This is a genomic window from Halobacillus salinus, from assembly GCF_004684905.1.
Taxonomy (GTDB): domain Bacteria; phylum Bacillota; class Bacilli; order Bacillales; family Halobacillaceae; genus Halobacillus; species Halobacillus salinus.
Genome location: NZ_SRJC01000001.1, coordinates 1,204,381 through 1,319,723, shown reverse-complemented (window position 1 = coordinate 1,319,723; position 115,343 = coordinate 1,204,381). Strand labels below are relative to the sequence as shown.

Genomic DNA, 115,343 nt, shown 5'->3' with positions numbered 1-115,343 from the left:
TTACCATCCTCCATACTTTTCTAGAAGTGAATTGTTTATCTTATACAACGAATTTATTATAATAGAACTTAGATGAAATGGTCTTATTACAGAACGAACTATAAAAGATATGAGGTGCTGACGAATGAAACAAAGTCAAATGCTTATTCCAACTCTTAAAGAAGATCCAGCAGACGCAGAAATACAGAGCCATAAGTTATTAACGCGTGCTGGGTACATACGTCAGATCGCGGCAGGTATTTACAGTTTCCTCCCTATCGGACAACGTGTACTTCGGAAAGTAGAAGCGATTGTTCGGGAAGAAATGGAGAAGGTAGGGGCTCATGAAATGATGATGCCTGCATTAGAACCATCTGAACTGTGGAAGGAAACGGGACGCTGGACGACATTCGGGTCAGAACTGATGCGTCTACACGACCGCAATGATCGTGAATTCGCACTTGGTGCGACTCACGAAGAAGTCATTACGAGCCTTGTGCGCCATGAGGTGAAAAGTTATAAACAGCTTCCATTAACTGTTTTCCAAATCCAGAATAAATTCCGTGATGAAGCTCGTCCTAGATTCGGACTGTTGCGCGGTCGGGAATTTCTAATGAAAGACGCATACTCTTTCAATGAGTCGTATGAAAGTTTAGATGAAACGTATCAGAAGATGTTTGATGCCTACTCGAATATCTTCCGCCGATTGGGGCTAAACTTCCGCGCGGTCATTGCAGACTCGGGTGCGATGGGTGGTAAAGACACGCATGAGTTCATGGTGCTCTCAGAAGTAGGCGAAGACGTCATTGCCTATTCAGACACGTCACGCTATGCAGCGAATATCGAAATGGCTCCTGTTGTCGCTACTTATGAGAAAACGGCTGAAGAACCAAGAGCAATGGAGAAAATCGAGACTCCAGGTCAAAAGACGATGCAGCAAGTTGCTGACTACTTAGGTCATGGTCTCGAGCAAGGGTTGAAAGCAATCCTCTTCCAAGTGGATGAAGAATTTGTCCTTGTCGTCACCCGAGGCGACCACGAAGTGAATGATGTAAAACTGAAAAACTTGTTCGATGCGGATATAGTTGAGCTCGCTTCTGAAGAAGACACGAAAAGACTCCTCGGTGCAGGATTCGGTTCGCTTGGGCCTGTGGCGGTCGGAGAAGAGGTAAGAGTGGTTGCCGATCACGCGGTAAATGCATTAGTTAATGTTTCTTGCGGAGCAAACGAAGAAGGGTACCATTATACGAATGTTACACCAGGACAAGACTTTGAGGTAGAGGAATATGCTGATCTTCGCTTCATCAAAGAGGGAGACCCATCACCGGATGGCGAAGGTACTATCAAGTTCGCACGTGGTATCGAAGTGGGACACGTCTTCAAGCTTGGTGAGTTTTATTCTGAACGCATGAATGCAACTTTCCTCAATGATCAAGGGAAAGCGAACACAATGATCATGGGGTCTTATGGTATAGGGGTGTCTCGTACGCTAGCTGCCATTGTAGAACAGTACCATGACGAACGTGGTATTACATGGCCAGCCAATGTTGCACCATATCAAGTTCATCTACTTTCCATGAATCCAAAGAAAGAGGATCAGAAGGAATTGGCAGATCAGCTGTATGACACGCTTCTTGAGGCTGGTATCGAGGTATTGTACGATGATCGTAAAGAGCGTGCGGGAGTGAAATTTGCGGATAGTGATTTATTCGGAATCCCTGTACGTGTGACGGTAGGTAAACGTGCTTCAGAAGGAATTGTCGAAGTGAAAGAGCGTACTACCGGTGAACAAAATGAATTAAGCCATGATGAGATAGTGGGATACGTTAAGAATTGGTACAGCGCATAAAAACGGTGGAAACGCCCAGGCATATTTCTAGCCCTGAGGCGTTTCCGTTTGTTCGGAGAAGACTTGTAGAAAGAGGGGAACTCACATGAGTGTGAACAATCAGGAAAAAATGCATTACTTACTGGAACAGATCCAATTCCCTCATGATTTAATAGAGCCTCATTTTAAAGAGAGTGCATTGAGGAAGCTGATTGTCCATAAGGAGAGAAAGCAGTGGCATTTCCATTTTGATCTACCCAGGCCATTACCGCCGTCAGTCTATGATTTGTTTACTGCAAAACTAATATCCACTTTCCGGCCAATTGCGGAAGTTGATTGGACGATGGAGACAAGAAATAAAGAACTGACAGCAGAGGAAGTTGTAGAGTATTGGCAGAGTTTTATCAAAACGATGACCGACCTGTCACCTGGCTATAAGGATTTACTAATGGAACAGGTTCCTGAAGTGAACGGTAATAAGGTTATGTTAACTTGTAGGAATTTGGCTGAGAGCCATGCCGTCAAAAAGAAGATCGAAGCGCCGCTTCAAGCCTATTGCACGAAGTCCGGTTTGCCGTCCCTTATGTTCTCGACAAGAGTGCAGGAGGAAAGAGAGCAAATTAAGAAATTCCATGAAGAGCGTCAGAAAGAAGATAAACTTCTTGTCCAACAAGCAGTGAAGGATCAGGAAGAGCGGGCAAAAGATAAAGATGATTCGAAGCCGAAAGGTCCACTTGAAATCGGGTATAAAATTCAGGACGACCCGGTTCCGATGGAAACCATTGAAGAAGAGGAACGCCGCATGACCGTTCAGGGCTATATCTTTGACACAGAGGTCAAAGAGTTGCGTTCAGGTCGTCACCTGTTGCTTCTGAAAGTGACGGATTACACGGATTCTTTTTCAATCAAAATGTTCTCACGAGGCGACGATCATGCCGAGTTATTCAAACACATCAGTAAAGGGATGTGGATCAAAGCTCGTGGGGGAATTCAAACAGACAACTTCACGAATGAACTTACGATGATGGCGAATGACCTCAACGAAGTGAAGCCTTTAGTGCGCAAAGACGATGCGCCTGAAGGAGAAAAGAGAATAGAACTTCATGCTCATACAACAATGAGTATGATGGATGCACCTGTATCACCGGACCGTTTGGTCAAACAAGCAGGCGATTGGGGACATGAAGCTATTGCAATCACCGATCACGCTGTTGTACAAGCCTATCCAGATGCGCACGGAGCAGGTAAAAAGAATGGGGTCAACATTATTTACGGGATGGAAGCTAATCTTGTGGATGACGGGGTACCGATTGCATATGAAGAGCAGGACCGTGACCTGGAATCTGACACGTATGTTGTCTTTGACGTCGAGACAACGGGTTTATCTGCTGTTTACGATAAAATCATTGAGCTTGCAGCTGTAAAAGTTCAAGGCGGTGAAATCATCGATCGGTTTGAACGCTTTGCTAATCCACACCAACCATTGTCACAAACGACGATAGATCTAACAGGTATCACAGATGACATGGTGAAAGATGCACCGGAGATCGGGGACGTCTTACGTGACTTCCATGAATGGATGAAAGACGATATCCTGGTCGCACACAATGCGAGCTTTGACATGGGGTTCTTGAATGCTGGCTTCCAGCGGATCGATCTTGGTAAATCAACAAACCCAGTCATAGATACGCTTGAACTAGCAAGGCTTCTCGTACCAGAATTGAAGAATCACCGACTGAACACGCTTTGTAAGAAGTTCGATATCGAACTTACCCAGCACCACCGTGCTATTTATGATGCAGAGGCGACCGGGTATCTATTGTGGAAGCTTCTGAAAAAGGCGCTTGAACGCGGCATAACAAATCACCAAAATTTGAATGACTATATGGGAGAAGGTAAAGCTTATCAACGCTCAAGGCCATCCCACTGTATTTTATTAGTTCAGAACAATACTGGTTTAAAGAACTTGTACAGGTTAGTGTCTGAGTCTCACCTCAATTATTTCTATCGAGTACCTCGTATCCCGCGGTCCAGATTGCAGAAATATAGAGAAGGGATACTGATCGGATCTGGGTGTGACAAGGGGGAAGTGTTTGAAACGATGATGCAGAAGTCAGAAGAGGAAGCGGAGAAAGTAGCTGACTTCTATGATTATCTGGAAATCCAACCCCCTGGTAACTACTATCATCTTTTGGAGAAGGATCTTGTTCAGAATGAGGCTCAAATCTATGACATCTTGAAAAAGATTGTTGCAATGGGAGAACGTATGGGTAAAACAGTCGTTGCGACAGGTAATACTCATTACGTAGAGCCTCATGAAGGCCAGTACCGTCAAATTCTGATTAAGTCTCAAAACGGTAACCCTTTGGCTCGACAAACACTTCCGAAAGTCCATTTCAAAACAACAAATGAGATGATCGAAGAGTTGAGCTTTTTAGGGGAAGACAAGGCAAAAGAAGTCGTCGTCACCAATACCCATAAAGTCGCCGGACAAATCGGCGAGGTCAATCCGGTGAAAGATGATTTGTACACTCCTAATATTGAAGGCGCAGATGATGAAATTCGTCAAATGTCCTATGGAAAAGCAGAAAGTATTTACGGTGCGCCGATTCCGAAGCTCGTTGAGGAAAGGCTTGAGAAAGAGTTAAAGAGTATCATCGATAACGGGTTCTCGGTTATTTACTTGATCTCTCAGAAGCTTGTAACGAAGTCCCTTGAGGATGGGTATCTTGTAGGCTCCCGTGGTTCAGTAGGGTCCTCCTTTGTCGCTACGATGACCGACATAACAGAAGTGAACCCATTACCTCCTCACTACGTGTGTCCGGATTGCCAGTATCATGAATTCTTCACCGATGGGTCGGTAGGTAGTGGGTTTGACTTGCCTGAGAAAGACTGTCCCGAATGTTCAACTGCCATGAAGAAAGACGGTCAGGATATTCCATTTGAGACCTTCCTTGGGTTCAAAGGGGATAAAGTCCCTGATATCGATTTGAACTTCTCAGGTGAATACCAACCTCAGGCACACAACTACACCAAAGTACTATTCGGTGAAGATAATGTGTATCGTGCCGGAACAATTGGTACGATTGCTGAAAAGACGGCTTATGGGTACGTGAAGGGATATGCAGGTGACAATCAGCTCCAATTTAAGAATGCGGAAGTGGACCGGCTGGTACAAGGGTGTCAGGGTGTAAAACGGACCACTGGCCAGCACCCTGGAGGGATCATCGTTGTTCCTGATTACATGGATATCTTTGATTTCTCTCCGATTCAATTCCCTGCTGATGATCAGAAGTCAGAGTGGAAAACGACACACTTCGATTTCCATTCCATTCACGATAACTTGTTGAAGCTAGATATTCTCGGACACGATGACCCGACCGTGATTCGCATGCTTCAAGATTTGAGTGGAATCGATCAGAAAGAGATCCCCGTTGACGACCCGGAAGTCATGAAGATTTTCAGCGGGCCTGAGGCACTGGGAGTCACCGAAGAGCAAATCATGTGTAAAACAGGAACACTAGGGGTTCCAGAGTTCGGAACGAGATTTGTTCGTCAAATGCTCGAAGATACGAAGCCGAAGACTTTTGCCGAGCTTGTCATTATATCTGGTCTGTCACACGGGACAGATGTATGGCTTGGAAATGCGGAACAACTGATCAATGACGGTATTTGTACTCTTCCTGAAGTAATCGGGTGCCGTGACGATATCATGGTTTACCTGATGCACAAAGGACTTGAGCCTTCACTTGCCTTTAAAATAATGGAGTTTGTCCGTAAAGGACGAGGCCTCCAAGATGAATGGATAGAAGAAATGAAGAAACACGGCGTGCCGGATTGGTATATTGATTCTTGTAAGAAAATCAAGTACATGTTCCCGAAAGCCCACGCTGCTGCTTATGTGCTCATGGCCGTAAGGATCGCTTACTTCAAAGTGCACTATCCTATCTACTTTTACGCAGCCTACTTCACAGTTCGTGCAGGTGATTTTGATTTGGAGACTATGGTTAAAGGGTCAGATGCAATCCGCGCTAGAATTCAAGAGATTCAACAAAAAGGATTTGACGCCACGCCAAAAGAGAAAAACCTTGTCACTGTCCTTGAATTAGCCTTGGAAATGTGTGAACGCGGCTATCATTTCAAAAATGTAGATCTCTATGAATCAAGTGCCACAGACTTCATCGTAGAAGGGAATGGACTTATTCCGCCATTTAACGCTGTAGATGGTCTTGGAACGAACGCTGCTATCAATATTGTGAACGCACGCAAGGAGGGAGAATTCCTTTCTAAGCAGGACCTCCGTGAGCGAAGCAAGATATCGAAGACCGTTCTTGAATACCTTGATAATTTCGGCTGTCTGGAAGGAATGCCGGATGAGAACCAGCTGTCGTTGTTTTAAAGTACCTGACTTGAAGCAGCTCTTATACCTTCAATAATCCTGGTTGATTTGCATAATTCAAGCATGTATGGTATATTTTTTATGGTGTTAAGAGCGATAGAAACGACCGGAAGAGTGGGGCAACCCACTCTTTCGTCATATTTATTGCCAACGATGGATTTTGTAGAGGCATCATGCCTGCGTGACACGGAACCGCTATGATATTAGTCATAGCGGTTTCTCATGCATGGCAGAACAAACCCCTTCTAGGCGGACATGAAAATGAAACAGCCAAAACACAGCCATAATAAGACACATATATGGAGAATTGGTTATCAAAAGGAGGGAACTACATGAGCAATCATGTTGTAACCGTGACAGAAGAACTTGTTCAACCCATACTAGATGAGATGAAATTGGAGCTCGTTGATGTCGTGTTCGAACAAGAAGGATCCAATTGGTACTTACGCGTTTTCATCGACAAGCCAGGAGGCGTCGATATTGAGGAATGTGGACAAGTATCCGAGCAGCTTAGTGAAAAGCTCGACGAAAAAGATCCCATTGATATTGCATACTTCCTAGAAGTCGCATCTCCGGGAGCGGAGCGACCACTTAAAACGGAACAGGATTTTGAGAAGTACGTAGGGGAATATGTGTACATGAAGCTTTATGAACCGATTGATGGGGAGAAAGAGTTTGAAGGTACACTGGTCTCTTTTGAAGATAACCTTGCGGTAGTAGAAATCAAAATCAAAACAAGAAAGAAAAAACTTGAAATACCATTCAATAAAATTGCCAAAGCCAATTTGGCGGTCAGCTTTAATTAAGGGGGAGAAAACAGTTGAGTAGTGAATTATTTGATGCCATGAATTATCTAGAAAAGGAAAAGGGCATCGACAAAGACTTATTGCTCGAGGCGCTAGAAGCAGCGCTCATTTCAGCGTATAAGAAGAATTTCAATTCCGCAACGAACGTACGTGTAGACATTAATGAAGACGAAGGCGTTATGAAGGTTTTTGCCCGTAAAGAGATTGTGGACGAAGTAATGGATCCACAAGAAGAGATCTCTTTGGATGAGGCGAAAGAAATCGATCCGAATTACGGAATCGAAGACGTAATCGAAGTAGAAGTGACGCCGATGGACTTCGGTCGTATTGCAGCACAAGCAGCTAAGCAAGTGGTAACGCAGCGTGTACGTGAAGCAGAGCGTGGCATCATTTACGGGGAGTATGTGGATCGTGAAGAAGATGTCATGACGGGGATTATCCAACGAAAAGACCCACGCTTCGTCTATGTGAATCTAGGTAAAATTGAAGCACGTTTACCAGAAGGCGAACAGATGCCGACTGAAACATACGAAGTGCACGATCGTCTGAAGGTATTTGTGACCAAGGTCGAGAACTCGAACAAAGGTCCTCATATTTATGTGTCCCGCACACATCCGGGCTTGTTGAAGCGTCTTTTCGAAATGGAAGTACCAGAAATTTACGACGGGACAGTAGAAGTCATCTCTGTTGCACGTGAAGCCGGAGATCGTTCGAAGATTTCCGTCTATGCAGAAAACCAAGAGATTGATCCGGTTGGTTCGTGTGTAGGCCAGCGTGGCCAGCGTGTACAAACGATCGTAAATGAGCTTAAAGGGGAAAAAATCGACATCGTACAGTGGTCAGAAGACCCTGTTGAGTATGTTTCCAATGCCCTTAGTCCATCCAAAGTCGTCGAAGTCCTAGTTGATGAGGAAGAAAAAGCGACTACGGTCATCGTACCAGATTACCAATTGTCTCTAGCAATCGGGAAGCGTGGGCAGAATGCTCGTCTTGCTGCTAAGCTTACAGGCTGGAAGATTGATATCAAGAGTGAGACGGAAGCCCGTGAAGAAGGCCTTCTAGGTGAAGGTACGGAAGTGGAAGACGAACTCGACACTGAAGACGAATGGTCTGAAGAATAAGGAGGGGGAGCAATGGCCCGTTCCAAGCAAAAAACACCACTACGTAAATGTGTGGTTACTCAAGAAATGTATCCGAAGCAACAATTGATCCGTGTCGTTCGAAACAAAGAGGGAGAGGTTTTCGTCGACCAGACTGGTAAGAAGAACGGCCGTGGTGCTTACATCTCAAAAGATCTCGATGTGATTGAGCGCGCGGAGAAACAGGAAGTCTTGAATCGTCATCTAAAAACGAAAGTAGACCCTGAAATCTATGAACAGTTAAAAGCAATCATCGAGGACGAATCATGAGTGGCGGTTATTTAAATCTTCTTGGACTCGCAGTGCGTGCGGGTAAATGCACGCTCGGAGAAGAGGCGATTGTCCGGGATATTCAGAGAAAAAAAGCCAAAATCGTCCTGATTGCAGAAGATACGGGAAAACAAACTAAGAAAAAGCTCACAGATAAGTGTAGCTTTTATCATATACCTTGCTATACGGTGGATGAACGGGATAAGTTATCACAAGCCATCGGAAAGGAAGGAAGAGTCGCGATCGCAGTTCTTGACCAAGGATTTGCGAAAAAGTTGCAATCGCTGCTCGATGAATCTATTCGGGGGTGAAGATTGATATGAGTAAAATGCGCGTATATGAATATGCAAAGAAGAACGAATTATCAAGTAAGCAGGTCATCAATAAACTTCAAAAAATGAACATTGAAGTGAACAACCACATGTCAACACTAGATGACGGGGTTGCTCAAAAGTTGGATCACGAATTTGGAATCGGTCAGAAAAAGGACCAAAACCAAAACTCCAACAAACCGAAACAAAAACAAAAATCGAATCAGAATAAGAAAAACCAAAAACCTAATCAGCAGAACCAAAAGCAACAACCAAAGAAACAACAGTCCAAAGCACCTGGGAAAATTACTTACTCAGGTTCGTTAACGGTAGGCGAATTAGCGGAGAAGCTTGGTAAAGATTCTTCAGAAATCATTAAAAAGCTTATGTCCTTGGGTGTAATGGCTACGAAAAACCAAGATCTAGACTCTGATTCCATTGAATTGATCGCTGATGAATTCGGCGTAGAAGTTGAAGAAGAAGTGGTTGTCGATGATACAGACATCGAGAACATGGTTTTCGACGATGAGCCTGAAGACTTGCAAGAGCGCCCAGCTGTCATTACGATCATGGGACACGTCGACCACGGTAAAACGACGCTCCTTGACAGAATCCGTGATACGAAAGTAACAGAAGGCGAAGCTGGTGGAATTACCCAGCACATCGGTGCCTACCAAATCGAGAATAACGGTAAGAAAATTACGTTCCTCGATACACCAGGTCACGCAGCTTTCACAAGTATGCGTTCCCGCGGTGCCCAGGTAACAGACGTAGCGATCCTCGTTGTCGCGGCGGACGATGGTGTGATGCCTCAGACAAAAGAAGCGATCAGCCACGCCAAAGCGGCTGAAGTACCAATTATCGTTGCTGTAAACAAGATGGATAAAGAGGGCGCAAACCCTGATCGTGTTATGCAGGAACTCATGGAGTACGAATTGATCGCTGAAGATTACGGCGGTGAAACAATCTTCGTTAAAATGTCTGCCGTCCAAGGCGAAGGAATCGAAGAACTACTCGAAATGGTTACACTTGTTTCTGAAATGGAAGAGTTGAAAGCGAACCCGAACCGCCAAGCATACGGTACAGTCATCGAAGCGGAACTCGATAAAGGCCGTGGACCTGTAGCTACACTTCTTGTCCAAAACGGAACGCTTAATGTGGGAGACCCACTTGTAGTTGGAAATGCTCACGGTCGTGTACGTGCGATGGTGAACGACATCGGGCGCCGCGTGAAGACAGCTGCACCTTCCACACCTGTTGAAATCACCGGTCTTAACAGCGTACCTCAAGCAGGAGATCGTTTCCTTGCATTTGACGATGAGAAGAAAGCCAAGTCTGTCGGCGAAGCTCGTGCTCAAAAAGCATTGGAAGAAAACCGTAGTGCAACAGCGAAAGTGAGTCTGGATGACTTGTTTGAACAGATCAAGCAAGGGGACGTCAAAGACATCAACTTAATCGTTAAAGGGGATGTTCAAGGGTCTGTCGAAGCATTAACCGGCTCTCTTGAGAAAATTGAAGTTGAAGGTGTGAAAGTCAAGATCATTCATACTGGTGTAGGTGCAATCACCGAATCAGATGTAACCCTTGCTTCTGCCTCAAATGCAATCATTATCGGTTTCAACGTACGTCCTGATGGGAATGCTAGAAAAGCGGCAGAATCAGAAAACGTAGAGATTCGCCTTCATAACATCATCTATAAAGTGATGGAAGAAATCGAATCGGCGATGAAAGGTATGTTGGATCCAGAATATGAAGAACAAATCATCGGACAAGTAGAAGTTCGTGAAATCTTCAAAGTATCCAAAGTTGGTACGATTGCTGGTTCTTACGTTACAGACGGGAAAATCACACGTCACTCTGGCGTGCGCGTCATCCGTGATGGGGTCGTCATTTATGAGGGCGAGATCGATGCCTTGAAACGTTATAAAGACGATGCGAAAGAAGTAGCCCAAGGCTATGAATGTGGTATTACCGTCAAGAACTTCAACGATATTAAAGTTGGAGACATCATTGAGCCATATGAAATGAAAGAAATCGAGCGTAAATGATTCTAAGCGCTGAAGTAGAATGTCTGATCTATGATGCTCAGTCTTTGAAACAGAAGCGCTCCGTTGTTAAACGGATCATTACTAGAATTCAAAATGATTTTAACGTAGCCGTCAGCGAACTGGATCATCAAAATCTGTGGCAACGGACTACGATTGGACTTGTCACGATCAACAGTGACAAGGTCATTGCAGAGAAAACGATTCAGCAGACACTAGCGTTTATTGATTCGTTTCCAGAAATAGAGCGCACTGACACCTTTCTGGAATGGTTATAAACGGGCTGTGAAAGTCGTTTGAGTCGGGCGCCCGCGAGGTGCCCCGGCTCTCTTTAACTAAAAAGAGGTGAACGAACATGAACGATTTACGTGCGAACCGTGTCGGCGAGCAGATGAAAAAAGAGCTTAGTGACATCCTCAATAAGAAAATCAAAGACCCGCGTGTGGGTTTTGTCACTGTAACAGAAGTTAAGGTTACTGGGGACCTGCAACAGGCAAAGGTTTATATCTCCGTACTTGGGGATGATAAACAACGTCATGATACACTTGTAGGACTTGCGAAAGCGAAAGGCTTCATCCGCTCTGAGATCGGTCAGCGCATTCGTCTGCGCAAAACACCGGAAATTATGTTTGAGTTTGACGAAGCCATTGAGCGAGGAAACCGTATCGAAACGATTCTTCGCGATTTGAACGATACCGATAGTTAATGAAATCCGTGCCTTTGTGCACGGATTTTATCTGTACATATCATTAACAGAAGAAAAGAGGTGGAGGATATGGATGGAATCCTTCCTCTATGGAAGCCAAAGGGCTATACATCACATGATTGCGTCAGTAAAGCAAGAGGCATGCTGAGAACAAGGAAAATTGGTCATACAGGCACACTGGACCCGGATGTGGAGGGAGTTCTCCCTCTTTGTGTTGGCAAAGCAACGAAGATTGTCCCATTCTTGACAGATACGGAAAAGGTGTACGAGGCGACGGTGAGACTTGGTTCTACAACCGACACCGAAGATGCATCCGGTCAGACACTTGAGACAAAAGCGGTTTCCTCCTCCTTGTCCTTGGCAGAAGTACGTGGCATTTTGGAGACGTTTGAAGGAGAAATCGTTCAAATCCCACCGATGTATTCCGCGGTCAAAGTAAACGGAAAGAAGCTGTATGAGTATGCAAGAGAGGGAGTGGAGGTCGAACGTCCGTCTAGAAAGGTGAACGTCAAATCCATTGAGCTCCTTTCTGATGATGTAACACGGGAAGCGGACTCTGCTACTTTCTCTATTCGCGTAGTCTGCTCCAAAGGGACTTATATCCGTACGCTTTGTGTCGATATTGGGAAAGCTCTCGGGTACCCTGCACATATGGCTTCCCTTATTCGTACGAAAACAGGGGATATAGAAGAGGATGAATGTTACACCATGGAGGAAGTCCAAGAAGCGGCAGATGCTGGAGAACAAGAGTCATTATTGTTACCACTTGCCCGTGGGCTGAATCATATGGTTTCATGGAAGGTAGAAGAGAATTTGGTCTCATGGATTCACAACGGGCGTGTGCTCGAGAAACCGGAAGATGTAAACGCGAGTGAATTTGTCGTGAAATACAAGGATGAAGTGCTGGCGATCTATCAACAACATCCTGAAAAGCCCGGATTGATTAAGCCCGTTCGAGTTTTTCAGCCCTAGTACTAATAAAGCAGGTGAATAAAGTGGAAACGTTGCACTTGACGCATGAGTCAATCAATCAGTCGTTGCAAGTTAAACCGAGCGCTGTCGCTGTAGGTTTTTTTGACGGTGTTCATAAAGGTCATCAAGCGGTTATCCAAAAAGCAAAAGAAAAAGCAGATGAGTTGGGGATTCAGAGTGCTGTAATGACTTTCGACCCTCATCCTTCAGTCGTCTTAAAAAAAGGTAAAATCAATGCCCATTACATTACCCCATTAGAGGAAAAGGAACAAGTCCTCGCCTCTATGGGAATAGACTATATGTTTGTCGTAAAGTTTGATAAGTCTTTGGCTCAATTGTCACCTCAGGAATTCGTAGACTCCTTTTTCGTTGGCCTAGGGGTTCAGCATGTTGTAGCTGGTTTTGACTTTACATTCGGTCATAAGGGAAAAGGGACGATGGAGATTCTCCCAGAGCTCTCACATGGTCGCTTCACGCAGTCTGTTATTGCTAAAGTGGAGAAAGAAGAGGATAAGATAAGCTCTACTAGAATTCGTCAGGTGCTAGATGAGGGACGGGTTGAGGAGGCGAAAACGCTACTCGGCCGACCATACAGCATTAAAGGCAAAGTCATCGAAGGAGATAAGCGTGGTAGGACAATTGGTTTCCATACGGCGAATATGGAGATCGATCACGACTATTATCTTCCTAAAATCGGTGTATATGCCGTCCGTGTAATTCACCAAGGGACAAGTTACCCGGCAATGGCGAACCTGGGGGTTAAACCGACCTTTGAGGGCGACCGTGAACCGAACGTCGAGGTCCATATTTTCGATTTCGACGAAGACCTTTACGATCAGATGATAGTTGTCGAGTTTCATTTAATGGTTCGAGAAGAGAAGCGGTTTTCCGGGGTGGAGGAGCTTAAGGGGCAACTTGTGGACGATGAGGCACAAATACGTCATTTTTTCTCGGATAGATAGTGGATTTCCCTTGCATTTTTCCTACAAAAAATGTACTGTATAGTATGGAACCTTCGCTTGGCGGCTCGTAACTCCGACGTCCGCTAGGGGAAAGGGAATTTTAAATTTTTACAGGAGGTGTAGTCATAATGGCTATCACACAAGAACGTAAACAAGAACTGATCAATCAGTACAAAACTCATGAAAACGACACAGGTTCTGCAGAAGTACAAATCGCTGTACTAACTGAACAAATCACGAACCTGAACGAGCACCTGCGTACACACAAGCAGGACCACCACTCTCGTCGTGGACTTCTTAAAATGGTAGGTAAGCGTCGTCACTTACTAAACTACCTACGTAATAAAGACATTACACGTTACCGTGAGATTATCAAGAGCCTAGGCTTGCGTCGTTAATGTACAGGGGAAAAAGCGGGATGATTCCCGCTTTTTCTGTATGTTTACATAAAATACCGTGTAAACTGACGATATCTATATTTATTTCGAGCAAAGTCTTTGTGACTTGGCTCTGTAGAATACTAAGAAGAGTTATTTTGAGAGGAGTAAGTTCTTATGGCAGACGAAAAACAAGTGTTTTCCATTGATGTCGCTGGCCGCACGATGTCTGTTGAAGTAGGCGAATTGGCAAAACAAGCCAACGGTGCCGCTCTCATTCATTACGGCGATACAACAGTACTATCGACGGCTACCGGTTCAACGGAACCGAAGGACCTGCCGTTCTTCCCGTTAACTGTTAACTATGAAGAGCGACTGTACGCAGTCGGAAAGATCCCTGGAGGATTCATTAAGCGTGAAGGACGTCCAAGTGACAAAGCGGTATTAGCTTCCCGTCTCATCGACCGTCCGATTCGCCCTATGTTCCCAGACGGATTCCGTAATGATGTTCAAGTGATCAGCTCTGTTATGAGTGTGGATCAGGACTGTTCATCTGAATTTGCTGCAATGATCGGCTCATCCATTTCCCTTGGAATATCCAATATTCCTTTCGGAGGCCCGATTGCTGGTGTGCTTGTCGGACGAGTAGATGGCGAATTCGTTATCAACCCAACGATTGAGCAGCAAGAAAAAAGTGATATCGACCTTACAGTAGCTGGAACGAAGGATGCTGTTAACATGGTAGAAGCTGGAGCAGAAGAAGTTCCTGAAGAGGACATGCTTGAAGCGATCATGTTTGGTCATCAAGAGATTAAACGTCTTGTAGAGTTCCAGGAAGAAATCATTGAGGCAGTTGGCCGTGAAAAAATGGAAGTACAACTATTCGACCTTGATGAAGAATTGAAAGCCTCCGTTGAAGATGAAGCGACAGAGAAAATTGTTGCTGCAATCAAGACGGAAGAAAAGAAAGCACGCGAAGCAGCAATCGACGAGGTAAAGAAAGAGATTGTCGCATCTTATGAAGACAAAGAAGCGGACGAAGAAACAATAAGCAAAGTAGGCGATATTTTAGACAGTATCGTGAAAGCAGAAGTTCGTAGGTTAATTACCAAGGATAAAATTCGTCCAGATGGTCGTGGGGTGGATGAAATTCGTCCATTGTCTTCCCGCATCGGATTGCTTTCTCGTACACACGGTTCCGGCTTGTTCACACGTGGACAAACCCAGGCGCTAAGCGTATGTACATTAGGAGCACTTGGAGACGTTCAGATCCTTGATGGGCTTGACCTTGAGGAATCGAAACGTTTTATGCACCATTACAATTTCCCGAAATTCTCTGTCGGTGAAACTGGCCCAATCCGTGGACCTGGCCGTCGCGAAATCGGTCACGGAGCACTCGGTGAGCGTGCCCTTGAACAAGTGATTCCTTCAGAGAAAGACTTCCCTTACACAATCCGTCTTGTATCTGAGGTCCTTGAGTCAAACGGTTCCACGTCACAAGCTAGTATTTGCGCAAGTACGCTTGCGATGATGGATGCAGGTGTACCGATCAAAGCCCCTGTAGCTGGTATTGCCATGGGTCTTGTCAAGTCCGGTGATGACTACACGATCCTAACAGACATTCAGGGTATGGAAGATGCTCTTGGCGATATGGACTTCAAAGTAGCAGGTACAGCAGAGGGTGTTACGGCACTGCAGATGGATATCAAAGTAGAAGGTTTGTCTCGTGATATTCTTAAAGAAGCACTCGAGCAAGCTAAGAAAGGCCGTATGGAAATCCTAGGTCATATGCTTGATACCATTCCGGAAACTCGCGAAGAATTATCTCCTTATGCACCGAAGATTATGACGATGAAGATCAACCCTGATAAAATTCGTGATGTTATCGGACCAAGCGGTAAACAAATCAATCAAATCATTGATGATACTGGTGTTAAAATCGATATCGAACAAGACGGTACTGTGTTCATCTCTTCTACTGATGCAGAAATGAACCATACGGCACGTAAGATCATTGAGGATATCGTTCGTGAAGTTGAGGTAGGCGAAATTTATGACGGCGAAGTGAAACGCATTGAGAAATTCGGTGCTTTTGTAGAGCTGTTCAAAGGAAAAGATGGACTTGTTCACATTTCCGAATTAGCTGAAGAGCGTATCGGAAAAGTGGAAGATGTTGTATCCATCGGAGATACGATTCGCGTGAAGGTTAAAGAAATTGACAACCAAGGTCGCGTAAACTTATCCCGTAAACAAATTCTCATTGAAGAGAAGAAGAAGCAAGAGGAAGAAGAAGAAAACAAAGAATCGTAAGGATAAGAATGGCACATGGCCAACGTCCATGTGTTCACTCTTTATTCTTATAACGGAAGAGCTGGTTCGCCAGTCTCTTTTTTTTGCCCATTTTTCCCCGTCGCTCACGATATATTATGGTTCTAGCAGAACAGCTTGTACATACACTCTTTATAGGGGTGTAAAGGATGACACACTTAAAAATGACGGGTTGGATCATCGTCTTCTTTTTCTTTTTTGGCATGGGACTTGCTGTCCTTGAAAGCACAGCGGATGCCCCGGTATATAAAGCGGACGATCTTAAACGAATGATTGAAGAAAAAAAACAGGAATTTGAAAAAGAGCCCACGGATGCGACAATTGACTCGGTATGGAAGAAAACGCCGGGGTTGAACGGTCGGAAGGTGGATGTAGAAGCTTCTTTTAATAAGATGAAGAAAAAAGGATCGTTTGATTCCGATTTACTTGTCTTTAAATCTGTACCTCCTAAAGTGCGTATGGAGGATTTACCTGCTTCTCCTATTTACAGGGGGAACCCAGACAAAGAGATGGTGTCATTTTTGATCAATGTTTCTTGGGGAGAAGAGTACCTGCCTGACATGATACAAGCTTTGTCTGAAAAAAACGTCAAGGCAACATTTTTTATAGATGGTGCTTTCGCAAGAGACTTCACAAATCTTGTCCAGATGATTGATGAGGAAGGGCATACGATCGGCAGCCATGGATTTGGTCATAAAGATATGGGAAGTATGTCAGAACAGCAGGCCATAAACAATTTAGAACAAGCAGATGAATTCCTGTTTGCCTTAACCAAATCCAAAGTGAAGTATTTTGCACCACCATCTGGCAGCTTCAATCAGAACACCGTAAGTGCTGCTGATGAATTAGGGATGGAAACGATCCTTTGGACTGTCGATACAATCGATTGGAGAAAACCTACGAAACAGGTGCTGATCGATCGCGTTATCGGTAAAATTCACAACGGCGCAACCATTCTCATGCATCCGACTGCCGTTACTGCCGAAAGCTTACCTGAACTAATTGATGCAATTAGAGCAGATGATTACCGGATAGGTTCTCTACCTCAATTGTTGAGTCCGGAACGTTAAGGAGGGTGTACGGTGAGGTTGAATTCCCTTTCCCAGAAAGAGGTCATCGATATTGAGACAGGAAAGAAACTTGGTATGCTTGGAAGGGCCGATCTAGTCATCGATCCAGAAACAGGTTCTATCCTTTCTCTTGTCGTAATGAACCAATCCTTATTCGGTTTGAGAACTTCAAAGCAACCTTTTTCCATCTCATGGAACCAAATCGAAACAATCGGAGAAGAGACAATTTTATTAAAGAAACAGAAATGAAAAATTCAGTCTAACTATATAGAAACATGAAAAACCACTTCCAGTAAATGGAGGTGTTTTTTGTTCTTATGGCTTATTTAAAGGTGTAAAACGAGTGGTACTTCTTATGCTATTGGAACTTGCCTGCCTTTTCACGAAAACCAAATCACTAACTACCGTCTCCGGCATAGGATACAAAGAGATAAGATCACAGAAAAGGAGACATCCGGCATGCTAACAGGATATCACGTAGCGGTCATTGGGGGCGATGCCCGGCAGATTGAGATCATTCGAAGACTTAACGAATGGAATGCCACGGTATATATTGCCGGGTTCGATCAGTTAAATGAGAGTTTCACAGAGGCGACGGATTTGGAGTTTGAATCGGATCAAGTAAAGAAGCTTGATGCAATCATTCTGCCTGTTCCAGGGACAGATGATCTTGGTCAGATTGACGGTATCTTCTCCAACCGCATAATAACATTATCAGAAGACTGGTTGAGGCAAACCCCTGAACATTGTCAGGTTTTTACGGGAATCACCAATTCATATTTAACAGACCTCATGAAGAAAGTAAATCGTACCTTGCATCCCCTCATGGATCGGGATGATGTTGCCATTTATAACTCGATTCCTACGGTGGAAGGGACAATTATGCTCGTTATACAACATACGGATTATACAATCCATGGATCAAAGATGATTGTTTTGGGACTTGGTCGCGTAGGGATGAGTCTTGCTAGAATATTTGACCACATCGGTGCAGATGTGTCGGTAGGAGTCAGGTCGACAAAAGCTATTGCACGTGTTTATGAAATGGGGCTTACTCCTATAGATATGAATCAACTCGATGAAGAAGACTTAGAGTGCGATATCCTGATCAATACAGTTCCTCACTTGGTTGTAGATCAGCATGTCATTAAACAGCTTCCATCCCATGCACTTATTGTTGACTTGGCTTCTAAACCTGGTGGAACTGATTTTGATTTTGCAACGAAACGAGGTATAAAAGCTATTCTTGCGCCAGGACTCCCTGGTATCGTAGCACCGAAAACTGCCGGTCGCATTATAGCTGATGTAATGTGCCGTATTTTGAAAGAGAAGGTTCGAAAGGAGAATGTACATGAGTAAGTTAAAAGGGAAAACAATCGGGTTTGGTTTAACCGGTTCTCATTGTACGTATCATGAAGTATTTCCTATTATGCAGCAGTTGGTGGATATGGGGGCAACCGTTGTGCCCGTTCTATCCTATACCGTACAAAAAACGGACACACGCTTTGGAGATGCCGCTGAGCATCTGGAAACCATCAAGAAGATTACAGGCGAAGAACTGATCTTGTCGATCCCTGATGCAGAACCACTTGGTCCGAAGCGACCGTTAGATTGTATGGTAATTGCTCCTTTAACAGGTAACTCCACAAGTAAATTCGCAAACGCCCTCACGGACTCACCGGTATTGATGGCTGCTAAGGCCACCTTGCGGAACGAAAGCCCTGTCGTGGTGGCTGTCTCGACCAATGATGCACTTGGGTTGAACGGTGTAAACATTATGCGACTGATGGCTACGAAAAATATATATTTTGTTCCGTTAGGTCAAGATCATCCTTATAAGAAGCCGAATTCACTTGTGGCTGACATGACTTTAATTCCACAGACGATCGAAGCGGCCTTGGAAGGAAAACAACATCAACCTGTACTCATCGAGCGTTATCCGAATTAATGCAATTTTTCTACCAGATGCACTAGGAATTGTGATAGAATGACAAAAATAGTGACCTATTAAATAATTCGAAACATTGTCACAATGGAGAGGGGTACATCACATGAGTTCATCAAATACGTATAATATTGCAATTGTCGGCGCGACCGGGGCTGTAGGGCAGAAGATGCTTGAAACATTAGAGGATCGTAACTTCCCGGTCAACCAACTGAAATTATTATCCTCAAGTCGATCCGCCGGTACGAAGGCTAAATATAAAGGCGAGACCATTGTCGTAGAAGAAGCAACACCCGAGAGTTTTGAAGGGGTGGACATCGCTTTGTTCTCAGCAGGGGGATCCGTTTCTAAATCGCTTGCACCAGAAGCGGTTAAGCGCGGGGCTCTTGTCATCGACAACACAAGTGCTTACCGGATGGCGGAAGGAGTACCCCTTGTTGTACCGGAAGTGAACGAGGCGGATATTAAAGATCACCAAGGGATCATCGCCAATCCTAACTGCTCCACCATCCAAATGGTTGCTGCGCTAGAACCGGTTCGAAAGTCACTCGGACTTAGCCGTGTCATTGTCTCGACTTACCAGGCAGTATCAGGAGCAGGAAACGAAGCAGCTGAAGAATTACGAGCTCAATCTCAATCTTTCTTGAACGGGGAAGAGTTGGAAGCAAACCTTCTTCCTGTGAAAGGTGATGAAAAGCATTATCCGATTGCATTTAATGCGCTCCCTCAAATAGATATGTTCCAAGAAAATGGCTACACATTTGAAGAAATGAAGATGATCAACGAAACGAAAAAAATCATGCACTTACCAGAACTATCGGTTGCCGCAACTTGTGTGCGTCTGCCATTTTTCACTTCTCATGCCGAAAGTGTATATATTGAAGTAGAGAAACAAGGGGCTTCCGTCGAAGATGTGAAGCACCTGCTGGCCAATGCGCCTGGAATCGTTCTCGAAGACGATCCCTCGACGCAGACGTATCCTACTCCGCTTAGTGCAGCCGAGAAGCGAGATGTGTTTGTCGGCAGAATTCGCAAAGACCTCGACCAAGAGAACGGATTCCATCTATGGGTCGTATCCGATAATCTTCTAAAAGGAGCGGCATGGAATAGTGTCCAAATCGCTGAGCGAGTGTTAGCGAACGGCTGGCTATAACCTTACAAAATTGAGGTGGCCTGATGAAGCTGCTAGTACAAAAATTTGGAGGTACCTCCGTCCGGGATGTCGAAAGCCGCTCCCGGGCGAGGGCCCATATAAAAAGAGCCTTAGATGAAGGCTACAAAGTAGTTGTCACTGTCTCTGCTATGGGGAGAAAAGGCAGTCCCTATGCTACAGATACATTGTTAAGTTTGATTGATTACCCTAACACATCCGCATCACTACGGGAGGTGGACCTTCTTATGTCCTGTGGTGAAACCATTTCCTCTATACTTTTCGCCCATGAACTTAACCAGTCTGGAATACGATCGGTATCTCTCTCCGGTGCTCAAGCCGGATTTTTAACCAACAATGATTTCACGAAAGCAAAAATTATTCAGATGAATCCATCTCGCATTCATAAGGAACTGGAAACCTATGATGTAGTTGTCGTAGCTGGCTTCCAAGGTCAGACTCGCCAAGGGGAAACGACAACGATAGGTCGCGGAGGAAGCGACACAACCGCTGCAGCGCTCGGTGCTTCTTTATCTGCTGAGTATATCGACATTTTTACAGACGTAGATGGCATTATGACAGCAGACCCTCGAGTGGTGGAAAAAGCTCGAGCATTAGATGAGGTAACGTACAATGAAATTTGCCATTTGGCTAATCAAGGAGCAAAAGTCATCCACCCCCGGGCGGTTGAAATCGCTATGTATGCTAACGTACCCATTCGGGTCCGATCTACCTACTCTGAACTTCCAGGAACGCTTGTAACCGGTACAACAGAACAATCACGTGCCCAAGAAATGAAGGAGAGGGCTGTGACGGGCATCGCCCATATGGTAGGTCTCACTCAAATTAAGGTACAATCCAAAGAAGATCCATCCAAACTACAATCAGATGTCTTCAAATCGATGGCTTCTGCGGGCATATCAGTAGATTTCATTAACATCTCCCCGAGCGGAGTCGTCTACACTATTCACGAAGCATTTGAAAAAAAAGCGAGGGAAATATTGGAGGCATTAGGGTATGAACCGGAGATGAATAATGGTTGTGCCAAGGTTTCCACAGTAGGTGCTGGCATCGCAGGTCTTCCTGGTGTAACTGCCATGATTGTTCATGCTTTGACAGAGGCTGGTGTGCAGATTCTCCAATCAGCAGACTCACACACGACCATTTGGGTTTTAATCAAGCAAGAGGATCTCATTCCAGCGGTTAATGCCTTACATGAAGTGTTCCAACTAGATGAAGAATCGGTGAAAGGGGAAGTACCATCATGAATTTTGGCAAAGTGTTGACTGCTATGGTGACACCGTTTCATGCCGATCAATCCATTGATTTTGACTCAACGACCATACTCATTGAGCATTTACTGAAAAATGGTACAGATGGATTGGTTGTAGCCGGCACGACAGGAGAGTCCCCGACCCTTACCGTAGAAGAGAAAGTAAGTTTGTGGGATCACGTCGTCAAAACCGTCAATGGTCGAGTTCCTGTAATTGCCGGAACGGGTAGTAATGACACAAAAGCATCCATTGAGCTTTCACAGAAAGCGGAGCAAACGGGAGTAGATGCCTTGATGATTGTGGCACCTTATTACAACAAGCCGAATCAATCAGGGCTTTACCATCACTTCAGAACGGTTGCAGAGGCTGTAAGGCTTCCGGTTATGGTGTATAACGTGCCTGGTCGGTCAGTGGTCCGAATTGAACCGGAAACCATTATCTCACTTTCCAAAGTTGCTAACATCGTCTCGGTAAAAGAGGCGACAGGTGACCTGGATGGGATGGCAGAAATAATCGAGGGGACCTCTGATGACTTCAGTCTTTACAGCGGGGATGATCATTTGACGCTTCCTGCATTCGCAATCGGTGCTAAGGGTATTATTTCTGTCTCTTCTCATATCATCGGAAACGAAATGCAAAACATGCTTTCTCTATTCTCACAAGGTAAGACAAAGGAAGCGGCAGCGCTTCATCGGAAGTTGCGACCTGTTTTTCACGCTATGTTTCAAGCTCCATCCCCTGCACCAGTTAAAGCGGCTCTTCATACAGTTGGAATCGATACCGGAGGTGTAAGGCTTCCTCTTGTACCTTTGACTGATGAAGAGCAAAAGGTGTTACAAAATACTCTAAAAAGCATTTGATCAAAGACCAGCGGAACGATCCGCTGGTCTTTGATGTTATGGAACGATTTTTGTATGAGAGTAAGCGGTTCAACTCATACTACGGGAAAAGAGTGAAAAGGGGTCGTTAGCGATGAACATGAAAGACGCACCGAATCAAGACGAAAAGCAAGATCAGTCCAAATCAACCATTGTCGATAAAATACAGCAGTTGGGTCAATCCTCCGTACCACAGCCTGCAGATTCCAATATTCATGTACTCCCTGTAATTGGACAGGTTGAAGGTCACGTCCAACTCCCGTCTCAGAATAAGACAACAAAGTACGAGCATCTAATTCCTCAATTAATTGCGATTGAGCAAAACCCAAAGATTGAGGGGCTAGTCGTGTTGTTGAATACCGTAGGGGGAGATGTAGAAGCGGGACTCGCGATTTCAGAAATGATCGCTTCCTTATCGAAACCAGCCGTCTCTATCGTCCTTGGTGGTGGCCACTCAATCGGAGTGCCGATTGCAGTCTCGGCTGACTACTCTTTCATTGTGGAGACTGCAACGATGACTATCCATCCGATCAGGATGACAGGGTTGGTAATCGGTGTTCCGCAGACGTTCGAATACATGGACAAGATGCAAGATCGTGTCGTGAACTTCGTAACAAGGCATTCGAATATCGAAGAGGAGAAGTTCAAAGAGCTTATGTTTGCAAAAGGGAACCTGACGCGTGATATCGGAACGAACGTTGTAGGACAACAAGCGGTTGATCATGGGCTCATCGACGCCGTCGGAGGCGTAAAGGAAGCAATGGAGAAATTGACGGAAATGATCCAAAAGAACAAAGGGTCTGAGAATCAGGTGATCCAATGATTCTATACACTCCACTAAGTGAACATGATATTTTCCCTCGAGAAGAGGAAGGGAAGATGGTGTATCATCAACATAAAAACTGTCCTGTAAAATGTCTGGATGCAGGGGATGGCAGGAAACAGATTGTCCAAGTACTGTCTACTGACCCTGCTCATTACATGGACCCAGAGCTTCAACCAGGTCATTGGTTAGACTCGTAACCAGAAAGGTTCAATGGTATAATAGAAACAGCTGTGATGGACTTCATTCAGTAGAGGTGGGCATTGTCCCGCCTCTCGCTGTTTTCAAGATTATATAACAACCTGGAGGTGAAAGTTATGGCTAAGAAGAAGCGTAAAACAAAAAAGAAATCCGGGGTAAAAGAAAATGTGAAATTTGAGCTTGTCGGACTACTCTTTTTGTTTCTCGCTGTGTTTGGAAGCGGAGCATCTGCTATAAGTGATGGAGCTATCCCTGGTGGATTGGAACGGTTATGGCAGTTTATTTTCGGCGTTTGGTATTTCACTGCGACGATTTTCTTTTTAATTGTAGGAATCTATTTGATGGTCAAGAGAAAGTGGCCTTTCTTTTTACATAAGCGACTTATTGGACTTTATATTATGTTGACAGCTCTATTGTTGTTTACTCATCTTCAGACACTTGCTGATGAACTAGCTGCAAGCGAAGGATCTATACTTGCTATGACGTGGGATCGTATGACCATGATGATGCGTGGGGAGGGTTCTTTCTACAGTATTGGAGGCGGACTAATCGGTGCACTGCTTCTCTCTGTGACGTATTACTTATTCTCTGGAGCAGGTGCAGCGATCGTTTCGATCTTTTTATTCCTTATCGGTGTAGTGTTCGTGAGTGAAAAATCGCTCGGAGATGTACTGGCAAAAGTAGGAGCCCGCATGAAGACGGTTGGGAGCGAACAGTACTCCCGTTTGAAAGAAAAGCGCCAAGAGAAAAAACAGCTTGATACAGAGACAGAAGATACGAAAGTCATTGATGTAGCAGGTACAGAAGTGGAAGATGAGGTCGCTCAAGAAGACGAACCTATCATTCAGGACTTCACCGATCATACGAGTTATAATGCAGAGACCGAGGTACAACAAGAAGATAAACAGAAAACAGCTGAATCAAATACATCTCAAGAAGAAACAAGTCTTGAGAAATCGATGCCTACAGCCGAGCATGAAAACTTGGATTATCAATTACCGAAGATAGAGATATTGGACGAGCCGAGTTCAAATCCTCAAAGTCAGGGAAGATCTCATATCCAGGCAACTGTGCGAAAGCTCGAGAAAACATTCCAAAGTTTCGGAGTGAAAGCAAAAGTGACAAAGGTCCACGTCGGCCCTGCTGTTACCAAGTATGAAGTATATCCTGATGTAGGGGTCAAAGTTAGTAAAATCGTCAATTTGAATGATGATTTAGCGCTGGCTCTCGCTGCTAAGGATATTCGGATTGAAGCACCCATTCCTGGTAAATCTGCCGTCGGAATCGAAGTGCCGAACCAAGAAGTGTCCATGGTATCACTACGCGAAGTTCTAGAAACCGGTAAGTCGAAGCCTGAGTCTAAGTTGAGCTTTGCATTAGGCCGCGACATCTCTGGAGAAGCCGTCATGTCCGAACTGAACAAAATGCCACACTTGCTTGTCGCCGGTGCCACAGGTAGTGGTAAGAGTGTGTGTATCAACGGGATCATCACTAGTATTTTAATGCGGGCGAAGCCGCACGAAGTGAAAATGATGATGATCGATCCGAAAAAAGTCGAGCTCAATGTCTATAACGGCATTCCGCATTTACTCGCACCTGTTGTGACTGATCCTAAGAAAGCGTCCCGTGCTTTGAAGAAGGTCGTTTCTGAGATGGAACGGCGCTACGATCTCTTCTCTGATACAGGTACACGTAATATTGAAAGCTACAACGAGTACGTCAAAAAACACAACCAAGAAAACGAAGACTCACAGCCACAATTACCGTATATTGTCGTACTCGTTGACGAACTTGCTGACTTAATGATGGTCGCTTCTAACGAGGTAGAGGATGCGATCACAAGACTTGCTCAAATGGCACGAGCTGCTGGGATCCATTTGATCATCGCAACACAGCGTCCGTCTGTTGACGTAATCACTGGAGTGATTAAAGCGAATATTCCATCACGAATCGCTTTCAGTGTCTCCTCTCAAACGGATTCCAGAACCATTTTGGATTCTGGGGGAGCCGAGAAGCTTCTTGGGCGCGGAGACATGCTCTTTACACCAGTCGGAGCAAATAAGCCTACCCGGGTGCAAGGTGCGTTTCTTTCCGATGATGAAGTGGAACGCGTTGTAAACTTCTGTGTGGAACAACAAAAAGCCCAGTATCAAGAAGAAATGATTCCAGAGGAAGAGAGTGAGGTCAAACAGGAAGTCGATGATGACTTATATCCGGAGGCAGTCCAAATGGTTGTCGAGATGCAGAGTGCGAGTGTTTCGATGATCCAGAGGAGATTCAGAGTAGGTTATACACGAGCTGCGCGCTTAATCGACGCGATGGAAGACAACGGTATTGTCGGTCCTTATGAAGGAAGTAAACCAAGGTCCGTCTTAGTTTCCCAGACCGAAGAACAATCTTCCTGAAAACTAGCATTTTATGAAAACCAGACCCAAAGGTGCGAGATAACCTTTGGGTCTTTTTCTTAGCAGAGATTTCACCTTGCTATTAAATAGAACATATATTGAATTCATCGATTTCCCCAATATCATCCCTACCAAACCTATGGCACACTATATGGAATACTATTCCTTTTTGTAGTGAAAAAATACCCCTATAAAATCAAGAAACGCTTACATTTCGTCAAATCTAGTGACAAAATCTAATAAAATGTCCTGATTCTATTTATTTATCTTCAGAAAAGTGTTATATTAATTTCGAAATATGATGTGTCGAACGTCAGATGTCAGATCTCTTTACGATCGAAGCTCATTAGGACTTGGAGTGAATAGTATGTCGATTAGGCAAGATACACGTCACCTTTATCTACAGGTGATCGAACAAATCAAACGAGACATTGAAAACGGTATCTATTTAGAAAAACAGAAACTTCCTTCCGAATTTCAATTATCTAAATCTTTAGGCGTCTCTCGGGCAACATTAAGAGAAGCATTGAGAATATTAGAAGAAGACGGAGTTGTCACGAGAAGGCACGGAGTCGGAACCTTCGTCAATCCGAAACCATTGTTCACTTCAGGGATTGAAGAGTTAAACAGTGTCACTGGCATGATTGCAGATTCAGGGATGACTCCGGGTTCTCAGTATTTATCGGCTGATTTAGTAGAAGCTACGGAAGAAGACAAGCGTAGATTCGCTCCATTAGAACTACATAACTTGGCAAAACTGGAGCGTGTCAGAACAGCTGACGAACAACCGGTCGTCTATTGCGTAGATAAGATTCCGGAAGAATTGATCCCGATCGACCATGTACGCGAAGCGGATTCATTGTTCAGAACATTAGAAGATTTCACAGGAAAGCGGATCGGATATGCTGTTACGCACATCGAACCGATCGGATACCACGAACGAATCTCTCCCGTTTTGAATTGTGAGCCTGATCAAGCTTTATTATTGCTGAAGCAGATGCACTATTCAGAGGATGATGTGCCAATGTTACTATCCTCGAACTACTTCCGAGCAGATAAATTCAGCTTCCACGTTTTACGAAAAAGAGTGTAAGGGCTTTCAATGTGATGAACTTTAGGGAGGTGAGGCTTCACGCTAATCACGTTTGGTTCTATTACTGTAATTTGTATGACTTAAACAACATTAGGGGGTAATTTACTTGTTTAAAAATCGTTGGTTTGTCATGTTAGCACTTTTATTGTCTCTTGGACTTGTATTAGCAGCTTGCGGTTCATCCGATGAGGGTGGAGAAGATCAATCAAGCGGAGGAGATTCTGGTGAATCAGAAGATTCTTCAGGTGAGGAAGCGGCAAACGGAGACTTCTCTGTTGCGATGGTTACGGACGTCGGGGGCGTTGATGATAAATCATTCAACCAATCCGCATGGGAAGGTCTTCAAGCATTCGGTGATGAGAACGGAATGTCTAAAGGCGAAGGTTTCGACTACGCACAATCTGAAAGTGATTCAGATTACGTAACCAACCTTAACCGTCTTGTACGTCAAGATTACAACTTAATCTTTGGAATTGGATACTTACTACAACCGGCTATCGAAGAAGTAGCGGGTCAATATGGTGACACTCACTTTGCTATCGTTGACTCAGTAGCAGAAGGTGACAACATTGCAAGTATCACGTTCAAAGAACACCAAGGATCATTCCTTGCAGGTGTAGCAGCAGCTAAGAAAACTCAGTCTAACCAAGTTGGTTTCGTCGGTGGAGTTGACGGAGACTTGATCAACAAGTTCGAAGCTGGATTCGTAGCAGGTGTTAAGTCTGTAAACCCAGACATCGAAGTAGACGTTCAATATGCGGAAAGCTTCGCTGCAGCGGACAAAGGTAAACTTATTGCTACAAACATGTATAACAAAGGCGTTGACGTAATTTACCACGCATCAGGCGCGACAGGTAACGGTGTATTTGCTCAAGCGAAAGACATCAAGAACAATGATCCTGAAGCAAACGTATGGGTAATCGGTGTTGACCGTGACCAATACGAAGAAGGTTCTGTTGGTGATACAAACGTAACCCTTACTTCTATGGTTAAGCGTGTAGATATCGCAGTTCAGGACGTTTCTACTCAATCCATGAACGGTGAATTCCCTGGTGGGGAAGTGCTGGAATATGGTCTTGCTGATGATGCAGTAAGCATCGCTCGTACAAACGAAGAAGCTCTTACAGAAGACATCATTTCTTCAATTGAAGAGTGGAAAGAGAAAATCGTTAATGGCGATGTAGAAGTACCAAGCACACGTGAAGATCTTGAAACATACGTGAATTCTCTATAAGAGGTTTGAAAAAGAAGGCTGGTTCTTGGCCGGCCTTCTTTTTTTATAAAGCAAAATCATCAAATGAAGCGGCTCCGGCCCTCTTCATTTGATGATTTTTTCAAGAGAGATCACGACTGGAAAATAAAGAGAGTGAGGGGAAGCGAATGGATTACGTAATCGAGATGCTGAATATACGTAAAGAATTTCCTGGTATTGTGGCGAATGACAATATCAACTTGCAAGTGAAAAAGGGTGAAATCCACGCCTTGTTAGGTGAAAATGGTGCAGGTAAATCCACTTTGATGAACGTGCTTTTCGGCCTCTATCAGCCGGAAAAAGGCGAAATCCGCGTTCGTGGTGAGAAAGCGAACATTACCGATCCGAATGTAGCGAATGGATTAGGAATTGGAATGGTTCACCAACACTTTATGCTTGTCGATACATTCACTGTTACAGAGAACATTGTGTTAGGCAGTGAGCCTAAGAAAATGGGCAGAGTTAACTTGAAGAAAGCGGAGCAGGAAGTTCAGGAGTTATCAGAACGATACGGATTGAATGTGGATCCAAGAGCGAAAATTCGCGATATTTCTGTTGGGATGCAACAGCGAGTCGAGATTCTGAAAACGCTCTATCGTGGAGCGGAGATTCTGATTTTCGATGAGCCTACGGCGGTTCTAACGCCACAAGAAATCAAAGAACTCATCCAAATCATGAAGAGTCTTGTTTCGGAAGGCAAATCCATTATTCTTATTACTCACAAATTAAAAGAGATCATGGAAGTGTGCGACCGCTGCACGGTTATTCGTAAAGGGCAGGGAATTGGCACTGTCGATGTTGCCGAAACGAACCCTACCGACCTGGCATCTTTAATGGTAGGACGTGAAGTGAGTTTCTCAACAGAGAAAAAACCTGCAGAACCGCAAGAGACATACTTATCTATTAAAGACTTGAGAGTGAAAGACGTTCGAGGTGTCGAGATGGTCAAGGGGCTGAACCTTGATGTTAAAGCCGGAGAAATCGTCGGAATCGCTGGTGTAGATGGAAATGGTCAGTCCGAGTTGATCGAAGCCATTACAGGGCTTCGTAAGACAGAGTCGGGAGAAATCAAGCTTCATGATAAAGCCCTTACCAACTTGACGCCAAGAAAAGTAACTCAATCGGGTATCTCTCATATCCCTCAGGACCGTCATAAGTTCGGACTCGTTCTTGACTTTCCTATCGGAGAAAATATGGTATTGCAATCCTACTATGATAAACCTTTCTCTAAAAATGGGGTTATGAACTTTAAAAATATTTATAAAAAAGCGAATGAGCTTATTGAAGAATACGATGTCCGTACACCGGACGCCTACACGAAAGCTCGTGCACTTTCTGGTGGTAACCAGCAAAAAGCGATCATTGGACGTGAAGTGGATCGGTCTCCAGACTTGATCATTGCTGCTCAGCCGACCCGTGGTCTTGATGTAGGTGCCATTGAATTCATTCACCAACGTTTGATAGAAGAAAGAGACAAAGGTAGGGCCGTTCTGCTTCTTTCATTTGAATTGGAAGAAATCATGAACTTGAGTGACCGGATCGCCGTCATGTTTGACGGTCAGATCGTATCCGAAGTCAAACCGGAAGAGACGAATGAACAGGACCTCGGTCTCTTAATGGCAGGAAATACGACAGTGAAGGCAGGTGGAGAATAATATGTTGTTTTCCAATCGAATGATCAATATTTTAATTCCGATAATTTCGGTATTATTAGGGTTGCTTTCCGGAGCGATCATCATGTTCTTCTTCGGGTACAATCCTGTTGAAGGGTATGCTGCCCTATGGAACGGTGCTTTCGGAGACAGTTATTTCTTCGGAGAAACAATTCGACAGGTGACACCTTATATTCTATCGGGACTAGCCGTAGCCTTTGCGTTGCGGACTGGGCTATTGAACATAGGTGTTGAGGGGCAAGTATTTGTAGGATGGCTAGCTTCGGTGTGGGTCGGTATTTCTTTTGAACTTCCTATGGTCATCCATCTCCCACTTGCAGTACTAGCTGCTGCTTTGGCAGGAGCTTTCTGGGGATTCATTCCCGGTATTTTGAAAGCTAAACTTGGAGTACACGAAGTTATTGTGACCATTATGATGAACTATATCGCCTTATATATTTCTAACGAAATGGTCAGAAGTGTACTGACGGACGGTGCAGACCGTACGCCTGAGATTTTCCCAACTGCTTCCCTTGCATCAGAATGGCTTGCAAGTATGACATTTTATTCTCGCTTGCACTACGGAATACTCATCGCATTGTTCATGGCAGCGGTGATGTGGTTTGTACTTAATAAGACAACGACCGGTTTCGAATTACGATCGGTCGGATTTAACCAGAACGCTTCCAAATATGCTGGGATGAATGTTAGTAAGAACATCGTTCTTGCCATGGTCATTTCAGGTGCTTTTGCAGGACTTGCAGGGGCAATGGAAGGACTAGGTACGTTTGGATATATGAACGTTAAATCTGGATTTACGAACATTGGATTTGATGGAATCGCGGTTGCGTTGCTTGGTGCAAATACTGCACTAGGTGTTGTTTTGGCTGCATTCCTATTCGGTACATTGAAAATCGGTGCCTTGAACATGCCTACAGAAGCGGGTGTTCCGACAGAACTTGTAGAGATCGTTATCGCATTAATCATTTTCTTCGTAGCTTCGAGCTACATCATTCGTTGGGTTTTCTTACGTTTCAAAAAGGAGGGGAAATAAATGGGGATTATTGATATCATAGCATCCATCATTCCAGCGGCGATGGTTTACGCTGCCCCTCTGATTTTCACGGCGTTAGGTGGCGTATTCAGTGAACGATCCGGAATTATTAATATCGGCTTAGAAGGCTTGATGGTCATGGGAGCCTTCGTCGGTGTCGTCTTCCACTTAACGTTTTATGATACATTCGGAGCAGCAACTCCTTGGGTATCCATTCTAGTTGCAATGGCTGTATCTGCCTTGTTTGCATTGGTACACGCTGTAGCTTCCATCACTTTCAGGGCCGATCAAGTAGTCAGTGGGGTTGCCATTAACTTCTTAGCACTCGGTATTGGTCTCTTTTTGACAAAGCAATGGTACGATAAAGGGCAGACAGATATGGTCGAACGTCCTTTCTATGCAACGGACATTCCTGGTTTAAGTCAAATTCCGATTATTGGAGACTGGTTCTTCTCTGACTGGTATATGACTTCTTATCTAGCAATCGCTCTTGCTGTTCTTGTGTGGTTCATCATTTATAAAACGCCATTTGGTTTACGTTTGCGTTCTGTTGGTGAGCACCCGATGGCAGCGGATACGAATGGAATCAAAGTGTACCGTATGCGTTATATAGCTGTCATGCTCTCTGGTGCGTTCGGTGGGCTTGGTGGTTCCGTTTATGCGCTGACGGTAGCATTGAACTTCTCTCACTCTACCATCGTAGGTCAAGGGTTTATGGCACTTGCTGCGGTTATCTTCGGGAAATGGCATCCGCTCGGAGCTTTAGGAGCGGCGATATTCTTCGGTTTCGCTCAATCATTGAGTGTCTTCGGTTCTGGTCTGCCGCTGTTTGAAGATGTACCTCAAATCTTCTTATTGATTGCGCCGTATGTACTGACGATTCTGGCACTTGCTGGATTTATCGGACGTGCGGAAGCGCCAAAAGCGTTGGGAGAGCCTTATGTGAAGGGTAGTCGCTAATATAGATTACTACAAGAACCTGGTACCTAGTACCAGGTTCTTCTATTTTCAAGGAATTATGGTGACGGGCTTAATTTTTTACATTTTGAATCATATACCTTAGCATAAGACGTACGGATGAAGTGCTCCAGTTACGTCCATACTATGAGAAAAGACGAAGAGGAGGAAGAGCTTTGAAAGTTTCAAAAGAGAAATTATCTACTAAACAAGGGTATCGTCTACATATTTTACCTAGCGATAAATACAAAACGATTACGATTGTCGCTAAATTCAAATCTCCATTAAAAAGAGAGGGGATTACGGAAAGGGCGTTGTTACCCCACGTTTTGCAGAAGGCGACGAATGAATATCCGAACGTACGCTCTTTGCAGTCGGCGTTCGAGAACCTTTACGGTACTGCTTTATCGAGTGATGGTTCCAAGAAAGGAGAGAATCATGTCATCAGCTTCCGCATGGAAGTGGTCAATGAAGCATATTTGAATGACCAAGAGCCGATTTTGGAAGAGGCTATGAAACTTTTCCATCAAGTATTATTTAATCCGAAGACAGAGGGAAATGGGTTCGACCCAGAAATTGTGAACCGGGAAAAGCAGACGCTTGAGCAAAAAATCACATCCATCAAAGATGATAAGATGAGCTATGCGAACGTTCGGTTGATGGACAACATGTGCGAGGGAGAGCCGTATTCCCTTCATGTTCATGGGTATCAAGAAGACCTCGCTTCTATTACTCCGGAAAAGCTATACCAATACTACCAGAACATGATCACAAACGATCTGTTGGATGTATATGTGATCGGGGATATTGACGAGTCTCAAATTGAAACGATGACGGATCAGTATTTCTCACGTTCTCAGAGTACGAACGTCGATAATGACCAGAAAGCGGAGTCTAAGGAAATTACAGACGTAAAAGAGATCGTCGAGCCGGAAGAAGTTAACCAAGGGAAACTTCACATCGGGTATCGTACGTACACTAAATTCGGTGATGATGATTATTATGCCCTACAGATCTTCAACGGGATCTTTGGCGGATTCCCGAGTTCGAAGTTATTCATGAATGTCCGCGAAAAACATAGCTTGGCATACTATGCTGCATCACGTTTTGAAAGTCATAAAGGCTTGCTGCTCGTATTCAGCGGAATTGATCCAAAAGATTATGACCAGGCGAAGTCTATTATTTTAGACCAGATGGAAGCAATGAAAAACGGGGACTTCACAGAGGAACAGGTGAACGAGACCAAAGAACAGGTAGTCAATCAGCTTCAAGAAACGATGGACAATGCGAACGGGTTGATTGAAGTGTTGTATCATCAAATGATCTCAGGTGCTGAAATGCCTGCTAGTCAGTTAATGGAGAATATCCGTAAGGTGACGAAAGAAGACGTCGTGCGCATGGCTAATAAGGTCAAACTTGATACGATCTACTTCTTAACGAGCCAAGAGGGAGGGGAATAATGGTGGAAGAATTAAAGTACCAACAGCTTAATGAAACCGTCTATAAAGAGACATTGGATAATGGATTGCAAGTGTTCCTGCTTTCCAAACCGGAAATGGCCAAAACATTTGGCATTTTCACAACCAATTATGGATCCATCGACCAAACGTTTACACCAATCGGCAAAGACGAGCAAGTGACGGTTCCTGAAGGTATTGCCCACTTCTTAGAGCACAAACTTTTCGAAAAAGAAGATCGGGATGTTTTTCAGGATTTCACGAAGCTCGGGGCCTCTGCGAATGCCTTTACTTCCTTTACGAAGACGGCTTACTTATTTTCTGCGACGAGCCATGTCGAGAAAAATGTTAAAACGTTGCTTGACTTCGTACAGGACCCTTATTTCTCAGAAGAGTCTGTCGAGAAAGAAAAAGGTATCATCGCACAAGAGATAAACATGTATGACGACCAGCCTGATTGGCGCTCATTCTTTGGGACGATCCAAAGCATGTACCATCAACATCCGGTGAAGGTGGATATCGCCGGAACGGTTGATTCCATTCAGAAAATCACGAAAGACGATTTATATACTTGCTATGAAACATTCTATCACCCGTCGAACATGACGTTGTTCGTAGCAGGAAATATAGAACCAGAAGCGATGATGACGTTAATCCGAGAAAACCAACAGTCTAAAGAGTTCCCGGACGCACCTGTCATCAACCGCTCTTATCCCGACGAACCTATTGAGGTTGCGGAGAAGAGCCAATCCATTAAGATGCCAGTTACGACAGCAAAAGCAATGGTCGGTGTGAAAGAAAATGTCAAGGATCTATCCGGTCAAGAGCTGCTTCGTGCAGAGTTGTTGTCTGAGATGATTTTAGACTTCTATTTCTCCCGTAGCGGTGCTTTTTATGAAGAACTGTATAAAAATGATCTGATTGATGACAGCTTCTCCTTCGAAACAGAACTTGACCGCCAGTTCGGTTTCACAATACTTGGTGGGGATACTCGTAAACCCGATGAAATGACAAAACGGGTCAAGGAAATGCTTCATGAACTGAAAGACACAAGCATATCCGAAGAAGATTTCACACGTATGAAACGGAAGAAAATCGGTCAGTTTATGCGGGCGATGAACTCGCTTGAATTTATCGCTAATCAGTTTACACACTACCACACACTAGGTGGTGACTTGTTTGATGTACTTCCTGTCATCGAGTCGTTGTCACCAAAAGATGCAGATGAGTATTTACAACATTGGATCAAAGAAGAAGCTATTTCCATATTCCAGGTGAAGCCTCAAGATGCGTAAACGCTGCCTGATAATAGGGGCAAGTGGGGCTATAGGCCTTGCAACGACAGTCAAGCTTGTGGAAGATGGCTGGGCTGTCGCTTGCCATTATCGCTCTAATGAACAGGTAATTTACAGGCTACGAGACCAAGTGCCAAGTGAACAGTGGCTTGGAGCATACCAAGGAGATCTGTCACACCCAGAAGGCATCCAAGCTTTTCTGGATGGCATGGATGAGGAGTGGGATGCGCTTGTTTTTTGTGGCGGACAAGCGTGGACTGGATTATTTCAAGATATGTCGGTCGCTGATATGGATCAACTTTACTATCTTCACGTACAGTCCACATGGCGAATCACCCAACAAGCATTGCCAGCAATGATTTCAAATAAGAAGGGGCATATTGTAGTCGTTTCATCTGTATTCGGTGAAGAGGGAGCGAGTACGGAAGTCGTCTATAGCTCGGTTAAAGGAGCTCAGCTTAGTTTTGTAAAAGGTCTCGCAAAGGAAGTGGCACCAAGTGGCATCAGGGTTAATGCGGTTACCCCTGGCTGGATACAGTCTGAGATGAATGCACACTTGAGTGACGAAGAAGCGCAGATGTTGGCAGAAGAGATCCCGGTTGGGCGGGCAGGACAGCCTGCTGAAGTGTCAGGTGCGATCCGTTTTCTAATGAGCGAAGAAGCGAGTTACATAACTGGTCAGACGATCAAAGTGAATGGTGGATGGACTTGATTTTTCATGAATAAAATCCTCCTGATCTTCTCATACTAAGAGCGATCAATAATAGAGGAGGTAACAGATATGTCTGTTCTCGATAACTGGGGTTCATGGAAAGATTTCTTAGGTGACCGCTTGCATCAAGCACAAGGTCAAGGTATGGAAGAGCGTACTGTTAACGAAATGGCTTATGAAATCGGTAATTATTTAGCAACGTCTGTCGATGCTAAAAACGAACAAGAAGCTGTCCTTCGTGACCTTTGGAATGTAGCGGATGACAAAGAGCAGAAAGCTATTGCTGGTATGATGGTCAAACTCGTTCAAAACGAAGGCAATCAACAGTAAGGGGAGGCCGTACAGAGTATACTCTGTGCGGTTTTTCTTTTAGTATGGATTCACAAGAAATATCGGAAATTCACAAGCTGATGCTTTCTTATTCCTCTAAAATCATTTATGATGATACATAGGTAGTTTTCCATCTTGTTAAACAAATTTCGACAATAACTTCCAGAGGAGTTGTGCTATGGAGAAGACAGAATGGTATTTAGAATATGAAATCCAATACAACCGCCCTGGACTTCTAGGAGATATCTCGTCCTTGCTTGGGATGATGGCGATCAATATTGTCACAATTAACGGTGTAGAGAATTCCCATCGTGGAATGCTTTTGTTATGTAAAGATGAAGAGCAAATCACCCGTTTGAAATCTATTCTCGATACAATGGATACAATAAAAGTGACGAAATTGCGAAGACCGAAACTAAGAGACCGTCTGGCTGTCAGGCATGGGCGTTATATACATAGTGATGTAGACGATCGGAAGACGTTTCGATTTAACCGGGAAGACTTGGGGTTACTGGTCGACTTTATGGCGGAACTGTTCATGAAAGAGGGGCATAAGCTTGTTGGCATTAGAGGTATGCCACGTGTTGGTAAGACAGAATCCGTTGTCGCAGCCAGTGTTTGTGCGAATAAACGGTGGCTGTTTGTTTCGAGTACTTTGCTTAAGCAGACAGTTCGAAATCAGCTGATTGATGATGAGTATAGTGAAGACAACTTATATATCATCGACGGAATTGTCTCCGCGAGAAGAGCAAGCGAGCAGCATTGGCAGCTCGTTCGTGAAATCATGCGCTTACCTGCTACGAAAGTGATAGAACATCCAGATATTTTCGTGCAGGAGACAGAGTATAAGATGGAGGATTTTGACTACATCATTGAGCTTAGAAATAACGAAGATGAAGAAATTACGTATGAAACGGTAGAGAAACCAAGCATGTCCATGAATGATGGTTTTTCTATGTTTGATTTTTAAAACGATGGATGGTGTTGTACATGGAGATGGATATCGGATCAAGGCTTAAAGAAGCCAGAGAGTCCAAAGGGTTGTCGCTCGAAGAAATCCAGGAGACGACCAAGATTCAAAAAAGATACTTGAATGCTATTGAGAACAATGATTTCAAGACGCTGCCCGGCAAGTTTTACACAAGGGCTTTCATTCGGGAATATGCTTCAGCAGTGGGGCTTAATCCCGAAGAAATCATGGAGGATCATAAGAGTGAGCTTCCTTCCTATGAAGATGAAGAAATCATCAAGTATAGTCGGACTCAAAGGGCTAGACAGCAGACGTCGAAACCGAAGAGTTCGAGCAAGGGGACAAGTCTGTTCCCTCGTATATTGACGGGTATTGTAATTATTGCCATTGCGATTGCGATCTATGTGTTCTTCGTAAACATGAATGATTCTTCTGGTGGGGAAAATGACCCAGCAAGTACTGATGGCACCGATGATGCAATCGAACTGCCGGCTGATTCTGATCAAGAGAGCTCTGAAGAAGAGGGTAGCGAAGAAGCACCGGCTGAAGAGGAGCCTGCAGAAGAATCTACAGATAAGCCCGCAGAAGAAACGAACGACGAAGAGGCTGAAGAGCCGGCTGAGTCTGAGGTGAAAATTGAATTGACACAAGAAGGCACTGGGACTTTCCCAGAGCACGTTTATACGGTTACAGGCGTCTCTGAGCGCACGGCAACAATCGAATTGACTGGCCAGGCCTACTTGGAAGCGACTTCTCCTAAAGGAGAGAATAATTTGACTCCTCCTAGCATGTATAGTGCAGAGGATTCTCCAATCAATCTTGACTTTTCCAATCAAGATCAGCTTTATTTGAAAACAGGAAGCGTACCGAATACGAAGATTCTCATTAATGGAGAACCTGTGCCGTTTCCGAATGACCACGATACTCAAAAGGTTTTATTGAATTTTGAGTGAATGAGAACAACTACGAGGCTGCCTAAGAACACCTAGACGAATTTCCTTCTTCGTTGTTCTGGGCAGCTTTTTACTACTTTCAGGAGAGTGAAAGAATGAACTTACCAAACAAGATTACGTTATCTAGAATTATGCTCATCCCTATTTTTATTTTACTTATGAGTGTTCCTTTTGAATGGGGCGCTTATGAAATGGGGGAAAGGGACTTACCTATCTCTCACCTTGTTGGAGCACTGATTTTTATCATTGCTTCAACAACAGACTGGATTGATGGACAAATTGCAAGGAAGTACAACTTAGTAACGAATTTAGGGAAATTCCTTGATCCTTTAGCTGACAAGTTATTAGTGAGTGCCGCACTCATATTACTAGTTGAGATCGGACTTGCGCCTGCATGGGTCGTCATCGTCATTATAAGTCGTGAATTTGCCGTTACAGGACTCCGACTTGTTGCAGCTGGTGAAGGGACTGTCCTTGCTGCAAGCCAAATGGGTAAATTGAAAACAACGCTACAAATTCTGGCGATCTCTCTTTTATTACTTCATAACTGGCCGTTTGCTTTCGTGTCATTCCCTGTTGGGACGATTGTATTATACGCTGCCTTGTTCATTACGATTTTGTCGGGGTATGATTACTTCAAGAAAAATTGGCACGTAATGAGAGATTCCAAATGAAGACAGAAATGATTGCTGTTGGAACAGAGTTGCTTCTTGGTCAAATTGTTAATACGAACGCCCAATGGATTTCGAAGCAGCTAGCCACCCTTGGCATGCCCATCTATCACCAGAGTGTTGTTGGTGATAACTATGATCGGGTGTTCCAAACCTTTGAAGCAGCCCACAATCGGTCGGATGTCATCATCGTCACAGGGGGACTTGGTCCGACGGAGGATGACATGACAAGAGACGCAGCCAAGCCTTTGATTGGACAAGATTTGGTCATACACCAGCCGTCTCTTTCCAATGTGGAGAATTATTACAAGAAAAACAAACGGACAATGACAGACAATAACCGCAAACAGGCACTAGTCTTTGAACAAGCGCAAGTTCTATTGAACAATGAAGGGATGGCACCAGGGCAGATCGTAGAAGTAGATGGTCGTATTTGGGTGTTCCTTCCAGGTGTACCTCAAGAAATGAAGATGCTTATGAATGAGCATGTCCTGCCATATTTCAAGGAAACGTTCCAATTAAAATCTGAGATTATGTCAGAAATGATGCGGTTTATCGGAATCGGTGAATCTTCACTTGAAGAGGAAGTCAGCGATTTAATCCGTTCCCAAACGAATCCGACCATCGCCCCTCTAGCAGGGGACGGAGAGGTAGGGCTACGTATCACGGCTACTGGAGAAACTGACAAAGATGCAAGTGATAAGATTGCCAAAATGAAAGAACAGATCCTTACAAGAGTCGGCAAGTACTATTATGGTAGTGACGACACAACAATCGAAGAGACTGTCCGCGATCTTTTGAAAGAGAAGAACATGACGGTCGGTTCTGCTGAAAGTTTAACTGGGGGTCTATTCGCCGAACGGATGATCTCCCTTCCGGGAGCATCTTCCGTATGTCAGGGGAGCTTGGTAGCTTACACGCCCTTTACTAAGGAAATGATTATTGAGGTGCCTAAGTTCATCATCAAAGAGTTCGGGACAATCAGCTACGAGTGCGCGGAAGTCATGGCGTTGAATGCTCAAAGTCTGCTCTATGCCGATGTAGCAATCAGTTTCACAGGCGTAGCTGGCCCTGAGGCTAGTGAGGGCAAAGAGCCTGGAACAGTGTTTATAGGCTTACAGATCGGGGAGCGGAAACCTGTAGTTCACGAATGCCACTTTGATGGAGGTCGTGACAAGATAAGAATGCGCGCCGTGAAGAAAGGGTACGAATTAATTTACCATAACTTAAAAAAGTAAAATGACACACTCAGCACATGCGAAACTTCCTTTTTTCTATAGAGGAAAATTGGTGTTTCGCATGTGTTTCCTTATTAAAAAAGGGAACATTTATTCGCTTTTTTTGTTGTGTATCGTGTTAAAACAAGTTATGATAAGAGTAGAAAATTTGAAAGGCGGTATAAAATGAGTGATCGTAAACAAGCTTTAGATATGGCATTGCGCCAAATAGAAAAACAATTCGGTAAAGGCTCTATCATGAAATTAGGTGAGAATGCCGAACAAAGAATAAATACAGTTCCAAGTGGATCGCTTGCGTTAGATGTTGCGCTCGGAGTAGGTGGTTATCCACGTGGAAGAATCGTAGAAATCTACGGACCGGAATCTTCTGGTAAGACAACGGTTGCTCTCCATGCGATTGCAGAAGCTCAACGCCAAGGTGGACAGGCAGCTTTCATCGATGCTGAGCATGCCCTTGACCCAGTTTATGCCCGCGCATTAGGTGTTAATATTGATGAACTATTACTCTCTCAACCTGACACTGGAGAGCAGGCTCTAGAGATCGCGGAAGCACTAGTTCGTAGTGGAGCAGTAGATATGATCGTTGTGGACTCGGTTGCGGCACTAGTTCCAAAAGCTGAAATTGAAGGGGAAATGGGAGACGCTCACGTAGGACTCCAAGCTCGTCTTATGTCTCAGGCGCTTCGTAAGCTTTCTGGTGCAATCAACAAGTCGAAGACAACGGCGATTTTCATTAACCAAATCCGTGAAAAAGTCGGCGTTATGTTCGGTAACCCGGAAACGACTCCAGGAGGACGTGCGTTGAAGTTCTATTCTTCTGTACGATTAGAAGTACGTCGTGCTGAAACATTGAAGCAGGGGAACGAAATGGTCGGAAACAAAACACGTTTGAAAGTCGTCAAAAACAAAGTAGCCCCACCATTTAGACAGGCAGAAGTGGATATCATGTACGGGGAAGGTATTTCCGCAGAAGGTGAACTTCTCGATATCGGTACAGACCTAGACATTATCCAGAAGAGTGGATCTTGGTATTCTTATAACGATGACCGTCTTGGTCAAGGACGCGAGAATGCGAAACAGTTCCTGAAAGAGAATCAAGAAGTTTATACGGAAGTGAAACGCCTCATTCGCGAACATTATGATATGGATACAGGTGCTGAGAAAGATGAAGTTAAGGAAGATAGTCAAGAATCTCTTGATGTATAATAAGTAGAAAGCAGTACCTCTATCAGGTGCTGCTTTTCTTTTAAACTTCTTTAAAACGAACAGGTTGTGTAGTGGGAAAGGAGAAGAGTATGTGAGGCATATCTATAGAATTGTGATCTGGGTGTTGAATTCACCCTCAGTCTCCTTAGTACTCATGAGTTTAGCGAAGTCTCGTATCAGCAAGTACATGATCCCTTTTTATAGAAGATGGTTCAGAGCAAATGACGTGGATAGTAAACATGGAGCAGAAGCGTTCGAGTCTTTACATGAATACTTCATTAGGGAATGGAAAGAGGAGGCACGCCCTGTTGATGCCACACCTCATGCTGTTATAAGCCCTGTAGACGGATTAGTAAAGCAAATGGGAGACATAAACCATGATAAGATTCATGTCAAAGGCATATCTTATTCTCTTCAAACCCTACTCAACGACGAAGATATGGAGCAGCGTTACCTTAATGGCAAGTTTATAGTTTTGTATCTTAGCCCCGGTGACTACCATCGTATCTATTCTCCCGTAACTGCAAAAATACTTTCACAATACGGAATTGGCGGTAGATCCTTTCCAGTGAACAAGTGGGGGTTGAAATACGGCCGTTCCCCTATAACTTCTAATTTCCGAATTGTGACGGAACTCTTAGATGACACAGGGGGCAATATTGGCTTCGTAAAGGTTGGGGCAATGTGGGTAAATACGATAGAGATCACGCATGAGGGCATGCATTTAAATAAAGGGGAGGAAGTGGGGTATTTTTCCTTCGGCTCAGCTGTCGTACTCTTGTTTCCCCTAGGTGACACAGTATTCCCGGATACTATTGTAGAGAATAGATGGATTAGATCGGGAGAAAAGCTTGCTTTAAAAAGGTAAAATAAAAAAAACTAAACATTATAAAATTCGCTTCTAATGTTTAGAATCATCCTTGTTATTCCTATAATGGAAGTGGTTAGAAAAGGTGAAAAACTGACAGATAGTTTGAAATATTACAATTAAAGAGTCGGAAGGTACGAGGATTCCTTGACATTAGTGAATGGCAGGCATAAAATGAATGTGTATCATTTTCATCTTTATACCCTTATATTAACGAAATGAAACTGAAAATGAATCGTTTGTAATTACCGACAAACGGACCAAGTTCATAGCAAGAGGAGGTGAAATTATGGATATGATATCCTCGCTCATCTTCATTTTGCTTGCCTTAATCGTCGGTTCTGTTGTTGGTTATCTTATTCGGAAGAAGATTGCGGAAGCGAAAATTTCCAGTGCTGAAGAATTAGCGAAACAGATTGTCGAAGAAGGCCGTCGTAACGCTGAATCAGCTAAGAAGGAAGCTCTTCTAGAAGCCAAAGAAGAGAACCAGAAATTCCGTCAAGAAGCGGAAGCGGAAATTCGCGAACGCCGCTTAGAATTACAAAAAACAGAAAACCGTCTGACACAGAAAGAAGAGAATCTTGATCGTAAGAGTGGAACATTAGATCAACGTGATCTTTCACTCGAAAAGAAAGAGGAAACTCTTGCCGAGAGACAACAACAAATTGAAGAAGCGGAAAGCAAAGTGCAAGCTATGCTTCAAGAACAGCAAACAGAACTTGAAAGAATTTCAGGTTTGACATCAGATCAGGCGAAACAAATCATTTTGGAACGTGTGGAACAAGAGGTATCGCATGAATCAGCTCTCATGGTGAAAGAAGCAGAGAACCGTGCGAAAGAAGAGGCGGACAAGAAAGCCAAGAGCATTCTTTCCCTTGCCTTACAACGGTGCGCAGCGGACCATGTAGCTGAGACGACCGTATCGGTAGTAAACCTACCGAATGACGAAATGAAAGGCCGAATCATTGGACGTGAAGGTCGAAATATCCGTACATTGGAAACACTTACGGGAATTGACTTGATCATCGATGACACGCCAGAGGCGGTCATTCTTTCTGGATTTGACCCGATTCGTCGTGAAACGGCGCGAATGGCTCTTGAGAAACTGGTTCAGGATGGACGTATTCACCCTGCTAGAATCGAAGAAATGGTAGACAAGTCTCGCCGGGAAGTGGATGATTATATACGTGAAGTTGGAGAAGAGACGACGTTTGAAGTGGGAGTGCATGGACTTCACCCAGACCTTGTGAAGATTCTGGGACGCTTGAAGTACCGTACAAGTTACGGCCAAAACGTACTTAAACACTCTACAGAGGTCGCTTACTTATCTGGATTACTTGCTGCAGAACTCGGGGAAGATGAGACGCTTGCTCGTCGTGCAGGATTACTACACGACATCGGTAAAGCCATTGACCACGAAGTGGAAGGCAGCCACGTAGAAATCGGAAAAGAACTCGCGACTAAGTATAAGGAAAATGACACGGTGATCAACGCGATTGCCTCTCACCACGGTGATGAAGAGGCGACATCGATCATTTCTGTACTGGTAGCGGCTGCAGATGCTCTTTCTGCTGCTCGTCCGGGTGCTCGTAGTGAGACACTTGAGAACTACATCAAGCGACTTGAGAAACTAGAAGAGATTTCTGAATCGTATGATGGAGTTGAAAAATCCTTTGCCATCCAGGCAGGACGTGAAGTACGTATCATGGTTCGCCCTGATGAGATTGATGATCTTGAAGCAACAAGATTAGCCCGGGACATCCGTAATAGGATCGAGGGTGAGCTAGATTATCCAGGTCATATTAAAGTTACCGTCATTCGTGAAACACGCTCTGTGGAGTATGCGAAATAATACAGTGAAGCGGCCTTTTGTCAGGTCGCTTCATTTGTTTTGTTAAGAGAATTTTTATGAAGTATTCAATACTGTACAAATAAGAAAGGATGGAACTATGAGAATTTTATTTATAGGAGATGTTGTGGGATCCCCAGGGCGTCAAATGATTGATGAATATGTACCGAAATTGAAGCAGAAATACCAACCTGCTGTCACGATTGTCAATGGTGAGAATGCTGCATCAGGGAAGGGGATAAATGAAAAAATTTATCGTCGCTTCCTAGAAAGAGGAGCACAAGCTGTCACACTTGGGAACCACGCTTGGGATAAAAAAGAGATATTTGATTTCATTGATGATGCAGAATACTTAGTAAGACCCGCGAACTTTCCGGAAGGTACACCAGGGAAAGGGATGACGTTCGTGAAAACACCGAAAGGAGAAGTGGCCGTTATCAATCTTCAGGGAAGAACATTTCTTTCCCCAAATGACGACCCTTTCCGTAAAGTGGACGAACTTATTGAAGAGGCGAAGAAACGAACATCTATCATCTTCCTTGATTTTCATGCGGAAGCTACTAGTGAGAAACAAGCGATGGGGTGGTATGTAGACGGACGTGTGAGTGTAAATGTCGGAACGCACACTCATATTCAAACTGCTGATGAGCGAATCCTTCCAGGAGGAACAGCCTATATCTCCGATGTAGGGATGACAGGTCCTTATGATGGAATTCTCGGCATGGACCGGGAGGCAGTCTTAAAACGTTTCCTAACGAACCTCCCTGTACGTTTTGAAGTTCCAAAATCGGGAAGAACACAGTTAAGCGGTTTCTTGGTGGATGTAGATGACCAGAGCGGTAAAGCGAAAACCGTGAAGCGCATACAAATTAACGATGATCATCCGTTCTTTGAATGATTATTTGAATTTTGTGAAAAATTACCTCATAATGGATATTAGGTAAGGAATAATCTGCATCTCCAAGGAATATAGTAGTGATGGAACAACCTTAGTGATTGAAGGAGGAGCTAGTAATGGAAGTATTAAAAGTATCAGCAAAATCCGTACCTAATTCAGTAGCAGGCGCGCTGGCAAACGTTGTGAGAGAACGTGGAACCGCTGAGATTCAAGCCATCGGCGCAGGTGCACTCAACCAAGCAGTGAAAGCTGTGGCAATAGCAAGAGGATTTGTAGCACCAAGCGGCATGGATTTAATATGTATTCCAGCTTTTACGGATATTATGATTGATGAGGAAGAGCGGACAGCGATCAAGCTCATTGTAGAACCTCGTTAAACCGAATGTCCAACCTACCTTCAAAAAGTAGAGTCGTACTCATTTGATGAGTACGGCTTTTTTTGTGAGCAATTACATGTTCAATTGTATTTTTACAGTGGACAGATAGATTTGATAATTTATATATTCATGTTAGAATGGTGATTAAAAGGGGATGAACCCTTCATTTGATAGAGTGGGAGTGTTCACTGTGAATGGAACTATGAAAGCACTAGTAAAACACCAACGCGGACCTGGAGCAGAACTTCAAGAGGTTGAGATTCCGGGCATACGTGATGATGAAGTATTGATTAAAGTGAAAGCCACATCCATTTGTGGTACAGATGTTCATATTTATAATTGGGATGAGTGGTCTGAAAGCCGCGTAAATCCTCCGTACGTATTCGGTCATGAATTTGCTGGCGAGATTGTAGAAGTCGGTGAAAAGGTTCATACTTATCAAGTAGGCGATTATGTAAGCGCTGAAACACATATTATCTGTGGACATTGCCCGCAGTGTCTAACAGGGAAATTCCATATTTGCGAAAATACTCAAATCATAGGAGTCGACACACAAGGTTGTTTTGCAGAGTATGTAGCGTTACCAGCAAGCAATCTGTGGAGAAATCCTGATGATATGCCGACAGACATCGCTTCTATTCAAGAGCCAATGGGAAATGCTGTCCACACAGTATTAAATGGAGATGTAGCGGGTAAGTCCGTTGCCATTATCGGATGTGGACCTATAGGATTAATGGCTGTAGGAGTAGCGAAGGCAGCGGGGGCTTCTCAAGTTCTAGCATTCGACTTGAATGATTACCGTCTTGATCTTGCTAAACAGATGGGTGCCACAAAAACCGTGAACTCCGGGCAGGACGATCCTGTAGAAGTAGCGAAATCATTAACAGATGGTCATGGCGTGGATGTAGTCTGCGAAATGAGCGGTCACCCTGTAGCGATGGATCAAGGTTTTAAAATGATCACGAATGGAGGACGCGTTTCTATCTTAAGTCTACCAACTAAGCGTGTCAGCCTTGATGTTACGAACGACATCGTTTTTAAAGGAGTAGAAGTGCAAGGAATTACCGGAAGAAAGATGTATGAAACGTGGCAGCAGGTTTCCCGTCTTCTTCAGTCTAAACAAGTTGACGTCAAGCCGATGATTACCCACCATTTGAAACTAGAAGAATTCCAAGAAGGATTCGAGCTAATGAATGAAGGCAAGTGCGGCAAAGTCGTCTTGCACCCATAAAATGAGGAGGAATGATTCATGAAAGGTTTTGAATACTTACAAAAAGAATTAGATGAGATGAAAGACCAGGGTACATTCAGAGAATTAATCCCACTAGAGTCTGCACAAGGTTCAAGAGTTACAATCAAAGGGAAAGAAGTCATCCAATTATCTTCCAATAACTATCTCGGATTGACATCTCACCCAAGAATGGTGAAAGCCGCGGATGAGGCGAATGAAAAGTATGGTGTCGGCACAGGGTCTGTCCGTACGATTGCAGGTACCCTGCAAATGCACGAAGACTTTGAAGAAAAGCTTGCAAAGTTCAAGCACACAGAAGCAGCGCTTGTCTTCCAGTCAGGATTCACAACAAACCAAGGTGTCCTTTCCTCTATTCTTGGAAAAGACGATGTAGTCATTTCTGACGAATTGAACCATGCTTCCATTATCGATGGTATCCGCTTGACCAAGGCTGGACGTAAAATTTATAAGCACGTGGACATGGAATCCTTAGAAGAAGCGTTGAAAGAAAGTACAGATTTCCGTACGCGTTTGATTGTCACAGATGGTGTCTTCTCTATGGATGGAAACATCGCGCCACTTCCTGAGATTGTGGAACTTGCTGAGAAGTATGACGCACTCGTCATGGTGGATGACGCACATGCAAGCGGTGTTCTTGGTGACAATGGTCGAGGTACTGTCAACCACTTCAATTTGGACGGACGTGTACACATTCAAGTAGGTACACTAAGTAAAGCGATAGGTGTACTGGGTGGGTACGTCGCAAGTACTCAGACACTCAAAGATTACTTGATCCACAAAGGACGTCCGTTCCTATTCAGTACTTCCCATCCACCTGCTGTAACAGCAGCGAATGATGCAGCGATTGATGTCCTTCTTGAAGAGCCTGAGCTAATTGAGAAGCTTTGGGACAACACGAAATTCTTCAAAAAAGGATTACAAGAGCTTGGTTTTGATATTGGTATCAGTGAAACACCTGTCACTCCGGTAATGGTCGGAGACGAGGCTGCCACACACAAACTTTCGGATGAACTTTTTGAAGAAGGAGTATTTGCTCAAGGCATCGTATTCCCGACAGTCCAAAGAGGAATGGGACGAGTCCGTACGATTGTAACGGCGGAACATTCAAAAGAGGAATTACAAGAAGCACTTGATGCGTTCGAAAAAGCTGGCAAGAAGCTCGGAATCATCCAATAAACAACAACAAGGGTAGGGGCTTTAGCCCTTACTCTTTTTTGTTTCTTTCATTCTGTTTATGGCAATAATGGTGGGTAGGTTGAAATTTAGATGAAATCTATAGAATGACTTAAAATTCACAAAAAAAGCTGATATAATTAGACAGTTAGAAGGCACGTTTTGAAAGGAGATCGCTATGAACGAAGAACAGCGAAATGAACTGTCTCAGATTCGTGAAAAGTCTTCGGATGAAGGGAACCTTGAACGGATTAAACAGAAAACAAGTGAAGATTTCATGCAGTATTTTCAAACTACTTATCAGCCTCCGAACATGCGAGATGCACAACGGAGAAAGAAAAAAGATACAGAAGTCCATTATGATTTCTCGATTCCAGAAGATATGAATTTAGCTGGACAAGGGAAGAAATACATGATCCGTACATACGGATGTCAGATGAACGAGCATGACACCGAGGTAATGGCCGGTATATTCGAAGAAATGGGCTATGAATCGACCTCAAACCAGAAAGAAGCAGATGTCATCTTGTTGAATACTTGTGCCATCCGCGAAAATGCAGAGAATAAGGTATTCGGTGAGATCGGGCACTTAAAATCTCTTAAAGTAGAAAACCCGAATTTAATTCTAGGTATTTGTGGTTGTATGTCCCAAGAGGAATCGGTCGTTAATCGCATACTTAAAAAGCACCCATTCATAGACTTGATCTTTGGTACACATAACATACACCGTCTTCCTCAGTTGATGAAGGAAGCGATGTTCGGCAAGGAAATGGTCGTTGACGTCTGGTCGAAAGAAGGCGACATCATCGAGAACCTTCCACGGGCTCGTAAAGGGAACATCAAAGCATGGGTTAACATTATGTATGGGTGCGATAAGTTCTGCACCTATTGCATCGTTCCTTATACACGTGGAAAAGAGCGAAGTAGGATGCCACAAGACATCATTCAAGAAGTGCGCCACCTAGCAGCCCAGGGATATAAGGAAGTCACCCTTCTCGGTCAAAACGTGAATTCGTATGGAAAAGATTTGAATATTGGATACGGACTAGGGGATTTAATGGATGAGTTGAGAAGCATCGATATCCCACGTGTTCGTTTTACAACATCACATCCGCGTGATTTTGATGACCGTCTCGTCGAAGTGTTGGCCAAAGGCGGCAACATGCTCGACCACATCCATCTGCCGGTTCAATCCGGTAATACGGACGTTCTGAAGATTATGGGGCGTAAGTATTCCCGGGAAGAGTACTTGGATCTTGTACGGAAAATCCGTCTCGCTATGCCTGGGGCTACACTCACCACGGATATTATTGTCGGTTTCCCGAATGAAACAGAGGAACAATTCCAAGATACACTTTCCCTAGTCGAAGAAGTCGGATTCGAAGCAGCCTATACGTTCATCTACTCTCCACGTGATAATACACCAGCTGCGAAGATGAAAGACAACGTATCCATGGAAGAAAAGAAAGATCGTCTGCACCGATTGAACAAACTGGTCAATCAACAATCGGCAGATGCGATGAGCAAGTATGAAGGAGAAGTAGTAGACGTACTCGTTCAAGGGGAGAGTAAGAATAACCCGGATGTACTTGCTGGTTATACGAAACGTAATAAGCTCGTGAACTTCCGCGCGCCAGATGCAGTCATTGGAAAGATCGTACCCGTTCGAATTACAAAAGCGAAAACGTGGTCTCTTGACGGAGAACTCGTTGAAGAAAAGGTAGAGGTGAAGTGAAATGGCACAATATACACGTAAAGAAGTCGTCGATGAGGCGCACAAATTAGGTAAGATGCTTGCAGATATCGAAGAGATCGACCGTTTCAAACAACTAGAAGCGAAGTTGAATGAAAACATCAAGGTGCAGGCTCATATTAAGAAAATCAAAGCTCTTCAGAAACAAGCTGTCAATTTCCAAGCTTATGGAAAACAAGAAGCATTGAAGAAAATTGAAGGAGAGATCGATCGCCTTCAGGAAGAGCTAGATGAAATTCCAGTAGTATCAGAGTTCAAAGATTCTCAGATGATCATCAATGACATTTTGCAGATGGTTACAAACACGATTTCCCGTGAAGTAACGAATGAAGTAATTCGCTCCACTGGCGGTGACGTACTTCAAGGAGAAACAGGTTCTAAACAAAAAGACAGCTGCAGCCACTAAGCGTGCTGACAGAATCCTCCAAGGGTTTATTCCTTTGGAGGATTTTTTTCGTACAATTTTATAGGCTCTTGCATAGAATGAATTAAACACGTCCTTAGGTCAAGTTCATCAGTCACCATTCGCCCAACCCCTGCATAGGATGGGTGGTAGAATAAGGAGGAGTGAAACCCTATGTCATTTTTTGAGCGTGATTACAGGGAAATCATTACAAAAGCTGTAATTGGTAAAGGTAAAAAGTTTACGGAATCGACGCATACGATCAGCCCTTCGCACCGTCCGACGAGCATCCTTGGGTGTTGGGTCATCAACCACATCTACAATGCTAAGAAAAAAGGGGAGCACGTCGAAGTATCAGGAAGCTATGATATCAACGTGTGGTATTCGTACAACGATAATACGAAAACAGAAGTTGTGACAGAACGCGTGAACTACTGCGACCATGTCAAACTTGCCGTTAAGGATGATAATTGCATCCATGACGACGTAGAAGTGATTGCGAAAGTCGTGCAGCAACCGAACTGTTTGGAGGCAAACATTTCTGGCAATGGGCAGAAAATTGTGGTCGAGGTAGAGAGAGAATTTATTGTTGATGTGATTGGCGAGACGAAACTTTGTGTGAAAGTGGACCCGCATGGGTGCGATAACGATGATGATTACGAGTATGACCTATCATCTGATGATTTCTCCGCTATTGAAACGGATTTTCTGCCATCATCCAGTCATGATCATGAAAGTCACGAATCATAACCTCGCTTTTTCAAGCGAGGTTTCTTTTTTATTTTTCAATAAGGGTTGGAAAGTTATCAAGCAAAAGTCTCGTTAATGATCATTCGATATCTTTAAAAATCTGAAAAATGAGACCTGTACGTCAATTCCCGTTGTCTAGTATTTCCTTAGAAGCGCTCGAACCTTGTATGATATAATTATATATACTTGAATTTTGTACGTTTTGGAGGAAATTTGATGGCACAATATACACCAATGATCCAGCAATACTTGAAGATTAAAGCCGACCAAAAAGATGCATTTCTCTTCTTTCGACTCGGCGACTTTTATGAGATGTTCTTCGAAGACGCCTTAAAAGCTTCGAAAGAATTGGAAATCACCCTTACCAGCCGGGACGGCGGTGGGGAAGAACGAATTCCGATGTGCGGGGTACCCTACCACTCATCTGAAAACTACATAAGGCAGCTTGTTGAGAAAGGATACAAAGTGGCGGTTTGTGAACAAGTCGAAGACCCGAAAGCAGCCAAAGGGGTTGTGAAGCGGGAGGTTGTACAGCTGATCACCCCTGGTACGGTCATGGAAGGCAGCATGCTAGATGAGAAGGAAAATAATTTCTTAGCTTCGCTCAGCCATTTTACTGACGGCACTTATACTGTCAGCTATAACGACCTCACGACAGGTGAGACAAGCGTAGCGCTTATTACAGGTGGTTTTGATGCTGCGATGAGTGAGTTATACAGTCGACCTGTCAAAGAAGTTGTCGTAGCACATGACTTTCCTGAGGATCATGTCTCGATTCTTCGGGATAGGCTGGGGTACACCGTCTCCTTTGAAGATCGTACGAATGTAGACGAATCATTTTCTCATTTGATTAAAGATGTTCAACAGGACAAGCTGATTGAAGGTTTCGGTCGTCTACTTCAATACATCCAGCACACCCAGAAGCGTTCTCTTGATCACCTGCAGCCGGTGAAAGTTATCGAGCTCAAGGAATATATGACGCTTGATATGTACTCGAAGCGTAACTTGGAATTAGTTGAAACCATACGCAAGAAAGGCAAAGCTGGTAGTCTACTATCGATCGTTGATGAGACGATTACAGCGATGGGGGCACGTATGTTGAAGCAGTGGATGGAGCGTCCACTATTGTCGGCCCCAGCTATTGAAACCCGTCATAACCAGGTCGAAGGATTCCTTGACCAATTTTTTGAACGTGAAATGTTGAGGGAACAGCTTCAGTCGGTATATGATTTAGAGCGATTAGCAGGACGAGTAGCGTATGGAAATGTCAACGCGCGTGACTTGATTCAGCTTCGAAACTCTCTGCAAAATATGCCTGGTATCCTGAGCACATTACAGGAGTTCGATCATCATTCGATAAAAGAATTGTACCGAACGATCGACCCTTTGGATTCCTTGAAATCCTTACTCGAAGAGAGCATTGCAGATGATGCGCCTATTACGATTAAAGAAGGTGGCATGATACGGGACGGTTTCAATGAACAACTGGATGATTATCGCTACGCATCGAAAAACGGTAAGCAGTGGATTGCAGAACTTGAGAAGAAAGAGCGGGAATCTACTGGTATCAAGTCCTTGAAAATCGGCTACAATCGAGTATTCGGTTATTATATTGAAGTGACAAAAGCCAACTTGCGTTATTTGCCTGAAGATCGCTATGAAAGGAAGCAAACCCTTACGAATGCCGAGCGCTATATCACGCCGGAGTTGAAAGAGAAAGAAACGATGATTCTAGAAGCGCAGGAAAAGAGTGTGGAACTAGAATATGAGTTGTTTTTGGAAGTTCGAGAGCGTGTTAAAGCTTATGTAGACAAACTCCAGCATTTAGCTGAGCAGATCAGCCGTATTGATTGTTTGCAAGGCTTTGCGGAAGTAGCTGACCGAAACGATTACGCTCGTCCGACATATGTAAGTGGTCGTACGGTCGACATTAAAGAAGGTCGTCACCCTGTTGTAGAGCGAGTATTGAAGGGGGAAACCTTCGTTCCAAACAATATTTATATGAACGATGAAACGGATATTCTTCTCATTACAGGTCCGAATATGTCCGGTAAAAGTACGTATATGCGCCAGCTCGCTTTGACAGCTATTCTAGGTCAGATGGGATCTTTTGTTCCGGCAACATCGGCCTCGATGCCAATCTTTGACCAGATTTTCACACGGATCGGAGCGGCGGATGACCTTGTATCTGGCCAAAGTACCTTTATGGTAGAAATGCTTGAGGCGAATCATGCGCTGAGTCATGCGACGGAGAATAGTATGATTTTGCTTGATGAAATTGGACGAGGGACGAGTACGTATGACGGAATGGCGCTCGCACAAGCGATTGTCGAACATATTCATGAGCAAATCGGTGCGAAGACTTTATTCTCAACGCACTATCATGAATTGACCACGCTTGAAGAGCAATTGGAACGTTTACAAAATGTACACGTTCGCGCTGAGGAGTATGACGGGCATGTAGTCTTCCTTCACCAAATCAAGGAAGGTCCGGCGGATGAAAGTTACGGAATTCACGTAGCAAAGCTGGCCGATCTTCCGAAAGAACTGATTGCACGTGCGAGCGATCTGTTAGAACAGCTCGAGAGTTCGACGAAAGAGCAAGCAAGTACTCAAGCTGAAAAGGACGAACAACTCAGTTTATTTGTGGAAGAAGAAAAGCCTGAACCAAAAGGGAAAAAAGAAGTCTCTTCTTCCATCGAACACTATGTGGAAAACTTGAATCTATTGGAAATGACACCGATGGATGCGATGAACGAACTCTATCAATTGCAAAAACGCATCAAATCGTAAAGGAGGACGGTAGAGATGGCTCGGATTCAATTAATGCCCGATCATTTATCCAACAAAATCGCAGCAGGTGAAGTGGTCGAGCGTCCAGCCTCTGTCGTCAAAGAATTAGTCGAAAACAGCATTGACGCGGGCGCAACATGGATTTCTGTTGAACTCGTGGAAGCCGGCTTGCAGCGGATCCGGATCACCGATAATGGATCGGGGATGGAGGAAGATGACTGTGAACGAGCGTTTTATCGACATGCTACGAGTAAAATCAAAGATGAAAACGACCTGTTCCACGTCAAGACGCTAGGATTCAGGGGCGAGGCTCTCGCCAGTATTGCAGCTGTCAGTAGAATGAGCATGCAGACCTCGACAGGAGAATCTGCTGGAACAAAAATGGAATTAGAAGGTGGGAAGTTCATTGAAAAGAGTAAAAGTGACGCTCGTCAAGGGACGGATATCATTGTTGATGAACTCTTCTTTAACACGCCAGCCCGCCTGAAATATATGAAGACCATTCACACCGAACTCGGACATATTACGGACGTACTTAATAGAATGGCACTTGCTCATCCGGAAGTGAAGTTCACCTTGACCCATAATGAGAAGCAAATCTTCCATACGAACGGTAGGGGAGATTTGAGACAAGTCGTAGCTAAAATCTATGGCATGAATGTAGCAAGGAAACTGGTTCCTATTGAAGCACAGACGCGTGATTTCAAAGTTACGGGATATGTAGCAAAGCCTGAAGTGTACCGGGCTTCGAAACACTATATGTCTACAATCATCAACGGTCGCTACATTCGTAATATACCGCTAAATAAAGCGATCTTAGAAGGCTATCATACGTTACTTCCAATTGGAAAGAGCCCCATTGTCGTGCTCAATGTAGAAATGGATCCGATTCTTGTGGATGTGAACGTCCACCCATCGAAGCTTGAAGTGCGGTTTTCCAAAGAGAAAGAGCTTTATGACGCAGTTCAGGGAGCGATTCGACAGGTCTTCCGACAAGAGACGCTGATTCCTGCAGTGGAGAAACCCACCAAGAAAGTGGAAAAGCCAGTCACCACACAGGAACGTTTCACTTTCGATGAAGTCCATAAGGAAGAAGCTCATGAGAAGCGGGAAGAAGCTGTTGATCACTTAGTCGAGCAATCTGCTCCTGCTACGGAATTTTCCAAGAATCAGGACGATATGCTACGTGAAATGTCCGAGGGATTTCAAGTGACTGAAAAGACTGAGGAAACAGAACCGACTTCACAGCCGCCTGTCTCGACCGATCCGGAGCCGGTTCAAGACCGGGTGCCTACGATGTACCCGATCGGTCAGCTGCACGGAACGTATATCCTCGCTCAAAATGAGGAAGGGATGTACATCGTCGACCAGCATGCTGCCCAGGAACGGATCAAGTATGAATTCTTCCGAGATCAACTTGCCGAAGTGGACCACGAAGTACAGGAACTACTCGTGCCCATTACATTCGATTTTTCAAGACAGGAAGCATTGAAAATTGAAGAACATAAAACAACTTTCGAAAACGTGGGGTTATTCTTCGAGCCATTCGGTGAAAACAGCTATATTATAAGGAGCCACCCGCAATGGTTCCCGAAAGGTTTTGAAGAAGAAGTCATCCATGAAATGGTGGAGCAGCTCATGAACGAAGAGCGGATTGATGTTCTGAAACTGAGGGAAGAAGCGGCAATCCTTATGTCTTGTAAACGATCGATCAAGGCGAATCACTATTTGAATCAAACAGACATGTTCCAGCTTCTCGAGGATTTACGAAAGTCGACAGACCCATTCACGTGCCCGCATGGACGTCCGATTATCGTCTTTTTCTCAGAGTACGAGATGGAGAAAATGTTTAAAAGGGTTATGTAAAAAAGCAGTCTCTGCAAAAGAGACTGCTTTTTTTATTTGGTTAAAGAGAGAAGTATCGATGAATTATAAATAAACTGTAATTATGTTATGTAAATTAGAGGAGTGAAGCTTACCCCCTACCAGAGTAGGGGGGTTAAGAAATATGTTTTTGTTGCAATAAGAATCGAAAATAGTTATCAATCTGCTTGATTTCATCTTGCTGGATTCCGAACCAAGCTTTCTTATCGAAGAATACAGGCTTGTCGTAACCCTTGGTCTCTAGCAATTGTTTGATCTCGCGCATTTCATCTTCCTGTTGATCGCTTAGACCAAGCAAGTAATCAGCTGTCGTATGAAGGGCGTTGGCGATTTTTGAGAAATCCCCCAAGTCAGGTGAAGTGTAATTACGTTCCCAGTTCGATACAACTTGAGCAGACACACCTACTTTTTCAGCCAACATGGTTTGGGTAAGTCCTCGTTCTTTTCTCAACGAGCGAATTCGTTCATGAATCACTGTAAAGTGCCTCCTTTATGATTACCACTAAACTATGATCAACACGACAAACATTCAGACAATTAGCGCTTTTTTAATACTATACCACAAACTAACGAATTACGATAGTCTAACTAACGAGATTTTTGAATTATACTAACGGAATCCGTTAGTATGGGTAACGGATTCCGTTAGTCGAGTCTCTGAGGTATGATTGCGACGGGATTCATGTATAATAGGAACCATGGTAAGGAGGTAGGATTGATGAAGCCGATTGTAATTTCAGTAGTGGGACCGACTGCTGTTGGTAAATCCAAGTTAGGTGTTGAAATCGCCAAACAAATGAATGGAGAAGTAATAAGTGGTGACTCGATGCAGATCTATCGGACGATGGATATTGGAACAGCCAAAGTGACAGAGGAAGAAAAGGATGGCATTGTGCACCATATGATTGATATAAAGAATCCGGAAGACGAATTCTCGGTTGCAGAGTTTCAAGAATCTGTTCAGGAATTGATCCAGGAAATCGACAGCCGTGGTAAGCTGCCGATTATCGTAGGAGGAACCGGATTATACATACAAGCTACGCTCTATGACTTTAAGTTTTCAGAGGAGAAGAAAGATACGGCTGTCATCGATCGCTTGGAAAGAGACGCGGAAGACCAAGGGATGGAAGCAATGTATCATAGATTGAAAGAAATCGATCCCATACAGGCGAGTAAAGTCCATCCGAATAACCGTAGACGTGTATTAAGAGCTTTAGAAGTGTATGAAACGACAGGGAAAGCGATGAGTGACCATCAAACAGAACAGCCTAAAGAGTCTCCATTCCGTCCGATATTAATCGGATTGCAGATGGATCGAGACGAACTATACACAAGGATTAACCGTCGGGTGGATCAAATGATGGAAGATGGGTTACTGGAAGAAGTGGAGCGCCTATACCATCATGGTTTAGAAAACGCACAATCGATGAAAGCGATAGGATACAAAGAATTCATTCCATACTTCAAGGGTGAATACGATCTAGATCATGCGATAGAGCTGTTGAAGCGGAACTCCAGAAGGTATGCTAAACGTCAATACACATATTTCAGGAATAAAATGGACGTACAGTGGTATACAGTGTCCGAGAAGTATTATGAAGAGAAATTTGAAACGATTTTGTCTGATTTAGCAGGAATGCGCAAGGCAGACAGCGAATGATAGTAATTACAGATAGAATAGAGGAGGAAGATCCATGGCTCAATCCGTGAATATTCAAGACAATTATTTAAACCAATTACGCAAAGACCGCATGCAACTTACCGTCTTTCTGCTCAATGGCTTTCAACTAAGAGGGGTCATTAAGGCGTTTGATAACTTTACGGTTCTATTGGAAACAGAAGGCAAACAGCAGTTGATATTCAAACATGCTATTTCAACGTTTGCGCCAGCGAAAAATGTGACGTTGGATAAAGAATAAATCCAATTGACGAACGAGTGCCTGAATAAGGTGCTCGTTTTTCCGCTTTTATGGGCGTTTGTCACAGGTTCCTCCCGAGTTGCGTATGATGAAAGGAAATGAGGAGGGATCGGAGTGTACCCACAGGCGAAAGCTGCAACCATTAATATTGTGCTGAATGAAAGCAAAGATCGAGCCGTTCCACAGGCCGAAGTACGGGAACGTGCGACGACATTTCGACAAATCGATGAGTTCTTCGAATCCATAGTCGGTATGAATGAAGTAAAGGCCCGTATGAAGGAGATTTACGCACAAGTTCTCGTCTCGAAGAAGCGGAAAGAGGTTGGTTTGAAGCCGAATCAACAAGTACTTCACATGATTTTCAAAGGGAACCCTGGCACTGGGAAAACGACAATAGCCAGGCTAGTAGCTGAGTTATTCCGCGACATGGCCGTCTTGGAGAAAGGGCATTTCATTGAGGCGGACCGAAGTGATCTGGTCGGAGAATACATCGGGCATACTGCAAAGAAAACCAAAGATCTGATCCATAAAGCAATCGGAGGCGTTCTTTTTATTGATGAAGCGTACGCTTTGGCGCGTGGTGGAGAGAAGGATTTCGGGAAAGAAGCGATTGACACCATAGTTAAATGTATGGAAGACCATCATGATAAGCTAATCATCATATTAGCGGGATACCCCGACGAAATGGAAGACTTTCTAACCATGAACCCCGGTCTTTCATCAAGGTTTCCTCTTCAAGTGTCCTTTTCAGATTACACCGCTAGAGAACTTCTTCACATTGCAAGTGGAATGCTTCGTGAGAGGGATTATTTCATGACAAAAGAGGCAGAACTAAAACTGTATCACCACTTGATCGATACTTGCACTTTAAAGAGCGATAATTTCTCAAACGCAAGGTATGTTCGAAATTTGATTGAAGAAGCAATCAGAAAGCATGCCTGGCGGATTGTAAGCAGTGAGAATCCGAAAAAATCGACCCTCATGACATTGCAGCCTGGCGATTTCTGCATTTTGAAAACGGAGGACGCTTCCCGCTAGATGTCGGAAGCGTCTCTTTATGGTAGGATAGGAATGCATATCAAAGAGGTCTAAAAGAGAAGGTGTTTCTATGATAGATAAAGAATTAGTCGTTTTGGTCGCTCGCAAAGACCCTAATGAAAAGGAAGAGCGCTTCCAATCGTCGCTCGAGGAGCTGAAATCCCTAACGGAAACGGCGAACGGAGACGTAAGCACAGTTATTACACAGAAGCGGGACCGGGTTCACCCGGCTACATATGTAGGCGAAGGGAAGCTCGAAGAAATACGAGTGGCTGCAGAAGAAGCAGGAGCTGAACTCGTGATCTTCAATGATGAGTTGTCTCCAGGACAGCTTAGAAACATTTCGAATGCTGTAAAGTGCAGAGTCATCGACCGAAGTCAGTTGATTCTTGATATCTTTGCAGGTCGAGCGAGAACTAAAGAAGGTAAGCTACAAGTCGAATTAGCACAACTACAATATCTGCTACCACGTCTCGCTGGACAGGGTACAGAGCTTTCAAGACTAGGTGGAGGCATCGGGACGCGTGGTCCTGGTGAAACAAAATTAGAAACCGACCGCCGCCATATCCGTCGTAGAATAGACGACATAAAAAAACGATTGGAAACGGTCGTAAAGCAACGTGAACAATATAGGAAGCGTAGAAAGGAAAACCGTGCCTTTCAAATAGCGATTGTCGGATATACCAACGCAGGAAAGTCTACATTCTTCAATCGCGTTACGGAGAGTGACTCTTTTGAAGAAGACTTGCTATTTGCGACGCTCGATCCGTTGACACGGCAGGTCGGTCTTCCTTCAGGTTTTCAAGCTTTGCTGTCTGATACGGTTGGTTTCATTCAAGACTTGCCGACAACGCTAATCGCTGCGTTCCGTTCGACGCTTGAAGAAGTCACAGAGGCGGATTTCATCGTACACATGGTGGATGCGTCTCATCCTGACCACAATCAGCAGGAGCAGACGGTTCTGCAGCTTTTGTCAGACCTTGATGCAGATCATTTACCGATGCTGACAGTGTACAATAAGAAAGATTTGTTAGAAACAGATTTCATTCCAGACGCTCATCCTTCTGTCACAGTCAGTGTTCACGATCCAATCGATCGCACAAGGATTCTGAAAAGAATTGAAAAAGTACTGGAAGAAGAGTGGCATGAGTATGACCTATTTCTTCCGGCTTCAGATGGCAAGACCATTCAGCAATTCAAACAATACACCATGGTGACGTCCCTGAAGTTCTTAGAGGATAAAGAAGGCTATGCTCTTCATGGATTCATTCACCCGGAACATCCGTTAAAACATGAATTTTTATAAAGGTAGGAACAACATGAATTTAGAACAGACGATTCAAGAGACTGAACAACATATTCAAAAAAAGCATCAGGCTGTAAATACAATGGTAGAGCGAAATCAAGAGAAAGTGCTGAGAGCCTTTCAGACACACCGGGTATCCGATTCTCACTTCAATCCGACTACAGGCTATGGATACGATGATTTTGGACGAGACACACTTGAGGCAGTCTATGCCGATATCTTTCGTGCCGAGGATGCCCTTGTGCGACCGCAGTTAATTTCAGGTACGCACGCCATCACTACTGCATTATTCGGTGTTCTGCGCCCCGGTGATGAATTGCTTTATATCACAGGTGAACCTTATGACACATTAGAAGAAGTCATTGGGAAGAACGGTGGGAAAGACACTGGATCGCTTCGAGATTTTGGAATCAGCTATCAGTCTATTCCTCTTAAAAAAGACAAGGTAGACCTGACAGAAGTAGAACAAGCTATCAGTGAGAAAACCAAGGTTGTGGCCATCCAACGCTCGAAAGGTTATGCCGATCGACCTTCTTTTCCGGTGGATGAAATTGAGCAAATGATTGGTGCCGTTCGCAGTATCAAAGAAGATGTCATTGTCTTTGTTGATAATTGTTACGGAGAGTTTGTAGAGGCAAAAGAACCTCTAGAAGTGGGGGCGGATCTTATAGCCGGCTCACTGATCAAAAACCCAGGTGGAGGGATTGCTAGAATAGGTGGTTACTTAGCTGGGCGCGAAGATTTGATAGAACAGTGTAGCTACCGTTTGACTGCTCCGGGCCTTGGGAAAGAGACAGGGGCAAGCCTCAACATGCTGCAGGAGATGTACCAAGGGATTTTCTTAGCTCCCCATGTCGTTGGTGAAGCACTTAAAGGTGCTATCTTCACGGCTGAATTTCTGGATCGGCTCGGATTTGATACGAATCCATCTTCTCACGCAAAACGTACAGACTTGATCCAGTCCGTTAATTTCGAGACGGCAGAGCAAATGATCAAGTTTTGCCAAGCTATTCAACAAGGTTCACCCGTCAATTCCCACGTCCTGCCACATCCAAGTCCTATGCCGGGATATGAGGATGATGTCATCATGGCAGCAGGGACGTTTATTCAAGGAGCGAGCTTAGAACTTACAGCCGATGGACCGATCCGACCGCCTTATACAGCTTTCGTACAGGGCGGGTTGACGTACGCTCATGTAAAAATAGCGGTCACGCAGGCCGTCCGTAAACTGATGGAAGAAAACGCATTGAGTAGTTGAAGCGGCTGATAAAGCCGCTTCTCTTTTTGTGTAAACAAATCTCACACGTATTGACATCTAATTTGCATATTCTATAATGAAAGTATCATTCTTTATGGGGAGGTGGCTGTTCGATGAGTGAAGATTCCGTTCGTCGTTCGATGCCGTTGTTCCCGATGGGGATTGTTCAATCGCTGACCGATCTCTCGGCCAGACAAATCCGTTACTACGAGCAACACAAGCTTGTAGAACCTGCACGTTCAGAAGGGAACCGACGGTTGTTTTCCTTCAACGATGTCGATCGCTTACTTGAGATTAAGAGTCTCATTGAGAAGGGTGTCAACATGGCAGGTATCAAGGAAATGCTTAAGGTTGAAGAGAAACCGGCGAATGATGCGTATGACGAGAAGCGCGTCGAAGAAGTTCACAACGAACTTTCCGAGAAAGAGCTTCGTCGCATGTTACAGCAAGAACTTTTCACAGCGGGAAGTCATGGCAAATTAGGAATTCGCCAGGGAGAATTGTCTAGATTCTTCCATTAATTATGCTTGGGGAGGAATTGTGTTAATGGGGTTAACTAAAGAAGAGATCTACAAGAAAATTAACGAAGAAAACGTCAAATTTATTCGCCTTCAGTTTACAGATATGCTGGGCACGATTAAAAATGTCGAAATACCATTGAGTCAACTAGATAAAGCACTAGATGGCATGATGATGTTCGACGGTTCTTCTATTGAAGGATTCGTACGAATTGAAGAATCGGATATGTATCTTGTGCCGGATCTTGATACATTTGTCGTCTATCCTTGGACATCTGAGAAAGGGAAAGTGGCACGATTCATTTGTGACATCTATAACCCCGACAAAACACCATTCGAAGGTTGCCCGCGTTACAACCTTAAACGCAATTTGAAAAAAATGGAGGAACTTGGATTCTCTGCATTCAACATCGGAACAGAGCCGGAATTCTTCCTATTTAAATTAGATGAAAAAGGCGAGCCGACAATGGAGCTGAACGACCGTGGCGGCTACTTTGATCTAGCTCCGACAGACCTTGGGGAGAACTGCCGTCGTGATATCGTTCTTGAACTAGAAGAAATGGGATTCGAAATTGAAGCGTCTCACCACGAAGTGGCACCTGGCCAACACGAAATCGACTTCAAATATGCAGATGCCGTCAAGCACTGCGACGATATCCAAACGTTCAAACTAGTTGTCAAAACGATTGCACGTCAGCATGGGTTGCATGCTACTTTCATGCCGAAGCCTTTATTTGGTGTGAACGGCTCGGGTATGCACGCAAACATGTCGCTCTTTAATGAAAACGGTAACGCGTTCTTCGATGAGAACGGTAAAGACCAGCTTTCAGAAGTGGCGTATCAGTTCACAGCAGGTATTATCAAACATGCCGTGAACTTCACAGCGGTGACAAACCCGACCGTCAACTCTTACAAGCGTCTTGTACCAGGATACGAAGCACCATGTTACGTAGCTTGGTCCGGTCAAAACCGAAGCCCGCTGATCCGCGTACCGACTTCACGTGGTTTAAGCACGCGTATTGAAGTGCGTAGTGTGGATCCGTCCGCTAACCCTTACATGGCGATGAGCGTTCTTCTAGCAGCAGGCCTTGATGGCGTGGAGAACAAATTGGAAGCACCAGCGCCAGTGGACCGAAACATCTATGTCATGAACAAGAAAGAACGTGAAGCGCATGGCGTTCAAGACTTGCCTGCGACCCTTTACGCTGCTCTTGTGGAACTTCAAAAAGACCAAACAATGGTTGATGCCTTAGGAGAGCACCTGTGTGAACACTTTATTGAAGCAAAAGAAATAGAGTGGGATATGTTCCGAACGCAGGTTCATCCGTGGGAAAGAGAACAATATTTACAGACTTACTAAGTCATTCAATGCCTTGGCGCACTAAGCGTCAGGGCTTTTTTCTTGAGATGGGGTAAAACACTAAGAATTCATTCTTTAACTAGTACCCCATATTCACCCCGAAAAAGTCATAAAAAAATATTGTTCATGTAGTCTTCGTATTTCTTCATGCTAGCTTGGTCAATCTTTTTAGAAACGTGTGAGTAGACATCTGCCGTAATCTGCATGCTACCATGTCCTAATCGTTCTTGAATGTATTTCATATCTGTACCAGCTTCCATAAGAAGCACTGCGTGAGTATGGCGTAGGGAGTGGATAGGTAACTTTGGTAAACCGGCCTTCTTGGATATCCTGCTAAATGAGTTGAAGAGGCTAGACTTAGGCATGGGGCTTCCATCCTTTTTGCAAAGTACTAAATTCAAATCATGCCTATAAATATCGTTCAAAGCCATCTTGTTTTGGTTTTGTTGCTTTAAGTGGAAGTGGAGGTCATTTGCTAGTGATTGTGAAATTGAGATAACTCTCTTAGATTTATAGGTTTTGGGATCTCCAAATATATCTTCGTTCTTCTCTTCAGATGCTTGAAAGTCTAATGTTTGGGATATTTGAACTGTCTTGTTCTTTAAATCAAGTTTGTCCCACTGTAATGCAGCTGCTTCGCCTTTACGAACACCAGTTTCAATCATGAACTTATAAAAGATCCAATAGACGTAGCCGTATTTGTAAGCTTCATTTAAGAAATCAGCGATATCTGAGGAGTCGATAAATTTTATCTGCTTGTCTTTATCTTCACCTTTCATTGTTGCACCCATGCAAGGGTTCCTTTCAATCTTTCTGAGGTGATATGCCTTTTCCATTGCGCCTCTCATAGTACCGTGAATAATTTCCCTTGTGCGTTTGCTATAACCTTGATAATAAAGATGATTCAAGAATTTCTGGTACATAACTGGCTTTACATTTTTTAGTTTGATATTTTTGAAGTACGGAATAATGTGATTTTCAATATTTCTACGATGTAGTTCGAAAGTGTTTTTTCGGACTACATCTTTTTTATATTCAAATAACCAATCAAAGAGAAAGTCTTTCAAGAGAGAGGTATCTGTGGTTTCTTCATAGCTGTGCATCAACTTTTGTTCCATTTCTTGTGCAGCTTTTCTTGCTTCACCTTTTGATTTAAAACCTCTTTTGGAGGACTCTTTTGGCTTACCAGTGAAGGGGTCCTGGTATCTTATACGATATTCCCAATTCGTTTTTGAGTGCTGTCGAAAATTAATAGCCATCTTACTCATTCCTTTCTATAGATTTTGAGTATATTGAATTGCTTTGCCAATTATTCTTGCCGGATATGTTTCATTAACCACGATTGGAGCGTAATTATTGTTGTCTGGAAGCAGTAATATGTTCTCATCTTGCTTTCTTACCCTTTTTAAAGTTGCCTCTGTATCACCGTTTACTAAAACTGCAGCAATTTCTCCATTCTCAACTTCTTCCTGAAACCTAAATAGCACAATTGAACCTTCCGGTATTGTTGGTTCCATAGAGTCTCCCTTAGCTGTAAGAGTAAATACTTTTCCAGCAGGAACTTGATCAGCAGGAAGGTTTACGTAGCCCTCTATGTTTTCTTCAGCTAGTATTGGATCGCCACATGCAATATGGCCAAGGCGAGGAACCTTAACTACTTCTTTCTTTGATTCGTATATATCCTCTATTCCTAAAAGTTCACTTACTGAAGTCTCTAGAGCTTGAGCATACTTTCCGATATCGTTTATTGGGAAATTTCTATCGCCAGATTCGTAACGGCTTAAAGTTGATTTGGCTATTCCAACTTTATTAGCTAGCTTTTCAACAGACATTTTCTTCTGCTTCCTTATTCTTTTTATTTCAGCTATTATCTCTTTAGAGTTTTTCATATGTATCATCTCCTCTTTTAGACCTTATTATAATTTATAAGTTCCCATAAGGCAACACGCCGAATTATTTGTAGATGTATGTTGACAATTGGGAACATTAAGTTTACTATTGGAAACAACGAGAGGTGGTGCAAAGATATGCGCTTCAATTTACAGAGGTTGAGGTACGAGAGGCTTTCAAGAAAAATTACACAAGAGAAGATTGCCCAGTCAATAGGAGTTAAAAGATCAACCTATCATAAAAAAGAAAATGGAAAAATCAGGCTGGATGTAGAAGAGTTTGCTATCGTATTGAGTGTTCTAGGAATTCCCGAAAAAGAAGCGGGTATTTTTTTTACACCAGATGTTCCCGTTCGGGAACAAAATGTAGATTGGTTGGAGGTGAAATAGATGATTGATATCAATCTTGATAAAAACCAAGCTAAGGAACTTCTAGAAAAAAAGATTGAAGAAGTCGTAAAAAACCTTGAGCGCGAGTTGGTCTATTGGGATACCAATGAACTTAGAAGAAGAACTTGTATGAGTTGGAACACAATCAAGGAGCATTTTTTCTATGACGAAAGGTGCCCAAAAGTGAAACTAGGAGGTAAATATTACTTTCCAGCAGATAAAATGAAAGAATTTTTGCTCGAATGGTTAGAGGAACAAAAGGAGGTGAGCTAAATTTCTTTTGATAAGCAGGGTTTAACTTTTGTTCTTATGTGGACAGGCGCTCTTATATTTTTGTACTGGAGCATTTGCAACGCTTAAAAGGGAGGAAACATAATGTCGAAATTCAAGAACAAAGAAGAAGTGTTGATTGATTTGAAAGACCGCTTCCAAGAGATTATTGAAGCTGAAGTTGGGTCATCGATTAAGGATACACGCTTGGCGGTCCTAATGACAGATGTGGAAAAGGTCTTTGAAATACCTTTTATGGCTGGGCGTCGCTTAGATGCTTTTAAAGAAAAGCACCCTGAAGTATTTGAATTTTACCAGCATATATCATTGACTCGGTCTTGAAGATCTGGTTTGAGAGGTATAAAAGAAACTCGGTGCTAATTACTTAGGAGGAATAAATTATGAAAGCAACTGGAATTGTACGAAAAGTGGACGAACTTGGTCGGGTAGTATTACCTATTGAGCTCCGTCGAAATCTAGAAATCAATGAAAAGGATCCTCTGGAAATCTATTTGGATAACAACAAGATCATTCTTAAAAAGCACATTCCAAGCGAAGAAAAAATGCAGCATCTTAAAACATTGGATGATATCAAAATTCTTTTGAGTGGATCAGAGAAGGAAAGAATTGAACGGGTAATCAACTTTCTTACCCAATAAAAAAAGCCACCCAAAAAAGGGCGGCACCATATCACCTTTTCTAATAAACACTCCTAAATGGAGCAGACCATCCATAAATCTCTTTTCACGTTTCTAAAGGAGTGAATAATTTTGAACGAATTACAGAAAGTCTTTAACTACCAGGATAAAAAAGTTCGAACAGTAATTATGGAACAAGCGGTTTGGTTTGTGGCAGCTGACGTTTGTGATGTTTTAGAAATTAAAAACAGTCACGACGCAGTAATTCGATTAGACGAAGACGAAAAAGCTACCTCGGTAATACCGACCCAGTTCGGTAAAAAGCAGATGAACCTAGTGAACGAGTCCGGACTGTATTCATTGATTTTTAAAAGCAGGAAAAAGGAAGCGAAGGCATTTAAGAAATGGGTTACCTATGAGGTATTGCCTTCCATCCGACAAAGCGGAAATTACTCACTACAGGTGCCGCAGACCTTTTCCGAAGCACTTCGCATAGCAGCCAATTTGCAAGAAGAAGCTGAGCGTAACCAACCGAAGGTAGAAGCTCATGATCGATTCATTAGTGCAGAGAATCACCAATCGATCGCAATTGTGGCTAGAGCGTTGGGTATTGGACGCAACAAGCTGTTTATGTATTTGAAACAGAAAAAAATCCTCATGTCCAACAACACGCCGTATCAGACGTATTTAGACCGAGGATACTTTGTAGTCAAAGAAAAATCCATTCAGATGGGTGACAAGGTAATGAATAAGCCTCAAACCTATGTCACGCCTAAAGGTGTGGATTATCTCGACAAGCTATTAAACGAAGCTGGCTGATGCAGCAACATCGGCCGCTTCAACAAATATTTAACAAGATTATAGCACATATTCAGGAGGTAAACTAGATGGCGAAATTTAGACAAGTGTACACGGAGTTCTGGGATGATGCAAAGGTACAGGAAGAAATGACTCCTGAAGATAAATTGTTTTACCTATATCTACTAACCAATCCAAGCACAACTCAAACTGGCATTTACCAGCTCACTCGTAAGAAAGCTGCTTTTGAATTAGGTTATTCCATCGAAGCGGTGAAAGCGTTGTTCGATCGTTTCGAGAATTATCATAAGCTCATTTGCTATAACGAAGACACGCGTGAGGTTGCTCTTTTAAATTGGGGAAAGTACAACCTCAATAAAGGTGGAAAACCGATTGTTGATTGTGTGAAGAAAGAGCTTGCTGATGTGAAAGACCGCTCATTAATCCAATTAGTTGGAGAAAACGTAAAAAACGCGCCATTAAAGGATTTGTACGATACGTACCACGATACGTTAACGACAAGAGGGCAAGAAAAAGAAGAAGAAGAAGAAAAAGAAAAAGAAGAAAAATATAAAGAGGAGGAGGAAGCGCGAGAAGTAGATTCCATTATCAAAGCATTGGTTGATAATCACTTAGTTACTCCTGGAGGACTCACAGCTACACTTCTTGATGATTTGAATGACGTGTTAAATAACTTCGGATTTGAAGATCCAGAAGAAATGGTCTATAAAGGCATTCAAGATGCAGTGAGAGGAAATGGACGAACGTGGAAATTCGTTTATAACAAATTGAACCTCTGGAGAAAGCAAGAAATCACCAGTATTGAGCAGTTGAAAGATGCTGATTTATCCGGCAAACCACAACGCAGCGGAAGATCGGTTGACTGGAAGGGACTAGACGTCAGTGGATAAAAAACAAGTGCTGCAAGTTTTCAAGGTTATACAAAGTGTCTATCCGCGCTTTATGCCTGAAGATACACAGGAACAGCAGAACAAACTTGATACTTGGGCTCTGATGATGAAAGACATGGACTATGAACGTGTTATGAAACGTACACAGGAACATGTAGTTGGAAACAAGTTCCCACCTACGATTGCCGAAATCAGCGCTTACCCAACTGAAAAAAATAAAAGCATTGAGAAGATGAACCAATGGAAGCGTGAAGCTGAGCAAGTGCCACAGGAAACTAAGGACCGCTTCCAGAGAGAGTTACAAAAGCTAGTGGAGGCGATGAGCGATGATCAATAATCGGGAAGCGGAACAGGCAATGCTGGGAGCCATTCTTTTAGAAGGTCACTTGATAAAAGATTTGAGTCTCCAGCCAACGCATTTCTTTGACCGTAGCCACCAAACAATCTACGAAGCTATGAAAACGGTAAGCGACAACAACGGTGCGGTGGATATTGTAGCAGTCGCAACGGAACTTGGTAGTGAAGTTGGAGTTGTTGGCGGTATATCCTACCTCACAGATCTCGCAGACTCGGTACCGAGCACGGAAACGATCAAGCATTATCAGCGCATGATTTTCGATGCCTACCGAAATCGAGTCACAAGAGAGCACACCATGAGGTACTCAGAAAGCCCTACTGATCAATCGCTTGATGAACTCATTAAAGTTCTTACGGATGTTCGCGGAATAGGAGTGGAGACCACAGAAAAGAGCACGTATGAATATCTAACCGAAATTGCTAATGACATGTTGTCTCCAACAGAAGCGGCTGATAAAGGGTGTCCGGTTGGATTCCGCGACTTTGACAACATGACAGGCGGTGGCCCGCAAAACGGTGACTTATTTATCGTAGCAGCACGACCCTCGATGGGAAAAACAGCTTTTGCGTTGAACATTGCTTCCGGACATTGCAAAAACGGAGGTTCTGCTGACATCTTCAGCCTGGAGATGGGAACGAAACAATTACTCCACAGGATGATTTCAGCAGAAGGCAATATCGATGCTCAAAAATGGCGCACGATGTTCTTCAGTAATGAGGACTATGACAAGGCAATCAACGCCATAGGGGAAATGACGAAGTGGGATTTCGATATCCATGAGAAGGCAACGACGGTTTCAGATATGCGGGCAATCATACGCCGCTCCGTTATTGAAAAAGGTCGCAACAATCATTTGGTTGTAATCGATTATCTACAGCTGATGAGTGTGTTAGGCAAATACGAGCGTCGGGATCTTGAAGTCGGTTCCATAACAAGAGAGCTTAAGTTGCTGGCGAGAGAGTTGGATATACCGATTATCCTCGTGTCTCAGCTGTCCAGAGGAGTCGAACAAAGACAGGACAAGCGTCCGATGATGAGCGACCTTAGAGAATCCGGAAACATTGAGCAAGATGCAGATGTTATTAGCTTCCTTTACCGTGATGATTACTACAATCCTGAATCAGAAAGTCAGAACATTGTGGAAGTAATCCTCAAGAAGCAGCGTAACGGTCCGATCGGTAACGTCGAGCTTGCTTTTATTAAAGAGTACGGAAAGTTTGTAGACCTCGACTATCGCTACAGTGACCAGGAGGTGCCAAGCACATGCCACAACATGAAGAACGAAAATTCCTCGATGGCAAATGGTTAGACCGAGAAGAGTGCATCAAACAGTACGAGCGGCTCATTTATAAAATTGCTGTGCCATACGAAAGGCAAAAGAATCATTCTGGTCTCACAATGGAAGATCTGTTTCAAGTCGGCGCTATCGGTTTGTTGAGAGCTTACGATGATTATGACATTAATCGCGGGACCAAATTTATGACTGTGGCTCACTTTAGAATATTTGGTGCCATTTCTGAAGCAGTTCGTGATTTAGAAGGCATTGTAAGATATCCGGCTCAATATCACGAAGTATTGCAAAAGATTAACAAGATGAATCTCGTGGATATAAACGTTGAAAAGGTAGCGGAAGAACTCGGAGTGACTGAGAATCGTTTGGAGGTCGCCTTGTCAATGCTTAAAGCCAACAAGCATTTGGATGAAGGCATGGACGACGAAACGGAACACTATTTCAGACACGGGGAATCAGACGATCTATCGTGGATGCACCTAAAAGAATACTTGGGAGTGCTCAGTGAAAGAGAAAGACAAATTGTGATCTCTAAAGCCAAGGGACTCTCTAATAAGGAAATCGCACCGGAACACAAAATAACTCAGCAAATGATTTCTAAAATCTTAAAGAATGCCAGGGAAAAGTATGAAGCATTTGAAATGGGGTGGCGTGGCAGTGGGGCGTATCAAAAGGTATGAAGCAGAACCATTGCGGTTCGGAAAGAAGACGGAATCATTCGACCAATCGGTGAAGAATTATCAAATGAGCGAAGAGGATATGAAATAGAGAATGCAAGTCAATCCTGCTAAATAAGTTGAGTTGAATAGAAATGTCTATTCAAGAAATGAATCTTGGGGACATTATTAAATGTCCTCAATGCGGAAAAAATTTGAAATTGTTAATCTATCTGAAGATGAATTGGATGACTTCGACGATTACTTCGAGCATGTATCAATATGTGAGGGATAAGATTACAGGAGGTGAAAGTTTGATTGTTCCAGTAACAAAAATTCATTTCGATTTTATCAAGGAAATTGACGGTGGAGCTCCGCTAGAGGGCTGAAGGCATGTGCAGTAAACTTAGCAATATAACAAAAAGTCTCTGTAAAAAGAGGGTGAAAATCACCCTCACTACTTTTTCTTTTTAATTGAAACCATTTTATAACCAAGTAAATGAGTAATCATTTGAACTTCTTGGTATGTAAATCTATCTCGATATAACTTTGTACTAAATGACTGGGGTTTTATGTCTAAAATTTTTGCTAGTTCCTGTACTGAAATTTCACTTTTCAGCATAAGTTGCTTGATCATCTTGGAAGCCCCATGTTTTAAGGCGAATTGCTTTGCATCTTCCAATTCTTTACTGACCATACACTGGTACACCTCCTCTCGATATACTCATGTTTGACTATATTATATACTTAATTGGATATTTATCAAGTGACTTCTTCAAAATAATAAAAAAAGTTTTTCGCGTCAGTACAAGATGATTTATGCGGCGCGCAAACAAACTTATTCAGAAACTTATCTGAATGCTGAAAAGTACAAAAAGGAAACTGCTGAGCTTGCCATAACCAGTCCGAGAGAAATGGAAGCGGAGTACTACGGATATTGAAAAAAAGGTGGCAGAACGCGGTCGATACTCTCAAAGAGGACATAAACGCAATCAAATACAGAGTGCGACGGGATATAGCGAACGGTAATCGACAAACATAGTAGGGGGAACTGATTGTGATGATCGAACTATTGTATGAGTACAAGCGAACGCTACGAGAGACAAAGAAGCTGCGCGACAAGCTCAAAGCCAATGCAAATACTCCAGAAGACGAAGAAGATCTTAAACTATACAGTCTCATGATCAGTGATCTTCAATACATCATTGAATGGATTGGGAGAGGTCGACAGCCTTACGCAAAGAGAGGGATAGATAGAAGGGAAGCTTACAGGCGATTAATCTTTACAGATGAAGAAACCATGTCGGCAATTGGTAGACCATTGAAGAGTGAAGCGGTTGAGAATAGTGTAAGTGAACTGGATAGGGAGCGGATAGAAGACGTGCTGTCGGTACTTACTAATAAAGAAAAAGACATTTTCTTTATGAACAAAGTAGAACAACTTTCTTATGAAAGAATCGCAGAGCTCATAGGAGTAAAAAAAACAACAGTTCAAAGCCATATTAATAGATGTGAAGTTAAAATGAGAAAACAAATGGATAATAGTATGTTCAGCATGATACTTTGAGGTGCGCATACACTCCACTATGCAACACTCATGAGAAATGCATATATTATTTTGAGTTCATATCATTAAGAAGGGCGAAAAGGTCTAGTTAATTAATATTTGTAACTTACGTAGAAATCCGGATCTACTTGTCTGAAGAATGTCACAAGACTTCGATTATTCTGGGTTTTATAAGTTTGCTCCGTAATTTCTTGACCATCCGCTGTCACGCCTTTAGTCTTTTTAGGGTCAAACGTTACGTCTTCTGGGAGAATAATGATGAGCTCTAATTCCATTCTCCCGGATTCTTCAAACCCATTAAAGGGTAATGATGTCATGAATTCGAATTCCTCAGTTTCATTTGGGTACAAAGGAAATTCATATTCAAAATGATAGTGAGAAGTTGTGCCTTCGATTGGTTGTGGTTTTACTTGATCAAGATAAGTGATCAAATAACTCAGCAATGAATCACTTCTGGTCTCATCTTTTCTTTCTGGATCCATATATTCTTCCGGAAGGTCTTTTATTTTGTTGTTAACATCGCTTGCTAGCCTTGGACCGAAATCGAAACCTCTTTCATTTAAGAAGTTTCTGACAGCCTTATCAACTTTTTCGGTTTTACTTGGAACAAACAGAACTTCTTCTTTTGGAAGAGGCTTCTCTAACTGCATAGTGCTCTGAATCTTCACGCGGTCGTGATCTAAACCATATCTGCTGGTGGGAACTACATAGACAACTGTTTCTTGCTTCAATACTTTGTACATTGGTTCCTCCTGTGTTAAAGACCCTTTCGCCCTTAATATACTCTTTTCAACATAAAATTCCAAAAACCTTTAATTTTAGAAAAAAATGGGTTATATTTTCGTATCTAAAATTCAGAGGTACTTAAGCCACCTATAAGTAGAGGTTACCCAAAAAAAATTCATTATTGGTATGTACCTACATCAGAAAGCAGAAAATAGGAAATGTATATTAGAATATAAATCACCCTCTGATATCCTGTGAAAAATTTCCCTTCGATAAAAGGGATAATATGTATTGATGTCGAAATATGTAGGATTGAAAGGGGATTGATTATAATGAAAGATAAAAAAGATGCATTTATCGCAAATTTCAACTGTACGTTCGGTAAAGAGGATGAACCTCTGTTAACTAATCTAGAGAGAGTTATAATACCGGCATTTCAACAAGATTACGTTAGGAAAATAAAGGGTGTTAACTACACTATCGAAAATGTGCGTCTCACTATGAGAAATGGAATATTCATGTTGGTCGGTCTATTTGTGAAAGGTACTCATTTGGAAGTTAAATCTCAGAGAAATAGTAAAGGAGAACTCGAGAACACCGACGTTAACATAAAATCTGATCCATATTCATACTTTGTAATTAACCTAAAAAACCATCGGATGGTTCTAGTGAAGAATCAAAAAGGAAGCCCGACGGTATCACAGTTTTCTAATGTAGCTGAATGGTATTTGAAAAGATACGTGAGAGAAGCCAACAGTGACCAAGAAAGTGATCAGGAAGAAAAGCTTCCTAAGCCAAATCTACACGTAGTTGCTATTCCATTAACAGGGAAAATTCAAGAAGAGCTTGAGAAGGTTAAAAAAATTCAAAGAGCTGTCTTCCGTTTTTATCCTTTGAATGGAGACATACCCCAAAATGATATTGTGAATGAGTTGCGTAGTCAGTTGCCTGAATATGAAAGTAAGACCGGAAATATTCAAATCAATAGTCCGAAGAACTTTGAAAAAGTAGGAGAGACTCTGGAAGAGACCAAAGGTTTAGTAAGACCTTCTATTACTGCTGAATATGAAGACGAGAGTGTAAGGACACTTAACGATGAAGACTTTACAGAAAGATCTGTATTCAGACTTGAAGAAGATGTAGATTTTGATGAAAGCTTCGATGAAATTTCCGGTAAGGCTTTAACGAAAAATGAATTCAATGAAACAAGTGAAGAAAACCAATCTATATATAGTCGTTTTTATGATGGGCTTGAAAAGTTATTTTCTTCTAGAGAGTAGGTTTATTATATGAAGCCAGAAGATAAGGAAAAGCTCAGTGGTAATGCAAATCAATTATTGGAAGACCTGAATTTCAAAAGTGTATTTAAAAATAGTATATCTTTATTGAAACCTTCCAGGAATAGGTTTTTGGTGATTGTTGGTTTTGCTATACTTATCATGATATTGTACTACTTTGTACTTATCAACAGTGTTAACGGGATTGAGCATGCACTTGGAATAGTGAATTATGTCACTACAGTCTCAGTAGCGATATTAGCTCTTATTATTACCGGTTATGCTATATTCCAAGCATTAGCAACTGGCGAAACTTTGATAGGTCTATTGAAAACTAATCAAGGGAAAAGAAGCTATTTTTTAACTTATAATAACTACTTCTTTGCTATATCATTACTTTACCTTACTTTGTTAATAGTGAACTTTGTATTATTTGTCGTTTTAAGTGGGTTGCCGACTGATTGGGCATTACCTTATTTTAGTACTAAATGCAATAACATGCTTTATTCATTATTAATGGTAATATATCTTTCTTTCGTATTTAACAGCATGATTGAGTTAAAGTCCTTTGTTTTTAACTTGTATTCAGTTTTCTCTACTACAGCTGTACAAAAGGCTATAACAAAAATCAAGGAGACAGACAGGAGTCAATAGAATTTGAGTTGATTTTTGTCTTATCTTCACTTGTGAAAAGTATAAGAACTTAGACATCTGCAATGTTGCAGATGTCTTTTTAGTATTGAGGTTGAATCCATGGATATTAAGCAAATAAAGAAGCTAATCAAAGAAGATAAGATGGTTAAGTTCTATCAATCCGATGCTTGGAGGGAAGTGAGAACTAAAGCATTAATACGGGACAACAATGAATGTCAAGAGTGTAAACGTAAAGGTAAAGTCGGACTAGGACAAAACGTTCACCATTTTAAAGAAGTAAAGACGCATCCTTGGCTTGCACTGCAGTTGGATAATGTCGAGGCAGTATGCATTAGTTGCCACAACAAGGAACACAAACGATTAGAGAAATACATCAGAAAAAAGAAACCTAAGTTTATGAATGAAGAAAGATGGTGACCCCCCCTCAAAAAGTTTTACACCTTTTCTGGGGAACCGTGAAACGAGGAGGGGGAGATCGGAAAAAACATTTTTGGCCATTTCGCACGTGAGAGGGGGGGTGGGGTCAAATGGCAAGGAAACCCAGCATCGAGAAACAGGACAAAATGATCCAAGAAGAGGTTGACCGGCTCAACTCTTTGGTACTCGATTTTCCTGAAAATGTTCGAGAAGTGGTAAAAGAGTTGATTGAACGAATTGCCTTTATGACCATTCAGCTTGAAATCTTAGAGTCGACGATCAAATCAAAAGGCCCGACTTACACATATAAAAATGGGGCTCAAAAAATGTTGATTGAAAACCCTGCTCAAAAATCCTATAACACGACGATGAACCGTTATACAGCTGCTTATGATAAGCTCATTAAACTTATTGAGATTTCCTTTAAGAATAATGCGGGCGATGAAGATGAAATCGAAGACATATAAATACCATCCTTATATCGATGACTATATGCGGATGGTCGAGCAAGGAGAAATTGAATCGTGTGAAGAGCAGAAGCAGCTGATGAAATTCTTAAAGTGGAAACTCGATCAACCAGGTGTTGTTATCGATGCGGAAGCAATTGAAAACTCAGTAAAGAAACCAGAACCCTATTTCTTTGAATTGTTGGCATGGCAAAGATTTTGCAATGCCTTTATTTATGGAGTTAGATACGAGGATGGCCGGTTGATGTTCAATCGCTTCTTGCTGGAGCTTGGTCGCGGAGCGGGCAAGAATGGTTATATTTCTTTTAATGGCTTTTATATGATGAGTAACCATCACGGGATCCATCGGTATGATATCGATATTGTCGCTACGTCAGAGAAGCAGGCAAAGACATCTTTTGAGGACGTTTACGATGTTATTGATGACCCGTCCAGACAAAAGAAAATGAAAAATATCTTTTATTATTCCAAGATGTTGATCCAGCATCGGAAAACTAAATCGAAAATAGAATACAATACCTCCAATGCCAGGACGAAAGATGGTAAAAGATCCGGAGCAGTAATTTTTGATGAGATTCATGAATATGAGGATTACAGCAATGTCAAAGTGTTCACCTCCGGGCTAGGTAAGAAAAAGGACCCCCGCACGTTTTACATCACAACAGATGGTTATGTACGTGGTGGTGTATTAGATGACATGAAGAAAGAAGCGCAAATGGTATTGAATAAGGAGCTGCCTGAATCAACTTTATTTCCATTCATATGCAAACTGGATAACGAAGAAGAAGTGGATGATCCAAGCAAATGGGAAAAAGCGAATCCATCATTTCCGTATTTAGAAAACCTTCAGACAGAAATGAAGCAGGAATATCACGATATGCAAATCAACGCTTCCCTGAGGCTGGAGTTTATGACTAAACGGATGAACTGCCCACAAGAAGATGTCCGCAAGGAAGTAGCGACCTATGAAGACCGGTTGGCAACAGATCAATCATTCCCGGATGAGGTGGAGGGCTTTCCGGCTTTAGGTGCTTTGGACTACGCAGATATCCGTGACTTCTGTTCGGTGGGTATTATGTTCAAGCATGACGGGAAGCGGTATTGGAAGCAGCATACGTTTATCCACCATCTGGCCCTTAAGCTGCAAGACATCAATCCTGAGATTATCGAAATAGCCAAAGAGAAGAACCTTTGTACCATCGAGTATGGAAAATCGATAGATCCAGACAAGGTTGTGAACTGGTTCATCGATATGCTAGAAACGTTCCATATTAAAAAAATAGTGATGGACAAGTACCGCGCTGCCATCCTTAAGCCTAAATTTGAAGAAGCCGGCTTTGAAGTAGAAATTGTACGGAAAGGACCAGCGACTCATGCTATGCTCTCTCCCCTTGTGGATGAGATGTTCATCAATCAAACGGTCGTTTTCGGTGACGATCCCCTCATGAGGTGGTATGTGGGCAACGTGTACAAAGATGAAAAGGGAAATGGCAATATGGAATACTGCAAGATCGATAAGGACAAGCGGAAAACCGATGGGTTTTTCGCTTTTTTACATGCGCTCGTAGAAGACGATGAACTGGAAGAAGCGCAGCCGTTTGAACCATTCGATGTCATGGTCTTTTAAGGGGGTGAGAAACCGTGGGAATAAGAGAACTGTTCGGGTTCACTAGTGACAAAGAGATGAATTTGCAAGAGGTATGGATTGACTTAGGGATTGAGTATCACTACAAGAACTTAGCTGTCCAGACGTGTATCAACCTCATTGCGAATACATTAATCCGATCCAAGTTCAGGACTTATGAGAAAGGCAAAGAAGTCAAGAAGAACAACCATTACCTTTTCAATGTACAACCCAACCAAAACCAGAACGCCAGTGAATTTTTTCACGAATTTGTTTCCAAGTTGGTCATGGAGAACGAATGCTTACTTGTGATGCAGAACAGACAGTTATATGTAGCGGAGTCTTACGATATGAAAGAGTTTGCCTTGTATGAAAATCAGTATAGGAACGTGGTCATCAAGAACTATCAACTGAATCGGCGTTTTACAGAAAGTGAAGTTTTTCATTTCAAGCTGAATAATAAGCGGATCAAGAGTGTTATCGACAACATGTATGCGAGTTATGGAAAATTATTGACTTCCGCCATCAACTATTACAAACGTTCCAATGCACTGAGGGCGAAAGTCAAAACGCCTGGCGTTTCCTCGCAAAAGGGAGAAGAACAAGCGAAGAGAGAAAAAATGTTCAATGATCAACTGAAGCGTTTCATGACTGCAGAGAGCGCATCTGTTCTACCCTTACAGAACAATCTTGAATACGAAGAGATTCAGTTAACCGGTCAAACAAGCAGAGATGTGCGTGCCATCGTGGATGACATCGTGGACATGGTCAGTATGGCTTTTCACATTCCAAAGGGATTAATTAAAGGAGACTTGGCAGATGTTGAGGATCAAACCGACAACTTTCTGATGTTCTGCGTTCAGCCCATTGCGGAGTTGTTAGAAGATGAAATAAACCGGAAGCAATATACCAAAGAGGATTATTTGAATCGTACCTTCCTGAAAATTGACACATCGCTTATCAAATACGTGGATCCTGTGAAACTGGCCGGGGCGATGGAGAAATTCCTGTCTTCGGGGACGCATTCTGTTAATGATAACAAACGAATGATAGACGAGGAGCCAATCGATGAAGGATGGGCAGATGAATACTTCATCACCAAAAACTATGAAGAAATCAGGAAATTCTTGAAAGGGGGTGAGGACGAATGAACGAATTGAACCGGAAGAGTGTATTTGCGTCTGCAACGCTAGCAAACCTTAGTGAAAATGAGCTAATCAAACCCTATTTAGATAATATGAAGACGGAATTCCGTGCAGAAGAGAAAGAGGAATCCAAGGAAGCGGATCTATTCATCTATGGACCTATTGGTGAATCCATGTTCGGAGATTCCGTTTCAGCGAAAGATGTAATGACTTTCTTGAAAGAAACGGAATCCGAAACGATTAATATCTACATCAACAGTCCTGGAGGAAACGTTTTTGATGGGTTGTCTATCTATAATCAGCTAAAACGTCAGGAGGCGAAGGTGAATGTCTATGTGGACGGATTGGCCGCAAGTGCTGCATCCATTATCGCGTTGGGTGGAGATAAGCTCTTTATGCCGAAGACATCCACCCTAATGGTTCACCATGCTTGGACAATTGCCCTCGGGAACGCCAAAGAATTCCGGAAAGTAGCGGATGACTTAGATCAGATTGCAGAAGCCTACATCGCGGCCTATGAAGATAAGTTCACTGGTACTCGTCAGGAGTTGGAGGACTTATTAGAGGATGAGAGCTTCCTGACAGCTTCCCAAGCGGTGACGCTTGGCTTCGCAGATGAAGAGATTGAAGAGCCGGAGAAAGACGAACCAAAGGAACCAGTCAAGAATTCATTACTACAAAAGTACGCAGCTAATGCGAAGAAACCAATCCCAAACTTGTTGAATCGTTTTAAGAAAGAGGAGGAATAATGATGAGTCACAATCAAAAAGCAGTGATGAAAGATTTAAAGGCGAAACAGAAGCAACCGTTTATGAGACTGGGGAATATGCAGTTCTTTGGTGGAGGTACAGGGGTTCAAAACCTGGACAAGACCAATCAATCCGATCAAGAGAAACGTGAAGCTCTAGTGGCGGCTCTCGAGTCCGGAGATTCAGAAAAATTCGCGGAAGCTATGGTTAACATGGCGGAAGGCATTCAGACGGATATCCTTCAAGAAGCGAATACTCTATTGCACAAAGAAATCAATGACCAGCAAGTACTCAGTTCCAGAGGGATGCATCCCCTAACTTCCGAAGAGAAAAAATACTACAACGAGGTTATCGATGGGGAAGGGTTTGATGGAGTAGAGGCATTGGTACCGGCGACGGTTATCACTCGGGTGTTCGAGGACTTGACGCAAAACCACCCTCTTCTTACAGCTATTAATTTTGTTAATACAACTGGTATTACCAAGTGGGTATCGAAAAAAGGAACCGTTAACCCAGCGTTTTGGGGTAAGTTGACATCAACGATCAAAGAACTTCTGGATGATGGTTTCGAAGTGCTGAACACCGACCTGTACAAGCTATCTGCCTTCATGCCGGTAGCAAAAGCTATGTTGGCACTTGGTCCGGTGTGGTTGGACCGATACGTCCGTGCAGTACTTGCCGAAGCCGTATCCATCGCATTAGAAGAGGCCATTGTAAAAGGTACTGGAAATGATCAACCGATTGGTATGATCAAGAATCTCTCCGGTGCTGTAGTGGATGGAGTCTATCCTGATAAATCTGCCACTACACTGACTGCATTTGATCCAGCCACACTTGGAACAGAAGTGATGGCCCCTCTTACGAAGGATGGTACCCGTTCTGTAAGTAACGTTATCCTTGTGGTAAATCCATTGGACTACTGGAGCAAGGTTTTCGGTGCTACGACTTATCTGACTCAAAACGGAACATATGCTTACGGCGTTCTACCGATTCCAGCTACCATCATTCAGTCCGTAGCGGTGCCGAGCGGCAAGATGGTTGCAGGGGTTGCCTCTGACTACTTCATGGGTGTCGGATTCAATCGAAAAATCGAACAGTCTGATGAAGTGCGTTTCATCGAAGATCAACGCGTGTACATGACAAGAATGGCTGCGAATGGCCGTCCGAAAGACAATGACTCCTTCAAAGTCTATGACATTTCTAATATTGGGGCGGAAACACCCTAATGCGCCCGCAAATCTAACAGCATCCAATGTGACAGATACATCAGTTGACGTCTCGTGGGATGCTGTTACGTATGAGGCGGGCATCGCAAACTATGAAATCTATCGAGATGGTGTCATGGTCGATACAAGAGTAGGAACCAATCTTGCGGATTCCGGATTGACAGCTGACACTGCATACGAATATCAAGTCGTTGCGGTTGCTGAAAACGGGCTGAAGTCGGAACTCAGTGAGGTACTGACGGTCACGACTACCACTGGAGCTTAGATTGATTAAAGGAGGAGAAGAACATGCCTTATAAGGTCGTGAATAACTTTGAAGATCTGAAGGACGAAAAGCACTTTTATAAAGTTGGAGACCCCTATCCAAGAAACAATAAGAAGCTGAATCCTGCAAGGGTAAAAGAACTGTCAAGAAAGCACCCTAAGTATAAACGGGCATTTATTGAAGAAGTGAAAGAAGAAAAGAAAACTACTGACAAGCCATCCTCTGACAAATAGGGGGTGGCTTTTCTATGGCATTTACAGAAAATGATCTGATGGAAGAGTTGAAACAATACCTACGGATTACTTGGCCAGATCAAAACAGTGAAGTTCTTGGCATCGTGAAAAGAGGAAAAGCGTATCTGAATGAAATCGGAGGCGGGGAGTTGGACTATGAGCAAGATGAAACGGTCCGGCAGCTGTTATTCGATTACGGTCGTTACGTTTACAACCACTCATTCGAACTGTTTGAAATCAACTTCCAGAATGAACTGGTCAAGCTATCGATTCGTGAAGGGGTGAAGTCGATTGAAGCGGAAAATACCGAAACCTCTACATGAAGTGTATAACGACGGTTTTCTTGTTTATGGTCGGCATGAAACATTACGATCTCCTACCAGGAAAGTAATTGGAAAAGAGTTCGTAGAAAAAGGGAAGCTCGCTTACCAGTTGATGAGCATACGCGAAGAGGACTACAGCATGGCAGAAACCATGGGGAGCTCGGTGGATGTAAAGGTGAAGACACCTTTCCCGCCGTTATTCCTTCGATGGAAAAAGTCCGACTTGGTTATCCGAATTGGTGCAGAAGAGTACGAAGTGATTTCTGTGGACTATGACCGATCTAAACGGAACCTGTTTTTCTATCTTCGCCAGATTGGCAGTTTTAAGCAGAATGAAGAAGAACCGGAAGACAACATCCCGGCTACTTTCAGTGAGAGTTGGAATATTCAATGAATGAAAAAGCGAAGCAGCTGATTAGTTTTCAAAATCAGAAGTTGTTAACCAATCTGGACGAAACCTTCGGGCTTCCGATATATCAGGATACGGTATCTCAAGATGAACGTCCGGAAACCTTGAATTTGTTCCTTTTGGTATTCGGGGATTTCACGGCTGGTGAAAACCCCAGTACTTTGAACCAAGAAATTTATGTGACGTATCTGGCGGAGGGGAGCGATACGGTCGAGACTGATAGCTTGGATGTCATTTCTGCCGTATCAAAAGTGAAAGCCATTCAATTTCTTAGAACAGAAAAGGATCAGGTGCAGAAACTCGATACCGACGAGTATGTGGATCGTGTGAATTTCATCTTCCGAAGGACGGTCAAATATGAGTGTCCGGTTTGAGTTGGATTATGAAGATGTTCGGAAGCTCGAAGAAAAGTTATCAAAAATACCACAAGACGTGGAGAAGCTTATTAATGAGACGTTGCACACCTTCGGAGTTCGGGAAGTTGAGGATGCGATTATAACAAGGATTCCGGTTTCAAAGAAGAGCAAGAAACACGCGAAAAATTCCAGGCCTATAAGAAGTACCACCTTCAATCTTGGTTTCGAAGTGAAACCGAAACGACCTTATTGGTATTTGGTATTCCCGGACCAAGCTTTGGGAACTTCGGTGGAAGAAGTGCCGCATGAATTCATGCGAGAGGGAATGGATGCGCGTACAGATAGAATATTAGAAGAAATTAATCGACAAGTAGATCGATTATTAGAGGAGGAATTTTAGATGCCTACAGTAGTAGAAACATTCGACCCGACGAAGATTACGAATGCTAGTGCTCAATTCAAGAATAGTGATGGCACCCAAGGTGAGGGAGAAAAGTTCTCTTGTATCGGATCGGTTGAAGGAGAAACAACCTTAAAGGAACTGATCAAACGTTGTGAAGGTGTAGAAGTCGGGAAAAAAGTGAAGCCAGAAAAGATGGAGTTGACCGTGACGGGACATGTGCCTGTCGTCATAGTTAGAAAACTATTCGGCCTTTCTAACCAGGACTTGAAGGAGGGTGTCTATAAATACTCTCAGTCTTCTGTAGGGCAAGACTTCGTACTAACGGCCGATGTGATTGATGAGTTTGAGGACGTAACCAAACTTATTGCATTTCCGAATTGCACTTCTACAAACGGATTTGGCTTCTCTTTAGAAAACGGTGGAGATGAGGTCGCTCAGATGGAAGTAACGTTGACCGCGTATCCTGATGCAATGAAGAACTTGTATTACGAAGTGCTGGTTTCGGAACTAGCTGACGATTCCACTGTTCCGGATACGTGGCATACAGCATTTGATTACACCTTAGTAGAAACCACACCACAAGTATAAAGGCTAGCATTTGCTAGTCTTTTCTTTTTAATTTATGAAGGAGACGCGTTGAACATGGCAAAGTACGAGTTAATTAACGTTGGCGGTACGATGCTCAAGGCTGCTATCACCAACCACTCATTAAGCATGGGAGAGAAGCTTGGGTACTTAGAGAAATCCCAATTGACCGATTTATTGGAGCTGGGCGCATACAAAGCCATTGTCTACTTGGCTGTCATCGGTCCTTATCCTGGAGAGGCAGTTACTGTCGATGCATTTGAAGAATATTACTCTCCTAGTGATGAGCGGTTGAGAGCTGATTATATGAGAGTCTTAGAAGCTTGCACTCTGAAAGAAGATAATGAGTTCGCAAAAGGGTTGAGGAATAGTCTGGATCGCAAAGCAGAAAGGGACCAACCGAAAATCAAGAGCCCGAAGCTCACCATCGAATGTGTAGAGGATCGTTATGTTTTATATTGTCTAGGTGCTGGTATTGGAGAAGATGTCTTTTGGCATTATCCAATACCGGATGTAGAGAGGATTTACGAAAGTAAACAGGCGTTGGACGCTTGGAAAAACAACCCGGCTACACAAGGAAAGTGAGGTGAGATGAATGGCGAAGAAGAATGAGACCAAAGTAAAGTTTAGTATATTTAACAAAGAATTCAATGCGGGTATTCAAGAGATGAGTGCCGAGAGCTCCAAGCTCAAGAAGGAATTCAAGCTACAATCAGAGCAGATGAAAGATACGGCCACGGCTACGGAGAAGCTCGAGACCAAAGTGCAGTACCTTGGGAAGCAGCAAGACATAGTCAAGCGAAAAGTCAACGCCACAGATGCTCAACTAAAGAAAGCGAAACAGACTTATGGAGAGAACTCCAATGAAGCAAACAAGTTGGCCAACAAGTTACTCGATCTTCAAATTTCTGAACAGCGGTTGGAGAACTCGATCAATCAGACGCGATCGAGCATCGAGAAACAGCAACGTGAAATGATGGAGTCGAGAAGTGCAGCTAATAAGTTTGAAAAGTCTTTGAATGAACTTGGTCAAAAATCCAATGACCTCGGTGATAAATTAGGCACTGGCGTCAGCTTACCTTTGGCTGGTGTCAGTACAGCAGCGGGCGTGGCAGCCATGAGCGTTCATGACGCAGGACAGGTCTTAATTGGCTCGTTAGGTGCTACGGGTGATGAAGCCCAACGACTAAAAGACGATATGCAAGAAGTGTGGAATGCTGGTTTCGGAGATTCCCCGGAGCAAATCGCTCGTTCTATGGCCATGGTCAAGCAAAATATTAAAGGTATTAATTCCGGTAAGGAATTGCAAGATGTCACGAAGCAGATGCTCACACTTGCCGATGTTACGGAATCAGATGTAAGCGAGGTCACTCGTGGTGTTAATCAGCTCATGCATAACTTCGGTAAAACATCGGAAGAAGCAATGGACCTCTTCGCGAAAGGTCAGGCTGAGGGGTTAAACTACTCGCAAGAAATGTACGACAACATATCCGAATACGCTCCTTTGTTCAAGCAAATGGGGTTCTCGGCAGAAGAGTATTTCTCCATCTTGGCTAACGGTGCGAAGAACGGCGCTTATAATCTAGATTACATCAACGACATCATGAAAGAGTTTGATGTACGCGTTCGAGACGGATCCGATCGAACGGTGGATGCATTTGCGGAAATGTCTGATGAAACGCAAAACCTCTTCAAGGAATTCGAAAATGGAGAAGCTACGACACGGGAGCTTTTCGACACGGTCATTCCGGAACTGGAGAACATGGATGATCAGGTGAAAGCCAATCAGATCGGAGTCGAGCTGTTCGGCACCAAATGGGAGGACATGGGGCAGGAAACGGTCTATGCACTTGATGATGTGAATGAGTCGATGCAGACGGTAGACGGTTCTATGGGGCAGTTACAAGCCTCTCAGGAGCAGACATTCAGCAGAGAATTCAAGCAAACCCTTAGAGGCATTTTAGATGCATTGGAGCCACTCGGAGAAGAGATGTTGGAAATTGCCCGTGATGTTACGCCTCATATTCAAGAATTATCAGAATGGTTTACAACCCTGGATACAGATACACAGAAATTTCTCCTGACGCTGACGGGGAGTGCAGCACTAGCTGGACCTGCATTGAAGACTTTTTCAGGACTCACTAATGTACTGGGTAAACTCTCCGGAGGATTTGGTACCGCATCTAAATCAGCGGGAGCTGCAGGTCTAGCTGGCAACCTGATTAAGTTCGGGAGCAAAGGTGGAGTTGTTGGTTTAGCGATTGCCGGAGTAGCCGCGCTAGGTACGACCGTTTACACCCTGGCTCAGCGACAAAATGAATTAAATGATGTTAGCCTCGAAACAGCAATAAGCTTACAACAGCAACATGATCAAGCGAGCGCTATGATCAGTCAATTCGACACTCTACGAAATAAATCCAAGCTTACGAATGATCAGTTTGCGAGATATGTAGACTTGCAGTCTGAGTTGCAAGAAGCGTCTAATCCTCAAGTCATAGCAGCCATTAAAGAAGAGATGGCACAGCTAGAAAAGAAATCAGGTTTTACTAATGGTGAATTGTCGACCATGGTACAACTGAACAATAACCTGGTTGAGGCTTTACCAGGTGCAACGCAGCAGATTACCAATCAAGGGAACAAAATCGCTGGTACAACGAGTGAACTTAGTAAATACAATGCGGAAATTGAAAAGATGGCCACGCTCGAACTGGAAGGACAGTTTTATGCTGCACTCGAGAATCAGAAACAGTTGACCGCGGATCTCAACGCTCAACAAAAACAGTTGAACATCTTAAAAACTCGTGAGAAAGAAATCAACACCTTAATCAGCACTTATACCGCTGGTGAATTAGAAACACTCAGACAAAAAACAAAAGAAGAGCTTAATTCATTGCAAGCACAACAAGCAAGTGTGAAAGCCGGCAGTGACGAATGGCAACAATTACAGAATCAAATTGTGCCTCTCCGTCGGAAATATGATTTGATCAAAGACGGTAAGCAGGGATTGAATGATCAGCTACTGGCTTTGAAGCGGCAAAAGAACGAAAAAGAAAAGATCATCGGTGAGACAGAGACGGAAATTGCAAAACTCGGGATGGTTTATGACAAGCTGCAGATAAACTACCTCAAGAATGCAGGCATCAAGGATGAGATTTCTCGCCAAGCTGTTAACCAGGGTAATGTCACTAGCGTTATCAAAGATCAGATCAACAAACTGGAATCCCAAAAACAAAAGTTGAGGGACCAGACACCTATCAACATGCGGAATACAAGGGAGTATCGGAACGGGATTTCTGCCATTGATGGACAAATCAGTGAGCTTCAGTCGGCCAGAGGGCAAATCAGCACTCTCACAAGGGATGCCAGGAACTATACGAGAGAGCTAGGTCGTGACGTGTCTAAAACAGTGCAAACTAATATGTCACCTAGCGATTACGAAATCAACAGACGTCTTTCCAGACCTGCATATAAAACCCTTAATATCACCACTTCTGGCGGTGGTCATTACGTCAATTATGCGAAAGGTACCGACTTCCACCCGGGAGGTCCAGCTGTCGTCGGTGAAGAGGGGCCAGAGTTAATCCGACAAGGCAATCAGTGGTCCCTTCATGATTTTGGGTTCATCCCGAACCTGCAGCGAGGAGCAGATGTTTACACCCATGAGGAAACGCAGAAGATGATGGCGGGCATTAACAAGAGACTACCTGCTTATGCATCCGGAGCCGGGGTCAGTCCTAACGTTTCTTGCAATCTCGATCGAATGAGTACAGATCTAGCAAGCGGCACACAAGGGACCAATCAATCTATCACCATTCAGATGAAGCCGGCAGATGTCATTATGGATAAAAGGGCTCTCGGTCGCTTAGTCGCACCTGAGGTGAAAGTGGAATTAAATGATCTACAGTTCAGAAGGGGGAGGTAACTTTGAAGAGTGAAAAGAACTTTCATATCGAGTATCCGTCGGGTGTGGTGCTTGATATGCATGAAGACCTTGGTGTCTGGGTCAGCTCTTTCAATGTATCGCCTCCTACCGTGAAACGGTCGATGACTGAAGCGGCAGGTATGGATGGTGCCAGGGTAACGAGATCCAAACTAGATGTACGTAAAGTGGAAATCGGCTTACAGGTCGAATCCGAATCAGTTGTGGAATTGGATGATTTGAAGCATAAATTGTACGGTGTTTTTTTCTCTCGTGAAGCTTACACCATCCGGTTGGATTATAAGCCTGATTGGGAAATATATGCGATGCAGGACGGTGGCTATGAATTCGACTATATTACCCAAATGGATGGTGGATTCCTGATTGAGTTAGTCATGCCAGACCCGTACATCTATAGCGTCGAGCAAGAACAAATCGTCGATGCATCTGGTGATCCGACCATCACAATTCCTGCGTTATTCGCTGCGCAAGAAACACCGATTGTTCGACCCGGCACAAATGCCGAGTCACCATTCATCGCTGAAATTACTTTCACTGATCCAGGAACTGAATATGTATTAAAGCATGTGCAATCGGGTCGATATATCCGGTTGCTTTTTGGTTTTACATCAGGGGACAAGTTACGAATTTATTCGAATTGGAAAACAGATACTGGCCAGAGTGTAAGGAAAATAGAGCTGAATGGAGAGCGTAACATGACGATGTTGGACATAGTGAACAGTGCCTTTTTCTGGTTAGGACCAGGAGGGAATACATTTGAAGTACTACCGTCCACCGGAGTAAAAACTAAAATCAAGTATAGAGAGAGGTGGCTATAATGGCTTTTGAATTGCCAAAAGACATTAATGAAAATAAATTTTTCGGTAAGAAGACGGAAGACAACGAACACGCTTATATGCCAACTGTCATTGTCGGTCCTGATGGCAAGACTCCTATCAGTGAAGTGAATAAGTTTCCTGTGGCTGATACCGCGGCTCATCAGAAGTTGGATGCGGTCGTCAATGAGCAGCAAGCCCTCAAGAATCAACTGGCCGGAATCATTGATGGATCCACACCAGCTACTTCTCAACTAACGGGGAGTAATATTGAAAAGGGTGTAGTCGAATATTTTGTGGCTGAACAGATAAGAGATACGACAACTCGCCGAGTTAATAAGAACACGTCTAAGTATCGCCCTTTAACATTTTACGCAAGGAACACGCTGGATTCCGAGGTTGAGCTATGGTTTTCACTAGGTATGATATACGGAGATAAAGGGTTGCAGTATTGGGATGGAGAGCAGTTTGTGCGGGGGTATAATAAAAAAGTTGTATTACCCGCAAATACGGATGATTATATAGTGATTAACTCGATTGAAACGTACCTTGATTACATCGAGACTACAAAGCTTCAAGTGAACCTATACGCTTCTTCCACCCCGACATCTGGTGACTTAACAATATTTGCAATCGGTCAAAATAACTAAGAGAGGGGGATATTATTCATGTGGGAAGAACTACACAGACTAAACGAAAGCAAAGGCACTCAACTAGAAGATTTAATAGATGATGGCAAATTCCTAGATAACTTCCTAGAAGACAAGAACGCTTGGGACTATACTAAAGGGATTACTATCGAGGACGCTGCCCTACAAATGCCAACAGGTGCGACAACTCATATTAACACTGCTCTAAATAAAGTGATTAAAAATCCAAGAGCCATTGAATATAAAATTAAGGATAGCGAAGGTATTGGTTCATACTCTCGAATAGCAATGGGAAAAGATAAGAAAAACTTCGCATTCTTAGTACCAGCGAACCGCGACATATGGACGGTAGTAAACGGATCACTAGGTACTCAGTACACAGGCAAGTTGGCAAGTTCTTATCAGATTAAAAACGGGGATAAAATCAAAGCAGTTGTTAGAGGGCAAAACGTACAATTATTCGCTAACGATTTTCTAAAAGGGACATTCGAACCCGGATTTGAAATGTTGGGCGAATACTACGCTGGTATGCAATGGCGTGATTCAGGTAACAACGTTAAATATGACCAAGCAACCGTGTACGAGAACACTGTTCCAAAGTACATGCACTTTTCAGTGGATGACTTTATTGATGCGCTCGAAGACTTGACGAATGGTTCTTATACAAGCTTGTGGGATCAGCCGACATTCGCATTATTTAAAGACATGCACGACCAATACGGCGTTGTTGTTTCCTTGTATTGCTTCTATCAGAATTCAACATTCAACCTCAGTCAAACAACGGATGCGTTTAAGAATGAATTCCTACAAGCGTCGAACTGGCTTAAATTTGGATTTCACGCCTTAGACAATCCGTCTAGGTACGAAACAGATGATGCAGCGCAAGCAAAAACAGCTTACCAAAATACTATTAATGAAATCATTCGTTTTGCTGGTGAACGTTCTCTCGATTTACTACCTAGAATCCACTATTTTCAAGGTCGTGAAGAAGTTATACAGGAGTGGAAATCTACAACCCATCCGCCGAAAGGCTTTTTGAGCGCTGAGGACGACAGAGAAATAAACTATAATTTGTCTGCTGTTGAAAGGGAAACACTCAGTAAATGCGATGACTATTATGAAGTGTTTAACGATCTCTATTTTGCTCATACTGACTTGAGATTAGAAAATGTATCGGACGTTGTAAGTGAACTGAACACGTTAAAATCATCTGGTGGTCAAAGGGACATTCAAATATTGTTCACTCACGAAAACAAACTTGAATTAGCAGAAGTTCAACAACAGATGAATGACGGTTTCCGGTGGGCGATTGATAATCAATTTGTATTCGCATTTCCACAAGAACACATTCCTAAATGTTAAAAAGTTTATTGGTAATGAGGAAGGGAAAACTTCTAATAAGTAAAACATAGGAGGGGTTTCTATTAATTATGTACAAGGTACAGATGACTTTGCTGCTGGTGGCGTTTTCAATGGAATCCTACTAAGTTTGCCTTTTTGGATAGTTTTGATTGCTTTACTATAGTCTTATTAGATTTTCAGAGCACCTTGCTAATAAGGTGCTTTTTTAAATGGGTAACGGATGTCGTCAGTTGATCATCAAATCATTAAGAATAATTGGAATTATTTGATACACTTAAAAGAAAAAGGTGGTATATCAATTGGTAGACTTCGGTAATTATTGTAGTGTCCTATTCTTTTTTGAAAATGGAGAAGGGGAAAGAATTGTGATGAATTATGAAAGACCCCAATCTGAAGACGATCATACCTTGACTGAAGAAGCGAAATTCAATGCGAAAGATATGCTTAAGAGAAAATTAAACGGTGCTGAAGAACTAGTAGGAATAGCAATTGCTAGAAGTGAAATACAAAGGAAAGATATTATGAATAAAGCAAAAAAAGGTTTCAAGTAGAATAAACACGAATATCTTCAACTTAAAAAGGGCCACTTCTTGAAATGTGGCCTTTTATTATTGTTTTACTCGTGTCGCCAAGAGTTGGGTACCGGCATTAATAGATTAGGGTCTTCACTGTCTTTGTAAAATAAACTCCACCTGTCTGTGATATCAATAAATTTTTCAACTTGTCTGTACTGAGTTGGTCCGTAGTTTATTAAAGTGGTACCAGTTTTATGCTCAAAAATATGATAAAAAAGTTCATCATCATAATCATTCTCACGGATTAAGTATGACTTTGCTATGTGTATACTAGGATATCCATTAAACCCCGTAATTTGAACGCTTGTTTCACCTAGAAAAACATCCTTTTCTGTATTAATATCATTAGGGAATAGTGCGTGGTTTTCATTCATAAAACTTCACTCCTTTAGTATCTTATAAATGACTTTATGTTTTTTCTGAGGAATATATGAAACATTGATGTTAATACGTTGGTTGGAAATTGCTAGTGCTGTTTTAATACCTGCGGATGTCCTCAGTTGAGTATGGAATAAGAAGGAAAATCCCCTTTTTTGTAGAATGTGTGTAATAAAAGGGGGATTTACATGAGTGTAATGGATACTTTGAAAACGGTTGCTGGCCTTGCACAAAGGGTTGGTGACATAGAATTGCATCAACAAATTATTGGCTTACAAACAGAAGTTTATGGATTGTTAGAAGAAAACCACCAGTTAAGAATGGAGATGAAAGAGAATAAAGACAAACAAGAGATCGAGAAACAACTTATCTTTGAAGATAACTTCTATTATTTAAGTCCTAACCCGGGAGTCTATGAAAGTGGACCTTATTGTTCGGGATGCTGGGATAAGGAGAATAAATTAGTAAGGTTACACACATATGAAACTTTTTCTGATGTGTTCTTGGCTGATTGCCCTGTATGTAAATTATCGCTAGATATTGAAGAAGCACAAATTATTTGAAGAGTCCTTCCGAGGGCTCTTTTTTGTTGGAGGTGAAGATATTGAAAGAGCCTGTCTATATTTATAATGACATGGATGAACTACTGGCAGAGACGGTCAATTACAATCGTGCACCATTCGAAGAGACAACGGATGGAACAGCAACCTTTTCTTTGGAAATGCCAGCTGATGATGAAGATGCAGCGTTTATTGTAGGTGGCCACCAACTGGTATTTAAAGACCTGGAAGCGAACTTTCGGTTGTTCACAATACGTGAACCGGAAGATGACGACGGCCCTGATGGAGCAATCAAACGAGCCATATGCCTATCGTCACTGGATGAACTGAATGATGAGATGGTAGAAGATATCCGTCCTCAGAATCGCACTGCAAGGTACACGCTCGAGCGCGTCTTAGAGGGGACAAGATTTCAGGCGGGAACCGTAGCGGACTTAGGTCTACAGTCTACGAACTTCTACTATATCAGTACCAGAGAGACGCTGAACAAAATCAGGCAGGTGTGGGGCGGAGAATACGTTGATCGTGTAGAGATTGATGAGTCAGGAATCACTGGTCGATTTATTGACCTCCTTTATCGAAGAGGGAAAGATACAGGGAAGCGTTGGGAAATGGATAAGGACATTGAGAGCATACACCGTAAAATCAAGCATTATCCCAAAACAGCACTGTACGGGAAAGGGAAGTCGCTAGAAACGGATAACGGTGGGTACACTCGTAAGATTACATTTGCTGATGTTGAGTGGTCAGTAGAGAATGGGAACCCGGTTGATAAGCCTCTCGGGCAAGAGTGGGTAGGTGATCCAGGTGCTTTAGAAAAACATGGCACATACATTCCTGATACAGGCGATCGGCAGCACCGGAAAGGCTTATTTGAAGATGGAGACGAAGAAAATCCGGAAGTACTGCTCATGAAAACGTGGCAAGCTCTCCAAGAGAGAAAGGAGACGCAGGCAGAATTCAATATGAGCGTAACGACATTCGAAGGGATTGCAGGGCAGGAACACGAATTGGCACGATTCGGTGATACGGGTACAGCTATAAACAAAGACATTCATCCTCCGATTATTATTGAGGCAAGGGTAACCAAGTTCAAATATGACATCGGAGACCCTACTGACGGGGAAATAACGTTGGGGAACTACTCTGATTTATTTGAGCGGGAAAAAGCGATTGAAGAGGTCATCCAAAAGGTTAATGATCGAGCAGGTGTTTGGGATAGAGCGGAGAACAAAGTGACGGATGAGGACTTTCCTGATGATGTTCCTGATCCACCTGAGAATGTCCAAGCTGAAGGGCTATTCCAAACGGTGATGCTGAACTGGGAGTATAACTCCTCAAGCTACATTGCTGCATATGAAGTGTATGCATCACAAGTGCAAGGTTTCGAACCGGACTCAACCAACCTCATCTTTCGAGGGAAAGTCGGCATGTTCCTTCATAAGGTTGCCGTTAATCAGCAATGGTATTACAAAGTTAGAGCGGTTAACACGCACGGCACACCAGGAGCATTCAGTGAAGAAGAAAGTGCTGTTACGGTTCGAATTCAGGGCATCGATATGGCTATGGGCTCTGTAAATGCAGCCATTTTGGATGATTTAGCTGTTACCGCAGCGAAACTTTCCCTGCAAGCAGTACAGGCTCAGCACATTGCTAATCAAGCAGTCGGGAACCAGGCGATAGAAAACCAAGCGGTTACGAACCAGAAGATTGCGAACCAAGCTGTAGGGTATGCTCAGATAGCTAAAGCAGCAATCACAGATGAATTGATTGCTTCGAATGCAGAGATAGACTTTGCGAAAATAGCCAACGTCGTCATCGGGGAAGCAGAGATTGAAGATGCATCCGTCACGTACCAAAAGATAAAAGGGAAGTTGTTGGCCAATCAAATTGTAGTTGGAAATGATACGCAGTTTGATGATGGGTTCGATCCATCCGAGAAAGCGGACATTGAAGAAGTTCTGAACACAGCCACGAACACGGCTTTTAATATGTTCCCCGATCCGACGTTCCAATTGGGAGAACAGGAATGGAATTGTGTGGACGCTAATTTTGAATTTGTGGATTTTCGTTCGGATGGATCCGTCAATATAAAAGGGAGTAGCGCATCAAACCAAGACCCGGACTTTGCTCCGAAAGGAACGGGAAACATTTGGTTGAATCGAAATGTAGAGCATTGGGCGAGTATCGAATTTCGCAACAAGAAAGAACTCGGTACGAGACCAGGAGAACTTTATTTTTCTGGCGGTGCAGTTAGTACTCAGAGAAAGTTACTTACTTATAATGAGGTGCCCTTAGAAAATAATTGGGTTCGGTACATTTATCGCATTCCCGCTAACCTTCTAGATGGTTCTGACCCTCTTTGTTACATTAGCTGGCGTTTTGGTGACTGGAATAACCCTGACACATTTGACCTTTCAGCTCGTAAACCGATGCTACACGAAGGCAATGCACCAGTCCCATTTAATACAGGGAATTTAGAAATCGCTTATAAATTATGGGCGCTAGAGAATTCTGTCTATATGGATGGAGGGAAGATTGCGGCAGACACGATACTAGCGAATGCTATAAAAGCGGGAGCGATCACCGCACGTCATATTGCAGCGAACAGCATAACGGGAAACATGATTAAATCGAATGCAGATATACGTGTAACCGAAGACTTGTTCATTGGTAATAAGCTTTTCCTTGGTTATGGGGGGAGTGACGGGAACCAAATTGAACTATCAGCTGGTGCCCTTATTACTGGCTATGAATCTGCTTATGGTGGAGAGCCGCAAATTGATATATCTGCGGGTGGTATAGACTTTCTCGGGACGGATTTATTCAGCACAGCCCCCATAACAAACGTTCCATGTAACATAGCGGGCGTTACTGCAGGACGGCCATCGAACACACCGGTGGTTTCACAATACGTATATTTCACGCTTCCGAGACCTTCGGCACCATCAAGTGTTGATTTCAGTCATGTAGCGAAAAACGCTAATCCAAAATACAGTTTCCTTACGGAGTATGGTTTTTCCTTCTATGTTGAAGCAGAGGGGAATAACTATAGTTACTTTTCAGGGTATTACAGTGTTTAACTTAAAGGGGGTGTCGAATTGCTGAAAGGATTTCAAGAGAATAGTGTAATCATCGAATGCAATAAGTGTACGAAGGAAACCATCCATCCGATTGCAAACATCGTGTCCTCCAAAAATGAACTTGGAGAATACGAGAACATAGGGTTTGAGTGTCCATGTGGTAATAATGAAATTTTCAACATGAACTTACCAACCTTGGATCGAGATGTTCCCTTGGCAAGGCAGGATAAGAAAGAGCAACAACAGAGAATGAAAGTGAACCAGTTTATTATGATGGTTCGCGAAGATTATATACGACAAGAAGTTACACCTCAGTGAAGGTGTATTTTTTATGTACAAAAGAGGCCCGGTATTACCGAGCCTCTTCTTTATATAAATAGGGGAAATCGATATAGCTTTCGTTCATGAATGTTTATTTTAGGGGGCCAAGCATGGATAAGGAGTATGTAACTCGACAAGAATTCAAAGAATTGGATGACAAAGTGGACGAACTGAAAAACGAGCACACAAAGACCAAACAGCGAGTTTACAACGTAGAGCAGAAACTCGATCGCATTGAAAATAATACGACATGGATTTTGCGCTTGATACTCGGGGCAATCATAGTGGCGATACTCGCTCTGATTATACAGTCACCAGAGACTGGAATTACAATAGGAGGAGTTTTAAGTGGAAAATGAAATGATGGCACAAGTTTTGATCTTTGCGACAGTGATTAGTCCTTTTGTAGCTGGAATCTTGGAAGTGATCAAGCGATTAGCAGCGTTGCCCAAAAACTTTATTCCTTTGATTGCTGTTGTTATCGGAGTGGTGTTGGGAGCAGTTGCTTACCCATTCACTGATATGGATGTGGCATTACGCTTATGGGCAGGTGCAGGTGCAGGACTATCGGCAACAGGACTATTCGAGTTGGTCCAGAAACGTCAGGGTCGCACTACAAAAATCAAGGAGGACTAATTATGGGACGAGTAAGCAAAGATACACTCATTGACCGTTCTGTTCGCAATATTGGAGAAGTTCATCCGGCGGTAAAGGATAAGGTCCTTTGTATTATTGAAAGAGCCTATGGCGAGGGTATCAATGTACAGTTCAGCTCAGGCTTTCGTTCAAGTTCTGAACAGCAACGCCTCTATAATCAGGGGCGTGCTACTTCGGGCAGTGTAGTAACCAACGCAAAGCCCGGACAATCTGTGCACAACTATGGGTTGGCCGTGGATTTCTTTCTAACCACTTACGATGGATCCAGTGCAACATGGACTGTTAATAAAGAGTGGCGTAGAGTCGCAGCAATTGGCAAGCAACTTGGCTTCCAATGGGGTGGTGATTGGAAGACGTTTAGGGATTACCCTCACTTGGATTTAGCGGTAGGGCTAACATGGCGTGACCTGAGAGATGGTGACCGTCCTAGTGATGAGCGGCTTAACAAGGGAGTCGCACAGAAGGGCCATGCAGGATATGAGGTTTACACTATGCAACGGCAGCTAAAAAAAGCTGGTTATGATTTAGCTTTGGATGGCATCTTCGGACCTGGTACCGACAAAATTCTGAAGAAATTCCAAAGAGACCAAGGTCTTGAGGTAGACGGGTTTAACGGACCAGCTACGCAAGCCGCCTTACAAGGCGCGACGAAAAGGGGAGATTTCTCAGCTGCAGATAAAGAGGAGGAGAATAAAGTGGCAGAAAATAACCACCAACCAAGCAAGTGGGCAGAAGAAGATTGGGATGAAGCGGTAGAGAACGGTTACTTTGACGGTAAAAGGCCAAAGGAAAACATTAGCCGCGAAGAGAGTGCTATTGTCGTCAATCGATTGCGACACAACTTCCTTGAGATTATTAAGAAAAACGGAGAAACAATCAAAGAGCTTAAGGAAGAAATCGAAAAACAGAAGAAATAGACTGTAAAGCCCTGCTTATCCTTAATTGGACGAGCAGGGCTTTTTTTGTTTTGTAATGGTAAATTATGATAGTATACATACCATCGCCTTTACCTCTTGTGTCGACTAGTCACCGACACGTTCACAAGTTATTGTAATACATAGGCGGTACCCCTTCACTCTAGTCAAGTGAGGGGGTTTAGTTTAATGCTTCAGGTTAATACCTTCCATTAGATATTCCTTCCTCTGTTCCGCATAAGCTTCTTGAGCGTTCTCTACCATGTCCCCAAGTTCGATTATGTACTCTTTCTGGTTGATCAGGTATGAAGACATGTTATCAAATACTCTTCGGACCTCTGGGTCCAATTCTTTCTTATCCAGTTGTGCTTCCCACAATGCAATCTGCTTTTTAAGTTCCTTCATTGTTTTCACCTCCTATAACTATAATCGTCGAAAAGTGCAGTTTTGGTGTCATTTATTTTGTGAATTATTCAAATTATTACAAACGATATGCTATTATCAATGTAAATTGAGTAAGAATCATTCGGAAAACTGCTTAAAAAATTTTATGAGGTGATGTTAGTGCACGTATCATTACTGGTTGGAAATGGATTCGATATCCAGGCCAACTTGAAAACAAAGTACAGTGATTTTTATAAGTACCTTAGGGAAACGGCATTACATAGTGAATCGCTAAATGACAACACTATCTATAAGGAAATTAATAAAATGCATACAAGTGATAAGTACTATGAAAAATGGTCGGATTTTGAAATGGGTTTAATGAGTCTAACTCAAGAAGTAAATGATGAAAGTGGCTTATCAGATGAAAAGCTGTTTGTAGATAAAATGGAAATAGAAACCCACTTGACTGAATACTTAAAATCAATAGAACAAAATATAAATGTCGAAAAAGAAAAAGACAAAATAATTGAAGAGTTTAGTCGAAGCGCTTCTCTTCTATTTTTATCATTACGTGATTTAAACCGCGATCAAATAGGAAATGTATTGAAACTGAATAATGATGTAAAGACGATGCATATGAATATTCTTGACTTTAATTTTACTTCTCTTTTTAAGGATTCATATGAGTTAATGGAGGATAATTTAGCGTCAGTACGCGGACCAATAGGGAATAGCAAGCTTGGGATTCCAATGAAAAAACATGAGTACATAAAAGTACATGGTTCTACAAGTCGAAATATGAACCTAGGTGGAAATGATAGTACACAATTAGGAGTGAAAATGAGAGATAGCCGTTATAGTTTCTCCTTTATTAAACCAGAGCTTGATAAAGCAATAGCTGAAAAGAGTTACATAAGAGGAAAAAAGGCACTTCAACGATCTAGTGTATTTTTCGTATTAGGTATGTCATTAGGTGAAAGTGACAAGAATTGGTGGGGAGAGATTGCAAATCAACTATTAAGGCGAGAAAAGAGTGCCTTAGTTATTTTCTCCTATCACCCAGATGAAATTATTACTAATAATGGACCCTATCATAAACTGGAAATCGATAGAATAATAGATAAATTTTCCTCATACTTTTCAGATTCCAAACGTGATGCACTAGAAAAAATTCAACAAAAGGTATTTGTAGTAATAAATAGTAGGTTGTTCAATCTTGCAAACATGGATTTTGATGAAGTTAACGAGTGACACATAAATAGAATGTTGAAGCAATCCTCGCCCCCAAACAATTGTTGGGGCGGGGTTTTTTTGTTTGCGAGATGTTTTATCATTTTAGTTATGTGATACAATAAGAACAAACGTTCGTGTTAGGGGTGACGATAAATGGATGGAATAATTAGTAGAGCAACAGTAAGTAAGCAACCACTTGAAATGATTTACTTAGATAGCAAAGGAAATATGTCTCAGCGTCAGGTTAGGGTGGTAAAGGTTAATGGGAATCAGGTTCTTGCTTATTGTTATGCACGGAAACAAGTTCGCTCATTTAAGTTGTCTAACATATTGTCGGTGTTCCCTTATCAAAAGAAAGGTGCGAATGTAAATCATGGGTAAGCCAAACGATCGCGGAACGATTAAGTGGACGTCATTGATGCTTCCAGAGCATGTGGAAGCCATTCAAGAACTCTGGAAGGAAGATAAAAAGATAGAAAAGCCGATTTTGGATGAGCAAAAGCTTGAGGAGATAGGACAAGTTCTTCAATTGGCAATGAAAGATGACCTTACTGTAGAGTTACAACACCATAATGGGTTCGATTTCAGTTACACAAAAATGAAAATAACTTCTATAGATACACAAACAAAACGGGTGCGTGGTATTGATCAATCGGATAAGCTGCGTACATATATAGATTTCGCTGAAATAACGGATGCAAGAATATTGTAGAAAAGAAGGGATTTATTAGTTGATATAGAATACAGGGACTAAAGCATTATAAATATTTATTGAGGGAGAGGGCTAAATGGACTCGTTAATAACAATAGTAGTATTAGGTTCTTTGGTTTTTCTTGTTATGGGAATAATATCATTGATCAAAAAGAACAAAAAAGCCAAAAGAAACTTCGGCATATTTTTGGGGTTGTTTGTGGCCTTTATTGTGTTAGTTAATATAACTCAACCTGCAACAGAGACTTCATCAGAATCAGATAATGTAAAAGAAGTTAAAGCATCGGAAAGTGAAAAAGAAACAGAAGAACAAGAAAGAGCAGATGAAACTGAAGCGGAACCAGAAAAAGAAGCTGATCCTGCGTCTGTAGTGGACGTTGAAGAAGCGGTTCTAGCCGGCATGAGTGATGAGAAGTTTAAGGAAGCAAAAGAGAAACTCAATGCAGATCACACCAAAAGCATATCCATAGGAAATGGAAACGTTGGTTACGTAATTAAAGCAACTGATGGCTTTGTAGTTGCATCTACTGATGGAGAGCGTATCACTGATGTTAACTCATTCACTACAATGGACGAAGTGAATGCTTTTGGAGAAGAGAGTGTAGCTGCTTCTGAAGCTAAAGCTAAAGAAGAGGCAAAAGAACTCCGAGAACAGTCCAAAACAACTTTAAGTGGTTCAGGTAATACTGCTAGTGATGGAATTGAGTTAGAAGCGGGCTGGGCAGTCTTCGATGCATCTCATAAGAGCGGAAGTTCAAACTTTGCTGTTGAGCTTCAAGATGAGAGTGGGCAAACTTTGGAACTACTCGTAAACACTATAGGGACTTATGAAGGGAAAACATTTGCGCAGATCCCTTCTCAAGGTACTTACTACTTAAATATTACAGCAGATGGCTCTTGGAACTTTGATATTCACCAAACTCCGCCGGTTGATATAAAGGATGTTCCAGGGGAGCTGTCAGGGAGCGGAGATGACGTCGTGTTCATTAATGCCGAAAGCGGGAATCACAAGTTTTCGTTCAGCCACTCCGGGCAGTCTAACTTCGCAGTTCTTGTAAACGGGCAAGCTCTTCTCGCAAATGAGATTGGTAATTATGAGGGGTCCACCCGAGAAGCACTTCCAGATACGGGTATGTATGCAATTGTAGTAAACGCAGATGGAGATTGGACAATTAATATAGAATAGAATATAAAGCAGATTTAGTTAGCTGACACTACGAAGTAAATAAGAAGAGGGATATTTTTATGAAGATAATGACTTTGAATGTTAAAGAATTTAACGGATTATGCATTATGTTTTCTAGAGTATGATTTTTAATGCTTTTATTAATATTGAAAACAGATGGTTTTATAGCATGACTCATACGTCTTTTAAATATTGAAAGTGAGAATTACATTTTTATTGTTGAGTTCCTACCTATTATATGTGTACTCCTGGGGCGACAATCCACCCCATATTCACCCCAGGAACACCCCATAATGGTTTATTAGGAAGAAGAAGGTTTGATTGACTTACGTATAGAAGTACTATATTTAAAGGGCTTTTCATTGGGTTTGATATAATATGACCACGGGAATTATGTTCCGAACGCAGGTTCATCCGTGGGAGAGAGAACAGTATCTACAGACATATTGATCATTAGACCCTTAGAGCTTCTTACTCTAAGGGTTTTTCTTATCATTAATAAGATTTCTCTAATTTCAAAAGTAGATATGTAAGAAAAGGGGTGTTTCTTATGAGTAGAGTAGCGCTGCAGACACTTATCGACAGGTCGTTTAGAAACATGAAGGCTGTCCACCCTGCCGTAAAGGATAAAATACATTTATTGTTGATCAAGTGCTACAGGGACGGAATTAATGTTCAAATCAGTTCTGGATATCGCTCCAATACAGAGCAGCAGCGGATTTATAATCAAGGACGAACAACAGCAGGCAGTGTCGTCACCAATGCCAAGCCCGGTCAATCCGTACACAATTACGGGCTTGCGGTTGATTACTTTCTGACGAACTGGGACGGTACGGACGCAACCTGGACGGTAAATAAAGATTGGAGATCTGTTGCTGAGTTTGGTAAGGCGCTGCGCTTTAACTGGGGCGGTGATTGGAAGAATTTCAGGGATTATGCTCACTTGGAGCTGACGGACGGCCTTTCATGGCGGGATCTGAAGGCAGGCCGTCGACCTAGGGACGTTGTATTGAACGAAGGGCCACCGCAACAAGGACACTCTGGGTATGATACGTATAGGTTGCAGATTGCATTAAGGGATATCGGATATAACCTTGAAGCGGATGGGTTCTTTGGATCGTCCACAGACTCAGTATTGAAGCAGTTTCAGCGAGAGCACGGTCTTGAGGTAGATGGATTGTATGGTATGGATTCTATGAGAAAAATGAAGGACGTCATGAATCGTAACAGTGCAGCCGGAAGGGAACCAAAGGAGGAGCTAACTGTGGTACGTGATAATAATGAACCGAGTGATTGGGCGAAGAAGGACTGGGAAGAAGCGAAGGAAAACGGTTATTTCATTGGCAAAAGACCTAAAGAAAATATGACACGGGAAGAAGTCGCAGTTGTAGTGAATCGGTTGAGGCAAAACTTTCTTACATTGATCGAGGAAAACAAAAAGGAGATTCGGGATTTGCGAGAAGAAATTGATCGGTTGAGCAATTAAAATGTAAATCGAAGCTCACCATTAAATACCAGGTTGAAACGGAACAAAATAGTATACATAGCTCCTCTTACAACATATAATAGTAATAAGAACATACGTTCGTTAAGTTGAGGAGGAGTTAAAGATGGAATCGTTGCTCAACAGATCGAAGCAAGACAAGAGGAAAATCGACGTTATATATTTATCACATACAGGGGAAATCACTCAACGTTCGATCCGTGTAGTTGATGTACGTAGTCATTACGTCGTTGCTTTCTGCTATGATCGCAAACATGTTCGCACATTTCGAAAAGAGAATATTTTGTCCGCTTTCCCTCATACATCTAAACGAAGAGATAAAGGCGTATCCTGATAGGAGTAAGCTTTTTCTTGAGACGCTTTCTTTCTATAGGACGTATTAGATAGAGAGATACAATATTTTCAATCTCTACAAAGAGGAAGAGAAAGTATGGTGAGTTATGGCGGGGAAGCAAAAGAATTAGTAAACGCTAAAGCTTTTCGGTCGATGGATGAAATATAAAGTTTTATAAAACAATTTCAGCAACTTTTACTATAAAAAAGAGACTCACGTATCAGTACGTGAGTCTCTTTCTTGTTTTTAATGTACCATGCGATAAAGCCCAACGACCTTACCTAAAATGGATACATCGTTCACAATGATCGGTTCCATCGTTGCGTTTTCCGGCTGAAGACGGATGTGGTTGCGTTCTTTGAAGAACCGCTTCACTGTCGCTTCTTCTTCTTCTGTCATGGCAACGACAATATCACCGTTCTGAGCAGTCTGCTGTTGGCGGACTATGACCATGTCTCCATCAAGAATACCTGCTTCGATCATACTCTCTCCTTGAACAATCAAGACGAATGTATTCTCTTCATTTCCAGCCAGGTTACTTGGAAGCGGAACGTATTCTTCAATGTTTTCCACAGCCGTGATAGGTGAACCAGCGGTAACTTTACCGATGACCGGTGCATAAGCGGCTTCTGTGCGAGGGATCGTATTATCTTCTTCGAGCTCCATAACCTCTATGGCTCTTGGTTTTGTCGGGTCTCTACGAATGAACCCTTTCTTTTCTAAACGTGATAGATGGCCGTGAACAGTTGAACTGGATGCTAGCCCCACAGACTGGCCGATCTCCCTTACAGAGGGTGGATACCCTTTTAACATCACTTGTTCTTTTATATAGTCTAGTATTTCTTGCTGCCGCTTTGAAAGTTTACTCATAGATTTACACCTCGTACATAGATTTATAGTAACCACATTGTACCATGCCAAGAATAAGAATACAAACAAGCGTTCGAATTTAATAGTTGACAAGTACATGTGTTCGTATATACAATGAACTCAGACAAAAGGCGAACAGAGGTTCTTAGGAACGTTCGTTCTCAAAAAACGGAGGGATTATTGATGTTTAATAAGCTATCAAAACTAGATGTGACGTATATGATTATGTTTGTGGCGAGCTTAGCGTTTCTTTACTTTTCAATGGTCACAAGCGGCTGAAGTATATTATGCTAGTGATAGATTTTAGAAGAGAGGAACGAACATCATGAGAGTCATCCTTTACTGCCGTGTCAGCACGGAAAAAGAAGCGCAAGTATCATCGTTGAAAAGACAACAATCAGAATTGATGGAAATGGCACAAGCTCATTCGATGGAAGTTGTTGACTGCATTGCAGAACAAGCAAGCGGATACAGTATCGAACGGGACGGAATATTCCGTTTGCTTGACTACTTCTCAAAAGAAGAAGCCGACGCTCTTCTTATACAAGACGAAACAAGACTTGGAAGAGGGAATACCAAAATTGCCCTTTTCCACCAACTGAACAAATTAAATGTTTCTATATATACGCTTACTCACGAAGGCGAGCTGGAATTTTCAGAGTCCGATTCGATGGTCCTTCAAATAGTAGGAATTGTGGAAGAGTACCAACGGAAAATACATAATATGAAAATCAGAAGAGGCATGAAGAAAGCGGTCGATAATGGATTTGATCCGACTAGGAATCTATCTAATCAGCACTTGGCTCCTGGCCGAGAAAGAATTGAATTTCCAATCGAGGAAGTAATCAGATTGAGGAACAATAAGTTGACGTTCCATGAAATCGCCGCTACCTTAAGAGGGTTAGGTTATGATGTGTCGAAGGCAACGGTGCACAGGCGCTATAAGGAGCACGTTTCACTTGAAAATTCCGATGAAACGAGTTAGGATATAGAGGACAAGAGTCGTTGATTCTTGTCTTTTTCCTTTTGCACACTATGAACTCTACGAAACTACTCACAAAGGAGTTTGGTTATGCTATCTCAAGATAAATTAAATCGTATTAACGAACTTGCCAATAAATCAAAAGAAGAAGAACTATCTAATGCTGAGAAAAAAGAGCAGAAAGAGCTGCGCGAAGAGTACTTGAAAAGTGCTCGCAAATCATTCAAGAATCAGTTGAAAGGTGTTAAAGTCGTCGATCCTGCTGGAAACGATGTAACCCCTGCTAAACTGAAGAAGATGCAGAGGAACGAGCGCAAGCATTGATTTATAGATCCGCACGTACCCCGTGCGGATTTTTTGGTTAAAGTTAACTTTTTGGGTGAGAATAGTGTTCGTAGGTTTGAAATCGTGGAAATAGAAGGTCTACGCTTGTGTCTTTAGGATTTTCATTATAGGATAATACTTGGTACATACCTGAATAGAAAGGGGATTGTTAATTATGGCAAACAGCCTTGAACAAACTTCAATTAATACAATTCGTACATTAACTATTGATGCAGTAGAAAAAGCAAGCTCTGGACACCCGGGGATGCCGATGGGAGCGGCTCCGATGGCGTACACGCTATGGACCGACTTCATGAATCACAATCCGAAAAACTCAAAATGGTTCGATCGCGACCGTTTTGTACTTTCCGCAGGACACGGATCTATGCTTCTTTACAGCTTACTCCACCTGTCTGGTTACAACGTTTCCATCGACGATCTTAAGAATTTCCGTCAGTGGGGCTCTAAGACACCTGGGCACCCTGAATTCGGACATACAGATGGCGTAGAAGCAACAACTGGTCCACTTGGACAGGGAATCTCTATGGCTACCGGTATGGCAATGGCGGAAGCTCACTTAGCCGGTAAATTTAACCGTGACGGCTACAACGTTGTCGATCACTACACATTCTCAATCTGTGGTGATGGTGACTTAATGGAAGGCGTATCTCAAGAGTCTGCTTCCTTGGCTGGTCACTTAGGTCTTGGCAAGCTGATTGTACTTTATGATTCCAATGACATTTCTCTTGATGGTGACCTAGACCGTTCCTTCAGCGAGAGCGTTGAAAAACGTTACGAAGCTTATGGTTGGCAAGTCATCCGCGTAGAGGATGGTACGAACACAGAAGAGATCGCTAAGGCGATTGAACAAGCGAAAGCAAACACGGACCAACCGACGATGATCGAAGTGAAGACAGTGATCGGTTACGGTGCTCCTACGAAATCTGGTAAATCAGATTCTCACGGTGCTCCATTAGGGGACGAAGAAGCAACCGCTGCAAAAGAATTCTACAAATGGAATCACGAACCATTCCACGTACCAGATGAAGTGTATCAAGATTTCCAAAACAAAGTTCAGCAAACTGGGGAAGAAAAAGAAGCGGCTTGGAATGATCTCGTTGCCAAGTATCGTGAAGATCACCCTGAACTTGCCGAAGAGTTTGAAGCGGCAATCAATGATGAACTTCCAGAAGGTTGGGTGGAATCACTTCCAACATATAAAGCTGGAGAGGACAAGCTTGCGACACGTGCTTCTTCTGGTGAAGCAATCAATGCACTGTCTAAAGCTCTTCCGAACCTATTCGGAGGAAGCGCTGACCTTGCTGGGTCTAACAAGACGGCTGTTAAAGAAGAAGAAGATTTCACTCGTGAAAACTACGCTGGCCGTAATATCTGGTTCGGTGTACGTGAATTTGCCATGGCTGCAGCGCTTAATGGTATGGCGCTTCACGGCGGACTGAAAGTGTACGGAGGTACTTTCTTCGTATTCAGCGATTACCTGCGTCCTGCACTTCGTCTATCTGCCTTAATGGGTCTTCCAGTCAACTACGTGTTTACTCATGACTCCGTTGCTGTAGGGGAAGATGGTCCAACACACGAACCGGTTGAGCAACTGGCTTCTCTTCGTGCAATGCCGAACCTATCTGTTGTTCGCCCTGCAGATGGGAACGAATCCAGTGCGGCTTGGAGACTGGCTCTTGAATCAGAATCTACCCCACACGCACTAGTACTAACTCGTCAAGGCCTACCGGCGCTTGAAGGTACAGAAGAACACGCATATGAAGGCGTGAAGCGTGGTGCCTACGTTCTTGCTGACTCTGATAAAGAAGAGCCGGATGCAATCCTGATGGCTTCTGGTTCAGAAGTACAGCTTGTGATGCAAGCAAAAGAAGAGCTAAGCACAAAAGGATTCGACGTTCGCGTTGTAAGTGTTCCATCCTTCGATCGCTTTAACGCTCAAAGTGATGATTACAAAGAAAGCGTATTTCCATCGAACGTACGCAAGCGTCTAGCAGTCGAAATGGGTGCTAGCTTCGGATGGGAGCGTTACGTTGGACTTGATGGAGCTGTAATTGGAATCGATACATTCGGTGCTTCTGCTCCTGGAGATACTGTGATCGAGAATTACGGATTTACAGTAGACAACGTTGTAAAACATGCAGAAACATTAATTAAATAAAAATTATAATCAAGCCACCGGACTTTCCGGTGGCTTGAATGCTTTTAAAGCAATCAATCGACAAAATTCGTTCATGTGTTGACTCATGAACTGACAAATTTCCTTCTGTTCGGTCGGTATAATACGGGCAAGGAGTGAACAAGGATGCAGATGATGATATTTTCCATACGTCGAGAAATTGCAGAAAAGTATTACTATAAAGTAGATTTGATGAAGCGGTTCTTTCTGGAGTTGATCCAGTCCTCTCAATCATCACCTCTCATGAAGCAATGGTTATACATTGCAGAAGCGTTTCCTTTTTCTGAGTGGTTGGAAGCTCATTCTTCTAAAAAAGAGGAAGCGAAGGAACGTAAGAATAAACTGTATCATTTCTTCGATTCTATCGATACCTATGGTATAATGAATCATAAGAACTATTGTTGTCAGTTTCAGTGTGAAAATCTTTGGCAGGCAGAAGCGTTGGTGTTAGAACCTCTTCGTAAATCGACACACTCGTTTTATATTATTGAAACGAATGGAGAACACTACGGGTGGCTGTCCCCGCTGGCAGGTCAACGGATGATCCTGTAAAACACCTATTGTATTTATGAAAGTGTTTTACTATACTGTTATGGGATGACAACACGAAGGAGGAAGACGAAGTTATGACTTTGGGGATTGTATGGGTTATCATCATTGCTGTCTTAACGCTTGTCGGTGGAGTGGCGCTAGGCTTCTTTATCGCAAGGAAGTATATGATGAACTACTTGAAGAAGAACCCGCCGATTAACGAACAAATGCTACGCACATTAATGATGCAGATGGGTCAGAAACCATCGCAGAAGAAGATCAATCAGATGATGCGTTCTATGAACAACCAAGTGAAATAATGTAGAAGCCTTCTTTCGGTTGACGAAAGAAGGCTTTTTATATCGTTCACAATTGTTTCATCGTATTTTGACTAACCGTTTGATACAATTGGACCAAGACAACAATTGGAGGACTTACCATGCCAGAAGTGAATCTATTTCTTGCGTTTGGAGCAGGGTTTCTCTCGTTTATCTCACCTTGTGTGCTGCCACTTTTTCCAGCTTTTCTTTCTTACATAACAGGGATGAGTGTGAGTGAATTACGTGAAGAAAATGCTATGCTGAACCGCAAGAGCCTGCTCCACACGATCTTGTTTTTACTGGGATTTACAACCATATTCGCCGTGCTCGGCTTATCAGGTTCATTTTTCTCCCAGTTTTTCATTGAGAATAATACGATCATAAGACGACTAGGGGCTATCCTGATCATCTTCTTCGGTCTCGTCATAACGGGCATCTTTAATTTCGAGTTTCTCATGAAGGATAGAAAAATCACCTTTAAAAACCGTCCAGTAGGCTATCTGGGATCATTCCTGATTGGACTTACCTTCTCTTTAGGATGGACTCCTTGTACAGGACCTATCCTTGGTGCCGTATTAGCGCTTGGGGTTGAGGACCCGAGCTCATTTTTCGTGATGATGATATCCTATTCATTGGGCTTCTCTATACCATTCCTTCTTCTTTCCTTCTTTATCGGAAAGTTGAACTGGATTAAGCGTAATAGTGGGATGATTGTGAAAGTAGGAGGATACCTTATGATTGTCATAGGAGTAGCCCTATATTTCGATTGGATGACCATGCTTACATCTTACCTTGCAGGGGTATTTAACTTCGAAGGGTTCTAATCATGGATTTTTCTGTTTTTTTGTAATATGATAATAGTATTGAAAGAAAAAAGGAGTATACGTATGACCCGAATAAACGACATCATTCTTAGAACAACAACGACACTAATCGCATTTATCTTACTAGGGTTTTCGATCTACTTGTTTTTTGCAGGGCACAATGCGCCTGGCGGAGGTTTTATCGGAGGGCTGATGACGTCTGCAGCATTTGTTCTCATGTATATGGCTTATGGTTTCCGCGCTCTGCAAAAGATTCTCCCTATCAACTTCCGCTGCGTTATACCAGTAGGGTTAATCATCGCCTTAGCAACAGGAATCGGTTCCTTCATATTCGGCGAACCATTCTTGAGTCAGACGTATGCTTATTTCCAACATCCGGTTCTCGGTAAGACGGAATTAGCTACGGCATTATTGTTTGACCTCGGCGTGTATTTAACGGTAATCGGAGTGACGATGACGATTATACTGACTATAGCGAATGATCGTGGGGAAGCGAATTAAGGGGGAGCTTGCATGGCGAAAGTATTAGTAGTTGATGATGCCAAGTTTATGCGCATGACATTGACGAATATCCTGCAAAAGGGGAACCACGAAGTTGTAGGAGAGGCAGAGAATGGCCAGGAGGCTATCGATTTAAACGAGTCTTTGAAGCCCGATCTGATTACGATGGATATTACGATGCCTGAAGTGAACGGAATTGAAGCCTTAAAGAGAATTAAGGCTTCAGCAAGTGATGTCAGCATCGTCATGTGTTCGGCCATGGGCCAACAGAAAATGGTGGTGGAGGCGATCGAGCACGGGGCGAAGGACTTTATTGTGAAGCCATTCGATGAAACACGTGTTTTAGATGCTATTGATCGCGTCCTCAACTGAGGAAAGCAACAGATTTAGAAAGTGTGAATTGCTATGTTATGGTTAATCGCTAGCTCGATTGTCGGTGCGATTATGGCAACGGGCATGATTTTCATCAGGTTACGGGCAGCAAAGAAACCGGCTAGTGTGAAAAAAATCATACTACCCCCTCTGTTTATGAGTACAGGTGCTTTGATGTTTGTTGTTCCTGTCTTCAGAGTAAGTTTCAGTCAAGTGTTGGAGGCTCTTGCTGTAGGTGTTATATTTTCGATATTCCTGATTCGTACATCCCGTTTTGAAGTAAGGGATGGCGATATCTACTTAAAACCCTCCAAAGCGTTTATAGGTATCTTATTCGGATTGCTTGGATTACGCATTGTATTGAAACTTGTAATTGGACAGACCATTTCCTTCGGGGAAACGAGTGGAATGTTCTTTTTACTAGCATTCGGTATGATTCTCTCATGGCGTCTTGCGATGTTGAAAGAATACATACGCTTAGAAAAGACAATATCAAAACAAGATGTTGCTAAAAGAGTGTGAGCCTTGGCTTGTGCTCTTTTTTTGTTTTCTTAAGAAATAATTAGACTCAGCAACGCTTCCAAGCGACGAAGGTACAACAGCGCATTTTTGCTGCATAATAAGAAGGACACCTCTATAGAGATGTCCTTCTTTGTTTAAGTATCCTTTATACACTTCGTGGTTTAGATGGCTTGTAATTACGCTCCAGCAGCGGTTCGTAAGGGGCTAAATCAATCTGTTTCTCTTCCAGTTTCTTAATAAGAAATTTGTGATCCCGCTTAGGTGTGGCGAGAATATAACCTTCGATGATGAGATCCTGGGACATTTTCTTTTTCCTTTTATCTAGAGCGAGCTGACCTATGCGTCCGGCAATCTTCTGCCTGGCTACGTCCCTGAAAAGTTCGGGGACCGGCGATACGAGTTCCTCGAGAAATTCTTTCTGGGTACTTGACCACATATGTTTTGTTTTGTCTACGTAATGTTCTTCCCAGTCAATGATTGACTTGCCATCTTCTTTTGGAAGACGCTTCAGGAATTTTCGGAACATAAAGAAACCGCCTATTGCCATCAGTGTGACCATGATGACAATCCAACCAACGATGAATAGGGCGAATCCTCCTGACATGCTATCACCTGTTTCATTTTTTCTAATAGTTACTTTTACTTATTATAACTCAATCTTGTCCGCTTGAAAATGTGCCGCATATGAAAATGACTATAGAAGATGAAGATTCTTTCTTCATAAACCGCTTACTTATGGCAAATTCCGAAAAATTTGCACATTTATTTTACTTATAAATCGTTTTCATTTACAATTAGGGGTGCAGATTTGTGAACTTCATGGATATTGAAGAATACAAATGCACCAATTTGGGGAATGAAGAAGCTTGCTTTTTCATTGAAATATTGAAGAGGGGGTAAAAGGAATATGGCTAGCAATGCATACAATGCTCGCAAACAATTTGACTTAAACGGCCAAACGTACAACTACTACGACTTAAAGGCCTTAGAAGATGCGGGACATGGTAAGATCTCCCGTCTACCTTTCTCCATCCGTATCCTTCTGGAATCTCTTTTACGTCAACATGACGGACATGTCATCAAGGATGAACATGTTGAGAGCTTAGCGAACTGGGGAACTGACCAATCAAAAGGGGAAGATGTTCCATTCAAACCTTCCCGTGTTATTTTGCAGGACTTTACAGGAGTACCTGCTGTTGTGGACCTTGCTTCACTTCGTAAAGCAATGGTTGATATGGGAGGAAGCCCAGACGAAATCAATCCAGAAGTACCGGTTGATCTTGTTATTGACCACTCCGTACAAGTTGATAAATATGGTACGCCTGATGCCTTGAATGTAAACATGGAGCTTGAATTTGAGCGTAACGCTGAACGTTATGAATTCTTGCACTGGGCTCAGAAAGCCTTTAATAATTACCGTGCTGTTCCGCCTGCTACAGGTATTGTACACCAAGTAAACCTTGAGTACATCGCAAATGTCGTACATGCGAACGAAAACGGTGATGGTGAAATTGATACTTACCCAGATACATTAGTCGGAACCGACTCACATACAACGATGATCAATGGTCTAGGTGTTCTTGGATGGGGTGTCGGTGGTATTGAGGCTGAAGCAGGAATGCTTGGTCAACCATCTTACTTCCCAGCACCTGAAGTAATCGGTGTGAAACTTGTGGGAAGCTTCCCTCAAGGCACAACGGCTACAGACCTTGCTTTGAAAGTTACTCAGAAGCTGCGTGAACAAAACGTAGTCGGTAAATTCGTTGAGTTCTTCGGACCAGGTCTTCAAGAGATGCCATTAGCTGATCGTGCGACGATCTCCAACATGGCGCCTGAATACGGTGCAACATGTGGTTTCTTCCCGGTTGACGGCGAAACACTTGAATATATGCGCCTAACTGGCCGAAGCGAAGAACAAATTGGGCTGGTAGAGGAATACTCTAAACGAAACAACTTATGGTTCGACCCTTCTCAAGAGGATCCAGATTTCACACAGCTTGTTGAAATCGATCTCGCTGAACTTGAACCGAACTTGTCTGGACCGAAACGTCCACAAGACTTGATTCCACTTTCTCAAATGAAGGACTCCTTCGAGAAAGCCATTACGGGACCTGAAGGTAACCATGGTTTTGGGCTGGATAAGTCTGAATTCGACAAGGAAGTGGAAGTTCAATTTGAAAATGGCGATAAGTCTGTCATGAAGACAGGAGCACTTGCAATTGCTGCGATCACTTCCTGTACTAACACATCCAACCCTCACGTAATGCTTGGGGCTGGACTTGTTGCGAAGAAAGCGGTCGAGTTAGGGCTAGATGTGCCGAACTATGTAAAGACATCTCTAGCTCCAGGGTCTAAAGTAGTTACTCGTTACCTAGAAGACTCTGGGTTGATGAATTACTTGAACCAGCTTGGATTCAACCTTGTCGGTTATGGTTGTACGACGTGTATCGGAAACTCCGGTCCGTTGCTTCCAGAAATCGAAAAGGCGATTGCAGATAGTGACTTGACTGTTTCTTCTGTTCTTTCCGGTAACCGTAACTTCGAAGGACGTATCCACCCGCTAGTGAAAGCGAACTATTTGGCTTCTCCGCCACTAGTTGTTGCTTACGCACTTGCTGGTACAGTCGATATCGACCTGAAGAAGGAACCGATCGGGAAAGGTAAAGATGGAAAAGATATCTACTTCGATGACATCTGGCCATCACAGGAAGAGATCAAGGCACAAATCAGCAATGTCGTAACACCAGAAATCTTCCGCAAAGAATACGAAAGTGTCTTCAATTCCAACGAAAAATGGAACGAAATCGAAACAACGGATGAACCATTGTATGACTGGAACTCAGATTCCACATATATTCAGAACCCACCGTTCTTCGAAGGACTTTCATCTAATCCAGAAGAAGTGAAGCCGCTTAATGGAATGCGTGTCGTCGGTAAATTCGGTGATTCCGTAACGACTGACCACATCTCTCCAGCGGGTGCCATCCCTCGTGATATGCCTGCAGGTGAGTACCTACAGGAAAACGGTGTCGGTCCACGTAACTTCAACTCCTACGGTTCCCGCCGTGGTAACCATGAAGTTATGATGCGTGGTACATTCGCAAACATCCGTATCCGTAACCAGTTAGCTCCTGGAACGGAAGGCGGATACACGACGTACTGGCCGACGGAAGAAGTAATGCCGATCTACACGGCTGCGATGAAGTACCAGGAGGACAATACTCCTCTTATGGTTATTGCAGGTAATGATTATGGTATGGGTAGCTCCCGTGACTGGGCTGCGAAAGGTACAGACCTTCTAGGAATTAAGACGGTAATTGCTGAAAGCTTCGAGCGTATTCACCGTTCTAACCTAGTCATGATGGGTGTCCTACCGCTTCAGTTCAAAGACGGTGACTCTATTGAAAGCCTTGGGTTAACGGGTCGTGAGACATTCGACGTTAAAGTCGGAGAAGACGTGAAACCGCGTGACCTAGTAAAAGTTACAGCTACTGCTGAAGACGGCAATACGAAAGAATTCGATGTTGTCGCACGTTTCGACAGTGATGTAGAAGTAGACTACTACCGTCATGGTGGTATCCTACAAATGGTTCTACGTAATAAGCTTGCTAAGTAATTTGTACTTGAAACCGTCCTTATTAATAAGGGCGGTTTCTTTTGTTTAAAGGAACTTGCTAGTCATAATACCTTTACAAAGCTTGGTCATGTTGGCTATAGTCATACATAGAATAAGTAAGAATCTGTCCGATAGAGAGGGCGTAGAGATATATGTGGAAAAGAATTGCAGCGGTAATTGGATTATTCATTCTGGTAGCTGTTGCGGTGGTGAATTTTATTCAAGATAAACAAGCTGACCATGAGGCCGACAATGAGCAGCAGGACGGTGTTAGAATGGTGTCCCCAAGCACTTCCGATAAGTTGAAAGTAGGAGAAACTGCGCCAGATTTTACGTTAGAAACGTTAAGTGGACAAACCGTGACATTGTCTGAGCTGAAGGGTCAAAAGGTTTTCCTAAACTTTTGGGCAACTTGGTGTCCCCCGTGCAAGGAAGAAATGCCTGAGATGGAGAAATTCCAGCAGGAGTATGGGGATGAAGTGACTGTATTAGCAATAAATGGAACAGCTGGGGAACAAGGAATGGAGCGAGCGGACAAAATCGAGAATGTGAAGCAGTTCGTTCAAGATGGCGGGTTCACGTTTCCGGTATTATTAGATATGGAATTGAGCGTAACCTCTGAACAATACCAGGTGATCTCTATCCCAACGACGTATTTCATTGGGACAGACGGAGTCATCCAAAAACCGAAGAAGGTTGGGCCGATGACATATGACTTCATGGTAGAGATGAAAAATGCGCTAGAATAGGTATAATTTTCTTACAATGTGGGAAGTCTTCTATAAAGGAGAGATTTCCATGAGAAAGAACCAATCCAAAACCTTAGAAGAACGCATTAAAGAAAACATCCGTTCCATACAGGAAGACCAGAGTTTACTCGATCAAATTGATGACAGAATAGACAAGCGTCATCATGATCGGCTCAATCAAATTCCATCCTAATGCAGGGTGGTTACATAGAAAGCCTCCAAAAAGGGAAACGTAACATCGACTCTTAATGAGTCCCTGTTTGTACAACTTAGAGGGGGAAACTAAAATGTCTCACAAGCAACAACATATGGCCAGCAAGAAACCAAACCCAGATAACCGTTCTGACAATAAGGACCTTATTCAAGAAAATGTCCAAAATACGATCGAAAATATAGAAGCTTCTCATGATGCACTGGAATTCGCGACAGAGGAAGAAAAACGGAATATTGAGAAGAAGAACAAGCGTCGCAATCAATCGCTTCAAGCAATGCGCGATGAAATAAAAGAAGAAGCCCGTTATCAGGATTATTAAGGGCTTGAACCGTCCTCTTCAAGGGGGCGGTTTTTCTTATTGCTCATCGTCAGAGCGGACGCTTGCTTTTGACTATGATAAAATGGGAGTTGGTCGAAAGGAAGGGATCGATGATGAACGAACTACTAAATTGGAACAGTATAGATGATCAGCCTCCCATTTCAGAAATTGAGGCTTTACGATACTTAGATGAACAATCCATTGAAAACAAAGAAGAACAAGCGTTACTATATGCGACTCTCGCTTATCATCGAATCAAGCGTCATCCTGACCGTGATGCGCTAGCTGATCAGTTTATCGATGAAGCAAAGGTCCTTCACAACAACCATCAAGTAGTGAATGGCTTATATGAATCCCAACAACTATTGCAGGCATATACGCTGCTTAAGCAAACGCCTTTTGAGCAGTGGGTGCTTCATGAGACGGACCATGATTCGGCAAAAGCGAAAAAAGCCCGCGCAATTTATGAAGATGTCATTAAACTGCGTGAGAAGTGGGACCACGAACTCGCAGAGAAGACCATTATAGACGCGTCCAGTCGACTGAAACTTTATCAAGATGTATACGAAAAGTTAGAGGCACTAGAAGAAATGGTCGGAGATGCACTCAACTCGATTGAAAACCGTCGCATCCGAATTCCTGTAAGGGAAATTAATGAGCGGACGAGAGAATTATCCGATGACCAAGACGAGCTATATAAACGGCTTCCATCCTTTTTAACAGACACCTCCAGTCAGAACCCCTTGGAGGCGTTCGATCAGATGGTTGGCCTCCATGATGTGAAAGCGTATATAAAAAGGTATTATCATTTCTTGAAATATCAACAAAGAAGGAAAAGTTTCGGTTTCTCTATGGTAGATGAACCGGGCCTTCATATGATCATAACCGGAAATCCGGGTACTGGTAAGACGACAATCGCAAGACTACTTGCCAATATATATCACGAATTAGGTATTCTTGATACGAAAGAGGTCGTTGAGGTCAACCGCTCTCACTTAGTCGGCTCTTATGTAGGACAAAGTGAAGAAAATACCATGAATTATGTTAAACAGGCAATAGGTGGTGTGCTCTTCATCGATGAGGCCTACAGTCTCAAGAGAGAAGGTCAAACGGGAAATGACTACGGACAAGCTGTCATTGATACGCTCGTCTCCGCTATGACTAGTAAAGAATACGGGGGCAAATTCGCAGTCATCTTGGCTGGATACCCTGAAGAGATGAGACAATTTCTATGGTCCAATCCTGGCCTTAGAAGCAGGTTCCCAGAACAGAATCAAATTCAACTTCCTGACTATCAAATGGATGAGCTTATGACAATCGCTGAGCATACAGCGCTTGAAAATGATTTCTTCTTTACAGAGGATGCGCTGAATGAATTTACGTCATTGATCGATCAGGAACGTGTGGATGATTCATTCGGAAATGCAAGGACAGTCCGAAACCTTGTGTTGAAAACGGTCTTCCAAAAAGGGGCTAAAGAAGCGGAGCGGGATAAGCAGCATTGGTTGGATCATATGCGGATCAGCGTCGATGATCTAGCTTTCGAATCTGCAGATACCAAGGAAGATGCTTCCCCTATGGAACGGTTAGATGCCTTAATAGGGCTCGATAATGTCAAAGAAGAAGTGAAAAAGCTATCCTCTTTCGTGCAAGCTCAGCAAAAGAGAAAAGAAAAAGGCTACCCTGTCGTTCCGATTCAGCTGCATTCCGTATTCTCAGGTAACCCTGGTACAGGGAAGACGACAGTTGCGGATATTTATGCAGGTGTGTTGAAGCAGTGTGGATTATTAAAGCGCGGCCACATGGTCGTTGTTTCCAGAAGCGATCTTGTCGCAGGTTATGTAGGTCAAACTGCTATGAAAACGAAGCGGAAAATTCGTGAAGCTTTGGGCGGAGTTCTATTTATAGATGAAGCATACTCCCTCTATAACGGCGGGCGAGATGACTTCGGCAAAGAGGCCATTGAAACACTTGTCGATGAAATGACGAAGCATAATGAAAACCTTGTAGTCATCCTTGCCGGTTATCAAAACGAAATGGAGCAGTTGGTGGAGAGCAATCCTGGTCTGTCATCACGCTTTAAGAAATACTTCCAGTTCCCTGATTACAAGGAGCAGGAACTCATTGATATGACCCATTACCATGCTGGTCTGTACGGGTATCATTTCAATGAGTGGGCAGAGTCCTTTTTGTTTGAGAAATATAGGGACCATGCTATTCGTGGCAACGGGCGCTTTGTTCATAATTTAGTAAATGAAGCCATTCAATTCCAGGCAATCCGTCTGGTGGAAGAAGATATAGAAGATATGAACCAGCTTGAACTAAGTGACTTGGAACAAGCGTGGAATACGGTAAGAAGGGAGTCTTCCTCATGAAAATAGTCGAAACACCAATACAAGTAAGGTATCAAGAAACGGATATGATGGGCGTTGTTTACCATGCTAATTACCTTGTCTGGTTTGAAATCGGTCGAACAGCCTTTATCGATGCGCTAGGTTTTAAATACTCGGAAATTGAGAATCAGGGTGTTGTTTCTCCTGTTATCGATGCGAATATGAGCTTTAAAACACCTGTTCGTTATGGGGAGGATGCTCAAGTCAAGACGTGGGTAGAGGAGTATGATGGACTTCGTGTAACGTATGGCTATGAAATAGTTC

Annotated in this window: 125 protein-coding genes (1 of these 125 running past the window's edge); 115 read left to right on the top strand and 10 right to left on the bottom strand. The window is 43.0% G+C overall.

The features are described 5' to 3' along the window. Window positions 1-124 precede the first annotated feature (124 nt). The gene (locus E4663_RS07190) at window positions 125-1,828 is read left to right on the top strand and encodes a proline--tRNA ligase (RefSeq protein WP_135327102.1); all 1,704 of its coding nucleotides are present in this window, start codon (window positions 125-127) and stop codon (window positions 1,826-1,828) included. An 85-nt stretch (window positions 1,829-1,913) separates the two neighbouring features. Continuing rightward, the gene (locus E4663_RS07185; RefSeq protein WP_135327101.1) at window positions 1,914-6,206 is read left to right on the top strand and encodes a PolC-type DNA polymerase III; all 4,293 of its coding nucleotides are present in this window, start codon (window positions 1,914-1,916) and stop codon (window positions 6,204-6,206) included. A gap of 79 nt (window positions 6,207-6,285) precedes the next feature. Here the strand turns inward: E4663_RS07185 and E4663_RS20240 are convergent, their stop codons facing one another. Then, window positions 6,286-6,417: a hypothetical protein gene (locus E4663_RS20240; protein WP_277752102.1), complete on the bottom strand. Its 132-nt coding sequence runs from the start codon at window positions 6,415-6,417 to the stop codon at window positions 6,286-6,288. 121 nt (window positions 6,418-6,538) lie between these two features. Between E4663_RS20240 and rimP the strand changes: the two genes are divergently transcribed. From rimP to mutL, 46 genes are all read left to right on the top strand, one after another. After that, complete coding sequence (gene rimP, locus E4663_RS07180) at window positions 6,539-7,012, top strand: ribosome maturation factor RimP (RefSeq protein WP_079480153.1); 474 nt, start codon at window positions 6,539-6,541, stop codon at window positions 7,010-7,012. Window positions 7,013-7,026: 14 nt separating this feature from the next. Next, window positions 7,027-8,133, top strand: coding sequence for a transcription termination factor NusA (nusA, locus tag E4663_RS07175; protein ID WP_079480152.1), 1,107 nt, complete (start codon window positions 7,027-7,029; stop codon window positions 8,131-8,133). 12 nt (window positions 8,134-8,145) lie between these two features. Further along, complete coding sequence (rnpM, locus tag E4663_RS07170; RefSeq protein ID WP_079480151.1) at window positions 8,146-8,421, top strand: RNase P modulator RnpM; 276 nt, start codon at window positions 8,146-8,148, stop codon at window positions 8,419-8,421. Further along, window positions 8,418-8,732 carry a YlxQ family RNA-binding protein gene (locus tag E4663_RS07165; RefSeq protein ID WP_079480150.1) on the top strand — a complete coding sequence of 105 codons (315 nt, stop codon included), beginning with the start codon at window positions 8,418-8,420 and terminating at the stop codon, window positions 8,730-8,732. Before rnpM ends, E4663_RS07165 begins: the two co-directional genes overlap by 4 nt. An 8-nt stretch (window positions 8,733-8,740) precedes the next feature. Then, window positions 8,741-10,780, top strand: a complete 2,040-nt coding sequence (gene infB / locus E4663_RS07160) for a translation initiation factor IF-2 (RefSeq protein ID WP_135327100.1) — start codon at window positions 8,741-8,743, stop codon at window positions 10,778-10,780. Continuing rightward, on the top strand, window positions 10,777-11,055 hold the full coding sequence (locus tag E4663_RS07155; protein WP_079480148.1) for a DUF503 domain-containing protein: 279 nt from the start codon (window positions 10,777-10,779) through the stop codon (window positions 11,053-11,055). The genes infB and E4663_RS07155 overlap by 4 nt, the downstream gene beginning before the upstream one ends. Window positions 11,056-11,132: 77 nt before the next feature. Continuing rightward, a complete protein-coding gene (gene rbfA / locus E4663_RS07150) occupies window positions 11,133-11,483 on the top strand; it encodes a 30S ribosome-binding factor RbfA (RefSeq protein WP_079480147.1) in 351 nt (116 codons plus the stop codon). A gap of 69 nt (window positions 11,484-11,552) precedes the next feature. Continuing rightward, entirely contained in the window at window positions 11,553-12,455 is a 903-nt protein-coding gene (gene truB, locus E4663_RS07145; RefSeq protein WP_135327099.1) for a tRNA pseudouridine(55) synthase TruB, read from the top strand. Between the two features lie 38 nt (window positions 12,456-12,493). Further along, window positions 12,494-13,417 carry a bifunctional riboflavin kinase/FAD synthetase gene (locus tag E4663_RS07140; protein WP_241657124.1) on the top strand — a complete coding sequence of 308 codons (924 nt, stop codon included), beginning with the start codon at window positions 12,494-12,496 and terminating at the stop codon, window positions 13,415-13,417. Between the two features lie 128 nt (window positions 13,418-13,545). Further along, the gene (gene rpsO, locus E4663_RS07135) at window positions 13,546-13,815 is read left to right on the top strand and encodes a 30S ribosomal protein S15 (RefSeq protein WP_079480144.1); all 270 of its coding nucleotides are present in this window, start codon (window positions 13,546-13,548) and stop codon (window positions 13,813-13,815) included. 156 nt (window positions 13,816-13,971) lie between these two features. After that, the gene (gene pnp / locus E4663_RS07130; RefSeq protein ID WP_079480143.1) at window positions 13,972-16,104 is read left to right on the top strand and encodes a polyribonucleotide nucleotidyltransferase; all 2,133 of its coding nucleotides are present in this window, start codon (window positions 13,972-13,974) and stop codon (window positions 16,102-16,104) included. A 167-nt stretch (window positions 16,105-16,271) separates the two neighbouring features. Beyond that, window positions 16,272-17,192 (top strand): polysaccharide deacetylase family protein, encoded by a 921-nt coding sequence (locus tag E4663_RS07125; RefSeq protein ID WP_135327097.1) that lies wholly within the window; start codon window positions 16,272-16,274, stop codon window positions 17,190-17,192. Window positions 17,193-17,204: 12 nt separating this feature from the next. Further along, window positions 17,205-17,441 (top strand): YlmC/YmxH family sporulation protein, encoded by a 237-nt coding sequence (locus tag E4663_RS07120; protein ID WP_079480141.1) that lies wholly within the window; start codon window positions 17,205-17,207, stop codon window positions 17,439-17,441. Between the two features lie 210 nt (window positions 17,442-17,651). Then, a complete protein-coding gene (gene dpaA / locus E4663_RS07115; protein WP_135327096.1) occupies window positions 17,652-18,551 on the top strand; it encodes a dipicolinic acid synthetase subunit A in 900 nt (299 codons plus the stop codon). After that, on the top strand, window positions 18,544-19,140 hold the full coding sequence (locus E4663_RS07110; RefSeq protein WP_079480139.1) for a dipicolinate synthase subunit B: 597 nt from the start codon (window positions 18,544-18,546) through the stop codon (window positions 19,138-19,140). The genes dpaA and E4663_RS07110 overlap by 8 nt, the downstream gene beginning before the upstream one ends. A gap of 103 nt (window positions 19,141-19,243) precedes the next feature. Next, a complete protein-coding gene (gene asd, locus E4663_RS07105; protein ID WP_135327095.1) occupies window positions 19,244-20,290 on the top strand; it encodes an aspartate-semialdehyde dehydrogenase in 1,047 nt (348 codons plus the stop codon). A 23-nt stretch (window positions 20,291-20,313) separates the two neighbouring features. Further along, window positions 20,314-21,555 (top strand): aspartate kinase, encoded by a 1,242-nt coding sequence (gene dapG / locus E4663_RS07100; RefSeq protein ID WP_135327094.1) that lies wholly within the window; start codon window positions 20,314-20,316, stop codon window positions 21,553-21,555. Next, complete coding sequence (gene dapA, locus E4663_RS07095) at window positions 21,552-22,421, top strand: 4-hydroxy-tetrahydrodipicolinate synthase (protein WP_135327093.1); 870 nt, start codon at window positions 21,552-21,554, stop codon at window positions 22,419-22,421. Before dapG ends, dapA begins: the two co-directional genes overlap by 4 nt. A 112-nt stretch (window positions 22,422-22,533) precedes the next feature. Further along, on the top strand, window positions 22,534-23,262 hold the full coding sequence (locus tag E4663_RS07090; RefSeq protein ID WP_168927330.1) for a ClpP family protease: 729 nt from the start codon (window positions 22,534-22,536) through the stop codon (window positions 23,260-23,262). Next, window positions 23,259-23,462, top strand: a complete 204-nt coding sequence (locus tag E4663_RS07085; RefSeq protein ID WP_079480135.1) for a YlzJ-like family protein — start codon at window positions 23,259-23,261, stop codon at window positions 23,460-23,462. Before E4663_RS07090 ends, E4663_RS07085 begins: the two co-directional genes overlap by 4 nt. A gap of 117 nt (window positions 23,463-23,579) precedes the next feature. Next, a complete protein-coding gene (locus E4663_RS07080; protein WP_135327092.1) occupies window positions 23,580-25,868 on the top strand; it encodes an FtsK/SpoIIIE family DNA translocase in 2,289 nt (762 codons plus the stop codon). Window positions 25,869-26,235: 367 nt separating this feature from the next. Further along, window positions 26,236-26,961, top strand: a complete 726-nt coding sequence (locus E4663_RS07075) for a GntR family transcriptional regulator (RefSeq protein ID WP_079480133.1) — start codon at window positions 26,236-26,238, stop codon at window positions 26,959-26,961. Between the two features lie 130 nt (window positions 26,962-27,091). Next, window positions 27,092-28,195: a BMP family lipoprotein gene (locus E4663_RS07070; RefSeq protein WP_135327585.1), complete on the top strand. Its 1,104-nt coding sequence runs from the start codon at window positions 27,092-27,094 to the stop codon at window positions 28,193-28,195. A 146-nt stretch (window positions 28,196-28,341) separates the two neighbouring features. Next, window positions 28,342-29,868, top strand: a complete 1,527-nt coding sequence (locus tag E4663_RS07065; RefSeq protein ID WP_135327091.1) for an ABC transporter ATP-binding protein — start codon at window positions 28,342-28,344, stop codon at window positions 29,866-29,868. Window positions 29,869-29,887: 19 nt separating this feature from the next. Then, window positions 29,888-30,919 (top strand): ABC transporter permease, encoded by a 1,032-nt coding sequence (locus tag E4663_RS07060; protein ID WP_421803489.1) that lies wholly within the window; start codon window positions 29,888-29,890, stop codon window positions 30,917-30,919. Then, the gene (locus tag E4663_RS07055) at window positions 30,920-31,879 is read left to right on the top strand and encodes an ABC transporter permease (RefSeq protein WP_135327090.1); all 960 of its coding nucleotides are present in this window, start codon (window positions 30,920-30,922) and stop codon (window positions 31,877-31,879) included. It abuts the gene before it with no gap. 173 nt (window positions 31,880-32,052) lie between these two features. Next, complete coding sequence (gene yfmF / locus E4663_RS07050) at window positions 32,053-33,336, top strand: EF-P 5-aminopentanol modification-associated protein YfmF (RefSeq protein WP_135327089.1); 1,284 nt, start codon at window positions 32,053-32,055, stop codon at window positions 33,334-33,336. Between the two features lie 2 nt (window positions 33,337-33,338). Beyond that, on the top strand, window positions 33,339-34,628 hold the full coding sequence (gene yfmH / locus E4663_RS07045; protein ID WP_193554838.1) for an EF-P 5-aminopentanol modification-associated protein YfmH: 1,290 nt from the start codon (window positions 33,339-33,341) through the stop codon (window positions 34,626-34,628). Further along, a complete protein-coding gene (gene ymfI, locus E4663_RS07040) occupies window positions 34,621-35,340 on the top strand; it encodes an elongation factor P 5-aminopentanone reductase (RefSeq protein ID WP_135327087.1) in 720 nt (239 codons plus the stop codon). Before yfmH ends, ymfI begins: the two co-directional genes overlap by 8 nt. Window positions 35,341-35,409: 69 nt before the next feature. Beyond that, the gene (locus E4663_RS07035) at window positions 35,410-35,670 is read left to right on the top strand and encodes a DUF3243 domain-containing protein (protein ID WP_079480127.1); all 261 of its coding nucleotides are present in this window, start codon (window positions 35,410-35,412) and stop codon (window positions 35,668-35,670) included. A gap of 178 nt (window positions 35,671-35,848) precedes the next feature. Beyond that, a complete protein-coding gene (locus E4663_RS07030; protein WP_135327086.1) occupies window positions 35,849-36,640 on the top strand; it encodes a DUF3388 domain-containing protein in 792 nt (263 codons plus the stop codon). A gap of 20 nt (window positions 36,641-36,660) precedes the next feature. Then, complete coding sequence (locus tag E4663_RS07025; protein ID WP_206663477.1) at window positions 36,661-37,593, top strand: helix-turn-helix domain-containing protein; 933 nt, start codon at window positions 36,661-36,663, stop codon at window positions 37,591-37,593. A gap of 95 nt (window positions 37,594-37,688) precedes the next feature. After that, window positions 37,689-38,267: a CDP-diacylglycerol--glycerol-3-phosphate 3-phosphatidyltransferase gene (gene pgsA / locus E4663_RS07020; protein WP_079480124.1), complete on the top strand. Its 579-nt coding sequence runs from the start codon at window positions 37,689-37,691 to the stop codon at window positions 38,265-38,267. After that, window positions 38,264-39,502 (top strand): competence/damage-inducible protein A, encoded by a 1,239-nt coding sequence (locus E4663_RS07015; RefSeq protein WP_135327084.1) that lies wholly within the window; start codon window positions 38,264-38,266, stop codon window positions 39,500-39,502. Before pgsA ends, E4663_RS07015 begins: the two co-directional genes overlap by 4 nt. 165 nt (window positions 39,503-39,667) lie before the next feature. Continuing rightward, on the top strand, window positions 39,668-40,708 hold the full coding sequence (recA, locus tag E4663_RS07010; RefSeq protein WP_079480122.1) for a recombinase RecA: 1,041 nt from the start codon (window positions 39,668-39,670) through the stop codon (window positions 40,706-40,708). Window positions 40,709-40,820: 112 nt separating this feature from the next. Next, window positions 40,821-41,576, top strand: coding sequence for an archaetidylserine decarboxylase (asd, locus tag E4663_RS07005; RefSeq protein ID WP_135327083.1), 756 nt, complete (start codon window positions 40,821-40,823; stop codon window positions 41,574-41,576). A gap of 289 nt (window positions 41,577-41,865) precedes the next feature. Then, window positions 41,866-43,428: a ribonuclease Y gene (gene rny / locus E4663_RS07000; protein ID WP_079480120.1), complete on the top strand. Its 1,563-nt coding sequence runs from the start codon at window positions 41,866-41,868 to the stop codon at window positions 43,426-43,428. 97 nt (window positions 43,429-43,525) lie between these two features. Continuing rightward, on the top strand, window positions 43,526-44,323 hold the full coding sequence (locus E4663_RS06995) for a TIGR00282 family metallophosphoesterase (RefSeq protein WP_135327082.1): 798 nt from the start codon (window positions 43,526-43,528) through the stop codon (window positions 44,321-44,323). 116 nt (window positions 44,324-44,439) lie between these two features. After that, complete coding sequence (locus tag E4663_RS06990) at window positions 44,440-44,700, top strand: stage V sporulation protein S (protein WP_008640081.1); 261 nt, start codon at window positions 44,440-44,442, stop codon at window positions 44,698-44,700. Between the two features lie 190 nt (window positions 44,701-44,890). Then, complete coding sequence (gene tdh / locus E4663_RS06985) at window positions 44,891-45,931, top strand: L-threonine 3-dehydrogenase (protein ID WP_193554843.1); 1,041 nt, start codon at window positions 44,891-44,893, stop codon at window positions 45,929-45,931. Between the two features lie 18 nt (window positions 45,932-45,949). Continuing rightward, on the top strand, window positions 45,950-47,128 hold the full coding sequence (locus tag E4663_RS06980) for a glycine C-acetyltransferase (RefSeq protein ID WP_079480117.1): 1,179 nt from the start codon (window positions 45,950-45,952) through the stop codon (window positions 47,126-47,128). Between the two features lie 175 nt (window positions 47,129-47,303). Further along, entirely contained in the window at window positions 47,304-48,860 is a 1,557-nt protein-coding gene (miaB, locus tag E4663_RS06975; RefSeq protein WP_135327080.1) for a tRNA (N6-isopentenyl adenosine(37)-C2)-methylthiotransferase MiaB, read from the top strand. A 1-nt stretch (window position 48,861) separates the two neighbouring features. Then, window positions 48,862-49,284 carry a YlbF/YmcA family competence regulator gene (locus E4663_RS06970; protein ID WP_079480115.1) on the top strand — a complete coding sequence of 141 codons (423 nt, stop codon included), beginning with the start codon at window positions 48,862-48,864 and terminating at the stop codon, window positions 49,282-49,284. 171 nt (window positions 49,285-49,455) lie between these two features. Beyond that, on the top strand, window positions 49,456-50,031 hold the full coding sequence (locus tag E4663_RS06965) for an outer spore coat protein CotE (RefSeq protein WP_079480114.1): 576 nt from the start codon (window positions 49,456-49,458) through the stop codon (window positions 50,029-50,031). Window positions 50,032-50,247: 216 nt separating this feature from the next. Beyond that, the gene (mutS, locus tag E4663_RS06960; RefSeq protein WP_135327079.1) at window positions 50,248-52,824 is read left to right on the top strand and encodes a DNA mismatch repair protein MutS; all 2,577 of its coding nucleotides are present in this window, start codon (window positions 50,248-50,250) and stop codon (window positions 52,822-52,824) included. Between the two features lie 15 nt (window positions 52,825-52,839). Continuing rightward, window positions 52,840-54,690 (top strand): DNA mismatch repair endonuclease MutL, encoded by a 1,851-nt coding sequence (gene mutL, locus E4663_RS06955; RefSeq protein WP_135327078.1) that lies wholly within the window; start codon window positions 52,840-52,842, stop codon window positions 54,688-54,690. A gap of 133 nt (window positions 54,691-54,823) precedes the next feature. On the opposite strand, the gene E4663_RS06950 is transcribed toward mutL, so the two are convergent. Beyond that, a complete protein-coding gene (locus E4663_RS06950) occupies window positions 54,824-55,183 on the bottom strand; it encodes a helix-turn-helix domain-containing protein (protein WP_135327077.1) in 360 nt (119 codons plus the stop codon). Window positions 55,184-55,426: 243 nt separating this feature from the next. Between E4663_RS06950 and miaA the strand changes: the two genes are divergently transcribed. The 7 genes from miaA (at window position 55,427) to glnA (ending at window position 62,107) form a co-directional block, all read left to right on the top strand. Next, entirely contained in the window at window positions 55,427-56,368 is a 942-nt protein-coding gene (gene miaA, locus E4663_RS06945; protein ID WP_135327076.1) for a tRNA (adenosine(37)-N6)-dimethylallyltransferase MiaA, read from the top strand. Between the two features lie 34 nt (window positions 56,369-56,402). Further along, entirely contained in the window at window positions 56,403-56,627 is a 225-nt protein-coding gene (hfq, locus tag E4663_RS06940; protein ID WP_079480109.1) for an RNA chaperone Hfq, read from the top strand. 114 nt (window positions 56,628-56,741) lie between these two features. Continuing rightward, entirely contained in the window at window positions 56,742-57,665 is a 924-nt protein-coding gene (locus E4663_RS06935; RefSeq protein WP_135327075.1) for an AAA family ATPase, read from the top strand. 70 nt (window positions 57,666-57,735) lie between these two features. Next, window positions 57,736-58,971, top strand: coding sequence for a GTPase HflX (gene hflX / locus E4663_RS06930; RefSeq protein ID WP_135327074.1), 1,236 nt, complete (start codon window positions 57,736-57,738; stop codon window positions 58,969-58,971). Between the two features lie 13 nt (window positions 58,972-58,984). After that, window positions 58,985-60,229 carry a methionine gamma-lyase family protein gene (locus tag E4663_RS06925; RefSeq protein ID WP_135327073.1) on the top strand — a complete coding sequence of 415 codons (1,245 nt, stop codon included), beginning with the start codon at window positions 58,985-58,987 and terminating at the stop codon, window positions 60,227-60,229. Window positions 60,230-60,342: 113 nt separating this feature from the next. After that, window positions 60,343-60,750 (top strand): MerR family transcriptional regulator, encoded by a 408-nt coding sequence (locus tag E4663_RS06920; RefSeq protein ID WP_079480106.1) that lies wholly within the window; start codon window positions 60,343-60,345, stop codon window positions 60,748-60,750. A gap of 25 nt (window positions 60,751-60,775) precedes the next feature. Next, window positions 60,776-62,107, top strand: coding sequence for a type I glutamate--ammonia ligase (gene glnA, locus E4663_RS06915; protein WP_079480105.1), 1,332 nt, complete (start codon window positions 60,776-60,778; stop codon window positions 62,105-62,107). Window positions 62,108-62,214: 107 nt separating this feature from the next. Here the strand turns inward: glnA and E4663_RS06910 are convergent, their stop codons facing one another. Then, window positions 62,215-63,366 (bottom strand): site-specific integrase, encoded by a 1,152-nt coding sequence (locus E4663_RS06910; RefSeq protein ID WP_135327072.1) that lies wholly within the window; start codon window positions 63,364-63,366, stop codon window positions 62,215-62,217. Between the two features lie 15 nt (window positions 63,367-63,381). After that, window positions 63,382-63,996, bottom strand: coding sequence for a LexA family protein (locus E4663_RS06905; RefSeq protein ID WP_135327071.1), 615 nt, complete (start codon window positions 63,994-63,996; stop codon window positions 63,382-63,384). Between the two features lie 78 nt (window positions 63,997-64,074). Here E4663_RS06905 and E4663_RS06900 point away from each other — a divergent pair, with 78 nt between their 5' ends. The 10 genes from E4663_RS06900 to E4663_RS19750 all read left to right on the top strand — a co-directional run bounded on the left by E4663_RS06900 (window position 64,075) and on the right by E4663_RS19750 (window position 69,697). Beyond that, window positions 64,075-64,386 carry a helix-turn-helix domain-containing protein gene (locus tag E4663_RS06900; protein WP_135327070.1) on the top strand — a complete coding sequence of 104 codons (312 nt, stop codon included), beginning with the start codon at window positions 64,075-64,077 and terminating at the stop codon, window positions 64,384-64,386. Then, window positions 64,387-64,659 carry a group-specific protein gene (locus E4663_RS06895; RefSeq protein ID WP_135327069.1) on the top strand — a complete coding sequence of 91 codons (273 nt, stop codon included), beginning with the start codon at window positions 64,387-64,389 and terminating at the stop codon, window positions 64,657-64,659. 102 nt (window positions 64,660-64,761) lie between these two features. Then, window positions 64,762-64,998: a hypothetical protein gene (locus E4663_RS06890; protein ID WP_135327068.1), complete on the top strand. Its 237-nt coding sequence runs from the start codon at window positions 64,762-64,764 to the stop codon at window positions 64,996-64,998. Between the two features lie 59 nt (window positions 64,999-65,057). Then, a complete protein-coding gene (locus E4663_RS06885; RefSeq protein ID WP_135327067.1) occupies window positions 65,058-65,315 on the top strand; it encodes an AbrB/MazE/SpoVT family DNA-binding domain-containing protein in 258 nt (85 codons plus the stop codon). Between the two features lie 111 nt (window positions 65,316-65,426). Continuing rightward, entirely contained in the window at window positions 65,427-66,113 is a 687-nt protein-coding gene (locus E4663_RS06880) for a BRO family protein (protein ID WP_135327066.1), read from the top strand. A gap of 68 nt (window positions 66,114-66,181) precedes the next feature. Beyond that, window positions 66,182-67,003, top strand: coding sequence for a DnaD domain protein (locus tag E4663_RS06875; RefSeq protein ID WP_135327065.1), 822 nt, complete (start codon window positions 66,182-66,184; stop codon window positions 67,001-67,003). After that, window positions 66,996-67,340 carry a replicative helicase loader/inhibitor gene (locus E4663_RS06870; RefSeq protein ID WP_135327064.1) on the top strand — a complete coding sequence of 115 codons (345 nt, stop codon included), beginning with the start codon at window positions 66,996-66,998 and terminating at the stop codon, window positions 67,338-67,340. Before E4663_RS06875 ends, E4663_RS06870 begins: the two co-directional genes overlap by 8 nt. Then, a complete protein-coding gene (dnaB, locus tag E4663_RS06865; RefSeq protein WP_135327063.1) occupies window positions 67,330-68,670 on the top strand; it encodes a replicative DNA helicase in 1,341 nt (446 codons plus the stop codon). Before E4663_RS06870 ends, dnaB begins: the two co-directional genes overlap by 11 nt. Next, window positions 68,625-69,332, top strand: a complete 708-nt coding sequence (locus E4663_RS06860) for a sigma-70 family RNA polymerase sigma factor (RefSeq protein WP_135327062.1) — start codon at window positions 68,625-68,627, stop codon at window positions 69,330-69,332. Before dnaB ends, E4663_RS06860 begins: the two co-directional genes overlap by 46 nt. Before the next feature lie 215 nt (window positions 69,333-69,547). Continuing rightward, a complete protein-coding gene (locus E4663_RS19750) occupies window positions 69,548-69,697 on the top strand; it encodes a hypothetical protein (protein WP_158290442.1) in 150 nt (49 codons plus the stop codon). Between the two features lie 68 nt (window positions 69,698-69,765). Here E4663_RS19750 and E4663_RS06855 read toward each other — a convergent pair whose 3' ends face one another. After that, window positions 69,766-70,005 carry a hypothetical protein gene (locus tag E4663_RS06855; RefSeq protein ID WP_135327061.1) on the bottom strand — a complete coding sequence of 80 codons (240 nt, stop codon included), beginning with the start codon at window positions 70,003-70,005 and terminating at the stop codon, window positions 69,766-69,768. Window positions 70,006-70,120: 115 nt separating this feature from the next. Here E4663_RS06855 and E4663_RS20235 point away from each other — a divergent pair, with 115 nt between their 5' ends. Together E4663_RS20235 and E4663_RS06850 are read left to right on the top strand one after the other, a co-directional pair. Then, a complete protein-coding gene (locus E4663_RS20235; protein WP_277752101.1) occupies window positions 70,121-70,249 on the top strand; it encodes a hypothetical protein in 129 nt (42 codons plus the stop codon). Between the two features lie 119 nt (window positions 70,250-70,368). Next, entirely contained in the window at window positions 70,369-70,875 is a 507-nt protein-coding gene (locus E4663_RS06850) for a sigma factor-like helix-turn-helix DNA-binding protein (RefSeq protein ID WP_241657167.1), read from the top strand. A gap of 92 nt (window positions 70,876-70,967) precedes the next feature. Here the strand turns inward: E4663_RS06850 and E4663_RS06845 are convergent, their stop codons facing one another. Beyond that, on the bottom strand, window positions 70,968-71,618 hold the full coding sequence (locus tag E4663_RS06845) for a hypothetical protein (protein WP_135327059.1): 651 nt from the start codon (window positions 71,616-71,618) through the stop codon (window positions 70,968-70,970). Between the two features lie 315 nt (window positions 71,619-71,933). On the opposite strand from E4663_RS06845, the gene E4663_RS06840 reads away from it, so the two are divergent. From E4663_RS06840 to E4663_RS06740, 21 genes are all read left to right on the top strand, one after another. Beyond that, complete coding sequence (locus tag E4663_RS06840; RefSeq protein WP_135327058.1) at window positions 71,934-72,881, top strand: hypothetical protein; 948 nt, start codon at window positions 71,934-71,936, stop codon at window positions 72,879-72,881. Window positions 72,882-72,890: 9 nt separating this feature from the next. After that, window positions 72,891-73,532 (top strand): hypothetical protein, encoded by a 642-nt coding sequence (locus tag E4663_RS06835; RefSeq protein WP_135327057.1) that lies wholly within the window; start codon window positions 72,891-72,893, stop codon window positions 73,530-73,532. Between the two features lie 141 nt (window positions 73,533-73,673). Beyond that, complete coding sequence (locus tag E4663_RS06830) at window positions 73,674-73,949, top strand: HNH endonuclease (protein WP_241657123.1); 276 nt, start codon at window positions 73,674-73,676, stop codon at window positions 73,947-73,949. Between the two features lie 110 nt (window positions 73,950-74,059). Further along, window positions 74,060-74,416 (top strand): hypothetical protein, encoded by a 357-nt coding sequence (locus E4663_RS06825; RefSeq protein ID WP_135327055.1) that lies wholly within the window; start codon window positions 74,060-74,062, stop codon window positions 74,414-74,416. Then, window positions 74,391-76,043 carry a terminase TerL endonuclease subunit gene (locus tag E4663_RS06820; protein WP_135327054.1) on the top strand — a complete coding sequence of 551 codons (1,653 nt, stop codon included), beginning with the start codon at window positions 74,391-74,393 and terminating at the stop codon, window positions 76,041-76,043. The genes E4663_RS06825 and E4663_RS06820 overlap by 26 nt, the downstream gene beginning before the upstream one ends. Window positions 76,044-76,057: 14 nt before the next feature. Next, window positions 76,058-77,191 (top strand): phage portal protein, encoded by a 1,134-nt coding sequence (locus E4663_RS06815; RefSeq protein ID WP_135327053.1) that lies wholly within the window; start codon window positions 76,058-76,060, stop codon window positions 77,189-77,191. Next, entirely contained in the window at window positions 77,188-77,934 is a 747-nt protein-coding gene (locus E4663_RS06810) for a head maturation protease, ClpP-related (protein ID WP_135327052.1), read from the top strand. The genes E4663_RS06815 and E4663_RS06810 overlap by 4 nt, the downstream gene beginning before the upstream one ends. Before the next feature lie 77 nt (window positions 77,935-78,011). Further along, entirely contained in the window at window positions 78,012-79,160 is a 1,149-nt protein-coding gene (locus tag E4663_RS06805; protein ID WP_135327584.1) for a phage major capsid protein, read from the top strand. Beyond that, on the top strand, window positions 79,126-79,425 hold the full coding sequence (locus tag E4663_RS06800; protein WP_158290441.1) for a fibronectin type III domain-containing protein: 300 nt from the start codon (window positions 79,126-79,128) through the stop codon (window positions 79,423-79,425). Before E4663_RS06805 ends, E4663_RS06800 begins: the two co-directional genes overlap by 35 nt. A gap of 23 nt (window positions 79,426-79,448) precedes the next feature. After that, entirely contained in the window at window positions 79,449-79,658 is a 210-nt protein-coding gene (locus E4663_RS20035; protein WP_193554837.1) for a hypothetical protein, read from the top strand. A 14-nt stretch (window positions 79,659-79,672) separates the two neighbouring features. Further along, window positions 79,673-79,981: a phage gp6-like head-tail connector protein gene (locus E4663_RS06790; protein WP_135327050.1), complete on the top strand. Its 309-nt coding sequence runs from the start codon at window positions 79,673-79,675 to the stop codon at window positions 79,979-79,981. Beyond that, window positions 79,950-80,375 carry a phage head closure protein gene (locus tag E4663_RS06785; protein ID WP_135327049.1) on the top strand — a complete coding sequence of 142 codons (426 nt, stop codon included), beginning with the start codon at window positions 79,950-79,952 and terminating at the stop codon, window positions 80,373-80,375. The genes E4663_RS06790 and E4663_RS06785 overlap by 32 nt, the downstream gene beginning before the upstream one ends. Further along, a complete protein-coding gene (locus E4663_RS06780) occupies window positions 80,360-80,764 on the top strand; it encodes a hypothetical protein (RefSeq protein ID WP_135327048.1) in 405 nt (134 codons plus the stop codon). The genes E4663_RS06785 and E4663_RS06780 overlap by 16 nt, the downstream gene beginning before the upstream one ends. Next, entirely contained in the window at window positions 80,748-81,146 is a 399-nt protein-coding gene (locus tag E4663_RS06775) for a hypothetical protein (protein ID WP_135327047.1), read from the top strand. The genes E4663_RS06780 and E4663_RS06775 overlap by 17 nt, the downstream gene beginning before the upstream one ends. Next, window positions 81,147-81,737 carry a phage tail protein gene (locus tag E4663_RS06770; RefSeq protein WP_135327046.1) on the top strand — a complete coding sequence of 197 codons (591 nt, stop codon included), beginning with the start codon at window positions 81,147-81,149 and terminating at the stop codon, window positions 81,735-81,737. It abuts the gene before it with no gap. 54 nt (window positions 81,738-81,791) lie between these two features. Continuing rightward, entirely contained in the window at window positions 81,792-82,319 is a 528-nt protein-coding gene (locus E4663_RS06765) for a hypothetical protein (RefSeq protein WP_135327045.1), read from the top strand. A gap of 10 nt (window positions 82,320-82,329) precedes the next feature. Beyond that, window positions 82,330-85,656 (top strand): phage tail tape measure protein, encoded by a 3,327-nt coding sequence (locus tag E4663_RS06760; RefSeq protein ID WP_135327044.1) that lies wholly within the window; start codon window positions 82,330-82,332, stop codon window positions 85,654-85,656. Window positions 85,657-85,658: 2 nt separating this feature from the next. After that, complete coding sequence (locus E4663_RS06755; protein WP_135327043.1) at window positions 85,659-86,492, top strand: phage distal tail protein; 834 nt, start codon at window positions 85,659-85,661, stop codon at window positions 86,490-86,492. Continuing rightward, complete coding sequence (locus E4663_RS06750; protein WP_135327042.1) at window positions 86,492-87,139, top strand: hypothetical protein; 648 nt, start codon at window positions 86,492-86,494, stop codon at window positions 87,137-87,139. The genes E4663_RS06755 and E4663_RS06750 overlap by 1 nt, the downstream gene beginning before the upstream one ends. Before the next feature lie 18 nt (window positions 87,140-87,157). Further along, the gene (locus tag E4663_RS06745) at window positions 87,158-88,501 is read left to right on the top strand and encodes a hypothetical protein (RefSeq protein ID WP_135327041.1); all 1,344 of its coding nucleotides are present in this window, start codon (window positions 87,158-87,160) and stop codon (window positions 88,499-88,501) included. A gap of 299 nt (window positions 88,502-88,800) precedes the next feature. Next, window positions 88,801-89,052, top strand: coding sequence for a hypothetical protein (locus E4663_RS06740; RefSeq protein ID WP_135327040.1), 252 nt, complete (start codon window positions 88,801-88,803; stop codon window positions 89,050-89,052). 65 nt (window positions 89,053-89,117) lie between these two features. Here the strand turns inward: E4663_RS06740 and E4663_RS06735 are convergent, their stop codons facing one another. Further along, window positions 89,118-89,450 carry a hypothetical protein gene (locus E4663_RS06735; protein ID WP_135327039.1) on the bottom strand — a complete coding sequence of 111 codons (333 nt, stop codon included), beginning with the start codon at window positions 89,448-89,450 and terminating at the stop codon, window positions 89,118-89,120. A 192-nt stretch (window positions 89,451-89,642) separates the two neighbouring features. Here E4663_RS06735 and E4663_RS06730 point away from each other — a divergent pair, with 192 nt between their 5' ends. The 6 genes from E4663_RS06730 (at window position 89,643) to E4663_RS06705 (ending at window position 94,992) form a co-directional block, all read left to right on the top strand. Further along, window positions 89,643-90,017: a hypothetical protein gene (locus tag E4663_RS06730; RefSeq protein WP_135327038.1), complete on the top strand. Its 375-nt coding sequence runs from the start codon at window positions 89,643-89,645 to the stop codon at window positions 90,015-90,017. 41 nt (window positions 90,018-90,058) lie between these two features. After that, window positions 90,059-93,097, top strand: a complete 3,039-nt coding sequence (locus E4663_RS06725; protein WP_158290440.1) for a phage tail spike protein — start codon at window positions 90,059-90,061, stop codon at window positions 93,095-93,097. 18 nt (window positions 93,098-93,115) lie between these two features. Further along, on the top strand, window positions 93,116-93,415 hold the full coding sequence (locus E4663_RS06720) for a hypothetical protein (RefSeq protein ID WP_135327036.1): 300 nt from the start codon (window positions 93,116-93,118) through the stop codon (window positions 93,413-93,415). Window positions 93,416-93,528: 113 nt separating this feature from the next. Further along, window positions 93,529-93,777, top strand: coding sequence for a hemolysin XhlA family protein (locus E4663_RS06715; protein WP_158290439.1), 249 nt, complete (start codon window positions 93,529-93,531; stop codon window positions 93,775-93,777). A 4-nt stretch (window positions 93,778-93,781) separates the two neighbouring features. Further along, window positions 93,782-94,054, top strand: a complete 273-nt coding sequence (locus E4663_RS06710; protein WP_135327583.1) for a holin — start codon at window positions 93,782-93,784, stop codon at window positions 94,052-94,054. 2 nt (window positions 94,055-94,056) lie between these two features. Further along, window positions 94,057-94,992, top strand: coding sequence for a M15 family metallopeptidase (locus E4663_RS06705; protein ID WP_135327034.1), 936 nt, complete (start codon window positions 94,057-94,059; stop codon window positions 94,990-94,992). A 183-nt stretch (window positions 94,993-95,175) separates the two neighbouring features. Here E4663_RS06705 and E4663_RS06700 read toward each other — a convergent pair whose 3' ends face one another. Beyond that, entirely contained in the window at window positions 95,176-95,394 is a 219-nt protein-coding gene (locus tag E4663_RS06700; protein WP_135327033.1) for a hypothetical protein, read from the bottom strand. A 159-nt stretch (window positions 95,395-95,553) separates the two neighbouring features. On the opposite strand from E4663_RS06700, the gene E4663_RS06695 reads away from it, so the two are divergent. The 6 genes from E4663_RS06695 (at window position 95,554) to E4663_RS06670 (ending at window position 100,345) form a co-directional block, all read left to right on the top strand. Then, a complete protein-coding gene (locus E4663_RS06695; RefSeq protein WP_206663475.1) occupies window positions 95,554-96,627 on the top strand; it encodes an AbiH family protein in 1,074 nt (357 codons plus the stop codon). Window positions 96,628-96,762: 135 nt separating this feature from the next. Beyond that, entirely contained in the window at window positions 96,763-96,990 is a 228-nt protein-coding gene (locus tag E4663_RS06690) for a WYL domain-containing protein (RefSeq protein WP_135327031.1), read from the top strand. Then, window positions 96,983-97,321, top strand: a complete 339-nt coding sequence (locus tag E4663_RS06685) for a YolD-like family protein (protein ID WP_135327030.1) — start codon at window positions 96,983-96,985, stop codon at window positions 97,319-97,321. Before E4663_RS06690 ends, E4663_RS06685 begins: the two co-directional genes overlap by 8 nt. Window positions 97,322-97,397: 76 nt before the next feature. Next, a complete protein-coding gene (locus tag E4663_RS06680; protein ID WP_135327029.1) occupies window positions 97,398-98,507 on the top strand; it encodes a hypothetical protein in 1,110 nt (369 codons plus the stop codon). Window positions 98,508-99,057: 550 nt separating this feature from the next. Continuing rightward, window positions 99,058-99,993, top strand: a complete 936-nt coding sequence (locus E4663_RS06675) for a D-alanyl-D-alanine carboxypeptidase family protein (protein ID WP_135327028.1) — start codon at window positions 99,058-99,060, stop codon at window positions 99,991-99,993. A gap of 124 nt (window positions 99,994-100,117) precedes the next feature. Beyond that, window positions 100,118-100,345, top strand: coding sequence for a WYL domain-containing protein (locus E4663_RS06670; protein ID WP_135327027.1), 228 nt, complete (start codon window positions 100,118-100,120; stop codon window positions 100,343-100,345). Window positions 100,346-100,591: 246 nt separating this feature from the next. Here E4663_RS06670 and lexA read toward each other — a convergent pair whose 3' ends face one another. Beyond that, window positions 100,592-101,215: a transcriptional repressor LexA gene (gene lexA, locus E4663_RS06665; protein WP_079480102.1), complete on the bottom strand. Its 624-nt coding sequence runs from the start codon at window positions 101,213-101,215 to the stop codon at window positions 100,592-100,594. Window positions 101,216-101,540: 325 nt separating this feature from the next. Here lexA and E4663_RS06660 point away from each other — a divergent pair, with 325 nt between their 5' ends. The 9 genes from E4663_RS06660 (at window position 101,541) to E4663_RS06620 (ending at window position 107,788) form a co-directional block, all read left to right on the top strand. Continuing rightward, complete coding sequence (locus tag E4663_RS06660; RefSeq protein WP_079480101.1) at window positions 101,541-102,200, top strand: YneB family resolvase-like protein; 660 nt, start codon at window positions 101,541-101,543, stop codon at window positions 102,198-102,200. 87 nt (window positions 102,201-102,287) lie between these two features. Continuing rightward, complete coding sequence (locus E4663_RS06655; RefSeq protein ID WP_079480100.1) at window positions 102,288-102,521, top strand: DUF896 domain-containing protein; 234 nt, start codon at window positions 102,288-102,290, stop codon at window positions 102,519-102,521. 175 nt (window positions 102,522-102,696) lie between these two features. Beyond that, window positions 102,697-104,700, top strand: coding sequence for a transketolase (tkt, locus tag E4663_RS06650; protein WP_135327026.1), 2,004 nt, complete (start codon window positions 102,697-102,699; stop codon window positions 104,698-104,700). Between the two features lie 144 nt (window positions 104,701-104,844). Further along, window positions 104,845-105,270 carry a sporulation inhibitor of replication protein SirA gene (sirA, locus tag E4663_RS06645; protein WP_079480098.1) on the top strand — a complete coding sequence of 142 codons (426 nt, stop codon included), beginning with the start codon at window positions 104,845-104,847 and terminating at the stop codon, window positions 105,268-105,270. Window positions 105,271-105,344: 74 nt separating this feature from the next. After that, on the top strand, window positions 105,345-105,569 hold the full coding sequence (locus E4663_RS06640; RefSeq protein WP_079480097.1) for a YneF family protein: 225 nt from the start codon (window positions 105,345-105,347) through the stop codon (window positions 105,567-105,569). A 119-nt stretch (window positions 105,570-105,688) separates the two neighbouring features. After that, entirely contained in the window at window positions 105,689-106,393 is a 705-nt protein-coding gene (locus E4663_RS06635) for a cytochrome c biogenesis CcdA family protein (RefSeq protein WP_079480096.1), read from the top strand. A 63-nt stretch (window positions 106,394-106,456) separates the two neighbouring features. Further along, entirely contained in the window at window positions 106,457-106,894 is a 438-nt protein-coding gene (locus tag E4663_RS06630; protein ID WP_135327025.1) for a Na(+)/H(+) antiporter subunit B, read from the top strand. 12 nt (window positions 106,895-106,906) lie between these two features. After that, entirely contained in the window at window positions 106,907-107,266 is a 360-nt protein-coding gene (locus E4663_RS06625) for a response regulator (RefSeq protein WP_079480094.1), read from the top strand. 33 nt (window positions 107,267-107,299) lie between these two features. After that, window positions 107,300-107,788 carry a CcdC family protein gene (locus E4663_RS06620; RefSeq protein WP_079480093.1) on the top strand — a complete coding sequence of 163 codons (489 nt, stop codon included), beginning with the start codon at window positions 107,300-107,302 and terminating at the stop codon, window positions 107,786-107,788. Between the two features lie 145 nt (window positions 107,789-107,933). On the opposite strand, the gene E4663_RS06615 is transcribed toward E4663_RS06620, so the two are convergent. Continuing rightward, window positions 107,934-108,392: a DUF2621 domain-containing protein gene (locus tag E4663_RS06615; RefSeq protein ID WP_135327024.1), complete on the bottom strand. Its 459-nt coding sequence runs from the start codon at window positions 108,390-108,392 to the stop codon at window positions 107,934-107,936. A 303-nt stretch (window positions 108,393-108,695) separates the two neighbouring features. Here E4663_RS06615 and acnA point away from each other — a divergent pair, with 303 nt between their 5' ends. The 6 genes from acnA to E4663_RS06585 all read left to right on the top strand — a co-directional run. Then, entirely contained in the window at window positions 108,696-111,404 is a 2,709-nt protein-coding gene (gene acnA, locus E4663_RS06610) for an aconitate hydratase AcnA (protein WP_135327023.1), read from the top strand. Window positions 111,405-111,556: 152 nt separating this feature from the next. Then, window positions 111,557-112,153 carry a peroxiredoxin family protein gene (locus E4663_RS06605; protein ID WP_135327022.1) on the top strand — a complete coding sequence of 199 codons (597 nt, stop codon included), beginning with the start codon at window positions 111,557-111,559 and terminating at the stop codon, window positions 112,151-112,153. Window positions 112,154-112,202: 49 nt separating this feature from the next. After that, on the top strand, window positions 112,203-112,346 hold the full coding sequence (locus E4663_RS06600; RefSeq protein WP_158290437.1) for an FbpB family small basic protein: 144 nt from the start codon (window positions 112,203-112,205) through the stop codon (window positions 112,344-112,346). 94 nt (window positions 112,347-112,440) lie between these two features. Beyond that, window positions 112,441-112,686, top strand: a complete 246-nt coding sequence (gene tlp, locus E4663_RS06595) for a small acid-soluble spore protein Tlp (protein WP_135327020.1) — start codon at window positions 112,441-112,443, stop codon at window positions 112,684-112,686. 113 nt (window positions 112,687-112,799) lie between these two features. Beyond that, entirely contained in the window at window positions 112,800-115,061 is a 2,262-nt protein-coding gene (locus E4663_RS06590; RefSeq protein ID WP_241657122.1) for an AAA family ATPase, read from the top strand. After that, a protein-coding gene (locus E4663_RS06585) for an acyl-CoA thioesterase (RefSeq protein WP_135327018.1) crosses the window boundary here: on the top strand, window positions 115,058-115,343 show its 5' portion. 140 nt of this gene lie beyond the right edge of the window; only the first 286 of its 426 coding nucleotides appear in the window; its start codon is at window positions 115,058-115,060; its stop codon lies off the right edge, out of view. The genes E4663_RS06590 and E4663_RS06585 overlap by 4 nt, the downstream gene beginning before the upstream one ends.

What these genes read in the sequence shown, in the direction of transcription:
- E4663_RS07190 (WP_135327102.1), top strand. Translation starts at nt 125, where the DNA reads ATGAAACAAAGTCAAATGCTTATTCCAACTCTTAAAGAAGATCCAGCA.
- E4663_RS07185 (WP_135327101.1), top strand. Translation starts at nt 1,914, where the DNA reads ATGAGTGTGAACAATCAGGAAAAAATGCATTACTTACTGGAACAGATC.
- E4663_RS20240 (WP_277752102.1), bottom strand. Translation starts at nt 6,417, where the DNA reads ATGACTAATATCATAGCGGTTCCGTGTCACGCAGGCATGATGCCTCTA.
- rimP (WP_079480153.1), top strand. Translation starts at nt 6,539, where the DNA reads ATGAGCAATCATGTTGTAACCGTGACAGAAGAACTTGTTCAACCCATA.
- rnpM (WP_079480151.1), top strand. Translation starts at nt 8,146, where the DNA reads ATGGCCCGTTCCAAGCAAAAAACACCACTACGTAAATGTGTGGTTACT.
- E4663_RS07165 (WP_079480150.1), top strand. Translation starts at nt 8,418, where the DNA reads ATGAGTGGCGGTTATTTAAATCTTCTTGGACTCGCAGTGCGTGCGGGT.
- infB (WP_135327100.1), top strand. Translation starts at nt 8,741, where the DNA reads ATGAGTAAAATGCGCGTATATGAATATGCAAAGAAGAACGAATTATCA.
- E4663_RS07155 (WP_079480148.1), top strand. Translation starts at nt 10,777, where the DNA reads ATGATTCTAAGCGCTGAAGTAGAATGTCTGATCTATGATGCTCAGTCT.
- rbfA (WP_079480147.1), top strand. Translation starts at nt 11,133, where the DNA reads ATGAACGATTTACGTGCGAACCGTGTCGGCGAGCAGATGAAAAAAGAG.
- truB (WP_135327099.1), top strand. Translation starts at nt 11,553, where the DNA reads ATGGATGGAATCCTTCCTCTATGGAAGCCAAAGGGCTATACATCACAT.
- rpsO (WP_079480144.1), top strand. Translation starts at nt 13,546, where the DNA reads ATGGCTATCACACAAGAACGTAAACAAGAACTGATCAATCAGTACAAA.
- pnp (WP_079480143.1), top strand. Translation starts at nt 13,972, where the DNA reads ATGGCAGACGAAAAACAAGTGTTTTCCATTGATGTCGCTGGCCGCACG.
- E4663_RS07125 (WP_135327097.1), top strand. Translation starts at nt 16,272, where the DNA reads ATGACACACTTAAAAATGACGGGTTGGATCATCGTCTTCTTTTTCTTT.
- dpaA (WP_135327096.1), top strand. Translation starts at nt 17,652, where the DNA reads ATGCTAACAGGATATCACGTAGCGGTCATTGGGGGCGATGCCCGGCAG.
- E4663_RS07110 (WP_079480139.1), top strand. Translation starts at nt 18,544, where the DNA reads ATGAGTAAGTTAAAAGGGAAAACAATCGGGTTTGGTTTAACCGGTTCT.
- asd (WP_135327095.1), top strand. Translation starts at nt 19,244, where the DNA reads ATGAGTTCATCAAATACGTATAATATTGCAATTGTCGGCGCGACCGGG.
- dapG (WP_135327094.1), top strand. Translation starts at nt 20,314, where the DNA reads ATGAAGCTGCTAGTACAAAAATTTGGAGGTACCTCCGTCCGGGATGTC.
- dapA (WP_135327093.1), top strand. Translation starts at nt 21,552, where the DNA reads ATGAATTTTGGCAAAGTGTTGACTGCTATGGTGACACCGTTTCATGCC.
- E4663_RS07090 (WP_168927330.1), top strand. Translation starts at nt 22,534, where the DNA reads ATGAACATGAAAGACGCACCGAATCAAGACGAAAAGCAAGATCAGTCC.
- E4663_RS07085 (WP_079480135.1), top strand. Translation starts at nt 23,259, where the DNA reads ATGATTCTATACACTCCACTAAGTGAACATGATATTTTCCCTCGAGAA.
- E4663_RS07080 (WP_135327092.1), top strand. Translation starts at nt 23,580, where the DNA reads ATGGCTAAGAAGAAGCGTAAAACAAAAAAGAAATCCGGGGTAAAAGAA.
- E4663_RS07075 (WP_079480133.1), top strand. Translation starts at nt 26,236, where the DNA reads ATGTCGATTAGGCAAGATACACGTCACCTTTATCTACAGGTGATCGAA.
- E4663_RS07070 (WP_135327585.1), top strand. Translation starts at nt 27,092, where the DNA reads ATGTTAGCACTTTTATTGTCTCTTGGACTTGTATTAGCAGCTTGCGGT.
- E4663_RS07065 (WP_135327091.1), top strand. Translation starts at nt 28,342, where the DNA reads ATGGATTACGTAATCGAGATGCTGAATATACGTAAAGAATTTCCTGGT.
- E4663_RS07060 (WP_421803489.1), top strand. Translation starts at nt 29,888, where the DNA reads ATGATCAATATTTTAATTCCGATAATTTCGGTATTATTAGGGTTGCTT.
- E4663_RS07055 (WP_135327090.1), top strand. Translation starts at nt 30,920, where the DNA reads ATGGGGATTATTGATATCATAGCATCCATCATTCCAGCGGCGATGGTT.
- ymfI (WP_135327087.1), top strand. Translation starts at nt 34,621, where the DNA reads ATGCGTAAACGCTGCCTGATAATAGGGGCAAGTGGGGCTATAGGCCTT.
- E4663_RS07035 (WP_079480127.1), top strand. Translation starts at nt 35,410, where the DNA reads ATGTCTGTTCTCGATAACTGGGGTTCATGGAAAGATTTCTTAGGTGAC.
- E4663_RS07030 (WP_135327086.1), top strand. Translation starts at nt 35,849, where the DNA reads ATGGAGAAGACAGAATGGTATTTAGAATATGAAATCCAATACAACCGC.
- E4663_RS07025 (WP_206663477.1), top strand. Translation starts at nt 36,661, where the DNA reads ATGGAGATGGATATCGGATCAAGGCTTAAAGAAGCCAGAGAGTCCAAA.
- pgsA (WP_079480124.1), top strand. Translation starts at nt 37,689, where the DNA reads ATGAACTTACCAAACAAGATTACGTTATCTAGAATTATGCTCATCCCT.
- E4663_RS07015 (WP_135327084.1), top strand. Translation starts at nt 38,264, where the DNA reads ATGAAGACAGAAATGATTGCTGTTGGAACAGAGTTGCTTCTTGGTCAA.
- recA (WP_079480122.1), top strand. Translation starts at nt 39,668, where the DNA reads ATGAGTGATCGTAAACAAGCTTTAGATATGGCATTGCGCCAAATAGAA.
- rny (WP_079480120.1), top strand. Translation starts at nt 41,866, where the DNA reads ATGGATATGATATCCTCGCTCATCTTCATTTTGCTTGCCTTAATCGTC.
- E4663_RS06995 (WP_135327082.1), top strand. Translation starts at nt 43,526, where the DNA reads ATGAGAATTTTATTTATAGGAGATGTTGTGGGATCCCCAGGGCGTCAA.
- E4663_RS06990 (WP_008640081.1), top strand. Translation starts at nt 44,440, where the DNA reads ATGGAAGTATTAAAAGTATCAGCAAAATCCGTACCTAATTCAGTAGCA.
- E4663_RS06980 (WP_079480117.1), top strand. Translation starts at nt 45,950, where the DNA reads ATGAAAGGTTTTGAATACTTACAAAAAGAATTAGATGAGATGAAAGAC.
- miaB (WP_135327080.1), top strand. Translation starts at nt 47,304, where the DNA reads ATGAACGAAGAACAGCGAAATGAACTGTCTCAGATTCGTGAAAAGTCT.
- E4663_RS06970 (WP_079480115.1), top strand. Translation starts at nt 48,862, where the DNA reads ATGGCACAATATACACGTAAAGAAGTCGTCGATGAGGCGCACAAATTA.
- E4663_RS06965 (WP_079480114.1), top strand. Translation starts at nt 49,456, where the DNA reads ATGTCATTTTTTGAGCGTGATTACAGGGAAATCATTACAAAAGCTGTA.
- mutS (WP_135327079.1), top strand. Translation starts at nt 50,248, where the DNA reads ATGGCACAATATACACCAATGATCCAGCAATACTTGAAGATTAAAGCC.
- mutL (WP_135327078.1), top strand. Translation starts at nt 52,840, where the DNA reads ATGGCTCGGATTCAATTAATGCCCGATCATTTATCCAACAAAATCGCA.
- miaA (WP_135327076.1), top strand. Translation starts at nt 55,427, where the DNA reads ATGAAGCCGATTGTAATTTCAGTAGTGGGACCGACTGCTGTTGGTAAA.
- hfq (WP_079480109.1), top strand. Translation starts at nt 56,403, where the DNA reads ATGGCTCAATCCGTGAATATTCAAGACAATTATTTAAACCAATTACGC.
- hflX (WP_135327074.1), top strand. Translation starts at nt 57,736, where the DNA reads ATGATAGATAAAGAATTAGTCGTTTTGGTCGCTCGCAAAGACCCTAAT.
- E4663_RS06925 (WP_135327073.1), top strand. Translation starts at nt 58,985, where the DNA reads ATGAATTTAGAACAGACGATTCAAGAGACTGAACAACATATTCAAAAA.
- E4663_RS06920 (WP_079480106.1), top strand. Translation starts at nt 60,343, where the DNA reads ATGAGTGAAGATTCCGTTCGTCGTTCGATGCCGTTGTTCCCGATGGGG.
- glnA (WP_079480105.1), top strand. Translation starts at nt 60,776, where the DNA reads ATGGGGTTAACTAAAGAAGAGATCTACAAGAAAATTAACGAAGAAAAC.
- E4663_RS06910 (WP_135327072.1), bottom strand. Translation starts at nt 63,366, where the DNA reads ATGGCTATTAATTTTCGACAGCACTCAAAAACGAATTGGGAATATCGT.
- E4663_RS06905 (WP_135327071.1), bottom strand. Translation starts at nt 63,996, where the DNA reads ATGAAAAACTCTAAAGAGATAATAGCTGAAATAAAAAGAATAAGGAAG.
- E4663_RS06900 (WP_135327070.1), top strand. Translation starts at nt 64,075, where the DNA reads ATGTTGACAATTGGGAACATTAAGTTTACTATTGGAAACAACGAGAGG.
- E4663_RS06895 (WP_135327069.1), top strand. Translation starts at nt 64,387, where the DNA reads ATGATTGATATCAATCTTGATAAAAACCAAGCTAAGGAACTTCTAGAA.
- E4663_RS06890 (WP_135327068.1), top strand. Translation starts at nt 64,762, where the DNA reads ATGTCGAAATTCAAGAACAAAGAAGAAGTGTTGATTGATTTGAAAGAC.
- E4663_RS06885 (WP_135327067.1), top strand. Translation starts at nt 65,058, where the DNA reads ATGAAAGCAACTGGAATTGTACGAAAAGTGGACGAACTTGGTCGGGTA.
- E4663_RS06875 (WP_135327065.1), top strand. Translation starts at nt 66,182, where the DNA reads ATGGCGAAATTTAGACAAGTGTACACGGAGTTCTGGGATGATGCAAAG.
- dnaB (WP_135327063.1), top strand. Translation starts at nt 67,330, where the DNA reads ATGATCAATAATCGGGAAGCGGAACAGGCAATGCTGGGAGCCATTCTT.
- E4663_RS06860 (WP_135327062.1), top strand. Translation starts at nt 68,625, where the DNA reads ATGCCACAACATGAAGAACGAAAATTCCTCGATGGCAAATGGTTAGAC.
- E4663_RS19750 (WP_158290442.1), top strand. Translation starts at nt 69,548, where the DNA reads ATGAATTGGATGACTTCGACGATTACTTCGAGCATGTATCAATATGTG.
- E4663_RS06855 (WP_135327061.1), bottom strand. Translation starts at nt 70,005, where the DNA reads ATGGTCAGTAAAGAATTGGAAGATGCAAAGCAATTCGCCTTAAAACAT.
- E4663_RS20235 (WP_277752101.1), top strand. Translation starts at nt 70,121, where the DNA reads ATGATTTATGCGGCGCGCAAACAAACTTATTCAGAAACTTATCTGAAT.
- E4663_RS06850 (WP_241657167.1), top strand. Translation starts at nt 70,369, where the DNA reads ATGATCGAACTATTGTATGAGTACAAGCGAACGCTACGAGAGACAAAG.
- E4663_RS06845 (WP_135327059.1), bottom strand. Translation starts at nt 71,618, where the DNA reads ATGTACAAAGTATTGAAGCAAGAAACAGTTGTCTATGTAGTTCCCACC.
- E4663_RS06840 (WP_135327058.1), top strand. Translation starts at nt 71,934, where the DNA reads ATGAAAGATAAAAAAGATGCATTTATCGCAAATTTCAACTGTACGTTC.
- E4663_RS06835 (WP_135327057.1), top strand. Translation starts at nt 72,891, where the DNA reads ATGAAGCCAGAAGATAAGGAAAAGCTCAGTGGTAATGCAAATCAATTA.
- E4663_RS06830 (WP_241657123.1), top strand. Translation starts at nt 73,674, where the DNA reads ATGGTTAAGTTCTATCAATCCGATGCTTGGAGGGAAGTGAGAACTAAA.
- E4663_RS06825 (WP_135327055.1), top strand. Translation starts at nt 74,060, where the DNA reads ATGGCAAGGAAACCCAGCATCGAGAAACAGGACAAAATGATCCAAGAA.
- E4663_RS06820 (WP_135327054.1), top strand. Translation starts at nt 74,391, where the DNA reads ATGAAGATGAAATCGAAGACATATAAATACCATCCTTATATCGATGAC.
- E4663_RS06810 (WP_135327052.1), top strand. Translation starts at nt 77,188, where the DNA reads ATGAACGAATTGAACCGGAAGAGTGTATTTGCGTCTGCAACGCTAGCA.
- E4663_RS06805 (WP_135327584.1), top strand. Translation starts at nt 78,012, where the DNA reads ATGCAGTTCTTTGGTGGAGGTACAGGGGTTCAAAACCTGGACAAGACC.
- E4663_RS06800 (WP_158290441.1), top strand. Translation starts at nt 79,126, where the DNA reads ATGACATTTCTAATATTGGGGCGGAAACACCCTAATGCGCCCGCAAAT.
- E4663_RS20035 (WP_193554837.1), top strand. Translation starts at nt 79,449, where the DNA reads ATGCCTTATAAGGTCGTGAATAACTTTGAAGATCTGAAGGACGAAAAG.
- E4663_RS06790 (WP_135327050.1), top strand. Translation starts at nt 79,673, where the DNA reads ATGGCATTTACAGAAAATGATCTGATGGAAGAGTTGAAACAATACCTA.
- E4663_RS06775 (WP_135327047.1), top strand. Translation starts at nt 80,748, where the DNA reads ATGAGTGTCCGGTTTGAGTTGGATTATGAAGATGTTCGGAAGCTCGAA.
- E4663_RS06770 (WP_135327046.1), top strand. Translation starts at nt 81,147, where the DNA reads ATGCCTACAGTAGTAGAAACATTCGACCCGACGAAGATTACGAATGCT.
- E4663_RS06765 (WP_135327045.1), top strand. Translation starts at nt 81,792, where the DNA reads ATGGCAAAGTACGAGTTAATTAACGTTGGCGGTACGATGCTCAAGGCT.
- E4663_RS06760 (WP_135327044.1), top strand. Translation starts at nt 82,330, where the DNA reads ATGGCGAAGAAGAATGAGACCAAAGTAAAGTTTAGTATATTTAACAAA.
- E4663_RS06750 (WP_135327042.1), top strand. Translation starts at nt 86,492, where the DNA reads ATGGCTTTTGAATTGCCAAAAGACATTAATGAAAATAAATTTTTCGGT.
- E4663_RS06745 (WP_135327041.1), top strand. Translation starts at nt 87,158, where the DNA reads ATGTGGGAAGAACTACACAGACTAAACGAAAGCAAAGGCACTCAACTA.
- E4663_RS06735 (WP_135327039.1), bottom strand. Translation starts at nt 89,450, where the DNA reads ATGAATGAAAACCACGCACTATTCCCTAATGATATTAATACAGAAAAG.
- E4663_RS06730 (WP_135327038.1), top strand. Translation starts at nt 89,643, where the DNA reads ATGAGTGTAATGGATACTTTGAAAACGGTTGCTGGCCTTGCACAAAGG.
- E4663_RS06715 (WP_158290439.1), top strand. Translation starts at nt 93,529, where the DNA reads ATGGATAAGGAGTATGTAACTCGACAAGAATTCAAAGAATTGGATGAC.
- E4663_RS06710 (WP_135327583.1), top strand. Translation starts at nt 93,782, where the DNA reads ATGGCACAAGTTTTGATCTTTGCGACAGTGATTAGTCCTTTTGTAGCT.
- E4663_RS06705 (WP_135327034.1), top strand. Translation starts at nt 94,057, where the DNA reads ATGGGACGAGTAAGCAAAGATACACTCATTGACCGTTCTGTTCGCAAT.
- E4663_RS06700 (WP_135327033.1), bottom strand. Translation starts at nt 95,394, where the DNA reads ATGAAGGAACTTAAAAAGCAGATTGCATTGTGGGAAGCACAACTGGAT.
- E4663_RS06690 (WP_135327031.1), top strand. Translation starts at nt 96,763, where the DNA reads ATGGATGGAATAATTAGTAGAGCAACAGTAAGTAAGCAACCACTTGAA.
- E4663_RS06685 (WP_135327030.1), top strand. Translation starts at nt 96,983, where the DNA reads ATGGGTAAGCCAAACGATCGCGGAACGATTAAGTGGACGTCATTGATG.
- E4663_RS06680 (WP_135327029.1), top strand. Translation starts at nt 97,398, where the DNA reads ATGGACTCGTTAATAACAATAGTAGTATTAGGTTCTTTGGTTTTTCTT.
- E4663_RS06675 (WP_135327028.1), top strand. Translation starts at nt 99,058, where the DNA reads ATGAGTAGAGTAGCGCTGCAGACACTTATCGACAGGTCGTTTAGAAAC.
- E4663_RS06670 (WP_135327027.1), top strand. Translation starts at nt 100,118, where the DNA reads ATGGAATCGTTGCTCAACAGATCGAAGCAAGACAAGAGGAAAATCGAC.
- lexA (WP_079480102.1), bottom strand. Translation starts at nt 101,215, where the DNA reads ATGAGTAAACTTTCAAAGCGGCAGCAAGAAATACTAGACTATATAAAA.
- E4663_RS06660 (WP_079480101.1), top strand. Translation starts at nt 101,541, where the DNA reads ATGAGAGTCATCCTTTACTGCCGTGTCAGCACGGAAAAAGAAGCGCAA.
- E4663_RS06655 (WP_079480100.1), top strand. Translation starts at nt 102,288, where the DNA reads ATGCTATCTCAAGATAAATTAAATCGTATTAACGAACTTGCCAATAAA.
- tkt (WP_135327026.1), top strand. Translation starts at nt 102,697, where the DNA reads ATGGCAAACAGCCTTGAACAAACTTCAATTAATACAATTCGTACATTA.
- sirA (WP_079480098.1), top strand. Translation starts at nt 104,845, where the DNA reads ATGCAGATGATGATATTTTCCATACGTCGAGAAATTGCAGAAAAGTAT.
- E4663_RS06640 (WP_079480097.1), top strand. Translation starts at nt 105,345, where the DNA reads ATGACTTTGGGGATTGTATGGGTTATCATCATTGCTGTCTTAACGCTT.
- E4663_RS06635 (WP_079480096.1), top strand. Translation starts at nt 105,689, where the DNA reads ATGCCAGAAGTGAATCTATTTCTTGCGTTTGGAGCAGGGTTTCTCTCG.
- E4663_RS06630 (WP_135327025.1), top strand. Translation starts at nt 106,457, where the DNA reads ATGACCCGAATAAACGACATCATTCTTAGAACAACAACGACACTAATC.
- E4663_RS06625 (WP_079480094.1), top strand. Translation starts at nt 106,907, where the DNA reads ATGGCGAAAGTATTAGTAGTTGATGATGCCAAGTTTATGCGCATGACA.
- E4663_RS06620 (WP_079480093.1), top strand. Translation starts at nt 107,300, where the DNA reads ATGTTATGGTTAATCGCTAGCTCGATTGTCGGTGCGATTATGGCAACG.
- E4663_RS06615 (WP_135327024.1), bottom strand. Translation starts at nt 108,392, where the DNA reads ATGTCAGGAGGATTCGCCCTATTCATCGTTGGTTGGATTGTCATCATG.
- acnA (WP_135327023.1), top strand. Translation starts at nt 108,696, where the DNA reads ATGGCTAGCAATGCATACAATGCTCGCAAACAATTTGACTTAAACGGC.
- E4663_RS06605 (WP_135327022.1), top strand. Translation starts at nt 111,557, where the DNA reads ATGTGGAAAAGAATTGCAGCGGTAATTGGATTATTCATTCTGGTAGCT.
- E4663_RS06600 (WP_158290437.1), top strand. Translation starts at nt 112,203, where the DNA reads ATGAGAAAGAACCAATCCAAAACCTTAGAAGAACGCATTAAAGAAAAC.
- tlp (WP_135327020.1), top strand. Translation starts at nt 112,441, where the DNA reads ATGTCTCACAAGCAACAACATATGGCCAGCAAGAAACCAAACCCAGAT.
- E4663_RS06590 (WP_241657122.1), top strand. Translation starts at nt 112,800, where the DNA reads ATGAACGAACTACTAAATTGGAACAGTATAGATGATCAGCCTCCCATT.